Origin of the sequence: uncultured Pseudoalteromonas sp. (assembly GCF_963922945.1) — a bacterium.
GTDB lineage: Bacteria > Pseudomonadota > Gammaproteobacteria > Enterobacterales > Alteromonadaceae > Pseudoalteromonas.
The window spans coordinates 1-82,202 of the sequence record NZ_CAWUKC010000009.1 but is presented as its reverse complement, the minus strand read 5'-3'; the positions used below and the strand labels follow the sequence as shown (position 1 = coordinate 82,202).

The following is an 82,202-nucleotide window of genomic DNA, read 5'->3' as shown; positions in this document are numbered from 1 at the left end:
AGGTTACAAACCTCGCGCCGCGATTTGATCGCCCCTAGATTGAACAAATTTCAATACGCAAAGATTAACACGCCCTAGTTTAATTAAAAAGCGAGTGAGTACAAGCCATGGCGCGAATGAGTTATATAAGTAGCGTTGAGCGCTACCATGAGTATGAGCAAGTAATACATAGCTTGCTTGACTCTATTTTAATGAGTATTGAAGATGGGCTTGCTAAAAATCGAGATACGCGTTTTTTAGTAAAGCAATACCCTTTTTTAGAGTTGCAATATTGTTTAAACGAATCTGGGCTTCAGCAAGGTAATAATGTATGTTTTAAGCATGCTTATAAAAAATTAGCTGGGCAAGGCAATCAGCAAGACTTAAGTGATCGCCCTTACTTTTTACAATCTCAACAAACCAATTCGGTGTGCTTTACCGAACCTTACATCTCAATTGCGACTAATCATTTATGTATTTCGGCTATTAAAGAGCTAAAAAAACCAATTAATCAGCAGCACTACTTAGTATTAGACGTATGTTTAACCCAGCTAATTGAGTTTGTAATGGGAGATTGCGCACGTGCTGGTATTTCGCCTTATTTTAAAGCGGGTTATGGGGTGATTGTGGCGTGTTTATTTACTTTGGTACTGTTTTTACTGAGCATCGTATTTAACGATATATATGCCTTATTAACCCACTTTGACAAAGCCTCTGATCCCCTCGAGCCTTTTAGCATTATTATATATATTACTTTAGCGTTGGCGGTTTTTGATTTAGGAAAGACCATTCTCGAAGAAGAGATTTTAATGCATAAGGATATATTTAGGCACTCTTCTACGCGGCGCACCATTACCCGGTTTATATCTACTGTGCTCATTGCAATATCCATTGAGGCGCTATTAACTATGTTTAAGGCTGCGCTTGGGCAAGCAGAATACTTATTACCTGCCATTGCGATGATGCTTGCCGTGGTAGGGCTGTTAATAGCCTTGGCCATTTATGTGTATTTAGGCGCTAAAGCTGAAACCTTACTAATGCGGGCACGTGCAAAGTTAAAACCCGCCAAGTAGGAGGGTTTTATGTTTAGGTATTATTGCTTATCGAGTGCGCGCTTTGCTTTAAAGTCTGAGTCACTCGTCCATGTAGGCCAGTCACCGTTATTAGCAAGTTGCGACGCTATATCAACAATAAGCTCTATGTCTTGCTTTACGCCACCTAATGACCACTGCGGGGAGTAATCGTCGGCTTCTTTATGGTATTTATGCGCAATGTAATCTGGGTCGGTATCGCCAAGGCTCATAAATAATAAACTAGGTACACCTTGCTTAGCTAAAGAAAAATGATCTGATCTAAAAAACAAGCCGTTTTGCGGGCGAGGGTCCATTTTAACAACGCGACCTTGCGCTTTAGCGGCGTTTGCTAAATAGTTTTCGAGGGTGGATAAATCGTTACCGTATTGCAAAATGTAATCAGTGCCATCAAGCACGTTCATCCCGTCAATATTTAATAAGGCGACCATTTGTTTCGTGGGCACAACACCACCAGTTGCAAACTCTTGTGAGCCAATGAGGCCAGTCTCCTCTGCGGTAAAATTAGCAAACAAAATAGAGCGCTTAAACGGTGTTTGCTTATGGATTTGATTCATAATGCGGGCAATCTCTAGGGTTGCTGCTGTGCCAGAGGCATTATCCACTGCGCCATTATAAATTTTAGGGCCGCTGTCGGTTTGTTTGGTACCAAAATGATCCCAATGTGCGCCTATTATCACATACTCATTAGGGGCTTCGCTTCCTGTAATTTGCGCAACCACGTTATGTGATTTAGCATGCGATACTTCGTTTTTAAATGAAAGGTTGGCTGTTAAATTAAGCGCTGTGGCCTTAAAGTCATCATTTAAAGCCTGTTGTTTTAAATTTTGATAGTTAAGCTGTGCGGCATTAAAAATTTGCTCAGTAGTATCAAGTGTTAGCCAACCCATAACGGGTAGCTTAGAGGCGTTTAGGTTATTGTCCATTAGGGTGTATTTAGTCCCTGTGTTTGAACTTTCAACCACGCCCCAAGGGTAAGCCGCAGGGGCTGTTTCGTGGACAATAAATACCGCTTTGGCACCTTGGCGCGCGGCTTCCTCGTATTTGTAAGTCCAACGCCCGTAGTAGGTCATAGCGTTACCGGTAAATAACGCATCATTTTGTGTAGCAAAGCCAGGGTCGTTTACTAATACAATAACGGTTTTACCTTCAACATTAATGTTTTCGTAATCATTCCAGTTGTATTCGGGGGCATTAATACCGTAACCCACAAATACAATGTCAGAGTCTCTCAAATCAATGAGTGGCTGTAATTGCTCTGTGCGGGCGGTAAAATCCTTACCCGCTTTAAACTTTAAGTCGCCTACCTGTAATTGCATGTTTTGATTAGCCGTGACCATGGCCATTTTTACTGGCTGTAAATACTTGCCATTATACGCCCCAGTTAAACCCAATGCTTCGTATTGCCCGCTCAAGTAACCCACTGTTTTTACTTCACCATGGGTAAGTGGACCACGACCTTGAAACTCATCAGAGGCAAGTGTTTTTATATGCTGCTTAACGTTATTTAGGCTAACGCCAGGCGTATTTTCTAAAGAATGCTCGCTTGCAGGGTCAGAGCAACCAAAGAGAGCAACCAGCAGGCTTAAGCTAGCGCCTTTTAAAAGAGATGATGCCATAGTTTTTAAAAGAGGCTTTTAATATAAAGGATGCACTAATTTGAGTCGAATATTTATCATCTTACTAGTTCTATTTTTGAAAAATTGAAAATAGCCGGTGTGGGGTGTATAAATAATAAACAACAATAAAAGGAGCACACACAATGAATCAAACTAAAAAAAAGCGGATTCTTATTTATAGGCAGCGGCGTTGCATTTTTTGTAGCAGCTTTATTTTCTCAGCAAGCCATGTTTTTTACCCTCGCAGCAGCCTTTGTTGTATTAGGGACACTCACTATAAAAAAAGCGGCTTAATAGCCGCTTTACTTATTTAGTAGCTTGTAACCACCACTGGGTATTTATGGGCTTATCGCTTACGTTAAATATTTGCCCAAACTGTGGCGTACTTAATGCTACGTTTTTAGCAAAGCTTGCCGCAGTTACGCGCTCAAGTGGGTCAATCCAGCTATGAAATGCTAAATCAAATGTACCGTTATGAATTGGCACCATAATTTTACCTTTTAAATCTAAGTGCGCTTGTACCGACTGCTCGGGTGTCATGTGAATATCGGCCCAGTCTTTGTCGTAGGCTCCGGTTTCAATCAGTGTTAAATCAAAAGGACCATACTTATTGCCAATTTCTTTGAAGCCTGCAAAGTAACCCGAGTCACCACTAAAATAAACACGCTGCTGCGCGGTTTTAATTACCCATGAACCCCAAAGTGTGTTGTTTGCATCACTTATTCCGCGTCCCGAAAAGTGTTGGGTAGGGGTAAAGGCGACTAATGCATGCTCGGTTTGTAGCTCTTGCCACCAGTTAAATGTGCTAATTTTACTTTCATTCACTCCCCACTCAATTAAATCACTATCAACACCAAGGGGCACATAAAACTCTTTAGTTTTTGCAGCCAGCTTTTTAATAGCTGATTTATCAAGGTGATCATAGTGGTTGTGCGAAATAAGTACTTTATCAATAGGCGGGAGCTCGCTAATACTGATAGGCAATTTAGAAAAGCGTTTTGGTCCTAAAAAAGAAAAAGGTGATGCACGCTCACTAAATACCGGGTCGAGTAACCAGTATTCGCCATGCACTTTTAATAGCACGCTGGAGTGACCAAGTTTAACGACATGCACGGTATTATTTGCAAGGGCATTAAGCATTTTTGCTGTAACACTTTTAATTGCAATGGGCTCTTTAGGTGTAACATTGGTGCGCTTTTCTGTTATGTAGCGCCCTAAAATTCCAAGCGTTTTCTTAAAGTTATTGGGCTCAACCTGTTGATGGTTATGAAATTTACCATTTTCGTAGTTATCTACATTAGGTGCTTCACTAACACCTTGCGCAACTATTTGCTTATTCACGCTACAACCTCCAAAAACAATGATGGCGATGATCACAACTAACCATTTTATAAATGTCATTGTTAATCCTTAAGGTAAACTAGTGAGTGTAGTTTTTCATTGTTTTGAGGGAAAGTAAACTATGCAGTGCATTTTTTTGTTGTTTAGTTAAAATGTAGCTATTAGTAATTGCAGAGCTCATTATGAAATTATCAGAAAAAAAACGCATAAATATTCTTCAAGCAGCAGAGCAGCTGTTTTTTGAAAAAGGTGTAGAGCACACCAGTATGGATCAAGTTGCTGCAAAAGCGGGCGCTTCTAAGCGAACTGTTTATAATCACTTTGCGACAAAAGAAGAGCTATTTCAGGCTATTTTAGCGGCTATGCTGGCTAAAATTAATCATGGAGATGTTATTCACTTTGATGAAAATCAACCAATTGATTTGCAGCTCATGACTATTGCCGAGCAAGAAGTGGCCATGCTTACATCGCCTGATTTTTTACGTTTAGCCAAAATTGCTTTTATGCAAATGTTACAAGAGCCTCAGTTAGCAAAGTCATTAAGTAATAATACTATGGGATGTATGACTTATTTAGAAAGTTTTTTAGAACAAGCAAAAACAGCAGGCGTTTTAAAAGGTGATGAATTAAATGTAGCCGCTAAACAATTTGTGTATCAATTAAAATCGTTTGTGTTTTATCCGCTGCTTTATGGGTTTGAAACAGCATCAGAGCAGCAAAATAATAAAGTAATTGAACAAACAGTAAGTTTATTTTTGGCAAAGTATAAAGCGTAATTTCAACATTCGCTGACCTAAATAAAATTGGTAACAAAACACTGGTTATAAAAGTAAATAATTGGTAAGTTAAATTTAACTTAATTTGCTTACCATTAATCTAGGCCGGTTGTGTATGTCGAAATTTAGCTTGCGTGTTTTAACTATTTATTCTGTGTGTTTTTTGAGTGTTTTAGTTATTGGTTGCGGCAGCTCAGGATCAAAAAGTGAGCCTGTAAATAGCTTGGTTATTGCACAGAGCGCGGCAGTTATTAGTGGTGAAATGGCTGTAAGTATTGATAACACTCATGATATTGCAATAACAGGAGAGCTATCTATAACCGATGCACAAGCCAGCGAAGCAGTCTTTAACACACAAATCAATACCACAACAGCTTATGGTCTATTTAGCTTAACTGAGGAAGGTAATTGGTCATATATGCTTAATAGCGGCCATGCCGCTGTGAGTACACTAAACGAAAATGAAACCTTACTTGATAAAATAACCGTCACATCGGCAGATGGCACCGAAGCGAAGGTCTCTATCACCATTATAGGCACTGCACGCGGTGATGATTTTATAGCAACAGAAGAAACAACCCTCAATGCCGATGGCGAAAATACGGGACTAAGCGCCTATCACTTAATTGAAAATGCCTTTGGAGTAGGGTCAATAGAGTCCCCCGATTTGTACAGCACAAATCATCAAGATGTTGTGCATATTATTGAAGATACTGACTCAATAGTAGGTAATCACTTTGTATTTTTAGCGCATCGCGATGAAGACCAAGATAGAGATAAAGGCGCAACCGACCGCCAGCGCAACGAAATTAAATCATATGACAAATCACCCGCAGCAACACTTGCATTTAAAGACGAAACAGTACAATACCATTGGAAGTTTAAGGTCTCTAGCGAGCTTGAGCTAAGTAGTAAATTTAGTCATTTTTTTCAAATAAAAGCGCGAAATGACAGCAACGATAATACCAATGGCAATGACGACCAGCCTATTATTACACTCTCTGGGGCACAAAAAAACAGTACAGGTAATCAACTGCAAGTACGTTATAGCGCAGGCTTTGACGAAAACGGTAACAGCACCGGGCTTGATAAAAACCTTGTAGAAACTGACTGGTCACTTATTACTGATGAATGGGTAGCAGTATTCGTACAAGCCACTTTTAGTGAAGCGGGGCAATTTGAAATGAGTCTAAGGCGCTTAAGTGACAACGAAGAGCTATTTAGCATTAGCGAGCAAAACATAGATATGTGGCGTGGCTTTAGCGATGATGACTTTGCCCGTCCTAAATGGGGTATCTATCGTTCAATAGTCGAAACCGATAGCCTTCGCGCTGAAGAAGAGCAGGTACGATTTGCTGATTTTGTGATTAAAAAAGGCGTTTTAGCGCAGTAAATATTTGCCTAATTTTTTATCGTGGCTACTTACACGTTGTTGAATAATAGCCACTATGTGGCGGCGTATCCACTGCAAACCGGCATCGTTGTCTTGGCGCTTATGCCAAATAACAGAGACGGGTGTTGGTGGCGTATCAATAGGGCTTTTTAAAACCACGAGCTCATTGGTAAATATTTCCTGCTCAAGCGCTATTGAGGGGATGACACAAATAAGATCGGTATTTTTAAGAATATTAGGTACATTTGCCGCGTTATTTACCGTCATCGCTACTCGGCGTTTTAACCCTAATACTCTTAGTGCTTGATCAGATGGCCCTAAAATATCGCCCGTAATTGATACTAATAAATGATCTGTATTAGCAAAGTCAGTAATACTTAAAGGGGCATTAGCAAGTGGGTGGTCAGGGCGCATAAGTACAACATATTTAGGCTTTAATAAGTGCTCGGCTCTAATAACGTTTTCAGACAGGGTGTAGCGATTAATTGCCAGTTCGGCTTCGGCGTCTTTAAGTACATTGGCAGCCTCTACTGCCCGATTAGGGATTGCATGGATATTGATGCCAGGAGCCTGCTGCTCAATAATTTTACGAAGAGGCCCCCATATCATTTCTACAAATATATCAGCGGCAGAAATCCGAAAAGTGCGCTGCGCTGTCGCTGGGTTAAATTCACTTTGGTTTATAGCATGCTCTAATGATCCAAGTGGCCCCTGTATTTGCCCCCATAAATTGTTTGCAAATGCAGTAGGTTGAATATTTCGGCCATCTTTTATAAATAACTCTTCTCCCCACGCTACGCGCATACGTGCAAGTGCATTAGATACCGCAGGTTGTGTCAGCGATAGTTGCTCTGCTGCCCGCGTGATACTGCCTTCAGTCATGATGGCATCAAAAATCATTAATAAATTAAGCTCTTGAGGACGCATATAGCACCGTTATAAATTTTAAATGTAAGATTATATTACATCATTTTTTATGATGTGTTTCATACAATAATATAATTATTTTTATGTTTATGCTGCGTTCATAATATAAACAGATTTTAACACAACTCGTACAGCAAGAGAGTTAACCATGTCAGCTATATATAAATTTACATACACATTTATTATTGCGCTATTGGCAGTAATACTAGGTGCATGCAGTGATAAGCCAAGTTCTAATCAAAGTAATGATGCTGCTGAGCAAGGGGTGTCTGTAGAGGTCGCCGAAGTAGTAAGTCAGCGGATAACCGAGTGGGATAGTTTTACAGGGCGGTTAGAGTCACCGCAAACAGTGTCTTTGCGTCCTCGCGTATCTGGTTATATTGAGGCCGCAGTATTTGAAGAAGGGGAGCTGGTAAATAAAGGCGATACGTTATTTTTAATTGATAGCCGCGAATTTAACGCGCAAGTAGACCGCTTAACTGCGCAACTGGATGAAGCAAAAAGCCGCTTAAAACTAGCAAAGCAAGACTTTAACCGTGCTAAAGAGTTATTTAAAAGTAAATCAATATCTAAAGAATTATTAGAGACCCGAGGCGCCGAGGTTGACCAGGCGAATGCCTACGTAGCACAAAGTAAAGCATCCCTTGAGCTTGCACAGCTAAACAAAACCTTTACACGCGTAGAAGCACCTATTTCAGGACGAGTGTCTCGGGCGTTAATTACCCAGGGCAACTATGTCAGTGCAGGGCAAACTGTAATGACCTCTATTGTCTCTACAGAGCAGGTATATGCCTATTTTGATATTGATGAAGCCACGTGGCTTAACTATCAAAAAGAACACCTTGATAACAATCAATCTAGCGCGTTACCTGTTGCAATGCGTTTAGCGAATGAGCAAGGTTACCAGCACTGGGGCAAGCTTGATTTTGTTGATAATCAAGTCAATACCCAAACCGGTACATTACGCGTGCGGGCTGTATTTAATAATCAAGACGGTGCGCTTTTACCAGGGTTATTCGCCCATTTAAAATTAGCTGGGGGCAATACTGAGCAAGGTATTTTAATTGCGGAGAAAGCCATTGGTACCGATTTAAATAATAAATACGTGTTAACGGTTGATGAGCAAAATAAAGTGCAATACCGCGCTATTACTTTGGGCGACAAAGTAGATGAGCTACGAGTTATTAAACAAGGTTTAAAAAGCGGTGAGCGCATAGTAGTTAATGGATTGCAGCGCGTTCGACCTGGTGCACTTATTACACCAGAATTAATTAATATGGCTAAGCAAAGTACTTTAAACGAGTTACAAGCTTGGCAGCAAAAGGTTGATAATCAAAACCGCTTAGCCAATGCTGAGCCGTTACTTGAAATAGGCATGTAATAATGAATTTTTCTCAGTTTTTTATTCATCGACCGATTTTTGCAGCGGTTTTATCGGTTTTTATTTTCATAGGTGGCGCCATAGCTGTGTGGCAGCTTCCGATTACAGAATATCCTGATGTAGTTCCCCCAACGGTGGTTGTTACAGCTAACTACCCAGGCGCAAACCCAAAAGTAATTGCCGAAACCGTCGCCACAGTGCTTGAGCAAGAGATAAACGGCGTAGAAAACATGCTGTACCAGTCATCGCTTGCAAATTCGGCCGGCACCATGACATTAACAATCACCTTTGCAATAGGGACAGATCCAGACGAAGCAACCACCTTGGTACAAAATAGGGTTAATAGAGCAATCCCTCGTTTACCAGAGGAAGTACAAAGGCTAGGTGTTGTTACCGAAAAGTCATCACCTAACCTTACCCTAGCGGTTCATATGACCTCGCCTACAGGGCGATACGATAGTTTGTATTTGTCTAATTATAGTGATCAATTTATAAAAGATGAGCTAAAGCGTATTAATGGCGTGGGCCAAGTACGTGTATTTGGCGCAGGCGATTACAGTATGCGTGTGTGGCTAGAGCCTAATAAACTAGCGGCGCTCAATTTAAATCCAAGTGATGTAGTCAATGCTATTCGCTCGCAAAATCAGCAAGCTGCGGCAGGCAGCCTAGGTGCGCAACCTATAGGCACCAGTGAGTTTCAATGGCTTATCAATGTAGAAGGGCGCTTAATAGAGCAAGACGATTTTAAAGAAATAATTGTAAAAACGGGTGATAACGGCGAAATTACCCAGTTAAAAGATATTGCTAGAGTAGAGCTAGGTGCAGATAGTTATACCCTTAGACCGCTTCTTAATAATGAATCCATTGCCGCTGTGCCTGTTTTTCAAGCGCCAGGCTCTAATGCATTACAAATTTCTGACGATGTACGCGCTAAAATGGCTGAACTATCGCAGTTATTTCCAGAGGGTATGAGCTATGAAATAGTGTATGACCCTACCGTATTTGTAAGAGGCTCTATTGAAGCCGTAGTTGATACATTATTTGAAGCGGTTTTATTAGTTGTGTTGGTCATTGTGCTGTTTTTACAAACATGGCGAGCATCTATTATTCCGCTGGTGGCAGTGCCAATTTCATTAGTGGGCACCTTTGCTTTTATGCACTTAATGGGGTTTTCACTTAATGCGTTGTCGTTATTTGGCTTGGTGTTAGCAATTGGTATTGTTGTTGATGATGCCATTGTTGTGGTCGAAAATGTTGAAAGAAACATCAGTGAGGGATTAAGTCCTATTGATGCAACCACTCAAGCAATGAAAGAAGTAACAGGGCCTATTATTGCCACTACTTTAGTGCTTGCTGCGGTGTTTATTCCTACTGCGTTTATGAGCGGTTTAACAGGGCAATTTTATCGTCAATTCGCACTTACAATCACCATTTCAACGGTACTTTCTGCCATTAACTCGCTTACGCTAAGCCCAGCGCTGGCTGCGTTATTACTCAAACCTCATGGGCAAGACAACGATTGGTTAAGCCGTGTTATTAATAAATTATTTGGCCGTTGGTTATTTTCGCCTTTTAACAAGATGTTCGATAAAGCTTCGGGTAAATACACAGGGGCAGTGGGCCGACTAGTGCATAAAGGTGGCATAATTGGTGTCTTATACGTTGGTTTATTGGTCTTAACGTGGCAGCAGTTTGAAAAAACACCAACAGGGTATGTTCCGCCGCAGGATAAAATGTATCTCGTCGCTTTTGCGCAATTACCTAATGCAGCATCGCTAGATCGCTCTGAAGAGGTGGTTCGCCAAATGTCAGAGATAATCAGGGCGCACCCAGGCGTGAGTGACGTTGTTGCTTTTGCAGGTTTAAGCATCAATGGTTTATCTATAAACCCAAGTTCGGGGATGATGTTTACACCGTTAGAGCCGTTTTCAAAACGTCAGGGGCCGCGCATGTCGGCAGCTGAAATAGCTCAGGATTTAAATAAACAACTTAGTCGAATAAAAGGCGCTAATGTTGCTATATTTCCACCTCCTCCAGTAAGGGGAATGGGCACTATTGGTGGCTTTAGGCTGCAGCTTGAAGATAGAGGGTCATTAGGATTTGACACCTTACAGCAAGTAACAAATGAAGTAATTGCTAAAGCTAAAGCCGACCCCGCCCTTGCTAATGCGTTTACTAGTTTTACAACGGAGGTACCCCAGCTAGATGTAAAGGTGGACCGTAAAAAGGCACTAAGTTTAGGGCTTGAAATAAACACCTTATTTCAAGCGATGCAAGGCTATTTGGGCACAGTTTATGTGAACGACTTTAATTTATTTGGTCGCACGTATCAGGTAAATGTGCAGGCAGATGCACCCTACAGGGAAGATGTAGAGCAAATTAAGCAATTAAAAGTGCGCAATAAAAATGGCGATATGATTCCCCTTGGCGCAGTGCTTAGTATTGAGCATAGTTTAGGGCCAGATAGAGTAATGCATTATAACGGCTATGTTACGGCCGAGGTTAACGGCGTACCCGCACCAGGGTATAGCTCTGACCAAGCTAAAGCCGCAATAGAAAAAATACTCGATGAAACACTACCAATGGGTATTGCGTATGAGTGGACAGACATAACCTATCAGCAAATTTTAGCGGGTGATACTTCAATGTATGTATTTCCCCTTATTGTGTTGCTTGTATTTTTGGTTTTAGCAGCGCAGTACGAAAGCTTACGTTTACCTGTCGCTATTATTTTAATTGTGCCTATGACATTGCTAAGTGCGCTGATTGGTGTGGCTATTTATGGTGGTGATAATAATATTTTCACCCAAATTGGCCTAATCGTGTTGTTTGGTCTTGCCACTAAAAACGCTATCTTAATTGTTGAGTTTGCAAAAGAACTGCAAGATACCGGTATGGATGCATTTAATGCCATTAAAGAGGCAAGCCGGTTGCGATTACGCCCAATATTAATGACCTCAATAGCATTTATTATGGGGGTTGTACCTATGGTGTTTTCATCGGGAGCAGGCTCTGAAATGCGCCAAGCTATGGGCGTTGCGGTATTTTCTGGGATGATAGGCGTAACGGTATTTGGCTTAATACTTACACCTGTGTTTTATTATATACTTAAACGCAGTGGTAAAAATTAAACCGATAAAAAAGCCCTTAGCAATTTAATTGCAAAGGGCTTTTTAATGCGTTTTAAAAAATAATTATTTTACTTCTTTACCTGCCGCTTGTTGGTCAGCGTGATAGCTTGAACGAACAAATGGGCCAGAGGCAGCATGCGTAAAGCCAATTTCATCAGCGTATTCTTTTAATGCGTCAAATTCCGCTGGTGGCACGTAACGTTTAACTGGCAAGTGATGCTTAGAAGGCTGTAAGTATTGGCCAACGGTAAGCATGTCAACGTTATGCGCACGTAGATCACGTAATACTTCTTCTATTTCACTAATTTCTTCACCTAGGCCAACCATTAAGCCAGATTTAGTTTTTACCTCTGGGTGCGCTTCTTTAAAGCGACGAAGTAGCTCTAATGACCATTTGTAATCGGCACCTGGGCGCGCAAGTTTGTATAAACGCGGCGCTGTTTCTAGGTTGTGGTTAAACACATCAGGTGGCGTTTCAATTAATATTTCGAGTGCGCGGTCCATACGGCCACGAAAATCTGGCACTAAAATCTCAATAGTAATGGTTGGGTTGTGCTTACGGATTTCGCGAATACAATCGGCAAAATGCTGTGCGCCGCCATCACGTAAATCATCACGGTCAACCGAGGTGATCACCACGTAGCTAAGCTTCATGTCTTTAATTGTTAGTGCAAGCTTTTCAGGCTCTGCAGCATCAGGCTTTAATGGGCGACCATGGGCAACATCACAAAATGGGCAACGACGAGTACAAATAGCACCTAAAATCATAAAGGTAGCAGTACCGTGGTTAAAACACTCTGAAAGGTTAGGACACGAGGCCTCTTCACATACAGAGTGCAAGCCGTGCTTACGCATTGCTTGTTTAATACCGTCAATACGCTCTGTTGATTTTGGTAAGCGGATTTTTAGCCACTCGGGCTTGCGCAACATTTCAGTTTTTTCTGTAGGTAAAACTTTAACGGGGATCAACGCCATTTTTTCTGCGTCGCGTAGTTTTACACCTGGTTCCATTTTGACTGGTTTACTCATTCGTTTTCAAACCCTTCAGTATGCTTAACCTGTGTTGCATTAAGCTTCTTTATCATGTGTTTTACCAGCCCTTCACTTGCTTGTGCTAAGTTTTGAGGGCCGTTTAATTCTTTCGTTTGTACCATGTTCATGCCGGCATAACCACATGGGTTGATGCGTAAAAACGGGCTTAAGTCCATGTTAACATTTAATGCTAAGCCATGAAACGAGCAACCACGACGAACACGTAATCCTAATGAGGCAATTTTACTGTCGTTTACGTACACACCGGGGGCATCAGCTTTTGCGTAAGCATCAATGTCGTATTCGGCAAGCGATTCAATGATGCACTCTTCAAGCCAGGTAACAAGCTCACGCACGCCAATTTTTAAGCGGCGCAAATTAAATAATACATACATCATTTGTTGGCCGGGGCCGTGGTAAGTAACTTGCCCACCACGGTCTACTTTAATGACTTCTATGTCACCAGGGGCGAGTAAATGCTCATCTTTACCAGCTTGGCCTTGGGTGAATACACTTTCATGCTCTACAAGCCAAATTTCATCTGGCGAGTTGTCATCACGGGTGTCGGTGTAGGCTTGCATTTTTTGCCAAATCGGCATGTAACGCTGTCGGCCTAGTTGGCGTACGATTAATGTGTTTTCGTTCACAGCAAGTCTCAACTATGGCTTAAAGCATGTGGCGTACGTCATCAATACTGCTGATCACGTTGTAAATTTCTTCGATGTGTTTGCCGCTAGTAACCGTAGCCACTAAGGTAACAGATTCATAATTGCCTTTGCTGCTTGGCTTTACTTTTGGTGCGTAGTCGCCCGGTGCAATAGGTTGTAATTTAGCTAAAATTTGCTCCGTTAAGTTAACGTTTGCTAAACCCATAACTTTAAAGGTGAACGGACATGGGTACTCAAGGTACTCATCAAATTTAGTATTTTTAACAGGTTGAACCACGACGGTGACTCCTCATACAAAAGTGTGGACTCTATGCAAAGCGCGAAGCTTAATACAGATAGGCAATTAGCAGTGTTGCTTATATGGGGCGCATTCTAGCATTTTTCAAGCAAAAAAAAACGCCCCATAACAGAGGCGCTTTGTTTAACAACCCAAAGACTGTTGGGTTATTTTTACATTTACATAATTTGCAAACGTAAGTAGTCGTAAATTTTACTAAAGAAGCTGCCTTCTTCTACTTCTTCAAGAGTAACTAGCGGGTATTGTGCAATGTCTTCGCCCTCTAGTTGTAAAAATAAAGTACCTACTTTAGTGCCCTTTGCCAGTGGTGCTTCAAGCGTGTTGTCTAGCTCAAAGTTAGCTTTAAGGTTTTTATGTTGACCACGTGGGATAGTAATTGGCGTATCTTCTAAAATACCTAACGATACGTTTTCTTTGTTACCCATCCAAATGCGTTGCTCTGCAAAGCTATCACCCGCTTTGTAAGGGGTAATTGTTTCAAAAAAGCGAAAGCCGTAGTTAAGTAGTTTTTTGCTTTCTACTTTACGTGCGCGTTCGCTTGAAGTACCCATAACAACTGCAATTAAACGCATGTCGTTTTTAGTCGCAGACGTTACTAAGCTGTATCCTGCTTCTGATGTATGACCGGTTTTAATGCCATCAACATCTAGGCTTTCATCCCATAACAAAGAGTTGCGGTTATATTGCTTAATACCGTTATATGTAAACGATTTTTGCTTATAAAGTGCGTACTCATCTGGTACATCACGAATAAGTGCAGCGCCGAGCGTTGCCATATCACGTGGGGTAGTGTAGTGCTCGTCTGTATCTAGGCCGTGGCTATTAATAAAGTGGCTGTTGCTCATGCCTAATTTAGCAGCATGGGCATTCATTAAATCAGCAAAGGCGCTTTCGCTGCCTGCAATGTGCTCAGCCATGGCTACACACGCATCATTACCTGATTGAATAATAATACCGTGATTAAGCTCATCAACACTTATTTGCTTGCCTACTTCAATAAACATTTTTGACGATTCAGGGAAGTTTTTTGCCCAGGCTTTTTCGCTCACTGTCACCATATCGGTTGGTGCAATGTTACCGGCGTTAATTTCAGTACCAATTACATAACTGGTCATCATTTTAGTTAAGCTTGCAGGGGCAAGCTTTGTATCAGCTTCGCCTTCAGCAATCACTTTACCCGTTGTAAAGTCTACTAAAAAATAACCTTTTGCATTAATTTGAGGTGGTGCCGGAATGATTTGGGCGCTGGCTGAAAATACGGCGGCTGTGCAAACTAAGCCGCATACACCTTTGAGGATTTTATGTTTAATTGATTTCATCATACTCATTAATGGTTAAAGTTAAAATTTCGCGTTATGCCCATCTTATACCCAAACTAACCCAAGATGCGAGTATCGTTGGTATTAAAAACAATTTAGCAAGGTATTGATTGTCAATAATAGTCACTCTATTTCAATCAATAACGCAGTATAAATCGTTTTAAACCGTCGCTGGCACGTTTTACTTACTCTCTGTAATGTTCTTTTTAAAAAGGATTGCTATATAAAAAGTAACACCTAGATTTTAGCCCCTGCGCAACGCTAAATTTGCACCTTGGGGTTGTTTAGTTATTCGTCTTACTGCGTGTAAAGCAAGAACGCGTTTTGAAATTGGTTTTGTTTTAATTTTTTTAATACGTTTTGTGCATGCTGGGCATCTTTAATCGGGCCCAAATGCAAACGGTATATGTTGTCTGCTTTTACTATATTAGTAGGTACTTGATATTGCAGGCGTAATGTAGAAGCTAATGCTTCAATATTACTAAGCGTACTACCTGCGGCTACCTGTATATATGTTTTACGTGCAGGAATGCTGTCGAGCGTAATCGCCTCTAGCTTAACCTTGGCTGTACCGTGCGTGTAATAGCCTAGTTTATAAGCAGCAGCATACGAAAGATCGATTATTCTGTCGTCGTGAAACGGCCCACGGTCGTTCACACGTACAATTACTGATTTATTGTTGGCAGTATTAGTAACGCGTACAAAGCTTGGTAGAGGTAAAGTTTTATGGGCTGCGCTCATAGCAAACATATCGTAAATTTCACCGTTTGAGGTATGGTAGCCATGAAACTTACGGCCGTACCACGAAGCAATCCCTTCTTCTGTGTAGCCTTTTTCATCAAGCATTGGGGTATAACGTTTACCTAATACTTCGTATGGACGACTTGCACTGGCACTTTTTTTCACATCCACCACAACGGCATCTTGCATTTCAAGTGCAGTAGGTGCACGCAGTGGTGCGGCATCGTGCTCCATATGATAACGACTATTAGAGCCGCTACTACATGCGCTTAACAAAAATATTAAGGCTGAAATTAATAACAGCTGGGTAGGCTTATTCATTATTTTAAAAGCATCCTTTTATCTGTCGCAATTGACATAATAATGCCAAATCCGGCCATTAACGTCACCATTGAGGTGCCGCCATAACTAATAAGGGGTAAAGGTACACCTACAACAGGTAACAAGCCCGATACCATGCCTATATTTACAAAAATATATACAAAAAAGGTGAGGGTAAGGGCGCCGGCCAATAATTTACCAAACGCATCTTGCGCGTTTACCGCAATGTATAAACCGCGGCCAATAATAAATAAGTACAGGCTTAGTAAAACACACACACCAAATAAGCCAAACTCTTCACTTAATACCGAAAATATAAAGTCGGTATGACGCTCGGGTAAAAACTCGAGCTGTGATTGGGTGCCTTGAAGCCAACCTTTACCTTCTATACCGCCTGAGCCAATAGCGATTTTAGATTGAATAATATGATATCCCGAGCCAAGCGGGTCGCTTTCTGGGTCTAAAAATGTTAGCACGCGTTGCTTTTGGTAATCGTGCATTCCATAGTGCCAAAATGGCCATGCAGCAAGGGCTACAACCGAGCTTAAAAAGCCAATTAAGCGCCAACTCAAACCGGATAAAAACAACACAAAAATGCCTGAGCTGGCAATCAAAATTGAGGTGCCTAAGTCGGGCTGCTCTTTAATTAATAAGGTAGGCAGCATCACTATGACAAAGCCAATAATTAGGTGTAATGGACGAGGGGGTAGTTGATTTCGGCCAATATACCAAGCCACCATCATAGGGACAGCCAGTTTCATGAGCTCTGAGGGCTGGAAACGAGTAATGCCTAAATTTAACCAACGCTGAGCACCTTTTGAGCTCACGCCAAATAGCAATACGCCGACCAACATGAGTAACCCAACACAATAAAGGGGGATCACTAAGCGTTTAAGTGTCGCGGGAGAGAACTGAGCAAGCACTATCATGCCTATAATAGCGCCGCCCATACGGGTAATATGGCGGATCATCATGGCTGAATCTTGGCCGCTTGCGCTATATACGATAGTAATACTGCCAGCCATCATGAGTAATAAAGCAATTAGTAACGGTAAGTCTAGATGCATGCGCACCCATATAGAGCGCTTGTTATGTAGTACGGTCATTGCGCGGTATTCCTAGCAAGTTCTATTGGGTTAGCTGCAAAATAATAATCCATTAACTCACGTGCAATTGGGGCACCCACGGAGCTGCCACCACCGGTGTTTTCTACGACAATGGAAACCACAATTTTAGGGTCGTCATACGGAGCAAAACCAATATAAATCGCGTTATCGCGTTGGCGCTCTTTTAGTGATTTTGCATCGTAACGCTCACCTTGGGCAATACTCACTACTTGCGCGGTACCTGTTTTACCCGCAGGGTCATAATTAGCGCCTTTAAATGCACGGTGTGCCGTTCCTGTTACTTTTTTAACTGTATTGTGCATCGCATCGAGAGCGATACGCCAGTTATCTGGGTTATTAAGTACTACTGGCGGTTTTTCTTCGTTATTAATTTGCGTCACTTGGTCTTCTTTTTTAGCCACTTGCGCTAAATGCGGCGGGTGGTTTATGCCTTTATTAACCAATATATTAGTCGCGTTAGCAATTTGAATCGGGGTAGCTGTCCAATACCCTTGGCCAATCCCCACTGAAATAGTATCGCCACGCCACCACGACTCTTTAAAGCGGCCTTCTTTCCACTCTTTTGAAGGCAATATGGCTGTGGTTTCTTCGTGTATGTCTATACCGGATAAGTCACCAAAGCCAAAGCGGGCCATAAAATTACTAATTTTTGTAATGCCTAAGCGATAAGCTGCATCATAAAAGTAAGTATCGCACGACTCTTCAATTGCTTTGTAAACATCTACGTGACCGTGGCCCCAGCGTTTCCAATCGCGCCATTTATGTTCAACATTCGGTATTTGAAAAAATCCAGGATCCCACACCGAGGTGCTTTCACTGACAATGTTTTCTTCAAGTGCCAGTATAGCCATGTGCGGTTTTACTGTGGAAGCAGGCGCATAGCGCCCTTGAGTGGCACGGTTAATAAGAGGGCGGTCGGGGTTCAGCAGTGCTTTATAATCTTTACTGCTAATACCGTGTACAAATAAATTAGGGTCGTAACTTGGGTTTGAATAAAGTGCTAATACCCCGCCATCTTTGGCATCCATTACTACAACCGCGCCGCGCATATCTTTAAGCGCATGTTGTGCTATTTGTTGTAAACCTATATCTAAGGTAAGTACTAAATCGCTGCCAGGCTGCGGGGGGGTCATACTTAAGGTACGAATAACACGGCCGCGATTATTTACTTCAACGCGTTGAGAGCCCACTTGGCCATGCAAAAGCTGCTCATAATATTTTTCTATGCCGAGCTTACCAATATCGTGCGTAGCGCGGTAATTAGTGGCTTGGTCTTCTTGTTCTAACTTATTGAGCTCTTTGCGGTTTAATTTTGCCACGTAGCCTAGTGCATGGGTGAGTGTGTCGCCATACGGGTAAAAGCGTGCAAGGCGCGCCTCAATGCTAAAGCCTGGAAATTTATGCTGATTAACCGCAAATTGGGCCACTTCGGTTTCATCTAAGCGAGCTTTTAGTACTTGCGACTTAAAACGACGTGTATGCTTTATGTTGTCGATAAAGTCTTTTTTTTGCGGCTCGGTAATTGTAATTATTTTGCTAACTTGCTCGAGTGACTCAGCTAAGTCGTCGACCTCTTCAGGAATAACCTCGAGGTTATAAACGGGTTTGTTTTCAGCAAGCAGTACACCGTTGCGGTCGTAAATAAGGCCACGGTTTGGCGCAATAGGAATGACTTTAATACGGTTATCGTTAGAGCGGGTTTGATAGTCGGTGTGTTCTTCTACCTGAATGGTATAAAGATTAGAGAGCAAAATTGCCACTAAGCCTAAAACAAAAATAAAACCCACAAATGCGCGCCGTGCAAATAAGTTTGCCTCAGCGGAATGGTCGCGTATTGTGGGTCTTTGCTTAATCATAACAAGGCGTTACTCGCGATGATAAGGGTGGTTGTTATTTAAACTCCAGCCTCGGTATAGGCTTTCGGCAACAATAATACGCACTAAGGGGTGCGGTAACGTTAAGTTAGATAACGACCATTTTTGCTCAGAGGCGGCAATGCACTCAGGGGCTAACCCTTCTGGGCCGCCAATAAGTAAACTTACGTCGCGGCCATCGAGCTGCCACTTTTCCATATTTTTAGCAAGCTGGTGAGTATCAAGTGGTTTACCTGTTACCTCTAGGGTAACAATACGATTACCTTTTGGAATAGCGGCTAAGGTTTTTTCACCTTCGGTGTGTAAAATGCGTTTAATATCGGCATTTTTACCGCGTTTACCGGCCGGAATTTCTATTAACTCAAGCGCCATATCTTTAGGAAAACGGCGTTGATACTCTGCAAATCCGGTTTCTACCCACGCTGGCATTTTTGTGCCAACGGCAATCATTTGTATTTTCACGTATTATTTCCAAGCTCAATTAAAAAATAGTGGCGCTTAGCCCCACAGTTTTTCTAGATCGTAATAGCTACGTGCGTGATCTTGCATCACGTGTACAACTACATCACCTAAATCTACCAGTACCCATTCGCCTTCGTCTTGACCTTCGTAACCTAAAGGTTCTTCGCCGGCGTGGCGAGCTTCTTTTGCTACGTTATCAGCAATTGATTGCACATGGCGCTTAGAAGTACCCGAACACACAACCATGTAATCGGTAATGTCTGAGCTGTCACGTACGTCTAGTTGTACCACGTCGCGAGCTTTCATATCGTCAATTTTGTCTAGTGCAAAGGCAAGTAGTTGTTTCGAATCCAAGGTATTGTCTCAATTTTAAATTTAATAGCGTGCATTTTAACATGCTAGGGGGTTTTAATCACCACTTTGATAAAGCTGGTGTTGCTTAATGTAGTGACTCACAGAATCAGGTAATAGTTCATTATTTTTATTGGATTTTTTTAATTGCTCTCGAATAGTGCTTGAGGCGGCATCAAGGGTTTCACCCGGTAAAAAATAAAGCTTACCAAAGTTGTGTGTGGCAAGTTGCTGTGGCGCTTCAGTGTGGGCGTTGCTGATATAGCTTTTAAGCGCTTTATTTGGGTTACACGTTTGCCCCGGGCGTTGGTATACAACAATATGGCAAAGCTGTGTAATGCTCTGCCATTCGTACCATTTGCCGAGGTTATTAAACGAGTCCATGCCCATTAAAAAAAGAATGGGCGTATCTGGGTGCTCAGCTCTGAGCTCTTGTAAACTCAACAATGAATACGAGGGGCCGGTGCGATTAAGCTCTCTTAAATCAAGTTCAAAATGAGGGTAAGGGGCTATAGCGGCATTGAGCATGTTAATACGGTGCGCTGTACTTATTCCCGGCGCAGCTTTGTGCGCGGGTAGAGCACAGGGCATAAAATATAACGTAGATAAGTTAAATGTATTTACACACTGCGAGGCCATATTGAGGTGGCCTAAATGCACAGGGTCGAAGGTGCCGCCAAAAATTGCAATCATGTTAAAAATCTTTAGTTAAGTGCGTGGCACGGCATTGGAATATCAAGCGGCTGGCAAAACTTAATACAAATATGGGCAAGCGCTTGGTAAGGCGCAATTAAGTTACCTTGTTTGTAGCTTGAATCAAACAGTGCAAGCTCACTGCTTATTTGCTCAAGGGTATTAATATTTAAGCGGTTAATCGCATTTTGCACTGGGCCTTGCTGGTTTTTCCAAATACCATTTTTTTTAAATAACTGTGCGATAGGCTCGCCATTTAAAAGCCCTTGCTGAATAGTGAGCAAATGGGTGAGCTCTTTATTTATAGCCCATAAAATACTCACCACTTCGGTGTTGTCGCTGGCCAGTTTATTAAGTACTTTAATTGCTTGCTTGGCGTGACCATTTAATAGGGCTTCGCTTAAGTCAAAAATATCAAACTTGGCTTGATTTAATAGCCCTTGCATCACAAGTTGCTGAGTTATTAAGGCATTACCATGCAGTAGTGAGAGCTTTTCGAGCTCTTGAAAGCACGCTAATAAGTTGCCTTCGGTGGCGTTAATTAAGCTCAGTTTTGCTTCGTTTTGCATATTCAGAGAAAGGCGCGCTACTTGGTCATCTAACCAGCGTTTTAAATGGTTCCCTGCAAGCGGGTAGCACGGTACAAATACACCGTGTTTATCGAGCGCTTTAAACCAGGCGCCACGTTGTACGTCTTGGCTGGCTTTAGCCCCTTTTACAATTAAAATGGTATCGGGGTTGATAAGCTCGACTAACTTTTTAAAGGTGTTACTACCTGGAGTGCCCGGTTTTTGTTGGTTTAAATCAAGCTCAATAATAGTGCGCGCACTAAACAAAGACATGCTTTGATATTGCGCTATAATTTCTTGCCAATCAAACCCTTGCATTAGGGTAAATTTTATTACCTCATCAAAGCCTTGGGCTTTTGCCGCCTCGCGTATTTGCTGCACACACTGCGCTTCTTGAAACGGTTCTTCACCAAACACTAAATAAAAGGGTTTTAATCCTTTACTTAATTCACTCGGTAATTGATTAGCGTAACAGCGCATTATAGTTGCGACAGCTCTCTGACAATACGACGACTGGCTTGCTTGCGAATTTCGCTAATAAGTAGCTCAAGCTCTTTTGCTTTTGCAAGTGCGTGATCGGGGTCGTCTTGGTAGTTACGATAAAGCTCAAAGCGTTTTTCAATGGCTTTTTCGCCTGGGCGTTTAACAATATAGCTAACCCCGTAGGCAAGCTCGTATTCAGCCACCTGACCATTTTGAAACAACGACAAGGTTTGGCGTTCAATACTTTCTTTGCGTAAGTATAGTTGGGCAACATTTTTAGCCGAAGGCGTTAGTTCTACATTACTGGCCTTAAGCTCTTTTTTGAGGTTTAAAAATAACGATGATTTTTCATCGTCCCCTTTAAGCGTTATTGTTTTAAGGTTATCGGGCAGGCTAGAGGCTTTCTTTAAATGAAAGCCACAGCTAGATAACACAAAACACATTAGCACTAAGGCTAATGTGTTTTTAAGGGTGTTAAAGCTAACCATTTAGTTAGCTACCACGTTAAGTAGTTTACCCGGTACGTAAATAATTTTACGAATGGTTGCGCCATCAGTAAATTTAGTTACGTTAGACTCTGCAAACGCAAGTGCTTCTACCTGCTCTTGTGTTGCATCGGCGGCGACAGTTAGCTTAGCGCGTAGTTTGCCGTTTACTTGTATGATAATTAATTTTTCATCTTCAACAAGGGCAGACTCGTCAACTTTAGGCCATGCTGCATCTAAAATGTCGCCATCTTTACCAAGATCTTGCCATAACTGGTGCGATAAATGCGGCGTAATTGGCGCAAGCATAATAAGTAGGGCTTCTAAAGCTTCGTTAGCAATGGCAACATCTTGCGTATCGTTTAACGGCGCTTTTAATAACTTATTAGAGAGCTCCATAATGGCAGCAATAGCCGTATTAAATGTTTGACGACGCTCAATATCATCGCTCACTTTTGCAATGGCTTTATGTAGTTCACGACGCAATACTTTTTGTGGGTTACTAAGCGCCGATTTATCAAGAGCTTGGTAGCCAACCGTTTTCACATCTACAGCGTATTTCCAAATACGTTTTAAAAAGCGGTGCGCGCCCTCTACGCCTGAGTCTGACCATTCAAGCGTTTGCTCTGGTGGTGCAGTAAACATCATAAATAAACGCACAGTATCTGCACCGTATTGAGCAATTACTTCTTGTGGGTCTATACCGTTGTTTTTAGACTTAGACATTTTGCTCATGCCCGATGAGAACACTGGCTCGCCGTCTTTTTTATGCCATGCTTTAGTTACGCGGCCTTTTTCGTCAGTTTCGGTATTTACATCGCTTGGCGAAATCCATACGTCACCGCCTTTTTCATCTTTACGATAAAACGTTTCGGCAAGTACCATGCCTTGACAAAGTAAGCGATCGAATGGCTCGTCTGAATTTACTAAACCAAAGTCACGTAATAACTTATGGAAAAAACGCGAGTACAATAAATGTAAAATAGCGTGCTCAATACCACCTATGTATTGGTTTACTGGTAGCCAGTAATTAGCTGCTGCTGGGTCTAGCATGCCTTCGTCGTGGCGCGGGCTACAGTAACGTGCGTAGTACCAAGATGACTCCATAAAGGTGTCAAAGGTATCTGTTTCGTGTGTTGCAGGTACGCCATTTACCGTTGCTTTTGCCCATTCTGGGTCTGCTTTGATTGGCGAAGTAACGCCATTCATTACCACATCTTCAGGTAATCGTACTGGCAGCATTTCTTCGGTGGCGGCTAATTCGTTACCGTTTTCGTCGCTCAACATTGGGATTGGTGAGCCCCAGTAACGCTGGCGGCTAACACCCCAGTCACGTAGGCGGAAGTTAACTTTACGCTTACCTACACCTAGTGCTTCTAGCTTGTCGGCAATAGCGTTAAATGCGCCTTCAAAATCAAGGCCATCAAATTCGCCAGAATTAACTAACACACCTTTTTCAGTGAATGCTTGCTCAGCTAGATTTACTTCAAGCTCAGAGCCTTCAACCGGTGCAATTACTTGTTTTATGTCTAGACCGTAAGCGGTTGCAAATTCATAGTCGCGTTGGTCGTGTGCAGGTACTGCCATAACCGCGCCTGAGCCGTAATGCATTAATACAAAGTTAGCAACCCAAATTGGTACTTGCTCGCCCGTTAATGGGTGAGTCGCGTAAAAACCGGTTGCTATGCCTTTTTTCTCCATTGTGGCCATGTCTGCTTCGGCAACTTTGGTGTTTTTGCATTCTTCAACAAACATTGCAATTGCATCGCTATTTTTAGCGGCTTCCTGTGCAATAGGGTGGCCACCGGCAACGGCTAGGTAAGTTACACCCATAAAGGTATCTGGGCGTGTTGTGTATACGCTAAATTTTTCGTTATTGTCGGTACGCGTAAACTCAATGTCTAACCCTTCAGAGCGACCAATCCAGTTGCGCTGCATGGTTTTAACTTGCTCAGGCCAGTCTTCTAACTTGTCTAAGTCGTCTAAAAGCTCTTGTGCATAGTCGGTAATTTTAATAAACCACTGTGGAATTTCTTTTTGCTCAACCACTGCACCAGAGCGCCAACCACGGCCGTCAATTACTTGCTCGTTTGCTAGTACAGTTTGATCAACCGGATCCCAGTTAACCGTAGACATTTTTTTGTACACTAGGCCTTTTTCGTAAAGCTTAGTGAAAAACCATTGTTCCCACTTGTAGTACTCTGGGTGACAGGTAGCAATTTCACGATCCCAGTCGTAACCAAAGCCTAATTGCTTAAGTTGGTTGCGCATGTAATCAATGTTTTCGTATGTCCACTTAGCTGGCGCTGTTTTGTTTTTAATAGCAGCGTTTTCTGCAGGTAAACCAAACGCATCCCAACCCATAGGTTGCATTACGTTTTTGCCTTGCAGGCGCTGGAAACGAGAAACAACATCACCAATGGTGTAGTTACGCACATGACCCATATGCAGTCGACCACTTGGGTACGGGAACATAGAAAGACAGTAATACTTTTCTTTGCTCTCATCTTCGGTGACTTTAAATACCTGGTTTTCTTCCCAGTAACTTTGGACTTTTGACTCTATGTCTTGCGGGTTATATTGCTCTTGCATCTATGATTCCAGACTTCTTGCAAACTAATAAAAAATTGCCGATAGGATACCCCAAATAAAAGCCTAATCACAGCGTATAAGCACGGTTTTGTTAAAATCTCACTTTCAGTGCAGGTTAACCTATACTTATCTATGTTAAAGCTCACCACGTCCTTGATTTTGATGGAGTATAAAATGGCAGATTATAAAACATGGCTTAACGAGCTCACCACGTGGTTAAAAGATGTAAAAGATCACGAAGTAAAAGATGCAATGACCCGGTTTGTTGAATCTGAGCAAGCACTTAAAGACCTAGGAAAAGAAAAATACGGACTCTATAAAAGTTATTTACAACGCGATATAGAGCACGTTCAAGAAAACGAATCACATTATAATTCGCTTGCATGGCAAGAGCTTAAAGAGTCGTTATGGTATGAGCTTTCGCACATAGAAGATAAAACCCAGCTTGAATGGCAGTCGCTTAGCCAAGATTTTAAGCACAACGGGGTATATCACGCTGGCGAATGGATAGCCATGGGCACATTAGTATGTAAGAATTGCACCCATAGTTTTGATATTTATCACGCTACACAAATTACACCGTGCATTGAGTGTGATGGTATTTATTTTAGCCGTAAGGCATTACAACCCTAAATATATGTATTAAGTGGCTTGTAGGCCACTTAATACGCCCAAAGCCAGCGAGTATGTTGGTACAAAAAGAAGTTAGAATGACGAAAAAACTGCTGCCATTATCTGTTTCACAGCTCGCACCGAGCATTTCTACTAATCACGTTAGCACGTGTATGAGCAATCCATACCCAGAGCAACTTACCTTTATAGGGCAGCAACGTGCCCAAAGTGCCCTCGATTTTTCATTAGGAATGGATTTACCCGGTTACAATGTGTATGTAATGGGTGAGGCCGCGCATGGCCGATTTACCCTCGTAAAAGACAAACTTAAACAACACGCAAAAGATCGCCCCACACCTAACGAGTGGTTGTATGTTAATAATTACGATGACCACCGCGAGCCAATTGCGCTATTTATGCAAGCAGGGCAAAGCAAGCAATTAAGTGACGATATAGACTCATTTTTAGATGAAGTACTCGACACCTTTCCAGCAGCTTTTGATAACCCTGCTTATCAACGCAAAAAAAAGTCAATCGAGAGCGAATTTAACGACGCTTACGACAGCGCTATTACCGCAGTAGAAGAAATGGCGCTTGAGCAAAGCGTAGCGCTAATAGAAGAGAAAAACGCCGTAGGTTTTGCGCCTTTAGTTGAAGGCAGGCAGTTAAGCGATAACGAATTTGCCGCCCTAGATGAAGCGCTTCGTGATGAGTTTTTTGAAAAAATAGAAAAACTAGAAGATGCCCTAATAGAGGCGCTTATTGAGCTGCCACGTTGGAAACGCGAGTCAAAAGAAAAACAGCGTAATCTTAAAAAAGCCACAGCCGAGCAAGCGACTAAGCCATTATTAAAAGATTTAGAACATAAATACGCGGCACATATTGGCGTATTGCGTTATTTAAAAGACATTCGTGTAGAAATAATTGATGCAGTACTTGAGTGGCTTGACGACGAAGATGAAAGCGAAGAAAGCAAAGAAGACTTTGACCGTAAGGGCATGCTTACCGACTTTTTTGCGCCTAATATTTTAGTTGAATTTAAAGAAGACGATGCCGCGCCTGTGGTGTATGAGCCAAACCCAACCTTTGGCAACATATTTGGCAAAATTGAGTATTCAACATCGCAAGGCTCGCTTATAACTAGTTATCGCTCTATACAGCCCGGTGCATTGCACCGCGCAAATGGCGGTTACTTAATTATGGATGCCGAAAAAGTAATGGCCAACCCGCAAGTGTGGGATGGTTTAAAGCTTTCGCTCAAAACGCACCAAATTAAAAACGACCTACCGTATCAAGACAGCTCAGTAGGCAGCAGTTTTACACTGCGCCCGCAATTAATTCCTCTTGATGTAAAAATTATTTTATTAGGCTCGCGCGATTTGTATTATACCATAGGTGAGTACGATGAAGAATTTGCAGAGCTGTTTAGAGTACTTGCCGACTTTGATTACTATTTACCAAGTAGCGATAAGCTCCAGTACCAATTTATTACTAAAGTGAGTGAGTACTGCCAGCAAACGTTAAAATGCACTACCACAGAGGCCGCCATGGTACGGTTACTTAAATTTAGCTACCGCCAAGCAGAGCACCATAATAAATTATCAGCGCGCTTTGCCGATGTGCTTGAACTGGTGGCTGAGGCCAGCTTTTACGCCAAGCAAGATAAGCAATCACTGATTGATGCGCACCATATTGATGAAGCCATTGAAGGTAAGCAGTACCGCACCGGGCAAATAAGCGAAAACATGCTAAGCGATATAAAGGAAGGTCACACGCTTATTGCCACACAAGGCAAAGCCATTGGTAAAGTTAACGGCTTAACTGTGCTGCACATTGGCGATACGTCGTTTGGTACACCCGCACGTATTACCGCCACCGTATACGCAGGCGCCGATGGTGTCATAGATGTAGAGCGTGAAGCGGAGCTAGGTAAAGCAATTCACTCAAAAGGTGTCATGCTGCTTACCGGTTATTTAGGTAATAAATACGCTCAGCACTTTAGCTTAACGTTAAGTGCTAACATAGCTATAGAGCAAAGCTATGGTTATATAGATGGCGACAGCGCTTCATTGGCTGAGCTGTGTGCGCTTATATCGGCTATTACCAGTTTGCCTATTAGCCAGTCTATTGCCCTTACAGGCTCTATTAACCAACACGGTGATGTGCAAGCCATTGGCGGCGTAAACGAAAAAATAGAAGGCTTTTTTAAGCTGTGTAAAATGCGCGGCTTAACAGGCGAGCAGGGCGTTATTATTCCTAAATCTAACCAAGTTAACTTAGTACTTGATGACGAAATACTTGAAGCGGTTGAGCGCGGTAAATTTAATATTTACGCCGTAGAAACTGTAGACCAAGCACTTAACTTATTAATGGATATTGATGCAGGCGATATTATTGACGGGCAATACCCAGAGGATTCTGTTAATGGTATTGCTTTAGCACGCTTAAAAGACATAGCCGACATAGTTAATGGCGATAGCGAAGAAGATAAAGAAGCCGATGAAGATGAGGGAAAACACTAAATGATCAATATAATTTTAGCGGTGATCATCGTTATATTTTGTTTTTTAATTTTCCAAAATAGTAAAAAAGCAAAGCAACAAGCAGGCATTAACGCGCAAATTGAAGCCGACTACCTTGTCGCTAACGCAAAAGTAGAGGGCGTAATAGAAACCGCATCAGGTTTACAGTACAAAGTGCTACACAAAGGGGAGAGCGAAAATACACCTAACCCAACTAGTAAAGTAAACGTGCACTACCACGGCACGTTAATAGATGGCAGTGTATTTGACAGCTCAGTAGAGCGTAAAACGCCAATCAGCTTTGTTTTAAATCAGGTTATTAAAGGCTGGACCGAAGGCTTACAGCTTATGAGCCCAGGCGATAAATACATATTTTATGTACCGCACCAATTAGCTTACGGTGAAAAGCGAGTGGGCAGTATTCCACCTGCATCACTGCTTATTTTTGAAGTAGAGCTTTTGGCTATTGAGTCTTAATACAGGCGCTTAGTGTTATTAATTGTATAAAACCCGCTAACTTATCAGCGGGTTTTTTTATTGCGTGGATTTAAATCTAAATTGTGATTATTTGGCTACCGTTGCCATAGAAAGCTTATTAAGTACCGCAGAAATTTTATTAAGTACTTCTTCGCAGCCTTTTATATTATGGCGCTCTTGCAAATAACTTGGGTTGTTATAGGCAAGCCATACTTGGCCGTTGTTGTCTTGAAATATATGCACTTTTTGCGGTAAATCTATCGCCACACTTTGCTGGCATTGCATTAACGGTGTGCCTACTTTTGGGTTTCCAAAAATAATCACTTCACTTGGCGCTAATTTCATATCCACATTTTGAGCGTTTTTTTTATGATCCACCCGTGCAAAAATGGTTATCCCTTTGCTACTGGCTATTTTTTCAAAACGGTTAGCCGTTTCCTGTACAGAATAATTACTTTGAAAATGCACTAAGCTGTCATTGGCACTCACCACGCATGTGGCTAAAAGTAAAATAACACCTAAAACTAGTCGGTTTAGCATTATTTGCTCCTCATAAAAACGGCTTATTAAGAGTATGAAAAATACACCCTATCCGAGTTCTTTCTATGGTTCAACACTGCGCAAAGGGAATATGTATAAAACGCGAGCATAAAAACCTTTAAGTACCTATTTTTGTTGCGATTAATTCGAAAATTAAGAATGAATATGAAATTATTTGCATTGCATGTAATAGTGATAATCGTTATCATTTGTGGCGTTTTATACACCTATTTTCAGGAGCAATATGCTTAACCAAAAATATTTGGCGCTCAGTATTGCTGCGTCTTTTTCTGCTTTTTCTAATGTGGCATTTGCCGAGCAAAATAACGAGATTGAAACAATAGAAGTAACTGGCCGCGCTCAGCAGTTTTACCTAGAAACCGAAAGCAAAATTGGGACTAAAGCAGATTTAGATCTTATTAAATTACCGCAATCTGCGCAGGTATTAACCGAGCAACTTATTATTGACCAAGCTGCGCGCGACATTACCGATTTATACCGCTCAATAGCCGGGGTTAGTGAGTACAGTTATTCAGGTGTTACTTTTCGTGGTTTTAGAGATGATGCCAATGTATTTTACGATGGTATACGCGGCGACCCGTACTCGGGCTTTGGTGTACCACAATTATTTAATGTAGCGCGTGTAGAAGTATTAAAAGGCCCAGCCTCTGCGTTACATGGAAAACGAACGAGACCAAGCCTACCATGAGTCGCAAAGCTGGGTAGATGTAAATGACGATGGTGAAGCAAACATTAATGACCAAACCATTAAACGCGAATACCGAAAGCAATACCGCGCAAACGAAAAAACCAGTTTAACCACCGACTTTGTTTACAGCTTTGAGCAAGGCCAATTAACACACCAAGTATTATTTGGCGGCGACTACCACATAGTGGATACTGAGTACGATTACTTACGTGCCCGTTATGAAGCAGACGGCGTGGCTAACTTAAACATATTTGATTTAAATTACGGCGAAACCGACCCTAGTACTTATAACCTTACCGATATGAATCGCGATGGTGTTGAAACCGACCTTATTTTTTATCGCTATTAAAATTAGCCGCTTCTTGCACTGTGTTAATAGCTGCAATAGGGAAGGGGATCACAATACCTTCTTAGTTATAGCGTTTGTGTAGCGCTTTAATAAAAGCCGATTTAACCCAAAACCGATTAAAGTACTCTTTTGCGCGCAGCATCACGGTAAAATTAATACTTGAGTTATCAAAGGTGTGATACACCACAAAAGTATTGTAATCATCAACTCCCCATTCATGGTCAATCAATACTTGGGCGTTATTTTTCTACAAATTCCAAGTCTGAGTTGTAGTGAACGCTTACTCTGATAATTCCTTTAATAATACTTTGCGAAACTTACCTCTCTTTTATAAACCTAAAAGAGTAAGCAGCAAGTTACGTACTTAAATAAGTAAAGAGCGTTAATAAAGAAACACGTGTTATCAAAAGGGCGGATAACTGGCAGCCAGCGCATGCCAGTTATATTTTAGATTTACTTAATTGAATTTTGAATGTTACCAAGCGTGTTAAGTTATTTGGCTTTTTAGCACGCTAGAATGATTAAATATTAAAGTTGGTTACATAGACTCAAGTGTTTTACCTCGGGTTTCTGTAATGTATTTAGCCACAAAAAATATGCTAATAAGTGCTGATAACGCATAAAAGCCGTACGCACCTGCCAGGCCAATGTTAGCCAGCATAATAGGGAAGGTCATAGTAATGGCAAAGTTAGCAACCCACTGAGCGCTAGCTGCAACAGCAAGCGCTGCACCGCGAATACGGTTATTAAACATCTCGCCTAATAACACCCATACAACAGGGCCCCAACTTAAGCCAAAAAATACTACAAATAAGTTAGCCATTATAAGCGCAAACGTACCCATGTTATCGCTAAGAGCAAGTTTGCCTGCTTCATTAAGGCCTGCGCTGCCAAATATATAAGTAAGCGCGCTTAAGCTGATAAACATACCAATACTGCCTACTAATAGCAGTGGTTTACGGCCAATTTTGTCAACAAGGGCAATAGCAATAAAGGTCGATACAATATTAGTCGTACCCGCTAATACATTTATAAATAACGATTGCGACTCGTCAAACCCAGCGGCTTGCCAAAGCTCAGAGCCGTAATAAAATACCACATTAATACCTACAAATTGCTGAAACACACTCAGCGCAACACCTGCCCATACAATCGGGTGTACTTTTTTACTGCTATCAATAAATAAATCGCGAATACTTGGTTTTTTATCGCTACGCAAAGAGCGTTTAACATCGCTTATTTGCGTATCAAGGTTGTCGTTCGAAATTTTACTAAATACCGTTTTTGCATCGTTTACTTTACCTTGCGCCACTAAATAACGAGGCGACTCAGGAATAAACAACACACCGACTAAAAACAGTATTGCAGGCACAAGCTCAGCCCAAAACATCCAGCGCCAAGCGGCTATATCAAGCATTAAAATATTTTGCGCGCTGCCTGCTGCATTAGCAATTAAATAGTTACTTAAAAACGCAGCAAACAAACCCAATACAATAGCGAGTTGTTGAAGTGTAGCTAAACGACCACGAAGGGCAGGTGGTGCAACCTCTGCAATATAAGCTGGCGCCAATACCGATGCAGCACCAATACCTAAGCCACCAAATAAGCGATAAAAAATAAACTCGGCCGAGCTTTCGCTAATGCCTGAGCCAAACGCGCTAATAGCAAAAATAATCGCGGTGATGATCATAATTGCACGGCGGCCAAACTTATCAGCCAGCGGCCCCGCAGCAAGTGCCCCCACAGCGCACCCTAATAATACCGAGGCCACATTAAACCCCGTAGCCACACTGCTTGAATTAAACGCATTACCAAGTGCCGACACTGTGCCGTTAATAACACCCGAGTCAAAACCAAATAAAAAGCCACCAATAGCAGCCACGGCCGAGATAAAAATTACATAAAAAAGAGAAGAATTTTCAGCTGTGTTGGCTGAGTGGGAAGGCGGTGTGTGCGTTGTCATTATATGCCCTGAAATATAAATTGAATATAAAGGAGCATAATATCGTAAAGTGCTATGGCTGAATACATTTGTGCAGGTATATCGATTTAGCGTTGATAAATTAAGTCGTTATAATACCTTTAAATTAAAGGTATTAGTTTGAATACTTTAAAATAAGCAACTGCCTTTTTAGATAAAACAGGCTGAATTTTAATAAACAATATGCTTTGTATGGTTAATGCCTTGCTTGATAAATATTGCTGATCTCACCATTTTTGATGTATTTCTCAATTGCAGAAACTGATATGAGGTTTAGTAATTTTTTACATGTGGTTATTTGGTGGTTAAAGTTAATAGATTATAAAATAGGTACATTTGTCGTAGACTAAGTTGTCTGGTGAAATGACAATTTTGTAATGAGTTTAAAAAGTATGAAGCATTTGTATGAATCCGACAAGATCGAAATACTAAATAGAATCGATGCAATTTCGGCGTCAATCAACAATAGATTGCTTCCAACTTTTGATTATATTGAGAAAGAAGCAAAGAAGGCTGGAGAAAGAAAACTTGAAGCCCCGAGTTCCAATTTTCATCCTAGCTATATGGATGAAGGTTTAGTCTATGAACAAGCTTTCAACGAAGAAATTTGCAATTATCACTTGTATAGTGAGATGAAAAAGGAATTCATTGATAGCGCTGTAACTTGGTTGTTTCACCTATTCGAAAAAGATTGTAGTGTAATTTTCAAGACTAATGATGGGAATGCCAAAAAGACAGAGTTAGCAAATCTATCAATAGATAGATCAATAAATTCTAATTAGGGTTTATGCAACACCGAGTTGAGATTAATAGTTAATGTTATAAAACATGGGAAAGGACAATCTTTCGAAAAACTAAAGTTGAGCAAGCCTAGTGTCATAAAGCCATTTCATGGTTTTATCTCAGATCCAGAGATAACCATTTCTGTAGAGGATTTGAATAGCGATATTATCATTATGAAACATTTTTGGAATGAGTTCTTCGGAAAGGCATTATAGTTCGAGTAAATTTCACACATCAAGCAATTCTAGGTGACGCCTACGGCACACCTGAATTGGGCGATATGTACATAGAGTATTTAATTAGGATTACGGTATTAAATGAGTTATTTGAAAAGAAAAACGGGGAGAGAAAGTCAAATCAATTCACTTCCAAATTACACTGCTGCTGGTTCTTATTGTTTTTTTAGCCAGTGTATCGAATTAAACGATTTAGAAATAAAAGACTTATTGGCATTTGCTGATACTAGTAAATCTATAGATGAGAACTATCAAGCAATTCTTAAATTTGGTCCTTTGTTAAATCATGAAGTTAAACACTGGTATGACGCTCATTCAACACTATGGGGACTGAGGTTTCTAAGCGATATTTACCATTGCAGAAATGACCTTTATGAGGCAGAACAAAGTGGTATATCGGTAGAATTGCCAAATTTTTACCAACAGTTAGAGCTGTTTGATAGAGTGCAATATATTAAATTTCCTCAATATTATTCGACAGCAAACCCAAAAGCTAATACATCAGCACCTTGGAAGTATGACTATTCGGCAGGAATAATGTTTAATAAATATGGAAAACCAACTGATAGGAACATATTTTTTACAAGGTTTACAAATAAAAATGGGGAGTTGATTGCTAGGGTTCCTTTTAGCCTTTGTTCGCTCTTAGAATCTTCGGCTGTTGCTCAAGAGCTTAACGCTAAAGTAAGGGTTATAGGTATGATCGAAGATCCTGTTTCTAGAAAAATAGAAAGTGACAAACTATTAAAAGAAACAATGGCAGACTTATATAACGAGAATCTTGTCGAGTATTCAGTGGTAGCACATAAAATATCAAATTCGTTTGCTATTTCTGATGCTGTAGAAGCTTATAATATTGCGGCTAAGCTAACTAGATTAATATTAAACTTACCTAATGACGTAATAATGTCATTAAAACCTAAAGACATGTTAAATCCTAATTTTGAACATTTTATTGCACCCTATGAAAATGCATTGAAATATGTTGATCATGGAGCCATATTCTCACTTATTGTGGACTCTCTATATAGTGAATATCAATTAAAAGGGGTTCAGGTAACTAGTGATAATTTAGAGCAGCTATTAGCTGAATTGTTTAAAAAGTATCTTAATTTAACGCTACTGGAAGTGTTTGAAAGCTCAAAGGAAGAAGTGAAAAAAATATGCTCTCCAGTTGATTTCAATTTGGATAAAGAGCATGTTGATTCATTGTTTGAAGCAGGAATTAAACTACACAATGACTTTGGTCTCATTGGTAGTCATTTCATTAACCTTGATGAAAACTTAGTCCCTGACTTTGTTCTGGGAGATGGGAACTTTGTAAGTCAACAGGGAGAAAGCCAAGAAAATTTTGAAAATAGATATTTTCAATTAACTGGTTATTTTGATTATCTTTCAAACTTTTCAAAGGCGTGCATCGTTTAAAATAGTGCATAACAAGGCTTGAAGTGTGGACGAAGTCCACTTTGACAGGTGAAAATAAGCAAAAGTATTTGGTTTTGTTGTGTGCCTAACAAGTATAGGCAAACCACCTTTGTGCGCTTAAGGCACCGTGGGGGCTGTAGAACAACTCTTTTTTAGAAAAACAGTCTGTTGTATTAGTTGCAAATAATGCATTATCTAACGCTTTGAAAATGTTTAGAGTTAATTACAGAAACTTATTATTTAATTGAATTTGGCTGTGGAGTTATTCTGCAGCCTCGTTATGTTTAGGTGGCCTTACGTGAGAATAATTGATGAAAAACCTTGGAGTTGGACTCTATATGAGCATGATGATGAGTATTTCTTATCTGTGATGTGTGGTTCTGTCGGGTTATTTAGTCGAGATATCATTTTAAGCGTTGATGAAACTGAGCGTTATCTAACCCGAGGAATTGACGAGATAATTGAAATGGCAAAGATAATTTCTTTTAGCCCCCAAAAGTTTAAATCCAGGCATATTGTTGGCTTTCATGAAAAACTCGCTGCTATAGTTGCAGATGAAAAACCTCGAAATCCTTTTGAAAATAAAACCTAACAAATTGTTCGCTTATCAACGCTAATCCATAGCTAGCTTAAAAGTATTTTTAGCACTATTCATAGTGCTAAATCTTCCCCCCTATTACTGCTTCACACCTCAAAGTTCTCAAAGTACTCTTTTTGCAATTCTATAGTGAGTGCTTTAGGGCGAATACCTTGTACTAGGTTGTATACCTCTTCTTTTGTGTAACCTGCCGAATTTAAAATAAGTGCAGCGACCAATCCTGTGCGACCAGTGCCGCCTTTACAATGTATGGCAATGGTTTGTTTGTGTTGTATGGCTTGTAGTATGTCGGTTTTGTGGGTGTTCCAGCTTGATGCAAAAGGCTGTTTAGGTGCTTCGTCGTCATTTATTGGTAAATGAAACCAGGTTATATCGTGCTTATTGCACTCACTATTAATTGTTTGTACGTTGTTTTTTTCAAGCTCCTTTTGTGGCATGAGCGATAGTAGCATGTGAGTGCCAGCCGCTTTTAATGTAGCGATTGAATCCGCTAGGTTTTGCGTTTTTGTACTAGGGCAAGGCGTAAAAATAATATTTGCGCCGTTATTGAGTGATAAAACATCGTATGGGTGCGCGCTCATGGTAAGTCCTTTATTTTTAATAAATTTGCTTTTATACGATCACTATAGCGTGTTTTAGTTACAAGTTTAAGATTGAATAATAAGCACAAATGCTAGATACTGTTTTTATATACAGTTGTGGCGATGTTATGAAAAAAGAATTACCAGCAAAATACTATTTAGCGCATTTTAGAGAGCTTATTGAGTTTGTAACAAGTAAATGCATGCATTTACTTGAGCCCAAGCACAGCCAATTTATTAGTAAAATTAACCAGCTTGATGAGCAAAGCCAATGCATGTTGGCGCGTGTGTATTCGCGCAAGCCTTATTTAGTGCAGGCGCAATCGCTTAATTATGAAGAAATAACTTCGCCGCATCAGGCTATTTATACACTAAAAACAGCAGGTATTTTATATGAGCCAAACGCACAGCATTACAAGCAGCTTATAGCGCATTTAACCAAGCCCATGCTGGTGGAGTTACTCAGTAATTACAGTGAGCAAGTAAGCTTTAAGAAAAGCGCAGCTAAAGGGGAGTTGGTCACTATTGCGTGTCATTTTTTTAGTGATCGCGCAGATGATTTAGCCCCTTCATATAGCCAGTATGTGATAAATAACCGTGAAGATTATTACGAGTATTTTGAGTTTTTATTTGCAGGGCGCTTAAGTAGTGGCGATGTAAATCATCAAAATCGCTTTGTTATGCGCGATTTAGGGTTAACCGCTACCCGCGAAGGGCACAGCGAGAGCTTGTCGCGCTTTAATACACTCGCTGAGGCGCAATCTAATTACGTTTTAAATCGTTACCGTTTAGCGTTTAAAAACATTGGCAAAACGGGTGGTAATACAAAAGCTGAAACCTTGGATGACAAAACACCTTACACCGAGCTTGCGCATTTAGTTTTAGCGCAACCGGCGCACGGTACACACGCGCACAACATTAAAAACAAGCTGCTGGTTAGGCTGTATAAGCAACTAAAAAATACCGATAGCGAACTTGCCTTTAGCCTACTAGAAGGCTGCACCGATTACGCCGAAGCACAAGAAATTCAAATAAGAGAGCAATACCGTTTAGGTAATAAAGAGTGGGTAAAAGCGCAGCTAGAGCAAATTATAGAAAACCCGCTCACCGACGATTTACTGTACTTTGCTGATGACTTTTTAATGCGTAAGTTTAATAAACAAACGCGTTCGCGCTTAAGTACTATGCTGGCCGACACCCAGTGTGTACTTGAAATTGACGAAATTTACCGAGGGGATGTAGAGCAAGGCGTAAATGAGCATTACAGTGCAAAAGGGTTAACGGTTTTTAATACCGAAAACACCTTATGGCAAAGCTTATTTGGTTTAGTATTTTGGCACGAGTTATTTATAGAGTCGCCGTACCCACCGTGTAATGAATTTGATATTTACCCGCAAGTTTTACAGCTTGGTAATTTTTATGAAGCACAAAGCACGCAAATTGACGCACGTTTAAAAAGCTGTAGCACTAATCAGGCGCTGCTTAATTTGGTATGTAAACATGCCGCGCAATATTTTGAGCAGCCCAATGGGTTATTTAGATGGCGCAGCAATTTATTAGAGCCACTAGAGGCACTTATTTTAAACAGCCCGCTTGAAGCGTTAATTGCGCACTTAACGGCTATGAGCAAACACTATTTACAGCTAAAAGACGGCTACCCCGACTTAATGGTTATTAATAATGGTCAAGTACATTTTGAAGAGGTAAAAGCCCCAGGCGATAAGCTTAGGCGCAACCAACTTACCACTATTGATAATTTAAAAAATGTAGGCTTTACGGTACATATTGCTGCAGTTAAGTGGTTTGTAGACCCTAACCGTATTTACAGCGTGGTTGATATAGAAACCACGGGCAGCTTAAAAGGCGGTAACCGCATTACCGAAATTGGCATTGTTAAAGTGCAGCACGGTAAAGTGATTGATACCTGGACGACACTTATTAATCCGCAGCGCCATATCCCAAGTTTTATTACTAAATTGACCGGCATAAGCGATGGCATGGTTTACAACGCGCCTGTATTTGCCGATATAGCACAGCCACTACTAGATAAACTTGCAGGCAGTATTTTTGTAGCCCATAACGTAAACTTTGATTACGGCTTTATTAAAAAAGAGTGCGAGGTTGCAGGGCACTTTTTTAAAATGCCAAAAATGTGCACCGTGGTTGAATCGCGCAGAGCGTTTAAAGGGTTAAAGTCGTATTCGCTTGGTAACCTTAGTGCACATTTTAATTTAAATTTAGCCAGCCATCACCGCGCATTGGCCGATGCAACCGCCACTGCAGAGCTGTTATTGCTGATCCAAAACAGCGAAACGCTCACGCAGTAAACGAATGGTTTATATTTAAGTGTTTGATAGTTAGGTAATTAATTAACGTTATTATGATTTTTAATTTATTTTGGAATAAAGTGTTTTGGTAAATCGTCTTCTTTATGTCAATCCGACAAACTAGAGGACAAATCAATGACTAAATTAAATAAAATTGTAAGCGTAATGATGTTAAGCGGTGTGTGTACTTTTACAGGTGTAGTGCACGCCGCTGATATTGAACTATCTCAGTCAACGTCGGCGCAGCAACAAACATCTACATCTATTGTGCTTTCACAAAACGGTTTAACAGCCAGTGGTAGCAACGAGTCAAACGTATCTAACGATACACAAGTAACGGCTGATGATTCACAAAACACAGATTCAACGGCTAATAATACACAAACTCCAGCGCAAGAAAGCAGCGAGGCTGAAGAGCCTGCAAATTCATTAGTTGCATCTGCAAGCGGATCTTTAAATAACTCATTGAACGCATCGGCTTCGTCTTTAAATACCACAGCCAATACAGCGCTTGATGCAACAACGCAGTTAACCTCATCGGCGGGTAATTTAACAACCGCTGTGAGCCAGTCGTCATTACTTGCTGTTACCTCAGTTCAAGGCGCTCAGCCAGACTCCACCGATACACCAACCGATACCTCTTTACTTTCAAATGTGAGCAGCGCGACCGATTCAGTTACACAAGCTGATGCAACAAATGCGCTTAATGCCGGTGAGCTTACAAATCAATTAGCAATCATTAATACGGCAGCAAACTCAGTGAGCTCTGCACTGCAAGCAGGTGATGCAATTAACACTAGTAACGAAGTAGTAAGCAGTGTTCAGCAATCTTTAATTGCCAGTGTGCAAGACAGTACGGTTAGTAGTTTACAAAGCACGGTACAGCAAAGTGTTAGCGGGCAGGTGAGTTCAGCGGTTACTGATCAAATTAGTAACGATGTAGCACTTAGCACTGCAAGTGAAGTAGTAACCAATATTACTAACGATTTAGATCTAGGGCTTTAATACGCCAAGTGCTTGCATAAATGCCGAATAGGGAAACCTATTCGGCCTGTTGGAGAATAAATATGAAAGCAGTTATAACCACCACATTGTGTGTTTTTAGTGCCCAGGCGGTGCTTGCACAAACTAACCACGTTAAAACACCTGAGCAAACTAAACCCTTTAAAAGTAGCTTTGAGCTAAATGCAGAGGCTGAAGTTGGGGTATTAAGTAACTCGGCGCTTTCTGTTCAGGAGCTTGACGATATTTCGTCGCAAAGTGACAGCGGCATAAAAACCGCAGCCGGTGTTAATGCAAAATGGCAAGTAACTAAAAGCGCTAAATTAACCTCAAGCTATAAGTTTGAACAACAAGACTACGATGAGTTTGATCAATACGATTTAGGTCTGCATCAATATGGTTTAGATGCTAGCTATAGCTTTAATAGTCATGAGGTAGGCGTTCGTTACGATGGCGCAAAAGCAAATGTAGATGGCGAACCATTTTTACACTTTAACCAAGGCAGTGCTTATTATGGCCATTTTTTAAACTCGCATACGTATTTGCGTATGAGCATAAAAACCAAAGCCAAACGTTTTACTACTGCAAAAGCACGTAATGCCGACGGCGTAGGCACCGATGTAGCGCTTTATCATTTTATAAATAATGGCCAAACCATGTTAATGGCAGCGCTAAGTGCCGATAAAGAAAACGCCGACGATAACCAATACGACTTTAACGGCTACGGCTTTACGACTAAAGTTACGCACAAATTTACGGCCTTTAATGTGGCTAACAAAGTGGGGGCTGGTTGGCGTTATCAAAATAAAGATTACGATGAGCAAACAACGGATGATTTTTTTGAGCAAATACCGTCGCGAGATGAGCACCGAAATATCGTTAATGCGTTTTATAATTTAGCTGTATATGAGCACGTAACACTCATAGCCGAGGCTGAATATGGCGATTACCAATCTAAGCTTAGTAGCAATACCTATACGCAATCGGTTTTATCGGCGTCAGTTAAAGTGCACTTTTAGGTGGGTAAATGGCACCATAACCAAAGGTGGTGTCTTTGCCTTGCTCGCCTAAATCGACGGCCAGCGATGTAAGCTCGTTAAGTGCTTTGGTTTTATTATTACCATGCTTTAACAATAAACAACTTAATGCCGCGCTCACATGCGGCGCTGCCATTGACGTACCTGACTCCCTTCCAAATTTTCCATTGCCTTGGCTTGTAACAACATTTACACCAAGGGCTGCAAAGTCTATATAATCACCTTTATTTGACCATCTATAAATTTGGTCATTAGCATCAATAGCACTTACCGCTATCACGCTTTTATACGCACCTGGGTATAACGGCTGCGACGCCGGCCCTTGGTTACCCGCAGCAGCCACAATTAACACGTTTTGTTTTATTGCAGCAGTAATACTTGCTTCTAAAACTGCGTTATTTGGCCCCGTTAGGCTCATATTTATTACGGGTATTTTATTACTCACTAGCCAGTTAAGTGCCTCTACTATGGCAAATAATGTAGCCCCTTGTGCATAGTCAGATTGCCTATAAAACACCTCGGCACTGTAAAGCTTGGCACTGCCTAAAAGCGGGCTAAGTTTTGCGCCTTTACCTGTAATTAGCCCTGCAATGGCGGTGCCGTGTAAATTTGGCGAGCTTAACCCTTGTGGTAAAAAGCTTTGAGTGGTGATATTTGCGCTTTTAAAAGCACTGTGTTTGGTATTAATGGCGCTGTCGATCATGCCAATTTTTACGCTTTGTGTGCAGTAGGGCGTAATAGGCTTATTTTGCGTTATTTTTGCGGTAGATTCGCCAGTTTGCGCTTGGTATATGTGGTTTCGGTCAAGTATTGCAGACTCATCTAAGTTAAGCGCTTTTAATAACTCGCTTTTCGAATTAATACCTTGGGGCACGTTAAAGCGCACTAAGCTCATGTTAAGTGCATTGTAATTTTTTACCGACACTATGGTTACATTTTGCTGTTTTAGGGTATTAAGTTGTTGGCTATTTGCCATTAATAACCATTGGCGCTCTATTGCTCTAAAGCCGTTTTCTAGCTCTACTTCAACAAATGCAGTGTTTTGGCTATCTATATTAATGTTAAGCACATTAGGTAAGCTGCTAATTGGCTCGCTAATTTGCGCTTTTAGTTCATCAATCGATACTTGTGGTACAGGCACCGGAAGCGGCAGGCGTTGTGCACGCTCTATAGTTTGCTCAATACGCTGCTCTATTGGGTTTAGCTGCCCAAGCACCTGATCAACTTTTACTATATTGGCTGAGCTCGCTGCGCTAAATATGCAAAGTGAGGCGGCTATTATGTGTTTAACGCGGGTGTTTTTAATATTCATAGTGGGTTACTTATTTTTTATTACACTGTTAGTTAACGTTTAACACATAGAAATATTTCATTATTCAAATTATTTTGATTATTTGGGAATAAATGTTTTTTTGAATCGTCTTCTTTATAAAAGGGGTAAAAATCAATGAACGAAACATTAAAAACCTTATTGCCCATGCTTAGGCGTTTTGCCTATTCGCTAACGGGTAGTAAAGCAGATGCAGACGATGTAGTGCAAATAACAATTGAAAAACTATTAGTAAAAGGTATTCCAGATGACGTTGAGCCGGCTAAATGGGCGTTTAAAATTTGCCGCAATGTGTGGATAGACGAGTACCGCTCACGCAAGGTAAGGCAAAATACGGCTCAGGCCGATGTTTTACCAGAGCCAATAACAAGTAATGAACATCAAACACTCGAAAACAAACAAATGCTTAAAAATGTAAATATAGCACTTGGCCAATTACCCGAAGAGCAACGCGCCATTGTATCGCTGGTGGCAGTGCAGGGCATGGCTTATAAAGAAGTCGCACAAACGCTCGATATACCGATAGGCAGTGTCATGAGTAAATTATCGCGCGCACGCAGTACACTTTATAATTTAATAAAACCCAACTTTAAAAAGGAGCAAGTATGAACATTAACGACGAAACACTTAGCGCCTTTTTAGACTCAGAGCTAAACGAGCACGAAATGGAGCAAGTGCGCAAAGCGCTTGAAACCGATGACGAACTAGTAATGAGACTAGCAGAGCTAAGCGAAGTAGACATGCGAGTAAAAGAGCACGCTACAAGTATTGACGAGGTTCCCCTTAGTGACTCATTAGCTAAAACGGTTGCCAAGCTTGATACGCCAACGTCAAAAAGCACGTTAAGCAGTAATGTAGTCACGTTAACGCCTTGGCAAAAGGTTAAGCAATCGGCTAATAAAAGTTTAGCAATAGCAGCAAGCGTTGCTGTGGTATTTGGTATTGCAATGATGAGCTATTTACAACCCAATGAGTCGCAAAACTTAGTGGCTAGTAATACAGCTTTAGCCCTTGATACACAGTTAAGTAGTGGTGTGTTTGAGCAAAGTAATGGCTCAGTATTTAGGGCGCAGCTTAGCTTTAAAAATCAGCAAGGTGAGCTTTGTAGGCAGTATGCGCTAAGCTCAAACAATACCACACAAACAAGCATTGCGTGTAAAACGCAAAACGGTTGGCAAATTAAAGCGCAAACAGCCACGCAGCAAAGTAATAATGGTGCGCAATATCAAACAGCGTCTAATAACAATGAGTTAGATGCTGTTATTGACAGCATGATCAGCGGCGCACCACTAGATAGAGCGCAAGAGCAGCAAGCAATTAACGCAAAGTGGCAGTTAAACAAATAATAATGTGTATAAAGCGAGGTGAATTATGAAAACATCTATTTTAATTATCAGTATTTTACTTATGGCGGGTTGTGCATCTAAACCCGACTACCGCCCAGCTAAAAATGGCTCACAAGGTTATAGCGAGCAAAAAATTAGCGACGATCAATACCGAGTAGAGTTTAAAAGTGTCTCAAACAACGTAGCCGATGCCGGTGACTATGCATTATTGCGCGCGGCTGAGCTTACCCAAGCACAAGGCTACGACTGGTTTGTTGTAACTAATAAAGAAACTTTTGTTGAGTCTAAATCGCATGCCCCAGCCTCATCTATTAGTGCATCACATAGCCAGCAATATGAGCGAAACTGCGGTTTATTAACCTGCGAAACACGCGTACGCCCGAGCAATAACGTGGGCGTACAAGTGAGCAACAATGATAAACGCAAAGAAGTACACACCCTAATTGACATTAAAATGGGCAAAGGTATAAAACCAAACGACAACAGCTATAGCGCACAAGACATAATTGAAAACGTAGGTAAAAAAGCACAAAATTAAGCGTTTGGTAAAAGCACTTAGCTTGTTTTAGTTAAGTGCTTTTTTCGTGGTAAAAAACCAGTAACCAGCATAGTACCGACAATAACAAATAATGCGCCGAGTAACGTATTTGGCCCAATTTGCTCATCTAAAATTACATGCCCCCAAAAAATGCCAAATAGTGGAATTAAAAACGTGACCGTTAAAGCTGAGGTTGGGCCTATATCGTCAATAAGTTTAAAAAATAAAATATAAGCAAGTGCGGTACACACCACGCCAAGGGCTAACACGCCAAGCATAACATCGGTACTAGGTACTTCGCGAATAGGCATAAAAAGTATAAGGGGCAGTACTATAAAACTGGCTGCCCACATAGAGCCGTGTGCGTTATCGAACGGGGTAAGCTTAGGGGCATTTTTTGTATAATGTGATGCAATGGCATAACACAGTGAGGCGCTTAGCGCTGCTGCAATCGCAATAAGTGAATGAGTATTTAATACAAGATGATTTTGCCCAACTAAAATTGCCACGCCTATTAAACCTAGTAGCAAACCTAAAACCATACTTTTAGTCGGTTTGGTTTTGCTCCAAATTATACCTACCACTACGCCCCAAATAGGGGTTGTTGAATTTAAAATCGATAAAGTAGAGGCGCTAATAGTTTGCGCAGCGTATGCAAAAAGTAAAAAGGGAAGGGCTGAATTAAGCGCACCAATTATAAAAAAGTGCTTGGTGTGCTTAGTAAACGCCAAGCGGCGTTTTAAGTACAGTGCAACTATAAATAGAGTGAGTGCGGCAAAGCCGACTCTAAACTCTATTAACACCGCTGGCCCTAGGCTATTTGCTGCCATTCGCATAAATAAAAATGACGCACCCCAAATTGCAGCCAGAAAAAATAACCGAAGTAAACTTGCTAAGTTCATGATAGTATTTTAATTATACAACTTAATTTATAGAGTAACAGGCTTTGCAATAACTGTAAGCCAGATCCGGTACTCGCATATAAAAATAATAAAAAAGGAATAGTCATGAGCCGATATTTACTGTTCACAGCAATAATGGGAGTGGGTTTATTAAGTGGTTGTGGGTCTACGCCTATTAATTTATACGATGACACAACCATGAAAAAACATGAGTACAACGGCATAAAAGCGTATAAAAAAGGAGATTTTAAGCAAGCCTTTATGTACCTAAAAGACCCTGCTGCGCTTGGTTATAAAAGTGCGCAATATACGCTGGCTTTTATGTTTTTAAAAGGTCAATATTTAGAGCAGTCCACTAATATGGGCATGGGCTGGCTAGGGGTTGCAAAAGAAGCTGGGGTCGAAAGTTGGCAGGCGCAATACGCAACGTTTTATAGTGCGGCTACGGATGTGCAAAAACAACAAATAGATGAAACAGTAGCGCTTTACATAAGCCAATATGGTAGTAAAGCACAAAAAATGACGTGCCGTCGCTCAACAACCCCAAGACGCACGTTTGGCGAGATTAAAATTGATTGTAATAAGCACGAAGGCACTGTGACTAAATACGACGTGCAAATTAAAGAGCAATACTAAGAGGTGGCTTGCTTTTGTTCAAAGTCACTTTTGACAATGTCGAGCGCTTTTAATACATCCTCTGGAGCAACCTCGTGCTGCTCCAAAAGCATAATTAAATCTACCGCAAGTTTTACATGTGTAGGGGCGTTTTCAAGTGGACTAGTCATTTAATTCTTTCTTTTTAGATATTTGTGTAATGGCTACATCTATTGCTGTTTGCACACGTTCTTCCATATGAATGCGCTCGCTTTGTGGTAAATAAAAGGCCATATCTACATCGTATCTGATATAACGTGGCGGCAATTGATTAAGTACCGTGCAGCAAAAGTCGGCCATGACATCTTCGCTGTAAACTTTATCTAGTTTACGTTTAATGATTTCTTCAACTACAATTTTTTCGTAAAAGTTATGTATGTCGTCATGCAATCGCATCGTGCTTGCGCCTTTTATGGAGTCCGTTTAATTGAGTGTATACTAAGCACTAAAATAAATCGATAGCTGCTTTAAATAGCTGTTTATGAACATTAATTAGCTGATTTACTTTACGCTGATAACCCCCACCAAGTGCACACATAAGTGGAATGTTATTCACTTTACAATAATTGAGTATGTAATAATCGCGATTATAAACCCCCTCAAGTGAGACGTTAAACAATCCCAGCTCATCTTTTTCGTAAATATCGGCCCCTGCGTTATATAAAATAATATCGGGATTGTGAATTCGCACGCAAAATTCAAGGGCTTGTTTTAGCGTTGTTAAGTACTCGCTATCAGATGTGCTAGCAGGCAAGGCGAAGTCGTAATCGGATTGCTGCTTTAAGCGCGGAAAGTTTTGTTCACAGTGAACAGAGCAAGTAATTATATTGCTGTGGCTTTGCGCTATTTGTGCAGTGCCATCGCCTTGGTGCACGTCGCAATCAAATATTAATACGGTATCGGCTTGGTTTGTGTTGATTAAATGCGCGCCAGCTACGGCCAAATCGTTAAAAATACAAAACCCACTGCCGTAATCGCTGTATGCATGATGATAGCCACCACTTAAATTAGCACAAAAACTATGGCTTAATGCGTATTCGCTGCCTTGGATACTTGCTCCAACCGACAGAAGTGTACGCTCTACTAATTCGTGTGAATAAGGGAAACCCATTTTTTTAATGGCTTTATCGCTAAGTGAACCGTTTAAAAAATCATTTATATAGTTTTGGCTATGGCAAAGTGCAAGCTGCTCAGCTGTTGCTTTGGCTGGTGTAATAAACTGTGTACCCTCAAAGCCTAAGCGTTCTATTTCTGCTTTGAGCATTTGGTATTTTTGAATAGGGAAACGATGGCGCTCAGGAAGCGTTAAAGCACTGTAAAGCGGGTGATAAAAAAGCTGCATTAGCGTAATTGTTGTTTTTCGACTTGCTGAATTTTATCTTCGGTGGCCGAAATAGCTTTACGGCACCGGCCCAAGCGAGCGTGTGTAGTTAAAATTTCCATATTTAGCTTTTGTGCTTGCTCAGGAGTGGCTTTTTCCAACTGAAGTTTACGCTCTTCAATCATTAACACTAGGCGTCGTTCAAACTCATGATTTTGTTTAAGCTCGTTGTATAGTTCGTGTGATGATTGCATGACTTTTTTTACGGCTTGTTTGTAAACCGTATTTTTTGGCTTGGGCTTATATTGGCTTTTGTTTTCTTTAGCCCAAATAGGAGTCGATTTAATAACATTAAATATAGCGTGTACTTGATTACCTATGCGCTCGAGTGCATAAGCATAAGCATGGCGATGATCGCTTGGTGGTAAGCTTGTAATTTCATCTTCTATTTCTGTTACGTAGTCGGTTAGGCTCATGCTTTTGGTGTTAAATACGCCGCGGTCAAATAAACTAGGCTGTGCTTGCATGTAGCGGTTTTTAGAAAACAACTTTGCGCTATCAAATTGCTCAGCTTGGTGTTTAAGCGTAGCAACTTGTTGACGTAATTTATCTAACGCGTGTGTTTGCATTTACAAATAGGCCTCGTAAATCAGTTTTAATGCTAGCAGTATAACCATAGTGTTAAAAACAGGGCGAATAAACTTGCCGCCAAAGCGAATAGCAGAATGCGCACCAATCCAAGCACCTAACATTATAAAAAAGCCCATGATAAGGCCTAATAAAAAGTTTACGTGTCCAAGTGCTACAAAGGTAATAAGTGATATAAAATTAGATACAAAGTTCATAGAGCGGGCTAAACCACAGTTAAGCAGTAAGCTCATTTTATAAAGTAAACTATTCGAGGCAGTCCAAAAAGTGCCGGCACCAGGGCCAGCTACGCCATCAAAAAAACCTAACGCTAAACCCTGCAACCACTGCTTTAGTTTAAGTAGCGGTGTTACTTTTGGTAAATCATCGCCCTGTGTGGTGCTTAAGTTACCAAATAAGCTATAACAGGCCACCATAATAATAATGATAGGCAAAAGCTTATTTAAAAACTCAATACTTAAATGATCAACTATTAACGTACCAATCACAGCGCCTATGGCTGTAGCAATAATTGAACTTGCCCAAAACTTAGGACTAAATAGATTTTTTTTATAATAAGTAAAGCTTGCTGTTAATGAGCCAAAGCTTGCCGCAAGTTTATTGGTGCCAAGCGTTACATGCGGTGGCAAGCCAGCGGTGAGTAGTGCAGGGACTGTTAATAAGCCGCCGCCCCCGGCTATTGCATCAATAAAGCCGGCAGCAAGGGCCGCGGCACATAAAACTGCCAGTGTTGTGGGATCTAGTGCAAGTTCAAACATTAATAATCTATTTGTCTTTTAAAAGGTGGTAAGGTGTCGAGCATGGCTTTGCCGTAGCGCTTGGTAACTAAGCGTCTATCGAGAATGGTGATACGGCCTTCATCGCTCTCTTTGCGCAGCAGTCTACCACAGCTTTGTACCAATTTCTTTGCTGCATCGGGCACCGTAATAGACAAAAATGGATTACCGCCTTTACTTTGTACAAATTCGGCTTGGGCTTCTTCTATTGGTGATGTGGGTACGGCAAACGGTATTTTTGTAATTATTAAGTTTTCTAAATATTTACCAGGTAAATCAAGCCCTTCAGAGAGGCTTTGCGTACCAAATAAAATACTACCTTTGCCAGCATCGATATTTTGAGTGTGTTTTTTTAATAATGCCTCGCGCGACATTTCGCCTTGTACTAATAAGTTAAAACCTTTTGTTCTAAGAAACTTAGCTACATGATCCATTTGCCAGTACGATGCAAACAACACTAAATTGGCTTTTTTTGTGTTTAAGTACTCAGGTAAGGTTTGCGCTATATGGTCGCTAAAGGCTTTGTCGGTTGGCTCTACTTTACTTACGGGAATACGCAAGGTCGCTTGTTTTGGGTAATCAAAAGGAGAGGGGACCTTGATAAACTTAACACCTTCTTCTTTTGCTAAGCCGCTTTCATAAGCAAAGTGGTCAAACGAGCCAAGAGCACTTAACGTTGCAGAGCATAATACCGCCCCTGCGCATTCGTTCCATAGTTTGTCTTTTAAGTAGTAGCCTACTTCGATAGGGCAGTCACTTAATAGGTGATCGTGATGGTTTTTGTATTCTAAACGCTTGATCCACCTTGCATGAGGTGTGCCTTCGCCTTTATTTGCATAGCTATACCATAACTTGTTTAATTGCTCTAAGCGGTTTATATAGTGGCCGCTTTCGGCCAATACAGGGTCGGCAACGTAGGGCTTTACATCGCCATCGCTTACATCTTGCGTGAGGGTATCGTGCATTTTATTTAAACAACGCAGTGCATCGAGTGTAGCATCGCTTATCTCTTTAGCTTTGCTGTGTAATGATTTTGGTATTTCGCCATGCTCAAAGCGGTATGTGTCGTCTTTTGAATATTCAAAATCGGCATTATCAAGAATATCGCGCACTACTTTTAAGTCTTTATTCGCATCGTTAATGCTATCGCATAGCTTAAAGTTTTGCCCAATGGCTTTTTGCCCCACTAATACCTTAGACATTTTGCCGCTAAATTTGGTGAGCTTATCGAGCCAATCAATCGTGCCTTTAATCGTGGCCGCTGCCGATGAAAAGTCGCGAGTAATGTGTGCAAGGTGGTGCGCTTCATCTATTACATATATTGTATTATCCGGCTCGGGTAAAATTTTACCGCCCCCTAAATCCAAATCAGCAAGTAATAACGAATGATTAATAACAAGCACGTCCATTTGCATAAGCTGATTACGAGCAATCTGAAACGGGCAGGTTTGGTGGGCTTTCATTTGGCGTTGGCAAGCGTGCTTATCGCAAGCGATTAAATTCCATACTCTATCGGGAATGGTATCGGCCCAGCTATCTCTGTCACCTTGCCATTGTTTATTTACATAAGCATCGTAAAGGTCTTTTAAGCATTTAGTTTCCATATCACTTAACGGCGAGGTAAGTGTTGGCATAAACTCCATTTGCGTTTGGCTATCGCCATTAACAGCGCTATGTAACTTATGTGCACATATATAGCGCTGCCTGCCTTTTACTAGGTCAAATTTAAAGTCGAGCCCGGAGTGTTTTTTAAAAAAAGGCAGCTCTTTTGCTATTAATTGCTCTTGCAGAGCCACGGTAGCCGTAGAAATGACCAGCTTCTTTTTTTGTGCAAGGGCAAGTGGTAACGCACCTAAACAATAAGCAAGTGATTTACCGGTCCCTGTGCCAGCCTCAATAACGCATATACGCTGCTTTTTATGGTATTCGCCGGCAAGTGTTTTTGCTATTTCGGCAACTAGGTAGTTTTGGCTACTTCGTGGGCGATAATCAGTAAGGTTACTAGCCACATGCTGGTGGACTTGCCTAATTGTTTTTTTTAGTGAGCTCGATAGCATGTGATGATTAACCTAAAATATGTATATAATTACAGTGTATGGATTTTAGAGTTATAACCGTGTAACTACAAGCAAGGATGAAATTAATTTAGTAATTTAATCAGCGATTTTTTAATTTCATAAATTACTCCCTATTACGGCCTGTTTAAAATTTGAGGTTAAGCTATTATCAACCGTTAATATTCAAAGGCCCTAAAGTAGAAAAACAAAATATAAGTAAGGTTTATTAATAGTGTATTTAACATCTGGCTTTGTACTTTCTGCACAAGCGCACGATAGCGATCAGGGTTTAAAATATGAAGTTTGGCTTGCTACCGATAGTGGGCCCATAAAAACAATTTCTGAGAACGAAACTGCACTATTTTTTATAAAAAATAATGACGCTGAAGCAGCCCGTGCCATTTTAGCTGCCGAAACGCTTAGATTTTTAATTAAACCGCTTTCACTTAAAAATTTTCAACAGCAAGGTATGTGCGGCTGTTACTTTTACTCACTTAAACATTTTTATAGCGCAAGCAAAGCGTTAAAAAGCCGCGGTATTACACTTTATGAGGATGATATAAGGCCCATTGAGCGCTATTTAATGGAGCGCTTTATAAAAGGGGGGGCGTGGGTCACGGGTAAACGAGTGGATCATGCACATTACACTGAAGTTTTAGATGCTAAATTAAAAACCAATGCCGACTATACGCCTGCGCTAACTATGTTGTCGCTTGATATAGAGTGCAATGAAAGCGGGGTGTTGTTTTCTGTTGGTTTGGTAGGCTGTGGTTTAGATTGCGTTATTATGATTGGCGAGCCTGAGCATTACGACCCAACGATAGGTTATACTATTATATGGTGCGACGATGAGGTTGCACTATTACAGCAACTGGTAACGCTTATTAAGCAGTACGACCCTGACATTATCATTGGCTGGAATGTTATTGAGTTTGATTTTGCAGTTATTTATGAGCGCTCTGAGGCGCTTGGGGTAAAACTATTATTAGGAAGAGGAAACCTTCCTTTATATGTTAGAAAGGGGCATTTTACACGAGTGTCTATTCCTGGGCGCTGCGTAATAGATGGCATTGATACTCTAAAAAATGCCACCTATAGCTTCGAGACCTTCTCACTTGCCAATGTTTCAAAAGAAATTTTAGGTGAATCTAAATTAATCGAGTCCAATAATAGTTTACAAGAGATCATTCGCCAATTTAATGAAGATAAACTTGCGCTTGCTAACTACAACCGCCAAGACTGCATACTCGTAAATAAAATTTTCGAAAAACTTAAGCTACTTGATTTTGCTGTTATTCGCACGCAACTCACAGGCCTTGAGCTGGAAAAACGCGGCGGCTCAGTGGCAGCTTTTGTAAACATGTATTTGCCTTTATTACATCGCAGCGGTTATGTAGCCCCTAATATGGGCGACCATGGGCTGAGTTTTGAAAGTCCAGGTGGTTATGTTATGGAGTCGGTACCGGGGCTGTATAAAAATGTCATAGTGCTTGATTTTAAAAGCCTGTACCCCAGTATTATGCAAACCTTTTATATAGACCCGCTTGGACTAATAGAAGGGATTGAAAACCCTGAAAACAGTATTGAAGGTTTTAATAACGCACAGTTTTCAAGAGAGCAGCACCATTTACCTGCGCTTATAAAAAGCCTAGCGCTACAGCGTCAGCGGGCAAAAGATAAGCAGGATTTAATGCTATCCCAAGCGATTAAAATAATAATGAATAGTTTATATGGTGTATTAGGCTCACAAGGCTGTCGTTTTTATGATCCTCGACTCTCAAGCTCTATTACTTTACGTGGCCATGAGATAATGCTGCAAACTAAAAAGTGGATTGAAGAGCAAGGCTATAGTGTTATTTACGGAGACACTGATTCGACCTTTGTAAAACTAACGGATGATTTAAGTGTTGAGGCGTGTAATAAAATAGGTAAACACTTAGCTAAACACATAAACACATTGTGGCAGCAACACATACACGCTAAACATAATTTAACGAGCTATTTAGAAATAGAGTTTGAATCGCTCTACAGCCCTTTCTTTTTGCCTACTATAAGAGGTAAAAGTGTGGGCTCTAAAAAACGCTATGTAGGACAGTTAGTGAAGGCAGGTGAATCAAAGTTGGTTTTTAAAGGTTTAGAAACCGTAAGAAGTGACTGGACTAAACTTGCTCAACAGTTCCAATATGATTTATTTACCCTCCTTTTTGAGCAACCAGAGAAAATTAACGACCTTGTAAACGACTACATTAGTAAACTTTTACGCGGCGAATTTGATCACTTGCTGGTTTTTAAAAAACGTTTAGGTCAAAACCTAACCGACTATCAAAAAAATGTCCCTCCTCATGTACAAGCAGTAAGAAAGTTTCAGAAGCAAAATAGTGAATTTACGCTAAAAAGAGGTGAATTTGTTACATTTGTTTACACAACTAACGGAGTTGAGCTGTATCAAGGGCTGCATAGCTACGACTACCCTTTATACATAGAAAGACAAGTTGTACCGTTATTAGAAATGATAGTGCAGTTTGTTAACGTAAACGTAAATAATTTCAATCTAAAACAGTTCGAATTATTCTAATTTGTACCTATCAATGTAATTTTTGATTACATAATTCACGTTTTAGCTTTATTTTTGTACAGCAATTCCTCATTCATGCTGAAATTCAATAAAAAACCCTTTTTTAATTAATATTTGGTTAACAGTAGTTGGCTTTTAGATATTTTTTGTTTAGTATTTGGTTTAGTCGCTGTTAACAAACTGTGACAACAAAAAATAATTAAATAATAGTCGCTTCTAACAAGTGGTGACCCAGGGAGAATCAAATGTTAAATAATAAAGTTTCAAAGGCAGTTCGCTTAGCGATTGCTTTTGGTGCAGTATCAACAGCTGCATTTTCATCAAGTTCATTCGCTGCAGAAGACGAGGCAGATAAAGTAGAGCGTATCGAAGTAACCGGTTCTCGTATCAAGCGCGTAGACATGGCTGGTGACTTACCAGTAACAGTTATTGACCGTGCTGCTATAGAGTTAAGTGGTGAGACTTCAGTAGCTGATTTATTACGTAGCACAACTTTTAATAGTTTGGGTTCATTCAGACCTCAATCAGGAAGTTCTTCTCAAGGTGCAACAACAGTAAGCTTACGCGGTTTAGGTTCAGATCGCTCATTAGTATTAGTTGATGGCCGACGCCTACCTAAATCAACACTTACAGGTTCAAGCCAAGATTTGAACTTTATTCCTATGGCCGCTGTTGAGCGTGTAGAGATCCTAACTGATGGTGCATCTGCTTTATATGGTTCAGATGCTATCGGTGGTGTAATTAACGTTATACTACGTAAAGATTTTAATGGCGCTGAGGTAACTTTAGGTTCAGGCCGTATTGAACATGAAGGCGGTGATCGAGAGAATGGTTCTGTATTATTCGGTGCTTCTTCAGATAAAGCATCTGTTTTAGCAGGCGCATCGTGGAGCGGTCGTGACATTGTTTATGCACGCGACTTCCCTTGGTACAGCCCGGGCGGCTCAGTATATTCTAATAACTTTACTACATTCTCTACGGACCCTGAAACAGGTGAAAGATCAAGTAACTTTGACTTTTTCTCTCCAGAAGCTACTTGTGAAGGTGTTGGTAATGAAAACTTTTACCGTATAGGTGACCGTTGTGGATTTAACTTCGCAGCTGTGTCTGCAGATGAAGCGTCAATTAAAAACCGTTCTGCTTTTATAAAAGCAACTTATGAGGTTAACGATGATTGGAGCGTGTTCACAAATATTAACATTGCTCAAACAAAGTCTTTTGGTCGTTACGCTCCTGGTCTTGATACAACTGCATATGATGCTGCAGCATCTACAGTATACATTAGTGAAGATAGTCCTAATAACCCAACTAACCCAGACAGCCCAATCTATGACGCGTCATTAGGTTTAGAACAACAGGGATTAGACTTTTGGCATCGCTTTGCAGCTCTAGGCAATCGTGATAACAATCTTACCTCTGAACTTAAAGATATTAGCTTCGGTACAACGGGTATGATCGGTGATGTATCCGTTGAAGCCGGTGCTCGTAAAACTTTAAATGAAAGCCATAATATTGGTAGTGGTTACATATTACGTAGCACAGCGCGTCAATACATTAATGACGGTACATACATGCTGAATGATCCGTTTGGCGCCTCAGATGAAGTTAAAAGTGCAATGACAGTAACAACTTCTCGTGTTGGTAAGTTTAACCAAGAAGAATTTTATGCCAATGCTGCATTTGATGTTATGGAAACTGATGCAGGTGCTATTCAAGCTTTTGTTGGTTTTGAATACAGAACTGAGGATTACGCAGATAAATACGATTCATTATCAGAAGCTGGTCAAGTAGGTGGCTCATCAGGTAGTAGTGCAGGCGGTAGCCGCTCTGTTAGAGGTCTTTTCTTTGAAGCGCTAGTGCCTGTAACAGAAGAGTTTGAACTTAACTTTGCTGGTCGCTACGATGATTATTCTGATTATGGTTCAGATTTTTCACCTAAAGTATCTGCCCGTTACAACCCAATTGACGACTTAGTGCTTCGTGCATCTTGGGGTAAAGGTTTCCGTGCTCCATCATTGCCTGATTTAACTCAGCAGCCAGCTGAATCTGCTGACTCTGTATCAGATGAAGCAACTTGTTTAGCAATTGGTGAAGAAGCAGATTGTTCATCACAAATTAATGCGCTTGTTATTGCAAACCCTGATTTACAATCAGAGCAATCTGACCAATACTCTTTGGGTGCTGTGTACCAAGCAACAGATGCGATTTCATTTGAAGTTGATTACTACAACATTGAAATCACAAACAGAATTCGTGCGTTTAGCTCACAATCTATTATAGATGCTCGCTTACGTGGAGATTCAGTGCCTGATGCCTTTACAGTATCTCGCTCTCCTAACGGTGCTGTTACACAAGTCGTTCGTGGTTTTGGTAACGACGGAAGCCTAGAAACATCTGGTATTGATTTCAAAGCAAGTTCAATGTTTGAATTCGGTGATATGGGTTCATTAAGAACTAACCTGAACGTATCTCACATTATTGATTACAAAACAGATGGCGGTCGTAACTTCGTTGATGATCCAGGTGTTCCACAAATGCGCTTGAACTTATCAAATGTTTACTCTATTTCTGATTTTGACTTTACATGGAACCTTAGTTTAATTGATAGTCAGTGTGAAGACATCACAGCAGATGGAGACTGTGAAGGCCATATCCCTTCATGGGTAACGCATGACTTACAAATTGCTTACAATACACCTTGGAATGGTAAAATAAGCTTTGGTGCACAAAATGCATTTGGTAAAGAGCCACCTTTATATGCATACGATGGTCGTGACTATAACTTTAACCTATACTCAGGTTTTGGTCGCACTATGTACTTTAACTTTAAACAATCATTTTAATTTAAAATAATTATACAAAGAGCGGCTTATTAGCCGCTCTTTTTTTTGGAGAATCAAATTATGCACTGGGAGCAATATTGGGACGTTACACCCACTTTATCAAGCTTTGGAGACTCATCTGACGCACTTGGATACCCAGAAAAATTGCTAAATTTTTGGGAGAATGCTGTAAAAAGCTACGGGAGTGATACTCATTACTTAGACTTAGGGACTGGAAAAGGAGCCTTAGCTGTATGGATTCAGGTGCTTTTAGTCCGAAGTATGTTGGGTGGCAGTGTAAAGGCGTGCGATTTAGCCAATATTGATGAAACTAAAATTTCAAGTGGAGTTGATGAGCTTGACGAAGCTATAAAACATGTTGAGTTTAAGTTTAATACTCCGTTAGAGCGACTTCCCTACCCTAATAATCAGTTTGACGTTCTAGCTAGCCAGTTTGGATTCGAATACTCAGATTGGGATAAATCTTTACCTGAGGCATTACGGGTTCTTAAAGATAATGGCGAATTAATTTTGATGTTGCACCACCCTGATTCAGCTATAACAAAGGACTGTATAGGTGGAATAAGAGTTCTAAATTGGTTTTTTAATGAAAATATATTAAATGATGTAACTACTCTTATCGATCTTAAACTACGCAACGAGAACATACCATTTGCAAGGCTTAATGAAGAGATAATTCATAAGTTACAAACATTTAAAGTGCTCGATAGCGCAGAGCAAGTATGGTTTTTGGATGTGATGACTAAACTATCTAAGTTGATTATCAATATTAACCATGAAAGTACAAAAGCTCTTAAGAATTTAGAAGAGTTTATAGGTAAACAAATTACAAGATTAGAGGACCAAGTGTCGGTTGCATTTTCGAAAGAGGAAGTTACTAATAGAATAAAAAAATCACAAGTTACAATTAAGAGTTTAAAAATTGAAGATTTCTTTGTAGATGGTGAACTATTTTGCTGGAAAGTTTTGCTAAAAAAGTAATTTTCAATTGAATCCTTTATCACGGCTTAAGATTAGCTCCGCATATTTATATATAAAACGATATCTAAGTGGGTATCGTTAACTAACCTCTCATATAAAGATAAATTAGAACCTGAATACCCACACTTAAATCCATTAAAGTAATTTTTATTAAACTTGGAGCACTACGAATTAACTCATTCAATATAGGATTGTATGCTTATTTGCAATTATTAATTAATGATAAAACTGCAATATGCTACATGTATTTAACATGTAAGTTTTTGTAAATAAAAGGTATTTTTGGTTATCGCTATGTTGACCTTGTACTCAAAATGGTATTAGTATTTGCGAGCCGGTTAATATTAAGTATTAGCTAGGTGTATAAAAATAAACTATTAGAAGTATTCAGGGAGAATCACATGTTAAATAACCAAGTCTCAAAAGCAGTTCGCTTAGCGATTGCTTTTGGTGCAGCATCTGCTGCTGCGTTTTCAGCAAGTTCATTTGCTGCAGAAGAAGGTGTTGAAAAGGTAGAGCGTATTCAAGTTACTGGTTCACGTATTAAGCGTACTGACGTAGAAACACCAGTACCTGTGACTATTATTGGCAGAACAGATATAGAGCAAATGGGGGCATTAAACGTAGCTGACGTTTTAAACCAATCACCTGTTGCTATTGCCGGCGCAGACCAATCTAACTCTTCATTCAGTACTTCTGGCGTAGGGTTAAACACAACCTCATTAAGAAACTTAGGTGAAGCGCGTACTTTAGTATTGGTTAACGGCCGTCGTTTTGTATCTGGTCGCTCACCATCAAGTGGTTACGCGGTGGATCTTAACGCTATTCCGGCATCAATGATTGAGCGTATCGAAATCTTAAAAAGTGCCTCATCTGCCATATATGGTACAGATGCTGTAGCTGGTGTAGTAAATATTATCACTCGTGATAACGTAGAGGGCGTTGAAGTTAATGCTCAAACTGGTATTTCAGACGAAGGCGATCGCGAAAAGTATTCTTTAAACCTGACCGCTGGTAACAGTTGGGACTCTGGTAACGTAACCGTTGCTATTGGTTATGATGATGATAAAGGTCTAAAACCTTCAGACCGTGCATTTTCTGAGTTTGATGAAGCGATACTACTAGATGAAAATGGTAACGAGTATGTTGGGAAAGTATTTTCTTCGTATACTCCCCAAGGCCGAGTAGGCGCGTATAACGCTGATGGTACTCCTTACACTGGCCTTGAAGGGGGGGATGCGTTTAATAGAGCAGATTATCGACAGCTTGTAACACCTTTAGAAAGAAAATACGCTGCTCTAAACATCAAGCAAGAAATAAATGACGAAGTTGAATTTTTTGCTGAGATGAATTGGAATTCATCAAAAACTTATAACTCAACTATTGAGCCAACACCATTTTCTACTAATGATGTATTCTTACCAGAGCGTGGTGGAGAAGGTGGGATAAAACTAAGTAATCCTATGGTTCCGGAGTTACTTCGTGAAAACCTACTTAATGACGGATATGCTCTGGATGATAATATTCCTGAGCTAGTTCGCCGTATGGTTGAGTTTGGTGCTCGTTCTACTGATTTAGAGCGTGACACTGTTCGAATTGCGACTGGCATAGATTGGATGATCAACGATGATTGGTCACTAAATACATATGTATCTTGGGGTAAAACAGATCAACGCCAAGACAGTGGTGGTCAAGTTAACATTGAAAGAGCTGCACAAGCTTTTGATGTAGTACAAAACGCTGATGGTTCATTGCAATGTGCAAATGACCTAGCTGTTTTACAAGGCTGTGTACCTCTTAATTTATTTGGAGAGGGCTCTGTTTCAGCTGAGGCTGTAGATTACGTTAAAGTTCCAGCCAAAATTGCTGGCCAAACTGAGCAGTTTATAGTTTCAGCTTCTTTAGTTGGTGAATTACCAGTTGAGTTGGCTGGCGGTCGAATTGGTGTAGCTATGGGGGCTGAGCATCGCTTAGAAAGTGGTTTCTTTAATCCAGGTGATTTAGCCCAGACAGGCGCCTCAAGTACTAACCGCTCACTACCAACTGATGGCAGTTACTATTCGAACGACTACTATGTAGAAACAATTTTACCTATTTTAGATAATCTTGAGCTTGACTTAGCTGCTCGCTATTCAGATCACGAAATTGTTGGTGGCCAAACAACTTGGAATGCGGGTATTCAATACTCACCAATTGATACATTGAAATTCAGAGCTTCAGCAGCAACAGCTATACGTACACCAAATATTGCAGATTTATTTGGCGGACGTGGTGAGACATTTGCAACAGTTACAGATCCATGTAGTGGTGTAACCGCTTCAGATACAGGCAATGTAGCTCAAAACTGTTTATCAATCCCTGAGGTTGCTGCTCGTGTTGCTGCAAATGGTTCATTTGAACTAACACAAACAGAAGCACAAAGTACTGGTGGCTTTATTGGTGGTAATGAAGATGTTCAAGAAGAAACGGCAGACACATATAGCTTAGGTGTTGTATGGCAAGCAACCGAAGAGTTTGCTTTGACGGTTGATTACTATGATATTTCTGTTGAAGACGCTATTTCTACAACTAGCCGTACTACGGTACTTAATCGTTGTTTTGATGTGAGTGCTGCTAACTTTGATCCAACTTGTGGTGGTAACTCTTTACGTGACCAAAATGGTGCTTTAGTTGAAGTTAATTCAGGAACAAGTAATGAAAACAATATAGAAACCTCTGGTTTAGATATTGAATTAGCGTACAAGATTGATACTGAGCATGGTGAATTTGGTGCAAATCTGATTTGGAATCATCTAATCAAATATGATGAAACAGGTATCGAAAGTGGTGAAACAGTTGAATATGCCGGCCAAGTATTTACTCCAGATAACAGAGCTAACCTTAACTTAAGCTACGGCCTAGAAGATTTAAACCTTTCATGGCGTATGCGTTACTGGGATCGTTCAAAAGATAGCGTTGATGGTGGTAACTTCAACTACACAGACTTTACGCCTCTAGAGAAGTATAACGAATTCCCATCAGTTGTTTATCACGATATTTCAGCGGGCTATAGTTTCTCTGATAGTACAAATGTGACATTAACTGTTCGTAACTTATTTGATAAGCAACCACCTGTTGCTAACCAAAGTTCATCTAGCGGTGGTACAGGTATTAATACAGTTTCTGAAGCATATGATGTAACTGGTAGATACTTACAACTAAGCTTAACAACTAAGTTTTAATTAGTTTTTAAATGTTAAAGCCGTGATATTAATCACGGCTTTTTTTGTTTAAAATATGAAAAGATAGCTAATACTTTCTTCTCGTAGCCTATTTTTTATTTTAGGCTTATACTAAAAAGGAATTGAAATCTAACCCTATAATTTAGCGAGATATAAATGAAAGAAGTTCGATCTTTTATTAAAACAGCATCATTAACTGAGCTAGAAAAAGCACAACAATTAATCACTGATGCGATTGCAAAATATACTGAGCAGCTACAAGCTAAACAGGAAGTGTTGGATCTTTTAAAAGAAAAAGGACTTACGTTAGAAGATTTACAAGACGGTACAGCAGATAAACGTACTAAAGTAAAAGCTAAGTATCGCATTGAAGTAGATGGCGAGGTGGTTGAATGGACCGGTCGTGGTCGTCGTCCTAAAGCGTTTGAAGGTGTTGATTTACAAAAGCACCTAGCTTAATAAAATAACAGAGAAGCTACGGCTTCTCTTTTTAATGGTGTATAACTTAATAACTAAACCTTAGGCTTACGCCTTGCAAGACAGGTTTAATTGGCGAAAACTTACCTTAAACTCCCCGCAGTCGCTTAGTATTTGTTAAACTGCATTTCTGGTTATTCTAGTTACTATTTTCATGAGCTATAAATTAAGGCCTTATCAGCAAGAGGCCGTAGAGCGCACCGTTTTACATTTTCGAAAAACAAATGATCCTGCCGTAATTGTACTGCCTACCGGTGCGGGCAAAAGCCTGGTTATTGCAGAGCTTGCGCGAATTGCTAAGCAAAAAATTCTGGTGCTTGCCCATGTTAAAGAGTTGGTAGAACAAAACGCACAAAAATATAAAAGTTTTGGTTTAGAAGCGAGTATATTTTCAGCAGGGTTAAAAGAAAAATCACTCAGCCACCAAGTTACTTTTGCCAGTGTTCAGTCTTTATCGCGTAATTTAAATAAATTAAATGAGCATTATTCTTTGCTTATTATTGATGAGTGCCACAGAGTAAATGGTGATAAAAAAAGCCAATATGGCAAGGTTATAAACACGCTGAAAGAAAATAATCCTCAGTTAAAAGTATTGGGTTTAACGGCCACACCTTATAGATTAGGAATGGGGTGGATATACCATCACCATTACCATGGTTTTGTAAAAGGTAATAAAGAAAGTCCATTTAAAAATTGTATATTTGAATTACCGCTCAGGTATATGATTAAGCATAATTACTTAACGCCACCAAATGAAGTTGACGCGGCTATTAGTCATTATGATTTTTCGTCCTTGGCTAGCAATGCGTTTGGGCAATATGCGAGCGATGATATGAATGCGCTTTTAAAAAATAGCGAGCGTGCAACGCAAGCCATATTAAAGCAAGTAATACAATACAGTGAAACCCGCCAAGGCGTGATGATATTTGCGGCAACGGTAATGCACGCGCAAGAAATTTTAACTTATTTACCCGCAGAGCAAAGTGCCCTTATAACTGGCGATACCTCAAATGCCGAGCGTGATAAGTTAATAAATCAATTTAAAGCAAAAAAAATAAAGTATTTAGTTAATATCTCTGTTTTAACCACAGGGTTTGATGCGCCGCATGTCGATTTTATCGCTATTTTACGCCCCACCGAATCGGTTAGTTTATACCAGCAAATTGTTGGCCGTGGGCTTAGGCTAAATGAAGGAAAAACAGATTGCTTAGTTATAGATTACGCAGGCAACGGCTTTGATTTATTTCACCCTGAGGTGGGTGATAAAAAAAATGACAGCGATAATGAACCCGTACAAGTGCTTTGCCCTGGGTGTGGGTTTGCAAATATTTTTTGGGGAAAAACCGATTCAGCAGGCAAAGTCATTGAGCATTTTGGTAGGCGCTGCCAAGGTTTGTTAGAGGATGATGAAGGCCATAAAGAGCAATGCGATTATCGGTTTAGGTTTAAAGAGTGTGACCAATGTGGCGCTCAAAACGATATCGCTGCGCGTAAGTGCCATGATTGCGGCGCTGTAATGGCCGACCCAGACGACAAGCTACGTAACGCACTTAATTTAAAAGATGCGTTAGTACTACGCTGTAGTGGGTTATCAGTGGTAAAACTTAAAGATGATTTAATTAAAATCACTTACTTTGATGAAGATGGCGCAAGTTGCGATGAGGTATATAACCTTGCCAGTAAAGGTGGGCAATATATTTTTAATAAACAGTTTGGAAAACGCCTAGGGCAGGGGCAAGCGCCAGTCGAATTTAAAAGTGCCGAGCAGGTTATTAAAGCACAGTTTGATTTAGTACACCCCGATTTTGTTATCGCACGTAAAAGTAAAAAGTATGGCTGGAAGGTGTCTGATAAACTATTTGATTACACAGGCAGCTTTAGAAAAGCGAATCAGTTAAGCGGCTAAGCTTAACTGATTTTTGTTAAGCGGCGTCTTCGTCCATCAACCCCCAGCCATCGCCATAGCCATTGTAGCTATTAGCAATGCTTTCAAGGTATTGCTCTGCTTGGCCAAGTAATGTGTGCTCTGGCACCATTTGTACATGAGTAATTACTTCCCATATGCCTGTGTCTTTGCATTTTTCAACATTAGTGCTTTGTACTAATGCATCAGAGACTATTTCTTTAGCAAATTTTTCAGCGTCAGCTTGTTGTTCAAATAAAATGAAAAAATCGATTTGGTGCATTTTGCTTAAATCAACGCCAGCAGCGGCTATTTCGGCTAAAAGTTGGCCGTTATCATCATCAGGGAATTGCATTAAAAACTCATTTAAAATTAATTTTGTATTCGTAGCCACCATTGTAACCAAAATATTGCTTTAAAGCGTATTAATTTTAACGTTAAAAACGAGCAAAATTTGGTGCAAGATTACGATTAAGTTAATGTGTTGCTCATTATGGCTATGGTAGTATGCACCTTATTGGTAGTTAAATTTTGATGAATAAAAGTAAGGATATTTACTTGTTCAAACAGTTATTACGTTTTGTGTTTTTTTTAGTTTTTTTTATAAGCACTCAAACCAGCGCTGAGCAAAGGGTAATTGAAGAGTACGAGATTAAAGGGATCAGTGGCGAGTTAGAAAGTAACGTTGAGCTTTACTTAAAACAACTCGTTGGTGAAAAGCCTACAAGAACCTTGCGTCGCTACGCCAAAAAGCAAGTACAAAGCAGTATTAAAGCGTTAGGGTATTACAATCCAACAGTAGACATTGAGTTTGATAAAGACGATAAAGAGCTTATCGTCCAAATAGAACGCGGACCTGCCACTCGCATTGAAGCAATTAATATAACGCTCAATGGTGAGGGGAAAAGCGACTCGCAATTACAAAATGTTATTAAAAATTTAAATTTAACCCAGGGCGATGTGCTTAATCATGGCAAGTACGACTCAGCCCATAAAAAAATAGAGTCGATGTTATTAGAACTAGGCTATTTTGATGCTAAATGGCCTGCCCGAAAGCTTGCTGTATCGGTACAAAAAAACAGTGCCGTTATTACATTTAATATAGATACCGGTGTGCGCTATACCTACGGCGATATTGTCATTTCCAAAAACACCCCTGCAGAAAAGTACATTCGCTCACTTGCGCCTTTTAGCCAAGGGCAAGCATATAAAGCCACGCAAATTGCCGATTATAACCTTGAACTTTCAAGCACACCCTATTTTGCAAGCGCACGTATTTATGCTGATATACCAGCAAGAGCAAATGGCCAAGTACCTATAAATGTTGATGTGCTCCACAAACCTGCTAATAGCTACGAAGTAGGTGGCGGTTTTAATACCGAGCTGGGCCCAAAAGTGCGTTTTAAATGGAGTAAACCCTGGATCACCGAAGACGGGCATTATCTTGAAAGCAATTTAAATGTAGCTGAAAAACAGCAAGATATTTCTATGGCGTACACTATTCCGGTGGATGACCCTAACGACGATTTATGGCGTTTATCAGTGGGTTACAAGTTAGAAGATGAACTTGCCGATGATATCTACAGTGAAATACTGACCGGACAATTACAGCGCCAATGGTTAACAGAAGATAAATGGGTACGCACGGCATTTTTACGCCGCGACCAAGAAACATACCGCATTGGTGATGAACCTGAAGAAAGCACCGAAATGCTAATGCCAGGTATTAGCTATGCTCGTAAAAAAACAAAAGGAGGCACCACGCCTTATTGGGGTGAGCAGTGGCTAATTTCGGCTGAGTTTGGTTTAGATGATGTACTTTCAACCACTAACTTAGTGCGAGTGCAACTGCAGCATGCGTGGCTTAGGACTTATTTAGATAAACACTTAGTTTTTTTAAAAGCAAACGTGGGCGCTATGATGGTGGATAATATTGAGAATGTACCTTACTCGCTGCGGTTTTATGCCGGTGGCGACCAAAGTGTGCGTGGTTTTGCTTATCAGTCTATTTCTCCTGAAAATGAAGATGGTGACTTAATTGGTGGTAAATACTTACTAACGAGCACGATTGAATACAATTACCAATTTGCGCCAAACTGGCGTGCAGCGTTATTTGTTGATGGCGGTACCGCCACAAATGACTTTTCGGATGACTTTGAAGTGGGCGCAGGCTTTGGCTTTCGTTATTTAACGCCCATAGGCCCCGTAAAAGTAGATCATGCATGGGGGCTTACTAAAGAGAGTAAAAGCACACGTTTAAGCATTACCATAGGGCCAGAAATTTAATGTCAGTATTTAAAAAAATATCCGCCGCCGTGATTGGCGTTTTAATCACGCTTGCCGTTATTATATTTTGCTTGTTATTTACTGCGCCCGGTAATCAATTTATTGCTTATAGTGCAAATAAAATGGTGGACGGCTTACATATTGAGATTAATAAAGGGCGCTTTTTATATAACAACCCGTTTAATGTGAGCTTTAAAAACCAAAGTACTGACTTTAAAGCCCAGCAGCTTAAAATAGATTTATTTTGGTGGCAGTGCGATGGCTTATGTATTGAAAATGTAAGTGCGCGGTCAGTCAAGCTTGCTCTTGGCAATGCGCCCGAGGCTACACAAGAGAGCGCCTCAGAGCCATTAGCTAAAATTACGTTTCCCTTTAATATTGCAGTTAAAAATATAGCAATAAACGAATTTGTATTAAATCATCCCAGTGCTGATGTAACCGTAAATAACTTTACCCTTGCAGCGAAAGCCGAAGATGCAACCTTAGCGGTAAAAAGCCTGACTATTAGCGATGTACTGGTAAAGCTTAAAGAGCAACCTGCCTCATCTAATCAGGCAACGGTTCAGCAAAGCCAGGCGCTAACAGCGCTACCCGCGTTACCAGATATAGAATTTACATCGCCCCTTAATTTACGGGTAGAGCAGTTTGACGTAAAAAAAGTGGGTATTGAACAAGGTGAGCAAACACATACAATTGAAAACATAGCGCTTGCACTAAATGTAGAAGATGAAAACATTAATTTACAAGCCCTTAGTGCGCAGTACCTACAATGGCAATTAAATACACAATTGACCAGTGAGCTTGCGGGTAACTTACCGTTAAAGGGTGAAATAACGCTAAACAGCGACTTACACCAAGCTAACTTAAAGCTAAGTGGTGATTTATCAGCTTTAAATATAAACTTGCAAACAGCGGGTCAGTACCCATTAGATTTAACGGCAACGGCTAATTTAAAACAAAAAAATTACCCGTTTGAACTTACCGGTAAAGTTGAGCAATGGCTGATTAACGCACAAAGTAATGAGCTAAAAGTAAGTAATGTTGATTTATCTGCCACGGGCAATGCGGATGATTACACGCTAAGTTTACAAGCACATAGCCAGCTAGGTGCCTATCCAGCGGTAGTATTAAACACGCAATTAAACGGCTCTCTTAGCCAAGCACAGCTAAGCACTTTAAGCCTAAAAGCAAACGACAGTAGCGCAAAATTTAATGGCAACGTTAATTGGCAAAAGGGCATCCAGGCCGACTTTTTTGGTTCGTTAAATACTTTAAAAGCACAGTATTTAACAGATGCACTCACAAGTGATGTTTCTGGTCAGCTAGAAGGGCGCTTTAATAGCGAAGGACAAAACTGGCAATTGCAAATGGATAATACACAACTTGCAGGTACACTTAACCAAACACCGCTTGAATTTGCCTCAAACTTTACACTCAATAATACGTTAAAAGCTAACATAGATAGCCTTTATTTAAGTAGCGGGCCTAATAAATTAGCTCTAAGTGGGCAAGTTGACGACACCTGGCAGGTTGATGGAAAAGTCACACTTACAGGAAGTGAGCAAACTAACCTGCCATTTGTTGCAAACGGTAAGGCCGATTTAAAAGTTAGAGGACCCCGTTTAACCCCCGCCGTTGATTTATCGTTATTACTCGATAACGTTATGTATAACGACATAAATGTTAACAAACTCGCCCTTAAAGGCCAGCTCGATACAGCCGCAGATTGGCAAACCGATGTAAATCTAACCGTTGGCTCAGCCACAATTGCTGATCAAGTTATAAATCGTGTTGAGCTAACTGCCACTGGTGATAAAACTGACCACCAACTGGTTGGCGCCATAGATGCAGAACAAGGTGCCGCTGAGGTTGAAGTAACCGGTAAGCTCAATAATAACGTGTGGAATGGCTCGCTTAGTAATATAACGCTAAGTGATAAAAAGCTCAGCTTTAGTAATAATAAAAAAATTGCGGTGATGTTTAATACCCAAACCAACGATTTTGATGTGAGTGCGCATTGCTGGCGCTCAAACAAAAGTGAGCTGTGTGTTAATACCCTTGCGCAAACTAAAAACTTGGGCCAATTTAATGCCACGCTGAGTAATTTAGCGCTTGAAGAACTTAAACACTTTTTACCCGATAACATAAAAACGCGTGGCGAAATAAATGGTGATTTTGCAGCTAATTGGAGCAATGGTGCACTAAAAACACTACGCGCTAATTTAAATTCAAGTGAGCTAGTTGCAGTTCTTACCTCACAGGAAGATCGCTTTAGGTTACCCATAGAAACCCTAAAAGTGAGTGCCTACACTGACTCTCAAACGGGTAAACTAGAGGCTGATTTAGACTCAAGTGTGCTGGGAAAAATAGCCAGCCAAATTAATATAGACGACATACAAAATCAGCAAACCTTAAACGGTAACATCAATATAGACAAAATTTTGCTATCTGACTTGCAGCCATTTTTAGAGACTCTTGAGCAATTAAAAGGGGATATAACCGGTAATGTGGCACTTGCCGGCACGTTGCAAGACCCACTATTAAATGGGGAGCTTAATGTTAGTGATATCAATTTAGAAGGTGAGCAGTTGCCGGTGGTGTTGCAAAAATCTAATGTAAACATTTTATTTGATAAAACTACCGCCACAATCAAAGGGAATTTAAGCGACACCCAAGGCGGAAAAATCAGTCTTGCAGGTGATGTTGATTGGCATGGTGCACAACCCGCAGTTAATGTGAATATTAACGGTGAGCAGTTTTTTGTACGTGCACAGCAAGGGGTTACATTTAAAGTATCACCGGATTTAAAAATTGGCCTTGCAAATAATGCACTGGCGCTTTCAGGCAAGGTTATTGTGCCCTACGGCAGGGTAGTGATTGAAGAGCTGCCAGAGGGCGCAGTGCAAGTCAGTGACGATGAAATTATTGTTGATCAAAAAACTGAAACAACAGAAAACGTGCCGTTTGATTACGATGTAAATTTAAAAGTGGTTGTTAAAAACGACGTTAAAATTGAGTCATTCGGCCTTGAGTCAAAAATAGCGGGTGATTTAGCTATAAAAATGAGCCAAGGTGCGCCCATAATCGCCACTGGCGAGTTAAATTTAGTTGATGGTACATACACAGCGTTTGGCCAAGACTTAATTATTAGTACGGGTCAAATAGGCTTTAGTGGCTCAGTTGAGCAACCGTTTTTAAATATAAAAGCAATCCGTAACCCAGACACCACAGCAAACGATGTTGTGGCTGGTGTTACGCTCACTGGTAACGTTGAACAACCTACCTTAAAAGTGTTTTCTGAGCCGGCAATGGATCAAGCACAAGCGCTGGCCTATTTACTCAATGGGCAACCGCTAGGCGAGGGCGACAGTTCAAGCGATGCTATGCTTACTCAGTTACTGCTTTCACAGGGAGTGAGCCGTAGCGAAGGTGTTGTATCTAAAGTGGGAGAAACCCTAGGTTTATCTGACGTAAGCTTAAGTTCAACAGGCTCAGGTGATAACACCAAACTTGAAATATCAGGCTATGTAGCACCTAGTTTACAAGTGAAATACAGCGTAGGGGTATTTGACTCGCTCAGTGAGGTGGCTATTCGCTACCAGCTGCTGTCGCAATTTTATGTCGAGATCACCAGTGGTTTAAATCAAAATGTTGATTTACTCTATAAGTTTGATTGGGATTAAATAACCTGAACTTTGGTTAAGAGATTTACTAACGTATTGAATCAATAATGATATCTATGTTTATTTTCTCTAGCCAGAGATTTACAGTGAAAACAAGGCGAAATTACGCGTCAATAGCTAGCCTATTGCAAGTAAATTCAACGTAGTTAGCGCTGGGGATAGCTGCTTGAGATAGATTTATTATCCAGAGTTCAGGTTAAATAGTCATTATAAGGATAATATGAAAAGCTTATATTTAGCACTTTTAATAGCAGGATTAACTGGCTGCGCCCAACACTCAGAGCAACACGCAGGCACTCAACACACTTCAACACGTAGCGCAAGCCAGGTAATAAAGCACGCAAAAGCGCACGAATGGAGAAATGTAGATAGGCAAAATATTTTAAAAATAACCCTGCCTACAGGGCCTGCTTATGTTGAGATCAACCCGCAACTAGCACCCAAGCACACGGCACATATAAAAAAGCTTGCGCGAGAGGGGTTCTACAAAAACACAAATGTTTATCGCTTTGTTGAAGGGTTTGTAGCACAAGGTGGCGACAGTTCAGGCAATAAAGCAATTAAAACGGCAAATAAAACAGTGCCTGCAGAGTTTTACCATAGCACCACACAGCCGCTTAAAATTACAGAGCTGCAAGGCGATGGTTACGCGCCAGTAACGGGGTTTTTAAACGGTTTTGCTGTCGCACAAAACGCCTCTAATAGACAAACTTGGCAGGTACATTGTCATGGCGTATTTGCTATGGCCCGTGGCAATGAGATAAACAGTGCAAGCACGGAGTTTTATGTCACCATTGGCCAAGGACCACGCTACCTTGATAAAAATATTACCGTGTTTGGAAGAGTGCTTGAAGGTATGGAGCACTTTAATCGTTTACAGCGTAAGCCTGTTCCTAATATGCCATTTAACCCAATTACAAACATTGAGGTGTTAGCTGATATTAAAAATGATAAAAGCACCTTTAGTGTTATGAACACAGACTCACAATCATTTAGGGAGCTGATTGAGGCGCGAAAAAATCGTACTGAACCTTGGTTTGTATACGCCCATAATTATGTTGATGTGTGCGCAATGCCTATTCCGACTAAGCGCATTGATTAGCTTATAAGGTATATTAAAAAAGGAGCTTAAGCTCCTTTTTTATGGTGATATTTAAGTTTATTGCTATTACTGGCGATTAATTTTTAACACAAACGGCGTATCGTTATAGTGCGTTGAACGATACGGGTTTATATCAAGCCCACCACGGCGTGTATAACGCGCATAAACTTCAAGTTCCTTAATATTGAGCTGAGTGGTCAAGTCACTATAAATACGCTCAACACATTGCTCATGAAATTCATTGTGCGTTCTAAATGAAATCAAGTAACGCAAGAGTGCCTCATGGCATATTTGCTCACCAGTATAACGAATAATTATACTAGCCCAATCTGGCTGCGATGTAATTAAGCAGTTAGATTTAAGCAAATGACTATGCAGGGTTTCAGTAACCAGGGTGTCACTTTTTGATTTAAGTGAGTAGGCGTCAATATCGTAGTTATCTATTTCAATATCTAAATCGTCAATACATTGCCCTGGTAATGGCGTGCAAGGTAAACAGTTATACTCATCAGGTGCGTATAACGTTACCGCTACATCGCTATTTACCGCATTTGATAAGTCTTCAATTAAATGCTGTCTTACCACTTCAATACTTTCAAAGCGGGTTTGATTAAAGCTATTTAAATAAAGTTTAAACGACTTAGACTCAATAATATGGCTGCTTTGGCACGCAAACGTAAATAGCGCCACGGCAACCTGCGGTTTTCCTTTAGCGTTTAACCACGAAAGCTCATAACCTGTCCAAATATCTTGACCTTTAAAGGGCAGCTCGGCTTCGTCAATATTTAAAGCATCACGATTTAACTTGCGGGCAATAGGAAAAAGTAAGCTAGGCGAATATACATCTACGTATTCAGTAGATTGCCCTAACACACTACCTTTAAGGTCTGGAGAATTGCTGTAATCTGTCATGTTTGCTCTTAAATAGTTACAATAGGAACATTATATCTAATTTAAATGAGTTTCGCAGTATGTCTGTTGCAATGCAAATGGCCCAACTTCACACACAATTTTGTGAAAAAACCATTAAAAACACCACTAAATACCCGCTTATGGCACACGATGAGCAATGGCCTAGCCCTTGTGAATTTGGCGAAGTAGACGACCAAGGCAATATTCAATGGAAAAGTGCTTTGCAATCTCCCGCAGGTTCATTATCAGATTTAGCTAACGCACTTGAGCTGAGCTTCCCGGCAGGGTTTGATGAGTTTTACGGGCACATGTATGGCGGCAGTATTTTAGCCAGCATAGAAGGCCACCGTGTTGAGTTATTACAAGCGTGGAATAAAGATGATTTTGACTTGCTGCAACAAAATATTACTGGCCATGTTTTAATGAAACGAAAGTTAAAGCAGCCAGAAACCCTATTCATTGGTTTAACTGAGCAAGATGACCTACTGGTTACCGTGCAGGTAAATACCGGTGAGGTATGTTTAGAATACGTGGGTAAAAAGCCGCATCATGTACTTGCACCCAATATAGAATCGTTTTTAAAAGCGTTAACAGTTTAAAAAGTAGGTGCCAGTTTAATTCACAACTGGCACCTATTAGTTTGTTACTGAAAATCCCACGAAATATTAGAGACCAAGCCACACGGCTCACATCTAAAATCAAATAGCCCAAACCAGGGCTCTGGCAATTTCCACTCACTATTGCAGCTAGGGCATTTACGCTCAAGTTCTGAGGCTTTATCTACACCACCTACACGGTATAAATAGTAGTAAACCGGTTTTTGGGTTAAAAAGCGGATACGTTTGGCAATGTCTTTACCGCGGCGATATAAGTCACTTTGGGTGCTCGATATTTCTTCAAGTGCAGGAAATTCACATCGCGTAGCACCATTAATTTGGATTTGATCGCAGGCCTGCCAATCTTCTTGCCATTTTATGAGTGTTTTATAATCCCCATTGGCAATGGCAGGAATTGTGAATAGCGGCACAGGTAAAAAATCATCACCGCAATAAAGCGGGCTACACGTATGCACGTATGTTGTGTATAAAATATAGCTTGAAGGCGATTTACAGGTATCGGCACCGTTTGAGTGAATGTCTTGGCCAATCACTTTTATTTTAGGGGCAAGTAAGCCTGCACTGTGCAGCTTCTCAATACTGTGTTTTACAAAAGGGCTATTATTTAATGGGTGCATGGCGTCTTCGGTTGGGCACATTACCCGGGTAATAAAATAGCCATCTTTTAGTACAGTTGGGAATTCTTCACCCATAATTTGGCCGTTAAAACGCAGTGCATTAACTAATCGGTTAATGGCTTGCTCTGCGTGCTCTAGGGTGGTGTCTTGGTAGCAGTCAAACGTTAAATCAACAACGAACATCTATAGTCTCAAATTATTTTTGCTCTAGCAGGGCTAGCAATCTATCGAGTTTTTCCTCAATACGATCGAGTTGAGAGAGTTTGGGCTCAACAATGCTCTGCTCAGGGTTTTTCATTAAATTATGAATTGAATCAGGGTTATTTTTATATTGGCTTACTGCGGCAATAATCACCGGCATAGGCACAGGTTGTGCGAGGCGGCTTTTAGTTAGGGCAACAGTGGGGGTTTTGCCTTCTTTAAGAAGGACTTTAATTGCATCAAATACAACTGCATTCATTAGATTTGTAACTCTTTAATGTATAAGCGCAGCAAGCGTTTGCTGCGCGGGTGCTATAGTAGCAACAATACCAAGGCGCATAAAGCCTTAGCATAAGGAGAGGGGGGATTACTTACCTTCTTGGCGAAGCCTTACATCTAGTTCATCGATGACTTCGCTCCATGCGCCATCTTCCGCTAACGATTCTGCTAAAAAGTGCTGCTGCGCTTCATCCCAAAACGGCGCGTGTTGTAAAAGCGTTGTGTCTTCTAGTGAGTGAGAAGCAATAAAATCGTCAATCTGTTGCTCTGAGCTAGGTAAACCCAATTGCGCAAACAACGTTTTCATATCGTGTTTTGTTGTATCCATATTATTACTCCATCTGATTAAATTAAACCAAGCTTAGAGTCAGACTATAGGCTTTGCTAGTTAAACTCTCGCTGAATTGACGATTTTTTTGCTTTGGGTATATAGTTAACAAACGCAGTTGATAAAAAAGCGTACTAACCACTTAATGAGGCATTATCTCTGATGAGGCCATTTTTCAGTGGGGGTTTTACATAATGATAAGGATACACAATGACAGTCAGCACTAATAAACACACGTTAAGCGTACAATACCTTGCCCCAGAGGATATAAGCACGGCAGGCAGTTTAATTTATCAGGCTTATCATGATGACCCACTATTACAAAGTTTATTAGGCTATGATGAACATAACGTGGCTGTTTATGAGAAAAAGCTGCGCTCACTAATACGCGAAGAGCTCAGTGCTTTTTGGCAAGAAAAGCTCCCTTTAATTGGCTTGTACCGCAATGATAAATTAAAAGCGGTGGCGTGTGTATTTGAGTCAAGCAGCCAATTACAACCAGAGCGTTATTGGCATTGGCGCTTAAAGTTAATGCTGAGCGCAGGGTATTTGCAAACTAACCAACTAATAGAAAAAGAGCAAACCATCCGCTCGGCGCTTAATGATATAGGCGATTACTACTATTTAGCGTTTATTGCGGTAGACCCACACGTGCAAGGCCATGGGCTTGGGCGCTACCTGTTACGCGGCTTAGATGATTTAGCAACTCAAAACACAGGAGCCAAAGGGCTTGCCGTTTTTGTTACACGCCAAGAGCATAATACGTTTTTTAAATCAGAAGGATTTAGCACTTATAAAGCACTTGCCTTTAATAAAGTATCTGGAGAGCTTCTTTTTAAGCCTTATGCAAAGTAACCCTGTAAGCGATAAGCGCCATTACGGACATATGCCCGTGAGATATATCTTACATCGGCGTGCGCATTGTCAGTTATGGCCGTTCATAAATACAGCTACACTTGATTAGTGTACTGTTTATAAAGGGATTTTGTATTTTTTCATATATATTACTAAAAATTAATTTTGTTTACCTAGTAGGATGAAAGTCAAACTCGCGTAGTATTTAACGCGTCAAGACGACATAGCTTAATGACTAAGCTACTGCCAAGGATACGGAATAGGCAACATAGCAGGCGCTAGCAGGAAGCATAAAGGACAAGTTAAAAAGGATACAAGGACGAACTAGGAAGTGCACGAAGCGCTTAGTAGTTGGAACTACTTAAGGATATCCATGGATGAAGCTACAGGAAGTAGCAGGAGCGTTAGTTTACGCAGGATGGCCAAGGCGGCAAGTGGATAATGCAGGATGCATTTAAAGTGGCAGGAGCTACTTAAAAGGATGACCAAGGATGATGCTACAGTAAGTAGCCAAGCGTTAGTTTACGCGGGTTAGCCAGGATGGTTATGGATTTTGCAGGACGCAATGTTGAGGGTAAATAGGGTTGTTTACTCGTTCAGGGGATGATAATACGGATTTTGGGTCAAGGATAACAGGCAGGATGCTGTAAGAGTGGGGCGTAACTTTTGTTACGCCTTAGTTTTATGTATTAACCTATTTATTAATTTTGCTCTAACCCCACCGTTTTTAACGATTACAGTTAAATTTTGTGTGGCGGCACAACTACGCTTTTTAGCATTTCATTTTCCATCATTAAAATACCTTGATAGGCATTTTCGCCATCACTTGAAAACTCAAACATAAATTCGCTTTTGATCCCCGGCTTGCCATTTTTTAAAATGCCAAAGCGGCGTTTTGTGCACGCTACGCTCATTAACTGAACCTGTAACTGCTCAGCTTGGCGCGCGGCATGACCGTTAGCTGCTTCTGCTACTTTGCGGTTTAGCCAAAACAAGTAAATTACAGCGCCAATAGCGATAAACGTCCACAAAGTAGCCATTAAGAGAACAACCTTCCAATTGCGCGAGCGAGGGTTTCGCTGCGATTTTCTTTACGTAATAAGCCTAATAAGTGTGGGCGTATAGTGGGTATTGCAACTAAATCAGCAAATATACTGGGAAATAGCTCGGCAATTTGCTGGTGGTGCGCACAATTATCCATAAAAATATGTAAGCGCTCAGGCTCTTCTAGTTGAGTAAAACAACGCCCTGCAATTGTTAAAAGTACGTCAGAGTCCGTGCCAACAGATGAGCTTAATGCAGCATCTACTAGTTGTGTACACAGCCCTTGCGCTTGGCCTTTTGAAAGTGAGCGCAGTGCGGCGGTGAGTGCAATAGTATCTTTATTTTCAATGGCTGTTTGGCCGTAAGCAAGTAACAGCTCACTGAGTGATGGCGGTATTTCAACATGTTCAAGCATGGCGCTCAAAGGCTGTAAAACCTCAAGCGGTAAATGCGGCCAAGCTTTTTGCAAGTTTGTTAAGTTATTGTCGTTATCTAGGCGTAGTGCATAATCAGCAATACCTTGTAGCGCAACGCTTTGCCAGTCATCAAAACCTAAAGTGCCACTAAAGTATAGCTGCGTATGCTCGTAATATTTAGAGGCTGGTTGCTTTAACAATACTTTAAGTTGAGCGTTAAACGCCGCTAACTTATTTGCATTAGGGGTAAACACATACGGGTTATTATCTAGCTTACCATCGGCTTGCTCGCCAGTAATTTCGCTGCCTAGGGCCTCAATTACCATATTAGCGAAATGATCGCGGCTCGCGCTCACTAATTTACTTTGCTCATCAAGTGGAAATTTTAAAAACCATACATACGGTTCTTTACTTGCTTTGCTATCCCAAAATTGAATGGCCAGCCATGCATGCCCTGCAAGCGGATAAGGATAAGGAACTTGGGCTTGCTCAATAGCTAAAAATTGTTTTTTATCAAGCTTAGTAATATGCCTGCCAATATCAAAAGCACGCCATTGTGTACCGGCGCCATCTAAAAGTTGGCCAAGTGTCGCTATGTGTTCGCTCATCGTTATCTCAATTGTTTTTACTGCAAAATTACCTCAATTATACGCCATAGCAGGCATTGAGGGAACAGGGTATAATTGCCCTATAATGTAAAAAGAAGAGTGGTTATGTATCAGCAAACGCAAGCTTATTTAAACCAATTAAGCACCCTTTTAAAAAAACATAAGCTGTGGCAAAGCACGCCAATAGAGGCGCACAAATTACAATCTCAAGTGCCTTTTTGTCACGATACCATGGCATTTGAGCAATGGTTACAGTTTGTATTTATTGAAAAAATGCAGCAATTAATAACGCTTAACCAGCCATTGCCGCAAAATTTTGCCATTGCGCCTATGGCAGAAATGGCGTTAGTGGGTATAACCGGTAGCGGCGAAATTATAAAGCTACTTAGTGAATTTGATGCTTTTTTAGGTCAACCCCATGACTGAAAAGGGTGAATCTGTAGAGTACGGCGAGCTTAACATTCTTTACCAAGACGAATACTTTGTTGCCATAGATAAGCCCGCAGGGTTATTAGTCCATCGCTCTTTTTTAGATAAACACGAAACTCAGTTTGCAATGCAGATGCTGCGCGACCAATTAGGGCAACATGTTTTTCCGGTGCACAGGCTAGATAGGCCGACATCGGGCGTGTTGCTATTTGCGCTAAGCTCAGAAGCGGCTCGTGACATGAATCAGTTATTTATTGAAGGCACGATTACAAAACGCTATTTAGCCCTTGTACGCGGTTTTGCGCCTGAATCTGTGTTTTTAGATAAACCATTAAAAGAAGAGCTAGATAAAATAGCTGATAAATTTGCCACACAAAATAAAGCGCCACAAGCGGCGCAAACGCAATTTAATTGTTTGCATCAAGCCACGCTACCTATTCCTATTGGTAAATACCCCACGGTGCGTTACTCGCTGGTAGAGTGTTTTCCAAAAACAGGGCGAAAGCATCAAATTAGGCGTCATCTTAATCATTTGTCGATACCCATTATTGGTGATGTAAACCATGGTGATAATCAGCATAATCAATTTTTTAGGGAGCATTTTGCACTGAGGCGGTTAATGCTATTTGCAACGCAGCTTAGTTTTGTGCACCCTTACACGCATAAACCCATCGTAATTAAAGCGCCACTAGATGAAGACATGCTCAAAGTCTGTAAGCAACTAGGTTGGCCACAGCAAGAAAAGGATTATTAATGGCACATATTAGTATTTTTGTAGGCAGCGTTAACGGCGGCGCAGAACGTTTAAGCTACGACGTTGCAAATGCAATTGAAAAAGCAGGGCATACTGCGAGCGTTATTAGTGAGGCCTCACTTGATGATATTAAAAACGCCTCGCACATATTAGTTGTTACCTCAACTACAGGGCAAGGTGATGTACCGAGTAATTTATCAGGGCTTTACTTTGCTATGAATAGCACATTTCCGATGCTAACCGATAAGCCATTTGGTGTGATAGCCATGGGCGATAGATGCTACGGCGATACCTTTTGCGGAGCAGGGCGCAGCTTTGATGAGCTACTACGTGACTTGCAAGCTAAGCCGGTAGGAAACCGTTTAGAAATAGATGCCTGCGAAGACTTTGAGCCATGGCCTGTAGCAGAGCCGTGGTTAAAAGCGTGGCTTGAAAAGCTACCGGCTTAATTTAATTTTAGTCCCATCTAATAAATCTTAAGTATTAAAAAAGGAGCGCATGCGCTCCTTTTTAGTTTTTATTAAACAGTGGGTTAACTGCTTCTTACATCAACCTTAAGCTTTAACTTTTGACCCGGTTGTAAGTATTTTTGACCTGCTAAGTTATTCCACTTAATAATTTCGTTCACGGTTAAATTAAATTTAGACGCAATACGAGCAAGCGAGTCACCACGTCGTACTTTGTAGGTAATGGTGCGATTGGTACTTGCAGTTGCTTGTGGTTTACTCGCTGATTTATAAACAGTGAGCTTTTGATTTAATCTAAGTACTGCATTTTTCTTCAACTTGTTCCACGAGGCAAGCTCATCCATGGTGACATCATATTCGCGGCTAATGTCCCACAAGGTATCGCCACTTTTAACTGTGTGTGACAGCTTAGTACGGGTTGCTTTGTTGGCAGCTAAACGCATTTGTTTAGGTAAATGCTCGCTATTAATTGCCCCATCGGTCAAGGGGACTAACAATTGCTGGCCAATACGTATGGTGTTTGAGTTTAATTTGTTAAGCGAGCGAATAGCACTGGTGCTGGTGGTAAACTTTTTAGCTATAACCGATAGGCTATCACCGCGCGCCACTGTGTATTGTTGCCAGCGTAAGCGGTCTTTCACATCGGTTTGTGCCAGCTTTTGGCTAAATTGCTTAGCTTTATCGGTGGGTAACAGTAAAAAATGCGGACCATTAGGATCCGTTGCCCAGCGGTTAAAACCTGGATTGAGACGATACAACTCGGTAAGAGTCATATCAGCCATATCTGCGGCAAGCGCTAAGTCAATCTGCGTGCCTATATCAACCACTTCAACAACTTGCGCGTTGATAATGGGCTTCCATTTAACATTAAACTCATCAGCACGTTTTAGTAAATCGGCAAGAGCTAAAAGCTTTGGTACATAGGCGGTGGTTTCGCTTGGTAAATCTAATGACCAAAAGTCGGTGGGCAAATGCTTTTTACGATTTTTCTTAATCGCACGCATTAAACGCCCTTCGCCTGAATTATAAGCGGCAATGGCGTTTAACCAATCGCCTTCAAGGGTTTTGTGTAAATACGATAAGTAATCAAGGGCAGCACGCGTAGATTGCACTATGTCGCGTCGGCCGTCGTACCACCAGTTTTGTTTTAAATCAAAACGCTCGCCAGTGGCTGGCATAAATTGCCAAATACCCGAAGCACTGCGATTAGAGTAGCCAAATGGGTCAAACGCGCTTTCTACAATAGGTAAAAGGGCGATTTCGATAGGCATTTCGCGCTTTTCTACTTCTTCAACAATAAAGTGTAAGTAAGGTTCTGCGCGTTTTGAAATACGGTCTAAATAAGCTTGATGACGCGCATAGTAATTACGCTCGGTAACAACAGGGCGGTTTTGCGGTACATCAATAGACAGCTGGTAGCGAATGCGCTCCCACACATCGTCAAAAACGGGGGTGTCTTCGCTCTGTTCAACGTGTTGATATTGCTCGTTTACCATCAATGCATTGTTAATATCGTTAGGGCTTGCGCCTTCTAAGCGCTTATTTGCTTGGGTAGCAGCTTGTGCGTCTGAATCTACGGTTGTTAATGTTTGACAACCACTTAGCGCAAGCGCCAAGGTAATTAATAGAGGAGATTTATTCATATATACCAATACATCAGGTAAAAAAACTCGGCGAATACTACCCGTTATGAGTCAACATTGCCACTTAACGACCAACTTTAACATGTTGATAAAACCATGCGCTATTTTTAAACCCATGGTTTTAATTAGCTCAAAGCAAAACATGATGCTGCAAAATTAATTACAACAGGTCAACATACCTTAACTAAAAGTTGTCTTTGAAAAGTCTCAGACTAGCAAAGTTTTCCCATGGTTCATTGTTTTTTGTAACCAGCATAAATTCTTTTGGAATTAACTCTGTAATAGTAGGTAGGTCACTGCGCATAAACGGGTTAATTTTAAGCTCTTGGCCTATTGTACTTGGCAGTGTAATTTCGCTTTTAGCGCGCTGCGCATCTACTTTATCGCTGTATTGGAGTAGCTCAGGGTTGCGCGGCTCAACGGCTTTTGCAAATGCTAAATTGGCTTGCGTGTATTCATGCGTACAGTACACTTTGCAGGTTTTAGGTAGCTCACGCAGCTTATTAAACGAGTGCCACATTTGCTCAGGCGTGCCTTCAAATAGTCGTCCGCAACCACCACTAAAAAGTGTGTCGCCGGTAAAGGCCAACTCTTCGTGAATATAACAAATGTGATCAAGCGTATGACCAGGGGTGGTAATAATGTTAAAGCGAGTACCTAAAATCTCAATACTTTCGCCATTAAGCAGCTTATTAGTGATCCCCGCGAATGGGCTATTTTGAGGGCCGTAAACAGTAATGTTCGAAAATTGCTTCACAAGCTCGGTGACGCCGCCGGTGTGATCGTTATGATGATGGGTAATTAAAATGCCACCAAGTTGTAAATCATGCTCTGCTAAATGCGCCATAACGGGCTGGGCGTCGCCTGGGTCAACTACCCATGCTAGGTCGCTGTTATGGGTAGTTAAACACCAAATATAATTGTCAGAAAATGCTTTAATTGCTTTAACTTGCACCATAGTAATTTGCTCTATAAAGTGACGGATAACACCTAGTATAACGAGCTATAAAAATGAAACCAGCCCTTAGTTTTCAAGAAGGACCCAAACCGCTGTCGTGGCAGCAGTTCCCTCATGGGGATTATTTACGTGCTGATATTGAACAAAAAATGGATCAATGGCTGGGGCGTATGTTTGGTTACCACATGCTTAAATTAGGTAATTTAAGTGGTGAGCTTAATACCAGCGTAAGCACGATAAAACACCAAGTATGTGTTGCCGAAGAGGGGCCTTACACAGGTGTGATAGCCGATATAGACGAGCTGCCTTTTTATGAGCACAGTGTTGATGCGTGTATTTTAAGTCACTGCTTAGAGTATCACTCAGACCCCCATCATATTTTGCGAGAGGCGCACCGCACGCTGATACCCGGTGGATACATTGTTATTTCCGGGTTTAACCCATTTAGTTTATGTGGTTTGGCGCAAATGTTGCCATTTAGTGGCCAAAAACTGCCGTGGACGGGGCGCTTTTTTACACCCGCACGGGTAAAAGATTGGCTTAACTTATTGGGGTTCGAGATTATTAACGACGAACGTTTTATTTACTCATCCCTTGCGCGTGGCAACAGGTTATCACGTTTTGCTTTTTGGCGTAGTTTTGCCAAACAGTATTTAAAACCTATGGGCAGTGTGTATATGCTGGTTGCGCGAAAACGTGTGGCTCCGCTCACCCCCATAAAACCTAAATGGCATGCAAGGCCGCAGTTTTCGCCTGTAAAAGGGGCAGGGCTTAGGCAAACGTCAAAGCAGCACTTTAAGCGCTGCAATAACAAAAATAATAGCTAAGGCTGATAACCCACATCATCAAGTAAATCTTTACTGCCTGCAGCATCGCGGGCTAAATCATCCACTATTTCATTATATTTATGCCCACTGTGTCCTTTAACCCATTTCCAGGTCACGGTGTGTTCGCTGCAGGCGCTATCAAGACGTTTCCACAAATCAACATTTTTTACCGGTTTTTTTGCCGATGTTTGCCAGCCTCGCTTTTTCCAATTTGCAAGCCAAGACTCAATGCCTTGCTTAACATATTGGCTGTCTGTTGTGAGGTTAACGGTGCATGGGCGAGTGAGTGTTTCAAGAGCAACAATAGCAGCAAGCATTTCCATACGGTTGTTGGTTGTAAGCTTGTAGCCTTGGCTTAGCTTTTTTTCGTGACCGTTATAAATCATAAAAATACCATAACCACCTGGGCCCGGATTACCTAAACATGAGCCATCGGTGTAAATCTCTACGGTTTTTTGCACTGTTTTACCTTGATATTATGTACAATAAAGTGATTATAGAAAGATACCAGAGTCAGGCTAAATTCGATATGGCACGCAGACAAATAGTTTTAGATACAGAAACCACCGGCATCGACCCCAAACAGGGGCACCGCATTATAGAAATTGGGTGTGTAGAGTTAATAAACAGGCGCCTAACCGGTAATAATTTTCATGTTTACATTAACCCACAACGCAGCATTGAAGAAGAAGCGATAGATGTTCACGGTATTACCAATGAGTTTTTACGTGATAAACCCCTTTATCGTGATATAGCGCAAGAGTTTTTTGACTACATTAAAGGCGCTGAGCTTGTAATACATAACGCGGCGTTCGATGTGGGCCACATGGATAACGAATTTGCGCTACTTAACCAAGGCTATCCCAATACCCACGAGTACTGCCAAGTTCTCGACACCCTTAAAATGGCGCGTGACTTGCATCCAGGTCAAAAGAATAACCTTGATGCGTTATGCCGTCGTTACGATATAGACAACGCAAAGCGAACATTACACGGCGCACTACTGGATTCTGAAATTTTAGCCGATGTTTACTTAGCCATGACTGGCGGGCAAACCAAGCTAAACTTGAATCAAAATAAGGATGACGATAGCGAGCAACAGACGGGCGGCATAAGGCGCTTAAATAGTGAAAGAGCCCCTTTAGTTGTGTTGCGCGCAAACGATGCTGAGCAAAGCGCACACGAAGCACGACTCGATCTTGTAAACAAAGAAGGCGGCCACTGTTTATGGCGCGCTGAATAGGGCCAACTATGAAAACGATGTATTTTATAACTGCACTGTGCGCTACCTCGCTGTTTAGCGCCAGTGCGTTTGCCGTTAAACAAGTAGAGTTACTAAAACGCGACGGCCAACAAAATGAAATACCGCTGCTAGATAACCGTTTTCGCATAGACAGCCAATTAGACGAAATAACCTTACTCTTTTTCAGAAAGTCGGGCTCGCCTGCGGTGATTTTAGTTAGGCCCGATGGAAGTAAGTACTTTGCTACTAACGCCGTAAAAGATCCCAACCTCGATTGGTTTGATGAGCTTAGTTACGATTTAATCACCATACAAAATCCTATGGCTGGGCCATGGCAAGTAATTGGGCGTATTTCACCAGACAGCCGGATCGTAGTATTAGGGGAGGTGTCTTTAAAAGCGCAGCCGTTACCCCCTATGTTGTTTAGAGGTGAAACAATAAAAATCACCGGTGAAATTTTAAATGATGACGAGCCTATTGATGCCAATTTATTTAAAGATGTAGTAAGTCTAAATGTTGACTTTGTCAGCACTAACGATGAAAGCTATGCAAACTTTGGAGCAGGCATTCAAGAGGTGGCCGAATTTAAAGACGATGGCCGTGGCTTTGACGAACGCCCCAAAGATGGCGTATTTACAGGTGAGTTTAAATTAGACTTTCCTGCAGGGCAGTGGACGCCAGAGCTTTATATCGCGACTCCTTTATTACAGCGACGCATAGTGCAAGACCCGATTATTGTGCATGAACCGCCATTCGAATCTGAAATAACACTGGCAGAGGGTGATATCGACGATCACCAGCTAACTATTAATATAGACAGCAGCATAGTCAAACCCGACACCGTCATTGTGCAGGGGAAAATTTATTACCCTAACAATGAAGAGCAAATGTTTACCATTGATGCGCAAGCCGGTGATACACGACAGCTGGCAATTAAAAACTATGATTGGGGAAGATACAGCGTTGAACTGTCTGTTTTTGGTACTAATATAAACGGGCGTGAGTTTATGGCCACAATACCAACGTACAAGTTTGAGATAGAAAGACCCATAGAAGCAGTGCCCGAAATAGACCCAGCTACGCTGATTGATCAAAACCTCCCTTTGGAAACAGAGCCCGTTGAAGAAAAAATGGCCACTTCTACATTAGTGACTTTAATCGTGGGCTGTAATTTGCTCATTTTATTGTTAGGGTGGTTAGCAATTCGTATTTTTGTACAGAAAAAGCCAATCAAATTTAACTTTAAACTGCCTTTTTTAAACAAAAAGAAAGCAATTGATGAAAGCAGTACCGACACAGAAAAAAATCAAGTCGGTAAAAATGGCTCAAAAAGTGACAAATCAGGTGAAATTTTAAACCTTTCGATGTCAGATGACTAAAAAACCTGTAAAAAAACAAAAAAGCCCTTGACGAAGTCGGGGCTGATTCGTATTATTCACGCCGCTGCAAAGGGAGACCTAAGCAGAAACGAAAATGCGGAGTGGTAGTTCAGTTGGTTAGAATACCGGCCTGTCACGCCGGGGGTCGCG

The 82,202-nt window shown here is 40.9% G+C and carries 72 protein-coding genes and 2 pseudogenes; 36 read left to right on the top strand and 38 right to left on the bottom strand.

The window, feature by feature from the left end:
- Positions 1–107: 107 nt before the first annotated feature.
- Complete coding sequence (locus AABI99_RS03825) at positions 108–1,052, top strand: general glycosylation pathway protein (RefSeq protein WP_338363499.1); 945 nt, start codon at positions 108–110, stop codon at positions 1,050–1,052.
- 20 nt (positions 1,053–1,072) lie between these two features.
- On the opposite strand, the gene AABI99_RS03820 is transcribed toward AABI99_RS03825, so the two are convergent.
- Both AABI99_RS03820 and AABI99_RS03815 read right to left on the bottom strand, forming a co-directional pair.
- A complete protein-coding gene (locus tag AABI99_RS03820) occupies positions 1,073–2,689 on the bottom strand; it encodes a M28 family metallopeptidase (protein WP_338363497.1) in 1,617 nt (538 codons plus the stop codon).
- A 306-nt stretch (positions 2,690–2,995) separates the two neighbouring features.
- Positions 2,996–4,090: an MBL fold metallo-hydrolase gene (locus tag AABI99_RS03815; RefSeq protein ID WP_338363494.1), complete on the bottom strand. Its 1,095-nt coding sequence runs from the start codon at positions 4,088–4,090 to the stop codon at positions 2,996–2,998.
- A gap of 122 nt (positions 4,091–4,212) precedes the next feature.
- Between AABI99_RS03815 and AABI99_RS03810 the strand changes: the two genes are divergently transcribed.
- Complete coding sequence (locus AABI99_RS03810) at positions 4,213–4,806, top strand: TetR/AcrR family transcriptional regulator (RefSeq protein WP_338363490.1); 594 nt, start codon at positions 4,213–4,215, stop codon at positions 4,804–4,806.
- Between the two features lie 115 nt (positions 4,807–4,921).
- A complete protein-coding gene (locus tag AABI99_RS03805; protein ID WP_338363489.1) occupies positions 4,922–6,199 on the top strand; it encodes a VCBS domain-containing protein in 1,278 nt (425 codons plus the stop codon).
- Here AABI99_RS03805 and AABI99_RS03800 read toward each other — a convergent pair.
- A complete protein-coding gene (locus AABI99_RS03800; RefSeq protein WP_338363487.1) occupies positions 6,188–7,126 on the bottom strand; it encodes a LysR family transcriptional regulator in 939 nt (312 codons plus the stop codon). The two genes, AABI99_RS03805 and AABI99_RS03800, sit on opposite strands and share 12 nt — an antisense overlap.
- 148 nt (positions 7,127–7,274) lie before the next feature.
- On the opposite strand from AABI99_RS03800, the gene AABI99_RS03795 reads away from it, so the two are divergent.
- Both AABI99_RS03795 and AABI99_RS03790 read left to right on the top strand, forming a co-directional pair.
- Positions 7,275–8,507, top strand: a complete 1,233-nt coding sequence (locus AABI99_RS03795; RefSeq protein ID WP_338363485.1) for an efflux RND transporter periplasmic adaptor subunit — start codon at positions 7,275–7,277, stop codon at positions 8,505–8,507.
- A 2-nt stretch (positions 8,508–8,509) separates the two neighbouring features.
- Positions 8,510–11,638, top strand: a complete 3,129-nt coding sequence (locus AABI99_RS03790) for a multidrug efflux RND transporter permease subunit (protein ID WP_338363483.1) — start codon at positions 8,510–8,512, stop codon at positions 11,636–11,638.
- Positions 11,639–11,701: 63 nt separating this feature from the next.
- Here the strand turns inward: AABI99_RS03790 and lipA are convergent, their stop codons facing one another.
- The 13 genes from lipA to leuS form a co-directional block, all read right to left on the bottom strand.
- On the bottom strand, positions 11,702–12,667 hold the full coding sequence (lipA, locus tag AABI99_RS03785; protein WP_010555987.1) for a lipoyl synthase: 966 nt from the start codon (positions 12,665–12,667) through the stop codon (positions 11,702–11,704).
- The gene (gene lipB / locus AABI99_RS03780) at positions 12,664–13,317 is read right to left on the bottom strand and encodes a lipoyl(octanoyl) transferase LipB (protein ID WP_338363479.1); all 654 of its coding nucleotides are present in this window, start codon (positions 13,315–13,317) and stop codon (positions 12,664–12,666) included. The genes lipA and lipB overlap by 4 nt, the downstream gene beginning before the upstream one ends.
- 19 nt (positions 13,318–13,336) lie before the next feature.
- Entirely contained in the window at positions 13,337–13,615 is a 279-nt protein-coding gene (ybeD, locus tag AABI99_RS03775) for a DUF493 family protein YbeD (protein WP_055013966.1), read from the bottom strand.
- 179 nt (positions 13,616–13,794) lie between these two features.
- Positions 13,795–14,955, bottom strand: coding sequence for a serine hydrolase (locus AABI99_RS03770; RefSeq protein WP_004585914.1), 1,161 nt, complete (start codon positions 14,953–14,955; stop codon positions 13,795–13,797).
- Positions 14,956–15,252: 297 nt separating this feature from the next.
- Positions 15,253–16,017, bottom strand: coding sequence for a septal ring lytic transglycosylase RlpA family protein (locus AABI99_RS03765; RefSeq protein WP_338363476.1), 765 nt, complete (start codon positions 16,015–16,017; stop codon positions 15,253–15,255).
- Positions 16,017–17,123 (bottom strand): rod shape-determining protein RodA, encoded by a 1,107-nt coding sequence (rodA, locus tag AABI99_RS03760; protein WP_338363474.1) that lies wholly within the window; start codon positions 17,121–17,123, stop codon positions 16,017–16,019. Before rodA ends, AABI99_RS03765 begins: the two co-directional genes overlap by 1 nt.
- The gene (gene mrdA / locus AABI99_RS03755) at positions 17,120–19,000 is read right to left on the bottom strand and encodes a penicillin-binding protein 2 (protein ID WP_338363472.1); all 1,881 of its coding nucleotides are present in this window, start codon (positions 18,998–19,000) and stop codon (positions 17,120–17,122) included. Before mrdA ends, rodA begins: the two co-directional genes overlap by 4 nt.
- Before the next feature lie 9 nt (positions 19,001–19,009).
- The gene (gene rlmH / locus AABI99_RS03750; protein WP_004585918.1) at positions 19,010–19,480 is read right to left on the bottom strand and encodes a 23S rRNA (pseudouridine(1915)-N(3))-methyltransferase RlmH; all 471 of its coding nucleotides are present in this window, start codon (positions 19,478–19,480) and stop codon (positions 19,010–19,012) included.
- 36 nt (positions 19,481–19,516) lie between these two features.
- Positions 19,517–19,834: a ribosome silencing factor gene (gene rsfS, locus AABI99_RS03745; protein ID WP_024033760.1), complete on the bottom strand. Its 318-nt coding sequence runs from the start codon at positions 19,832–19,834 to the stop codon at positions 19,517–19,519.
- Between the two features lie 54 nt (positions 19,835–19,888).
- Positions 19,889–20,524, bottom strand: coding sequence for a nicotinate-nucleotide adenylyltransferase (nadD, locus tag AABI99_RS03740; protein ID WP_338363462.1), 636 nt, complete (start codon positions 20,522–20,524; stop codon positions 19,889–19,891).
- A gap of 11 nt (positions 20,525–20,535) precedes the next feature.
- Positions 20,536–21,573 (bottom strand): DNA polymerase III subunit delta, encoded by a 1,038-nt coding sequence (holA, locus tag AABI99_RS03735; RefSeq protein ID WP_338363460.1) that lies wholly within the window; start codon positions 21,571–21,573, stop codon positions 20,536–20,538.
- The gene (gene lptE, locus AABI99_RS03730) at positions 21,573–22,064 is read right to left on the bottom strand and encodes an LPS assembly lipoprotein LptE (RefSeq protein ID WP_338363458.1); all 492 of its coding nucleotides are present in this window, start codon (positions 22,062–22,064) and stop codon (positions 21,573–21,575) included. Before lptE ends, holA begins: the two co-directional genes overlap by 1 nt.
- A complete protein-coding gene (leuS, locus tag AABI99_RS03725; RefSeq protein WP_338363456.1) occupies positions 22,065–24,653 on the bottom strand; it encodes a leucine--tRNA ligase in 2,589 nt (862 codons plus the stop codon). It lies immediately after the preceding gene.
- 174 nt (positions 24,654–24,827) lie between these two features.
- Here leuS and AABI99_RS03720 point away from each other — a divergent pair, with 174 nt between their 5' ends.
- The 3 genes from AABI99_RS03720 to AABI99_RS03710 all read left to right on the top strand — a co-directional run bounded on the left by AABI99_RS03720 (position 24,828) and on the right by AABI99_RS03710 (position 28,264).
- On the top strand, positions 24,828–25,286 hold the full coding sequence (locus tag AABI99_RS03720) for a hypothetical protein (RefSeq protein ID WP_338363454.1): 459 nt from the start codon (positions 24,828–24,830) through the stop codon (positions 25,284–25,286).
- A gap of 77 nt (positions 25,287–25,363) precedes the next feature.
- Complete coding sequence (locus AABI99_RS03715) at positions 25,364–27,787, top strand: ATP-binding protein (protein WP_338363452.1); 2,424 nt, start codon at positions 25,364–25,366, stop codon at positions 27,785–27,787.
- Complete coding sequence (locus AABI99_RS03710) at positions 27,788–28,264, top strand: FKBP-type peptidyl-prolyl cis-trans isomerase (protein WP_338363450.1); 477 nt, start codon at positions 27,788–27,790, stop codon at positions 28,262–28,264.
- Positions 28,265–28,351: 87 nt separating this feature from the next.
- Here the strand turns inward: AABI99_RS03710 and AABI99_RS03705 are convergent, their stop codons facing one another.
- Positions 28,352–28,804 carry a DUF302 domain-containing protein gene (locus tag AABI99_RS03705; RefSeq protein WP_338363448.1) on the bottom strand — a complete coding sequence of 151 codons (453 nt, stop codon included), beginning with the start codon at positions 28,802–28,804 and terminating at the stop codon, positions 28,352–28,354.
- Positions 28,805–29,048: 244 nt separating this feature from the next.
- Here AABI99_RS03705 and AABI99_RS03700 point away from each other — a divergent pair.
- Positions 29,049–29,841, top strand: a pseudogene (locus AABI99_RS03700) (TonB-dependent receptor plug domain-containing protein); the annotation flags it as partial.
- Between the two features lies 1 nt (position 29,842).
- On the opposite strand, the pseudogene AABI99_RS03695 reads toward AABI99_RS03700, so the two are convergent.
- Positions 29,843–30,152, bottom strand: a pseudogene (locus AABI99_RS03695) (mechanosensitive ion channel family protein); the annotation flags it as partial.
- Between the two features lie 248 nt (positions 30,153–30,400).
- Complete coding sequence (locus AABI99_RS03690; RefSeq protein WP_338363446.1) at positions 30,401–31,825, bottom strand: sugar porter family MFS transporter; 1,425 nt, start codon at positions 31,823–31,825, stop codon at positions 30,401–30,403.
- Positions 31,826–32,220: 395 nt separating this feature from the next.
- On the opposite strand from AABI99_RS03690, the gene AABI99_RS03685 reads away from it, so the two are divergent.
- From AABI99_RS03685 to AABI99_RS03675, 3 genes are all read left to right on the top strand, one after another.
- Positions 32,221–32,625 (top strand): hypothetical protein, encoded by a 405-nt coding sequence (locus tag AABI99_RS03685; RefSeq protein ID WP_338363445.1) that lies wholly within the window; start codon positions 32,221–32,223, stop codon positions 32,623–32,625.
- A gap of 318 nt (positions 32,626–32,943) precedes the next feature.
- The gene (locus AABI99_RS03680) at positions 32,944–34,287 is read left to right on the top strand and encodes a hypothetical protein (RefSeq protein WP_338363443.1); all 1,344 of its coding nucleotides are present in this window, start codon (positions 32,944–32,946) and stop codon (positions 34,285–34,287) included.
- A 298-nt stretch (positions 34,288–34,585) separates the two neighbouring features.
- The gene (locus AABI99_RS03675; RefSeq protein ID WP_338363441.1) at positions 34,586–34,879 is read left to right on the top strand and encodes a hypothetical protein; all 294 of its coding nucleotides are present in this window, start codon (positions 34,586–34,588) and stop codon (positions 34,877–34,879) included.
- 92 nt (positions 34,880–34,971) lie between these two features.
- On the opposite strand, the gene AABI99_RS03670 is transcribed toward AABI99_RS03675, so the two are convergent.
- Positions 34,972–35,466: a dual specificity protein phosphatase family protein gene (locus tag AABI99_RS03670; protein ID WP_338363440.1), complete on the bottom strand. Its 495-nt coding sequence runs from the start codon at positions 35,464–35,466 to the stop codon at positions 34,972–34,974.
- A gap of 89 nt (positions 35,467–35,555) precedes the next feature.
- On the opposite strand from AABI99_RS03670, the gene AABI99_RS03665 reads away from it, so the two are divergent.
- The 3 genes from AABI99_RS03665 (at position 35,556) to AABI99_RS03655 (ending at position 39,814) form a co-directional block, all read left to right on the top strand.
- On the top strand, positions 35,556–37,793 hold the full coding sequence (locus AABI99_RS03665) for an exonuclease domain-containing protein (RefSeq protein WP_338363438.1): 2,238 nt from the start codon (positions 35,556–35,558) through the stop codon (positions 37,791–37,793).
- A 135-nt stretch (positions 37,794–37,928) separates the two neighbouring features.
- Positions 37,929–38,798, top strand: a complete 870-nt coding sequence (locus AABI99_RS03660) for a hypothetical protein (protein WP_338363436.1) — start codon at positions 37,929–37,931, stop codon at positions 38,796–38,798.
- Between the two features lie 62 nt (positions 38,799–38,860).
- Positions 38,861–39,814: a hypothetical protein gene (locus tag AABI99_RS03655; RefSeq protein WP_338363434.1), complete on the top strand. Its 954-nt coding sequence runs from the start codon at positions 38,861–38,863 to the stop codon at positions 39,812–39,814.
- Here AABI99_RS03655 and AABI99_RS03650 read toward each other — a convergent pair.
- The gene (locus AABI99_RS03650; protein WP_338363432.1) at positions 39,798–41,144 is read right to left on the bottom strand and encodes a S8 family serine peptidase; all 1,347 of its coding nucleotides are present in this window, start codon (positions 41,142–41,144) and stop codon (positions 39,798–39,800) included. The two genes, AABI99_RS03655 and AABI99_RS03650, sit on opposite strands and share 17 nt — an antisense overlap.
- A gap of 135 nt (positions 41,145–41,279) precedes the next feature.
- Between AABI99_RS03650 and AABI99_RS03645 the strand changes: the two genes are divergently transcribed.
- From AABI99_RS03645 to AABI99_RS03635, 3 genes are read left to right on the top strand one after another with little or no spacing between them, the layout of a single operon-like run.
- Positions 41,280–41,771 (top strand): RNA polymerase sigma factor, encoded by a 492-nt coding sequence (locus tag AABI99_RS03645; protein ID WP_338363430.1) that lies wholly within the window; start codon positions 41,280–41,282, stop codon positions 41,769–41,771.
- Positions 41,768–42,508, top strand: a complete 741-nt coding sequence (locus tag AABI99_RS03640; RefSeq protein ID WP_338363429.1) for a hypothetical protein — start codon at positions 41,768–41,770, stop codon at positions 42,506–42,508. The genes AABI99_RS03645 and AABI99_RS03640 overlap by 4 nt, the downstream gene beginning before the upstream one ends.
- 25 nt (positions 42,509–42,533) lie before the next feature.
- Entirely contained in the window at positions 42,534–43,046 is a 513-nt protein-coding gene (locus AABI99_RS03635; protein WP_338363428.1) for a hypothetical protein, read from the top strand.
- 17 nt (positions 43,047–43,063) lie between these two features.
- On the opposite strand, the gene AABI99_RS03630 is transcribed toward AABI99_RS03635, so the two are convergent.
- The gene (locus AABI99_RS03630; RefSeq protein ID WP_338363426.1) at positions 43,064–43,948 is read right to left on the bottom strand and encodes a DMT family transporter; all 885 of its coding nucleotides are present in this window, start codon (positions 43,946–43,948) and stop codon (positions 43,064–43,066) included.
- A gap of 105 nt (positions 43,949–44,053) precedes the next feature.
- Between AABI99_RS03630 and AABI99_RS03625 the strand changes: the two genes are divergently transcribed.
- Positions 44,054–44,584, top strand: a complete 531-nt coding sequence (locus AABI99_RS03625) for a sel1 repeat family protein (RefSeq protein WP_338363424.1) — start codon at positions 44,054–44,056, stop codon at positions 44,582–44,584.
- Here the strand turns inward: AABI99_RS03625 and rsmS are convergent.
- The 6 genes from rsmS to dinG are packed head-to-tail and all read right to left on the bottom strand — an operon-like array spanning position 44,581 to position 49,404.
- A complete protein-coding gene (rsmS, locus tag AABI99_RS03620; RefSeq protein ID WP_338363422.1) occupies positions 44,581–44,733 on the bottom strand; it encodes a pleiotropic regulatory protein RsmS in 153 nt (50 codons plus the stop codon). The two genes, AABI99_RS03625 and rsmS, sit on opposite strands and share 4 nt — an antisense overlap.
- On the bottom strand, positions 44,726–44,998 hold the full coding sequence (locus AABI99_RS03615; protein ID WP_338363420.1) for a late competence development ComFB family protein: 273 nt from the start codon (positions 44,996–44,998) through the stop codon (positions 44,726–44,728). The genes rsmS and AABI99_RS03615 overlap by 8 nt, the downstream gene beginning before the upstream one ends.
- Before the next feature lie 49 nt (positions 44,999–45,047).
- The gene (locus tag AABI99_RS03610) at positions 45,048–45,944 is read right to left on the bottom strand and encodes a histone deacetylase (protein ID WP_338363418.1); all 897 of its coding nucleotides are present in this window, start codon (positions 45,942–45,944) and stop codon (positions 45,048–45,050) included.
- Positions 45,944–46,552, bottom strand: coding sequence for a primosomal replication protein (locus AABI99_RS03605; protein WP_338363416.1), 609 nt, complete (start codon positions 46,550–46,552; stop codon positions 45,944–45,946). Before AABI99_RS03605 ends, AABI99_RS03610 begins: the two co-directional genes overlap by 1 nt.
- Positions 46,553–47,329 carry a TSUP family transporter gene (locus tag AABI99_RS03600; protein ID WP_338363415.1) on the bottom strand — a complete coding sequence of 259 codons (777 nt, stop codon included), beginning with the start codon at positions 47,327–47,329 and terminating at the stop codon, positions 46,553–46,555.
- A complete protein-coding gene (dinG, locus tag AABI99_RS03595; RefSeq protein ID WP_338363413.1) occupies positions 47,329–49,404 on the bottom strand; it encodes an ATP-dependent DNA helicase DinG in 2,076 nt (691 codons plus the stop codon). The genes AABI99_RS03600 and dinG overlap by 1 nt, the downstream gene beginning before the upstream one ends.
- Before the next feature lie 232 nt (positions 49,405–49,636).
- On the opposite strand from dinG, the gene AABI99_RS03590 reads away from it, so the two are divergent.
- From AABI99_RS03590 to AABI99_RS03565, 6 genes are all read left to right on the top strand, one after another.
- The gene (locus AABI99_RS03590) at positions 49,637–51,979 is read left to right on the top strand and encodes a DNA polymerase II (RefSeq protein ID WP_338363411.1); all 2,343 of its coding nucleotides are present in this window, start codon (positions 49,637–49,639) and stop codon (positions 51,977–51,979) included.
- A 245-nt stretch (positions 51,980–52,224) separates the two neighbouring features.
- Entirely contained in the window at positions 52,225–54,822 is a 2,598-nt protein-coding gene (locus AABI99_RS03585) for a TonB-dependent receptor (protein WP_338363409.1), read from the top strand.
- A 60-nt stretch (positions 54,823–54,882) separates the two neighbouring features.
- On the top strand, positions 54,883–55,803 hold the full coding sequence (locus AABI99_RS03580) for a class I SAM-dependent methyltransferase (protein ID WP_338363407.1): 921 nt from the start codon (positions 54,883–54,885) through the stop codon (positions 55,801–55,803).
- A gap of 401 nt (positions 55,804–56,204) precedes the next feature.
- Positions 56,205–59,024 carry a TonB-dependent receptor gene (locus tag AABI99_RS03575; protein WP_338363406.1) on the top strand — a complete coding sequence of 940 codons (2,820 nt, stop codon included), beginning with the start codon at positions 56,205–56,207 and terminating at the stop codon, positions 59,022–59,024.
- Positions 59,025–59,180: 156 nt separating this feature from the next.
- Positions 59,181–59,483 carry an H-NS family nucleoid-associated regulatory protein gene (locus tag AABI99_RS03570; RefSeq protein WP_055013917.1) on the top strand — a complete coding sequence of 101 codons (303 nt, stop codon included), beginning with the start codon at positions 59,181–59,183 and terminating at the stop codon, positions 59,481–59,483.
- A 172-nt stretch (positions 59,484–59,655) separates the two neighbouring features.
- Positions 59,656–61,407 carry a DEAD/DEAH box helicase gene (locus tag AABI99_RS03565; protein WP_338363402.1) on the top strand — a complete coding sequence of 584 codons (1,752 nt, stop codon included), beginning with the start codon at positions 59,656–59,658 and terminating at the stop codon, positions 61,405–61,407.
- A gap of 16 nt (positions 61,408–61,423) precedes the next feature.
- On the opposite strand, the gene AABI99_RS03560 is transcribed toward AABI99_RS03565, so the two are convergent.
- The gene (locus tag AABI99_RS03560) at positions 61,424–61,759 is read right to left on the bottom strand and encodes a ribonuclease E inhibitor RraB (RefSeq protein WP_338363400.1); all 336 of its coding nucleotides are present in this window, start codon (positions 61,757–61,759) and stop codon (positions 61,424–61,426) included.
- Positions 61,760–61,962: 203 nt separating this feature from the next.
- Here AABI99_RS03560 and AABI99_RS03555 point away from each other — a divergent pair, with 203 nt between their 5' ends.
- The 3 genes from AABI99_RS03555 to AABI99_RS03545 all read left to right on the top strand — a co-directional run bounded on the left by AABI99_RS03555 (position 61,963) and on the right by AABI99_RS03545 (position 68,475).
- Complete coding sequence (locus AABI99_RS03555) at positions 61,963–63,690, top strand: autotransporter assembly complex family protein (protein WP_338363398.1); 1,728 nt, start codon at positions 61,963–61,965, stop codon at positions 63,688–63,690.
- The gene (locus tag AABI99_RS03550) at positions 63,690–67,373 is read left to right on the top strand and encodes a translocation/assembly module TamB domain-containing protein (RefSeq protein ID WP_338363396.1); all 3,684 of its coding nucleotides are present in this window, start codon (positions 63,690–63,692) and stop codon (positions 67,371–67,373) included. The genes AABI99_RS03555 and AABI99_RS03550 overlap by 1 nt, the downstream gene beginning before the upstream one ends.
- 220 nt (positions 67,374–67,593) lie before the next feature.
- Positions 67,594–68,475: a peptidylprolyl isomerase gene (locus AABI99_RS03545; protein WP_338363394.1), complete on the top strand. Its 882-nt coding sequence runs from the start codon at positions 67,594–67,596 to the stop codon at positions 68,473–68,475.
- A 66-nt stretch (positions 68,476–68,541) separates the two neighbouring features.
- On the opposite strand, the gene queF is transcribed toward AABI99_RS03545, so the two are convergent.
- Complete coding sequence (queF, locus tag AABI99_RS03540) at positions 68,542–69,387, bottom strand: NADPH-dependent 7-cyano-7-deazaguanine reductase QueF (protein ID WP_338363392.1); 846 nt, start codon at positions 69,385–69,387, stop codon at positions 68,542–68,544.
- Between the two features lie 59 nt (positions 69,388–69,446).
- Between queF and syd the strand changes: the two genes are divergently transcribed.
- A complete protein-coding gene (gene syd / locus AABI99_RS03535) occupies positions 69,447–69,986 on the top strand; it encodes a SecY-interacting protein (protein WP_338363391.1) in 540 nt (179 codons plus the stop codon).
- Positions 69,987–70,030: 44 nt separating this feature from the next.
- Here the strand turns inward: syd and AABI99_RS03530 are convergent, their stop codons facing one another.
- The 3 genes from AABI99_RS03530 to AABI99_RS03520 form a co-directional block, all read right to left on the bottom strand.
- Positions 70,031–70,804 carry a Zn-ribbon-containing protein gene (locus tag AABI99_RS03530; RefSeq protein WP_338363389.1) on the bottom strand — a complete coding sequence of 258 codons (774 nt, stop codon included), beginning with the start codon at positions 70,802–70,804 and terminating at the stop codon, positions 70,031–70,033.
- A 13-nt stretch (positions 70,805–70,817) separates the two neighbouring features.
- Positions 70,818–71,081: a hypothetical protein gene (locus AABI99_RS03525; protein WP_338363387.1), complete on the bottom strand. Its 264-nt coding sequence runs from the start codon at positions 71,079–71,081 to the stop codon at positions 70,818–70,820.
- Between the two features lie 108 nt (positions 71,082–71,189).
- Entirely contained in the window at positions 71,190–71,429 is a 240-nt protein-coding gene (locus AABI99_RS03520; protein ID WP_055013909.1) for a DUF2789 domain-containing protein, read from the bottom strand.
- A 210-nt stretch (positions 71,430–71,639) separates the two neighbouring features.
- Between AABI99_RS03520 and AABI99_RS03515 the strand changes: the two genes are divergently transcribed.
- Complete coding sequence (locus tag AABI99_RS03515) at positions 71,640–72,284, top strand: GNAT family N-acetyltransferase (protein WP_338363383.1); 645 nt, start codon at positions 71,640–71,642, stop codon at positions 72,282–72,284.
- Between the two features lie 740 nt (positions 72,285–73,024).
- On the opposite strand, the gene AABI99_RS03510 is transcribed toward AABI99_RS03515, so the two are convergent.
- Positions 73,025–73,324, bottom strand: coding sequence for a DUF3301 domain-containing protein (locus AABI99_RS03510; RefSeq protein WP_338363380.1), 300 nt, complete (start codon positions 73,322–73,324; stop codon positions 73,025–73,027).
- On the bottom strand, positions 73,324–74,352 hold the full coding sequence (locus tag AABI99_RS03505; RefSeq protein ID WP_338363378.1) for a DUF3549 family protein: 1,029 nt from the start codon (positions 74,350–74,352) through the stop codon (positions 73,324–73,326). The genes AABI99_RS03510 and AABI99_RS03505 overlap by 1 nt, the downstream gene beginning before the upstream one ends.
- 105 nt (positions 74,353–74,457) lie before the next feature.
- Here AABI99_RS03505 and AABI99_RS03500 point away from each other — a divergent pair, with 105 nt between their 5' ends.
- The 3 genes from AABI99_RS03500 to AABI99_RS03490 are packed head-to-tail and all read left to right on the top strand — an operon-like array spanning position 74,458 to position 75,984.
- The gene (locus AABI99_RS03500; protein ID WP_338363376.1) at positions 74,458–74,778 is read left to right on the top strand and encodes a YqcC family protein; all 321 of its coding nucleotides are present in this window, start codon (positions 74,458–74,460) and stop codon (positions 74,776–74,778) included.
- Positions 74,771–75,535, top strand: a complete 765-nt coding sequence (gene truC / locus AABI99_RS03495) for a tRNA pseudouridine(65) synthase TruC (RefSeq protein WP_338363374.1) — start codon at positions 74,771–74,773, stop codon at positions 75,533–75,535. Before AABI99_RS03500 ends, truC begins: the two co-directional genes overlap by 8 nt.
- The gene (locus AABI99_RS03490) at positions 75,535–75,984 is read left to right on the top strand and encodes a flavodoxin (RefSeq protein WP_338363372.1); all 450 of its coding nucleotides are present in this window, start codon (positions 75,535–75,537) and stop codon (positions 75,982–75,984) included. Before truC ends, AABI99_RS03490 begins: the two co-directional genes overlap by 1 nt.
- Before the next feature lie 83 nt (positions 75,985–76,067).
- Here the strand turns inward: AABI99_RS03490 and AABI99_RS03485 are convergent, their stop codons facing one another.
- Both AABI99_RS03485 and gloB read right to left on the bottom strand, forming a co-directional pair.
- A complete protein-coding gene (locus tag AABI99_RS03485) occupies positions 76,068–77,645 on the bottom strand; it encodes a LysM peptidoglycan-binding domain-containing protein (protein WP_338363370.1) in 1,578 nt (525 codons plus the stop codon).
- Between the two features lie 184 nt (positions 77,646–77,829).
- A complete protein-coding gene (gloB, locus tag AABI99_RS03480) occupies positions 77,830–78,603 on the bottom strand; it encodes a hydroxyacylglutathione hydrolase (RefSeq protein ID WP_338363368.1) in 774 nt (257 codons plus the stop codon).
- Positions 78,604–78,656: 53 nt separating this feature from the next.
- Between gloB and AABI99_RS03475 the strand changes: the two genes are divergently transcribed.
- Positions 78,657–79,430: a methyltransferase domain-containing protein gene (locus AABI99_RS03475; RefSeq protein ID WP_338363366.1), complete on the top strand. Its 774-nt coding sequence runs from the start codon at positions 78,657–78,659 to the stop codon at positions 79,428–79,430.
- Here the strand turns inward: AABI99_RS03475 and rnhA are convergent.
- On the bottom strand, positions 79,427–79,891 hold the full coding sequence (gene rnhA, locus AABI99_RS03470; protein ID WP_338363364.1) for a ribonuclease HI: 465 nt from the start codon (positions 79,889–79,891) through the stop codon (positions 79,427–79,429). The two genes, AABI99_RS03475 and rnhA, sit on opposite strands and share 4 nt — an antisense overlap.
- Before the next feature lie 68 nt (positions 79,892–79,959).
- Here rnhA and dnaQ point away from each other — a divergent pair, with 68 nt between their 5' ends.
- Both dnaQ and AABI99_RS03460 read left to right on the top strand, forming a co-directional pair.
- Positions 79,960–80,673, top strand: coding sequence for a DNA polymerase III subunit epsilon (dnaQ, locus tag AABI99_RS03465; protein ID WP_338363362.1), 714 nt, complete (start codon positions 79,960–79,962; stop codon positions 80,671–80,673).
- A gap of 8 nt (positions 80,674–80,681) precedes the next feature.
- The gene (locus tag AABI99_RS03460; protein ID WP_338363360.1) at positions 80,682–82,052 is read left to right on the top strand and encodes a TIGR03503 family protein; all 1,371 of its coding nucleotides are present in this window, start codon (positions 80,682–80,684) and stop codon (positions 82,050–82,052) included.
- Positions 82,053–82,202: the final 150 nt, after the last annotated feature.

Excerpts from the sequence above, each read along its gene's own strand:
- AABI99_RS03825 (WP_338363499.1), top strand. The coding sequence starts at position 108 with ATGGCGCGAATGAGTTATATAAGTAGCGTTGAGCGCTACCATGAGTAT.
- AABI99_RS03820 (WP_338363497.1), bottom strand. The coding sequence starts at position 2,689 with ATGGCATCATCTCTTTTAAAAGGCGCTAGCTTAAGCCTGCTGGTTGCT.
- AABI99_RS03815 (WP_338363494.1), bottom strand. The coding sequence starts at position 4,090 with ATGACATTTATAAAATGGTTAGTTGTGATCATCGCCATCATTGTTTTT.
- AABI99_RS03810 (WP_338363490.1), top strand. The coding sequence starts at position 4,213 with ATGAAATTATCAGAAAAAAAACGCATAAATATTCTTCAAGCAGCAGAG.
- AABI99_RS03805 (WP_338363489.1), top strand. The coding sequence starts at position 4,922 with ATGTCGAAATTTAGCTTGCGTGTTTTAACTATTTATTCTGTGTGTTTT.
- AABI99_RS03800 (WP_338363487.1), bottom strand. The coding sequence starts at position 7,126 with ATGCGTCCTCAAGAGCTTAATTTATTAATGATTTTTGATGCCATCATG.
- AABI99_RS03795 (WP_338363485.1), top strand. The coding sequence starts at position 7,275 with ATGTCAGCTATATATAAATTTACATACACATTTATTATTGCGCTATTG.
- AABI99_RS03790 (WP_338363483.1), top strand. The coding sequence starts at position 8,510 with ATGAATTTTTCTCAGTTTTTTATTCATCGACCGATTTTTGCAGCGGTT.
- lipA (WP_010555987.1), bottom strand. The coding sequence starts at position 12,667 with ATGAGTAAACCAGTCAAAATGGAACCAGGTGTAAAACTACGCGACGCA.
- AABI99_RS03770 (WP_004585914.1), bottom strand. The coding sequence starts at position 14,955 with ATGAAATCAATTAAACATAAAATCCTCAAAGGTGTATGCGGCTTAGTT.
- AABI99_RS03765 (WP_338363476.1), bottom strand. The coding sequence starts at position 16,017 with ATGAATAAGCCTACCCAGCTGTTATTAATTTCAGCCTTAATATTTTTG.
- rodA (WP_338363474.1), bottom strand. The coding sequence starts at position 17,123 with ATGACCGTACTACATAACAAGCGCTCTATATGGGTGCGCATGCATCTA.
- mrdA (WP_338363472.1), bottom strand. The coding sequence starts at position 19,000 with ATGATTAAGCAAAGACCCACAATACGCGACCATTCCGCTGAGGCAAAC.
- nadD (WP_338363462.1), bottom strand. The coding sequence starts at position 20,524 with ATGATTGCAATTTTTGGCGGCACCTTCGACCCTGTGCATTTAGGCCAC.
- holA (WP_338363460.1), bottom strand. The coding sequence starts at position 21,573 with ATGCGCTGTTACGCTAATCAATTACCGAGTGAATTAAGTAAAGGATTA.
- lptE (WP_338363458.1), bottom strand. The coding sequence starts at position 22,064 with ATGGTTAGCTTTAACACCCTTAAAAACACATTAGCCTTAGTGCTAATG.
- leuS (WP_338363456.1), bottom strand. The coding sequence starts at position 24,653 with ATGCAAGAGCAATATAACCCGCAAGACATAGAGTCAAAAGTCCAAAGT.
- AABI99_RS03720 (WP_338363454.1), top strand. The coding sequence starts at position 24,828 with ATGGCAGATTATAAAACATGGCTTAACGAGCTCACCACGTGGTTAAAA.
- AABI99_RS03715 (WP_338363452.1), top strand. The coding sequence starts at position 25,364 with ATGACGAAAAAACTGCTGCCATTATCTGTTTCACAGCTCGCACCGAGC.
- AABI99_RS03710 (WP_338363450.1), top strand. The coding sequence starts at position 27,788 with ATGATCAATATAATTTTAGCGGTGATCATCGTTATATTTTGTTTTTTA.
- AABI99_RS03705 (WP_338363448.1), bottom strand. The coding sequence starts at position 28,804 with ATGCTAAACCGACTAGTTTTAGGTGTTATTTTACTTTTAGCCACATGC.
- AABI99_RS03690 (WP_338363446.1), bottom strand. The coding sequence starts at position 31,825 with ATGACAACGCACACACCGCCTTCCCACTCAGCCAACACAGCTGAAAAT.
- AABI99_RS03685 (WP_338363445.1), top strand. The coding sequence starts at position 32,221 with ATGAGTTTAAAAAGTATGAAGCATTTGTATGAATCCGACAAGATCGAA.
- AABI99_RS03680 (WP_338363443.1), top strand. The coding sequence starts at position 32,944 with ATGAGTTATTTGAAAAGAAAAACGGGGAGAGAAAGTCAAATCAATTCA.
- AABI99_RS03670 (WP_338363440.1), bottom strand. The coding sequence starts at position 35,466 with ATGAGCGCGCACCCATACGATGTTTTATCACTCAATAACGGCGCAAAT.
- AABI99_RS03665 (WP_338363438.1), top strand. The coding sequence starts at position 35,556 with ATGCTAGATACTGTTTTTATATACAGTTGTGGCGATGTTATGAAAAAA.
- AABI99_RS03660 (WP_338363436.1), top strand. The coding sequence starts at position 37,929 with ATGACTAAATTAAATAAAATTGTAAGCGTAATGATGTTAAGCGGTGTG.
- AABI99_RS03655 (WP_338363434.1), top strand. The coding sequence starts at position 38,861 with ATGAAAGCAGTTATAACCACCACATTGTGTGTTTTTAGTGCCCAGGCG.
- AABI99_RS03650 (WP_338363432.1), bottom strand. The coding sequence starts at position 41,144 with ATGAATATTAAAAACACCCGCGTTAAACACATAATAGCCGCCTCACTT.
- AABI99_RS03645 (WP_338363430.1), top strand. The coding sequence starts at position 41,280 with ATGAACGAAACATTAAAAACCTTATTGCCCATGCTTAGGCGTTTTGCC.
- AABI99_RS03640 (WP_338363429.1), top strand. The coding sequence starts at position 41,768 with ATGAACATTAACGACGAAACACTTAGCGCCTTTTTAGACTCAGAGCTA.
- AABI99_RS03635 (WP_338363428.1), top strand. The coding sequence starts at position 42,534 with ATGAAAACATCTATTTTAATTATCAGTATTTTACTTATGGCGGGTTGT.
- AABI99_RS03630 (WP_338363426.1), bottom strand. The coding sequence starts at position 43,948 with ATGAACTTAGCAAGTTTACTTCGGTTATTTTTTCTGGCTGCAATTTGG.
- AABI99_RS03625 (WP_338363424.1), top strand. The coding sequence starts at position 44,054 with ATGAGCCGATATTTACTGTTCACAGCAATAATGGGAGTGGGTTTATTA.
- rsmS (WP_338363422.1), bottom strand. The coding sequence starts at position 44,733 with ATGACTAGTCCACTTGAAAACGCCCCTACACATGTAAAACTTGCGGTA.
- AABI99_RS03615 (WP_338363420.1), bottom strand. The coding sequence starts at position 44,998 with ATGCGATTGCATGACGACATACATAACTTTTACGAAAAAATTGTAGTT.
- AABI99_RS03610 (WP_338363418.1), bottom strand. The coding sequence starts at position 45,944 with ATGCAGCTTTTTTATCACCCGCTTTACAGTGCTTTAACGCTTCCTGAG.
- AABI99_RS03605 (WP_338363416.1), bottom strand. The coding sequence starts at position 46,552 with ATGCAAACACACGCGTTAGATAAATTACGTCAACAAGTTGCTACGCTT.
- AABI99_RS03600 (WP_338363415.1), bottom strand. The coding sequence starts at position 47,329 with ATGTTTGAACTTGCACTAGATCCCACAACACTGGCAGTTTTATGTGCC.
- dinG (WP_338363413.1), bottom strand. The coding sequence starts at position 49,404 with ATGCTATCGAGCTCACTAAAAAAAACAATTAGGCAAGTCCACCAGCAT.
- AABI99_RS03585 (WP_338363409.1), top strand. The coding sequence starts at position 52,225 with ATGTTAAATAATAAAGTTTCAAAGGCAGTTCGCTTAGCGATTGCTTTT.
- AABI99_RS03580 (WP_338363407.1), top strand. The coding sequence starts at position 54,883 with ATGCACTGGGAGCAATATTGGGACGTTACACCCACTTTATCAAGCTTT.
- AABI99_RS03575 (WP_338363406.1), top strand. The coding sequence starts at position 56,205 with ATGTTAAATAACCAAGTCTCAAAAGCAGTTCGCTTAGCGATTGCTTTT.
- AABI99_RS03570 (WP_055013917.1), top strand. The coding sequence starts at position 59,181 with ATGAAAGAAGTTCGATCTTTTATTAAAACAGCATCATTAACTGAGCTA.
- AABI99_RS03565 (WP_338363402.1), top strand. The coding sequence starts at position 59,656 with ATGAGCTATAAATTAAGGCCTTATCAGCAAGAGGCCGTAGAGCGCACC.
- AABI99_RS03560 (WP_338363400.1), bottom strand. The coding sequence starts at position 61,759 with ATGCAATTCCCTGATGATGATAACGGCCAACTTTTAGCCGAAATAGCC.
- AABI99_RS03550 (WP_338363396.1), top strand. The coding sequence starts at position 63,690 with ATGTCAGTATTTAAAAAAATATCCGCCGCCGTGATTGGCGTTTTAATC.
- AABI99_RS03545 (WP_338363394.1), top strand. The coding sequence starts at position 67,594 with ATGAAAAGCTTATATTTAGCACTTTTAATAGCAGGATTAACTGGCTGC.
- queF (WP_338363392.1), bottom strand. The coding sequence starts at position 69,387 with ATGACAGATTACAGCAATTCTCCAGACCTTAAAGGTAGTGTGTTAGGG.
- syd (WP_338363391.1), top strand. The coding sequence starts at position 69,447 with ATGTCTGTTGCAATGCAAATGGCCCAACTTCACACACAATTTTGTGAA.
- AABI99_RS03530 (WP_338363389.1), bottom strand. The coding sequence starts at position 70,804 with ATGTTCGTTGTTGATTTAACGTTTGACTGCTACCAAGACACCACCCTA.
- AABI99_RS03525 (WP_338363387.1), bottom strand. The coding sequence starts at position 71,081 with ATGAATGCAGTTGTATTTGATGCAATTAAAGTCCTTCTTAAAGAAGGC.
- AABI99_RS03520 (WP_055013909.1), bottom strand. The coding sequence starts at position 71,429 with ATGGATACAACAAAACACGATATGAAAACGTTGTTTGCGCAATTGGGT.
- AABI99_RS03515 (WP_338363383.1), top strand. The coding sequence starts at position 71,640 with ATGACAGTCAGCACTAATAAACACACGTTAAGCGTACAATACCTTGCC.
- AABI99_RS03510 (WP_338363380.1), bottom strand. The coding sequence starts at position 73,324 with ATGGCTACTTTGTGGACGTTTATCGCTATTGGCGCTGTAATTTACTTG.
- AABI99_RS03505 (WP_338363378.1), bottom strand. The coding sequence starts at position 74,352 with ATGAGCGAACACATAGCGACACTTGGCCAACTTTTAGATGGCGCCGGT.
- AABI99_RS03500 (WP_338363376.1), top strand. The coding sequence starts at position 74,458 with ATGTATCAGCAAACGCAAGCTTATTTAAACCAATTAAGCACCCTTTTA.
- truC (WP_338363374.1), top strand. The coding sequence starts at position 74,771 with ATGACTGAAAAGGGTGAATCTGTAGAGTACGGCGAGCTTAACATTCTT.
- AABI99_RS03490 (WP_338363372.1), top strand. The coding sequence starts at position 75,535 with ATGGCACATATTAGTATTTTTGTAGGCAGCGTTAACGGCGGCGCAGAA.
- AABI99_RS03485 (WP_338363370.1), bottom strand. The coding sequence starts at position 77,645 with ATGAATAAATCTCCTCTATTAATTACCTTGGCGCTTGCGCTAAGTGGT.
- gloB (WP_338363368.1), bottom strand. The coding sequence starts at position 78,603 with ATGGTGCAAGTTAAAGCAATTAAAGCATTTTCTGACAATTATATTTGG.
- AABI99_RS03475 (WP_338363366.1), top strand. The coding sequence starts at position 78,657 with ATGAAACCAGCCCTTAGTTTTCAAGAAGGACCCAAACCGCTGTCGTGG.
- dnaQ (WP_338363362.1), top strand. The coding sequence starts at position 79,960 with ATGGCACGCAGACAAATAGTTTTAGATACAGAAACCACCGGCATCGAC.
- AABI99_RS03460 (WP_338363360.1), top strand. The coding sequence starts at position 80,682 with ATGAAAACGATGTATTTTATAACTGCACTGTGCGCTACCTCGCTGTTT.